Below are 113,445 nucleotides of genomic sequence, written 5' to 3' on the forward strand. Positions count from 1 at the left end.
CTCACCCATGGTCGTCCTCCAACCGCTTGCGCACGTCGGTGTCGTGGCTGCCGACGAAGGTGCGCACATCCGTTCCGGCCAGCGCCCGGAGGTCGCTGGGGAGCGCGTCGTTCAGTACCTCGTTGCTCTGCTTGCCGGCCTCCTCGATGGCGGCCCGCACGGTCTGCACGATGCTCGCGGCGAGCGCCTTGGAGTTGGGCTGGCGGAGGATCCGCGGGTCGATCTCGAGCTCCATGAGGTGCCCGCGGGGCCCGACCACGGCCTTGATCATGCGGTCCGGCGACCAGGCGGTGCCGGTCACGGCGAGCATGCGTTTCTGCATCTCGGGGAGTTCCGCGGTGGCTCTGCTCAGGTCGGCGACCATGTTGCGGAGAGCACCCCAGTCGGGCCGCCCGGCTACGTCCGCCATCGGCGCACCTATCCCGTCGTACGTCTCCGGCGAACCGGACTGCCGATATCGCGCGCCGGCCGCCGGTTGTCGCCGGCGGCCGGTGGCGGTCACATCCCAGCGGCGATCTGCTGGTCGATCTGCTGCATCCGCTCCGCGGACGCACCGAGCTTGACGCCCACCGACTGGAGCGCCGCCTTGATCTCGAGCGCGCCCTGGTTCCACTTCTGCCGGGCCTGGTCGCAGGCCTCACCGGCGGCGCCGGTCCAGTCCTCCGCGAACGTCTTGCTGAACTCGGCGTAGAGGTCGGCCAACTCACGGTCCATCTGGCCCTCGAAGGTGCCGATGGCCATGGCGACATCGCTGATCTCGCCGAAGTTGTAGGTGATACCCATCTGACTCGCCTCTCCGATCTCGGCTACGCGCTCAGCCGCGCAGGATGCTGATGACGGAACTGTCCCCGGTGGAGGCGGCCGCGTTGCGGATCTCCTGCGCGGCGTCCTCGTCGTGCACGCCGTACTGCTTCGACGCGCTGCTCATCTTGCCGGCGAGCTCGTCGAGGGCGTTGATGATCTTCTTCAGGCCGTCGTTGAGCTGCACCGAGACGTCCTGGAGCGCGTTGTTCGCGGTGCCCTGGAAGCCACCGCCGCCGAGCGACTGAATCCGTTCGAGCAGCCGGGCCATGCCGCCCGCGATGTGCTGTCCGGTTTCCTCGCATCTCTGCGCCATCGTATTCAACTGGTCCTGTGTGGCATGGAGCTGACCCATACCCGGAGTTCCTGACAAGGTGGTTCACCCCGATTCTCGTTGTCGGCGCACTCTGGGAGCGACCGCGAAACGCCCATGTGGACTCGAAGGTAGCCAAGGTCGGCTGTCGCGGCCACCCCGCTCTGTACGCCATGGACTCCTGCCATCACGTACACCCCTCGAGCGAAAACGGTTCGAACCCGTTCGGGGAAGGGGGCGTACTCTCTAGCGTCCCCCGCCTGGTGTCCTGTCGTACTAACCTTCGGGGACCGGCTCGGGGACCGCATGAGTGGCCACAACTCGGGGGAGGCGTGATGAGCGACAACGGCAATCCGTACCCGGAACAGACCGCGACGAACGCGCGGGCCCCGTGGCTCGACGGCGGTCCGCCGCTGGACGTCAAGCTGGAGGGCCTCCGCAAGTACGCCAAGCACATGTCCGACCAGCAGGTGGACCTCGTGACCCGTGGTACCCATCTGGGCCGGCTGACCCAGATGCCGATGGACGCCTGGAGCTCCGACGTCCTCGGCGAGGCGGCCGCGGTGAAGGCGCAGGTGCTGGCGAACGCCTCGGAGCTCTTCGCCTACCTCGAGATGCTCGGCAAGACCCTGCACAACGTCGGCAGCGCGGCGCAGACCATCGCCGACAGCTACGGGACCGGCGACGCGATGTCGGCCGCCTCCCTCAACGACGTGCTGTTCGCCTTCGGCGACAAGTCGGTGCCGCGCCCGTCCGGGCTGCCGAAGGGCCTCGGCGAGACGTACTGGGACCAGCAGGCCAACGCGAAGGCCGCGCCGCTCGACGCCGCCAGTGGACTGTGGACCGATGGCGAGACCAGGCAGGTCAGCCCGATCCAGACAGTGCAGACCTCGTTCGGGCCGAACGGCGAGAAGCGCGAGGTTCGGATCACAAACGTCCCGGGTGGTGGCGGCACGATCACCACCACCACGGTGTACGACGCCAAGGGTCACGTCGTCACCACCTCCTCGAGCCGGGTGACCACCTACTTCAACGGCGACACCCAGACCACCACCGAGGAGTCGTACGACGCCAAGGGCAACAAGACCGGCTCGACCAGGACGACGACCACGTACACGTCGTCCGGTGAAGTCGGTCATGAGGTGACCGAGACCAGGGACGCCAAGGACGTCACCACCAACCGGAAGACGACCGACCTCGACGAGGGCAGCAAGGTCGTCACCGAGACGTCGGAGAAGAGCGTCAAGGACAAGGACGGCGACGGCACCCACTTCGAGCCGACCGACAGGGTCACCGTCGGCCGGCAGACCGAGGGCCAGGAGGGCGTGTCCGACACGATCGCCGGCAAGTACGACCCGTACCGAGACGAGGTGCCGGGCTAGATGGCGAACTACTTCGGCTTCGAGGCCGACAAGAACTACGGGTACAGCCAGTACAGCGGGTACACGCACTACAAGTCGCACCCGGGCGCCAACGTGCCGTTCACGTCGGCGCCCGGCGAGGGCAACTCGCTGACCATCGACGACGTCAATCGCAAGATCAAGAACATGCATCCGGAGGACATCGCCGCCCTCGCCGACCAGTGGGCGAACGCGGTGGCCTTCATGCTGGACGTCAAGGACTTCGTCCACCGCCGCAGCGTCGAGCTCCAGGAGGACTGGAAGTCCCCGGCAGCCGCCGGCGAGTTCCTCAAGCGGGGCCCCGGCGAGACGCTCAGCTACCTCGACATGTGGATCGACGCCGCGCAGCAGAACGTCACCGCGTTGCGCCATCTGGTGAATGTCACACGCGACGCGCGCGACGAGATGGAGAAGCTCGTCGCGGAGTACGAGTCGAAGCTCCACGCGGCGGAGGACGTCAGCGGCTGGGAGAACTTCAGCAGCTTCATGACCAGCACCTCATGGAGCTGGTCGGAGTCGGCGAAGGAAGAGATCGCCGCGGACCAGAAGCCCATCCACGAGGAGTACAAGCAGAAGGCGCAGATCCTCGCGCAGAAGTACGCGAACCAGTACTACGACTACATCTCCACGCTGACGTCCGGCATGGGGCCGCCGGTCCAGCCGATGAACGCGGTGCTGAACAACCCGGGCAGCCCGCCGGCGCCGAACCCGCCGAGCCTGGGCTCCGCGGGACCGCCGCCGGCCGCTCCCCCGGCGCTGCCGCCCGCGACGCCACCGGCCATCCCGCCGGCGCTCAGCGTCGTGAACCCCACCGAACCGACCCTGAACGAACCGCCGATCTCGCCGGCCAACCCGCCGACAAGCACCCCCGCGCCGGCGCCCGGCCTGCCGAACCAGCCGACGCTGCCGCCCGGCCTGCCTGGTGGGCTCCCGGTCCTGCCGCCCGGGGTGGTCCGCCCCGGCCTGGGCCGGACCCTGCCCGGGCTGCCGCCCGGCACCGGTCAGCAGGCGCTCGGGTTGCGCCCCGGCACCACCGCGCCGACCACGCCGGCCCTCCCGCCGAACCCCGGCCAGCTCGGCCGTAACTCGTTCGGCCGGGGCGCCGGCCAGCCACCCGGCACCGGACTCCAGCCGCCGGGCCGTACCCTGCGCCGCGGCACCGGCGGCCCGAACGGGCGTACGCCCGCGATGCCCGGTCGCACCGGGGAACGCCGGCGAGGCGACGAGCTGACCCGGCTTCCGGGCGCTCCCGCGGCGGGCGACGAGTCGTTCGGCCGTCCACCGGGCAGCACGGCGCCGCCCGTACTGAAGAATCCCACCGGGAACAAGGACCGGAAGCGGCCCGGCAGCGCCGAGGCGCTCAACCCGACCGCGAGCGCGGGCAGCCGCGACGCCTTCCGCCCGGACGGCACCGCGCCGCCGGTGCTGAACCGGCCGACCACCCCGGCCGCACCCACCCAGCCGCCGTCCCGGCGCCGCGGTGAGCCGTCCCAGGACCGGCACTCCTCCCCCTGGGCCGACTATTTCGGGACCGAGCAGGCGCGCGCCGAGGCCGGCTCGGGCATGCTCGAGGCGCCGGCCACGCCGCTCACCGGCTCCCGGGGAGCCGGGCTGGAGGGGGTCCCGCGGGGCCTGCGCAGCCATGCCGCCACGCAGGGCGAGCACCAGCAGGGCACCGTCAACCCCGAGCTCAGCAAGCGCCGGACCTACAGCGAGCACGTGCCGGCGCCGATCGAGGACGACGAGGCGCGCATCGTCACCGACGAGCAGGCGTTCGAGGTGCAGACCCCGGGCGGCGGCGTGGTGACGAGCAGGCGGGACGAGCAGGCGTACGAGCCGGAGATCCGGCGCGTGCTCGGCGGCGGCCAGTGACGCACCGGAGGAAACGGCAGTGGTGAAGATCGGCAACCCGGCCAACTACACCGTCCAGGTCTTCCCGGACGAGTGGGAGGCGGAGTCGCCCGAGGAGGAGGCCCGGTTCGCCGGGATCTTCTCGGTCGCCCTCAACCTGCACGGGCTGATCACGTTCGTGCCCGGGGTGCCGGCCGACCCGCCGCCCCTGGCGGCCGCGCGGCCGCCGCGGGAGGACGAGTTCACCACCGCCGCCGAGGTCCGGTGGTGCGAGCTGCTGAACTCGCCCTACTCCGTGACGCCGGACGACACCCGGGCCGGGACGGTCGGTGAGGTCGGCAGCGAGGAGTCCCCGGCCACGGTCTTCTACGTGACCGGGGAGGAGTTCGCGGCCTTCACCACGGAGCTGTGGGAGCTGGCCGAGATCGCGTCCGGCGGCAACCCCCGGGTGCGGCGCGACGAGCTGCTCGACCGCGCGGTGATCCGGTTCATCGAGGACCGGGTCGTCGGCTCCGGCCGGCTGCGACCGGAGCACGCCGCGAGCCTCGGCCGGGCCGGATAGCCAGGCCCGGCCGGGCAGGCCGGATCTAGCGCGGACTCCCGGTCACGATCGAGCCGGCCGCCTTGTCGTGCAGGCCGCGGCCGTCGGTGCCGGCGATCAGGGCCGGGACCAGCAGGGCCAGCAGGAGCGCCCGGTACAGACCGTGGAGCAGGCCGATCGCGCCGCCGTCGGCGTAGGACACGCAGCGGATCCGGGCCAGGCGCATGCCCGGCGTCTGGCCGAACAGCCCGATGAAGACCGTGTTGAGCAGGATCAGCAGGACGATCGGCGGCCAGGGCACCCTGCTCGGGCTGGCGTACAGGCCGGCTACCAGCAGACAGAGGATCCAGTCGATGAAGATCGCGATCAGTCGCCGCCCGCCGCCGGCCGGTTCCGGACGGCCCGTGGCCTGCGGTAAGTCGTTGGTGGAAGCTGCCACAGCCGCCGAGCGTACGCGATAGGGTCCGTAGGTCGGCCGCCGCGCTCACGCCGTGCCTGATCATCCTGTTACGTAACACGGCGGAAACAATAGGGATACGCCGGGGCAACTCCGTACCCATAACGTCGCGACCAGCCTTGCCAGGTGGCGGCCCAGGCCGCCCGGTATCGGAATACTGTGCCAGGAGGACGTGTGTTCGCCAATCCCGAGGAACTCCTGCGATACCTCAAAGACGAGGACGTCAAGTTCGTTGACGTGCGTTTTTGTGATCTTCCCGGCGTGATGCAGCACTTCAACATCCCGGTGGAGTCGTTCGACGACAGCGTGGTGACCGACGGTCTCGCCTTCGACGGGTCCTCGATCCGCGGCTTCCAGGCCATCCACGAGTCCGACATGATGCTCCTGCCGGACGTCGCGACCGCCTTCGTCGACCCGTTCCGGATCCAGAAGACGCTGGCGCTCAACTTCTTCATCCACGACCCGTTCACCCGCGAGGCGTACTCGCGTGACCCGCGGAACGTGGCCAAGAAGGCCGAGGCGTACCTCGCCGCGAGCGGCATCGCCGACACCGCCTACTTCGGCGCCGAGGCGGAGTTCTACATCTTCGACTCGATCCGCCACGAGACCTCTGCCCACCAGGCGTTCTACTACATCGACTCGATCGAGGGCGCCTGGAACAGCGGCCGCGAGGAGGCCGGTGGCAACCGCGGCTACAAGACCGCGTACAAGGGCGGCTACTTCCCGGTCTCCCCCGTCGACCACTACTCCGACCTGCGCGACGCCATGGTGCGCCGCCTGGTCGACACCGGCTTCACCGTCGAGCGCTCGCACCACGAGGTCGGCACCGCCGGCCAGGGCGAGATCAACTACAAGTTCTCGACGCTGCTGCACGCCGGCGACCAGATGCAGCTGTTCAAGTACATCATCAAGAACACCGCCTGGGAGCACGGCAAGACGGCGACGTTCATGCCGAAGCCGCTCTTCGGTGACAACGGCTCCGGCATGCACACCCACCAGAGCCTCTGGCTGGGCGGCGAGCCGCTGTTCTACGACGAGACCGGTTACGCCGGCCTGTCCGACACCGCCCGCTGGTACATCGGTGGCCTGCTGCACCACGCGCCGTCGCTACTCGCGTTCACCAACCCGACCGTCAACTCGTACCGGCGCCTGGTGCCCGGCTACGAGGCCCCGGTCAACCTGGTCTACTCGCAGCGCAACCGCTCCGCCTGCACCCGCATCCCGGTGACCGGCAGCAACCCGAAGGCCAAGCGCGTCGAGTTCCGCGTGCCGGACCCGTCGTCGAACCCGTACCTGGCCTTCTCCGCCCAGATGATGGCCGGCCTGGACGGCATCAAGAACAAGATCGAGCCCCCGGCTCCGATCGACAAGGACCTGTACGACCTGCCGCCGGAGGAGTGGGGCAGCGTCAAGCAGGTGCCGGGCTCCCTGGACGCCGTGCTCAACTCCCTGGAGAACGACCACGACTTCCTCACCGCCGGCGGCGTCTTCACCGACGACCTGATCTCCACCTGGATCGACTACAAGCGCACCCACGAGATCGACCCGGTCCGTCTGCGCCCGACCCCGCACGAGTTCGAGATGTACTACAACGTCTGAGCACACACTGCTCTGACCTGGGATCACGCCGCTCCAGCGGACCCGGGACCAAACAGGAACAACCGGCGAGTCGTCGACCACCCAGCGAGGGAACGGTCGACGGCTCGCCGAGCCTTGTCCCGCCGCCGAGGGCATCAGAATCGGTCCGCTATGGCCGATCGTTACCGCGTAAAGATCCGATCCGGTGATCGACGAAGATCATCGTCGCGGTCACAGTGGTCGGGTGACCTACCCGACAGCACCGCAACCCGCCTGGCCCCCACCGCCGGCGCCAAAAAAGCCCCTCTGGCAAATATTGACCATCGTCATTGGTGCCGTCCTCGTCCTGTGCTGCGGGGGCACCATGCTCTTCGGCTACATGCTCTCCGACCCGGTCTCGACGAGACCCGGCAGTGCTCCCACCGCAAGCCCGGCCAACCTCGTCGGCGCCGGCGATGCTGTGACCGCAGCGCCCAGCACGGCGCCCAGCGCCGAGCCGACGACAACCGGAACACCCACGCTGAAGTCTGTTCCGCCCGCGCCGAAGCCGACGACGACCAGACCGGCGGCGAAGCCGAGGACGACCACACCGAAAACGAAGCCGATGACCACCGAACCCGAAGAGGTCTACTACAAGAACTGTGCCGCGGTACGGGCCGCGGGCGCGGCCCCTATCCATCGGGGTGACCCCGGCTATGCGAAGCACCTGGACCGGGACGGCGACGGAGTCGGCTGCGAGTAGACAGTGTGCCCGCGGCGCAGGGAAGACCCGGGGAAGCCGAGAGCCCTGATCCGCGATCCGAGGATCAGGGCTCTGTTGTTGGTCGGTCAGAGGGTTCGGGGAGCGGCGGCGACGGACGCGGCTCGAAGAACCAGCCTCGGACGGCGGGGCGGGTCAGCAGGATCAGGTAGATCACCGGGATCGCCGCCGAGCCCACATTGTCCAGGCCGCCGAGTCCGACGGAGAGCGCCCCGAGCATCAGCGACAGGACGTTCGCGACCAGCACGCTCCACCACGCCCACCGGTGTGCCCGCTGCAGGCAGAACGCCAGGACCAGGATGAACACGCCGTAGAGGGTCTGCCCGAACACGGGCAGCGCGTTGGCCAGCGGGCCCCCGTGGACCCGGCTCCCGGCCAGCGAATAGAACACGGTCAGGCCGCCACCGAGATAGAGCAGGATGCACATCGCGGTGACGATCGGCGGGGTGGGTCGTTTCGGCACCGCGGCATTGAAGCACCTGCCCGGTCGCCGCGCCACGCGGTTGTGCGGCCGGGCAGAATCGGTTCCGTGGAGATCGCGGTGCTGGGGCCGTTGGAGCTGCGCGCCGGCACCGGGGAGGTCGTGCCGATCGCGGGCGCTCGGCTGCGTACCCTCCTGATCCTGCTCGCCCTGGATGCCGGCCGTAACGTCTCCGCGGACCGGTTGATCGAGGGGGTCTGGGGTGAGGCGCCACCGGCGGCGGCGCCGAACGCGCTGCAAGCGCTGGTCTCCCGTCTGCGCCGCGCCGCCCCGGACCTGCGGATCGAGGCCACGCCGACCGGCTATCGACTCGCGATCGATCCAGCGAAGGTGGACGTACACCGATTTCAGCGAAGCGAGCCCGGCGAGGCCCTGAAGCTCTGGCGAGGCGATCCCGAGTTCCCGGAGGTCGCCGCGGCCGAAGCCGTCCGGCTGCACCAGCTGCACTTCAGCGCCCAGAAGGCCTGGCTCGCCACCGAGCTGACCCACCGTGACGTAACCCCCGACCTGGAGGCCCTCGTCGCCGCCCACCCGCTGGACGAGCCCCTGGTCGCCCTCCTGATCAAGGCCCTGCGGAGGAACGGAAGCCCGGGGCGCGCCCTCGACGTCTTCGAGCGGGCCCGTCGCCGCCTCGCCGATCAGCTCGGCGCCGACCCCTCCGCAGAGCTGGCACAACTCCACCTCGAGCTGTTGCGGGAGCAGCCCGCGCCGCAACGGGGGAACCTTCCCGCCGAGTTGAGCAGCTTCGTCGGCCGGGAGGCCGACGTCCGCGCGGTCCGCGCCCTGATCGGCACGCATCGCCTGGTCACCCTGACCGGTCCGGGCGGCAGCGGGAAGACGCGGCTGTCGGTCGAGGTCGGCGCCCGGCTGCCGGGTGGGGTGTGGCGTGCCGAGCTTGCTCCGGTACGGGACGCGGCCGAGATCCCGCAGGCCATTCTGACCGCGCTGGACCTGCGCGAACAGGTGCTCCTGGGCGTCCGGCGGGATCCGCTGGAGCGGCTGCGGGACGCGGTGGCCGGCCGCGAACTGCTGCTCATCCTCGACAACTGCGAGCATCTGATCGAGGCGGCCGCCGAGGTCGCCGATCTGCTGTTGCGGGCCGCGCCCGGTCTCCGGCTGCTGGCCACCAGCCGGGAGCCGCTCGGCATCCCGGGTGAGGGCCTCTACCCGGTCGAACCGCTCGCGCTGCCGCCGGCGGATGCGGACACGGCAGCCGCGGCCGGCTTCCCGGCGGTCCGGTTGCTGCTGGACCGGGCGACCAGCTTCACCCTGACCGACGCGAACGTGGCGCCCGTGGTGCGGATCTGCCGCGCGCTGGACGGTATGCCGCTCGCCATCGAGCTGGCCGCGGCCCGGCTGCGCACCCTGCCGGCCACTGTCCTCGCCGGCCGGCTGGCCGACCGGTTCCGCCTGCTCACCGGCGGGAACCGGACCGCGCTGCCGCGACACCAGACGCTGCGCGCGGTGGTCGACTGGAGCTGGGATCTGCTGTCCGAAGCGGAGCGACGGCTGTGGCGACGGCTGGCCGCTTTCCCGGGTGGCGCCGACATCGCCGCGGTGGAGCAGGTCTGCGAGGCCGACCTGGACCTGCTCGGGGCGCTGGTGGACAAGTCGCTGCTGGTCCTGGGCACGGACGGGCGGTATCGGATGCTGGAGACGATTCGGGAGTACGGCCTGGAGCGGCTCACCGAGGCCGGCGAGTTCGAGCCGTTGCGCCGGTCGATCGCCGCCCACCTGCTCGCCCTGGCGCGCGAGGCGGAGCCGCACCTGCGCCGGGCCGAGCAGCTGACGTGGATGGCCCGGCTGCGCGAGGAGCACGACAACCTGCACGCCTCGCTGCGGGCCGCGCTCGCCGCCGGGGACCGGGTGACCGCGATCGCGCTGGTCGCGAACCTGGGCTGGTACTGGTGGCTGTGCGGGCACCGGACCGAGGGCGCGGCGCTCTGCACCGAGGCACTGGCCCTGGACGGACCGGCGGACCGGCGGGAGCTGGCGCTCGCCTGCACCCTCGCGGCGCTCAACGGCGTCGAGGGCCCGATGGAGTTCACCCAGGTGAAGGCGTTCTTCGATCGGGCCGTCGAGCTCGCCGTGCCGGACCACGACGGGCATCCGGGGCTGCGGATGGTGGGCCTGGTCGCGGCGCTCTACGGCACCCGGCAGGACGATGCGCTGCGGGCCGCGGAGCGGATCGCCGACGATCCGGACCCGTGGCTGCGGGCCGTCGTCAAGATGATGATCGGGCAGGTGCGGCTGAACTTCGGTGAGCCGGCCGAGGTCGCCGAGCGGGACCTGCGGGCGGCGCTGGGCGAGTTCCGGGTGGTCGGCGACCGGTGGGGCATCGGGTTCACGCTGAGCGCGCTGGCCGACCTGACCGCGGCGCGCGGCGATCTCGCCCAGGCGGTGGGCTGGCAGCGGGAGGCGATCGACCTGCTCAAGGAGGTCGGGATCCGGGAGGAGGTGCCCCAGATGTGCGCCAAGCTGGCGCACCAGCTGTGGCTGGCCGGTGAGCCGGACGAGGCCCGGCGGACGATCGAGGAGGCCCGGCGGTACGCCCTCGACCTGGGCATCCCGGAGATCATGGCGTCGGTGCACCACGCCTACGCCACCATCGCCCGGGCGGAGGGCCGGCTGGACGAGGCCCGGGAGCAGGTGGACCGGACCGCGGCGCTGATCGCGGACTCGACGCTGGCGCCGCAGTTCCGGGCGATGACGCAGAGCACCCGGGGGCTGATCGAGGCGGCGGCCGGGGACTTCGCCGCGGCCCGGGCGCACCACGAGGCGGCGCTGCGGATCGCGGTGGTCACCCGGGACTCGCCGGTGATCGCACAGGTGCTGGCCGGCTGGGCGGATCTCGCGCTGCGCGAGGGTGACCCGGAGCGGGCCGCGTTCCTGCTGGGTGCGGCCGACTCGGTGCGGGGGTCGGTCGATCGTACGATCGATGAGGCGGTGATCGTGGCGCGCGAAGCCCGCGCCGCACTCGGCGACGCGGGCTTCGAAGCGGCCTTCGGTCGTGGCGACGGGATCACCATGACCACCGCCCTGGCGGCGGCCGGGTTAGACCCGGCGGCGGAAGGCGCGCACCGAGAGCGGGGCGAAGACGAGCAGCAGCCCGGCGGCCCAGAGCAGTGAGTGCAGGACCGGCCCGGCCACCGGTCCGCCGGTGAGCAGGCCGCGGACCGCGTCGGCGAGCACGCTGGTCGGGTTGACCTTGACGAACGCCTGCAGCCAGCCGGGCATGGTCGCGGGCTGCACGAAGGCGCTGCTCGCGAACGTCAGCGGGAAGATCAGGACGAAGCCGAAGATCTGCACCTTGTCCGGCTCGTCGACCAGCATCGCGACCAGCACCGAGATCCAAGAGGCGGCCACCGCGAAGACGAGCAGCAGCACGAACGCGGCGAGCGCCTGGAGCGGGCCGGTGCCGATCCGGAAGCCGAGCAGCGCGCCGACGGCCAGCAGCAGGACGACCGCCCACGCCTGTTTGATCACGTCGGCCACGATCCGGCCGGCGAGCGGGGCGAAGCGGGCGATCGGCAGGGAGCGCAGCCGGTCGAAGACGCCCTTGTTGATGTCGGTGTTCAGGCCGACGCCGGTGTTCATGGTGGCGAACAGCAGGTTCTGCACGATGATCCCGGGCAGGGCGAAGGCCAGGTATTCGCGGGGTGAGCCGGCCATCTGGCCACCGAAGACGTACGTGAAGAGCAGCAGGAACATGATCGGCTGGATGCTGAAGTCCATCAGCTCCATCGGGTTGTGCTTGATCTGCACCAACGTCCGCCAGGCCAGCGTCCCGGTGTTCCGAATCGCCATGGTGCTCACGCCGCCACCTCCGCTTCGCTCCGGCGTCGGCGTGAGCTGTTCACTGTGCTGACCGATTCGCTCGCAAGCTCGCTCATGCCGCCACTCCCGTCAGTCCTAGGAAGACCTCGTCCAGGCTCGGGCTGCGCAGGGCCATCTCGGCGACTGTCAGGCCGGCCTCGTCGAGCCGCCGGACCAGGGCGGTCAGCGCGCCCGGGTCGGTGACCGGTGCGACCACGGTGTCGCCGCGCACGTCCACCGCGCCGGCGGCGACCTGGCGGACCTCGGCGACCAGCTTCTCGAGATCCTCGGGAAGCTGGGCGCGAACGGTCACGGTCTGCGCGCCGGTGCGGGCCTTGAGCTGCTCGGGAGTGCCGGTGGCGATCACCCGGCCGTGGTCGATCACCACGATCTCGTCGGCCAACTGGTCGGCCTCGTCCAGGTACTGCGTGGTGAGCAGCACGCTCACCCCGTCGGCGACCAGGCCCCGGACGATGTCCCAGACCTCGTTGCGACTGCGCGGGTCCAGGCCGGTGGTGGGCTCGTCCAGGTAGAGCAGGCGGGGGTCGCCGACCAGGCTGGCGGCCAGGTCGAGGCGGCGCCGCATGCCGCCGGAATACTTGCCGGCCGCGCGGTCGGCGGCGTCCAGCAGATCGAATCGGGTCAGCAGTTCTCGCGCGCGCGCTTTCGCGGCGGCCCGGGAGAACCCGAGCAGCCGGCCGATCATGATCAGGTTCTCGGCGCCGGTGAGTTGCTCGTCGACCGAGGCGTACTGGCCGGTCAGACCGATCAGCTTGCGGACCTCGTGGGCCTGCCGGACCACGTCGAAGCCGCCGACCGTGGCGTGCCCGGCGTCCGGGCGGATCAGGGTGGCGAGGACGCGGACCGCGGTGGTCTTCCCGGCCCCGTTCGGCCCGAGCAGTCCGAGCACCGTGCCGGGGCGGACCGCCAGATCCACCCCGGCCAGCGCCGTGGTGTCGCCGTAGCGTTTCACCAGGCCCTCGGCGTAGATCGCGTTGGTGGTGTCATTTCCCATGCGGACACCGTGCGCGGGGGCGCTGACAGGGCGCTGACACGCTCGTCACGAACGCGTCAGCGCCCGTCAGATCAGAGCAGCCGGCCCAGGTCCAGGAAGACCGTCTCGCCGGTGGCGTCGTCGATCGCGTCGTTGTCGGTCACCGCGTACGTGCGACCGTTGCCGGCGACCGCGAGGCCCTCGAGCTTGTCCTGCACCCAGCCGTTGTCCGCCCTGAGCGCCGGCAGCACGTCCTTGACCAGCCGCTTGGTCACGGTCGGGGTGCCGGTCCAGCTCTTCGGGACGTCGAACGTGTAGATCCTCTTGATCGACGCCTGGGTGCCGCGCTGGTTGTCCCGCTCGATCACCGCGAACGTGTCCGCGTCGACGGCGACCAGTTCGGAGAGGCCGCTCCAGCCGACCGGTGCGAGGTCGGCCGGGTAGAGCAGCCAGGACCAGGTGCCGGTGACCGTGTCGTACCGGCCGATCCGGTTCGTGTTCGCAGGGTCTCCCTTGATCGCGCGCTGGACGGCGACCCACACGCTCGTGCCGACCTCGGCGACGCCCTCGAGCCCGTTCGTGGTGACGGCGGCGGCCACGTCGGCGGAGAGCGGGATCTCCTCCTGCACCGCACCGGCGGCGTTCAGCCGTACCAGTAGGTTGGGTTTCTTGGTGGAGGATCCTTCGACGGCCAGCCAGTAACCGCCGGTCTTGCGGGCCACCAGGCCCTCGGCGTCGTAACCGATCGGCTCGCCGTTCTTGGTGACGGTCAGTTGGGAGTCGATGACGCCGTTCGTCGACAGGCCGAGGATCCGGGTCGGCGAGTAGGCGGAATCGGTCACCGAGACGAGCCGGTCACGCCGGCCGGGCACCGCGGAGAGCGCCGACAGCGTGCCGAACGGGAGGTCCCGCACCGAGTGGAGCTGTGTGTTCCGGGCGGCGCCGAAGCCGTAGACCTGCACCGTGCCGCGGATGCCGATCGACGCGTCGTCTTCTTCGGAGGAGACCACGATCAGGCCGCGGGACGGCACCGCGACGACGCCCTCGGGCGCGTTGGTTGTGGGCAGGAGCTGCTTGAACCTGGGATTCCTGGAATCGGTGACGTCGTAGACGGCGGTGAAGTTGCCCCGCTCGGAGTTGACGAAGACGTACGGCACCCCGCCCATCCGCGCGAACGTCACGTTCTCCGGCTCGATGCCCTTGGCGTCCGACCGCTTGTCCGGGTACTGCCCGTACTCGACGGCGAGGTGCTCGAGCGTGTTGCCGGCGTCCCAGACGACCCTGCCGGTCCGGGCCGAGAAGATCGACCAGCCGCGCGAGCCGCCCTCGTAGTCGCCCTCGTTCGCGGTCGCGAACAGGTCGTCGGTGATCCAGGTGACGCCGTCCGGCTCCCGCTTCGCGGTGATCGAGCCGGTGAGCTCGATCCGGTCGTCGTCGAGGGTGTCGACGCCGGTCACGGTGACCGTGCCGGCGCTGAAGTGCCTGATCACCCGGCCGGTGCGCAGCGAGACGACCGCGAGGTGGTTGTTCTCCTGCAGCGAGACGACCGCCTCGTCCCGGGAGTTGACGCTGACGTACTCGGGCTCCGGGTCGCTCGGCGCGATCGCGGCCAGGCCGGTCAGGTCGACCCGGCCGACCTTCCAGGTCCTCGTGTCGATCACGGCGAGGTAGCCGGCCGGCAACTGCGGGATCTGCCCGTCGTTGACGTCCTCGTCCCGCTCGTTCTCGACGGCGATCGCGATGTAGCGGCCGCTCGGCGCGACGGCGACCGAGTCAGGCTGCCCGCCCAGGTCCAGCTCACGGAGCACGGCCCGGGTCCGGGAATCGATCACGACCAGCTTGCCGGACGGGTCGGCATAGGACTCGCTGGTGTTCACCCCGGCCAGCAGCAGCCGGCCCAGGTGCGCCACCGAGGTCGGCTCGCCGCCGACCGCGAGCGTGCCCGCCGCGACGGGACGGGCGGGATCGGTGATGTCGACGAACCCGAGGCGCTCGCCCGGACTGTCGGTGTAGACGACCGTCCGGCCGTCCTCGGTGACCGTGGAGATCTCAGCCGCCGCGTTGTCATCTATCGATGAGTTCAGATATACCGGGAAGGTGGAGAGCCGGTGGAACGATCCGGAGCGACCATGGGCGGCCGCTCCGGTGGGCGCGCCGGCAAACGCGGCCAGAACCAGGACGGATACGACCGCCGAGGTGGTACGGCGTAGGGACATGCAGCCTGACTACGCCATGATCTTGTCCGGTTCATGGACGGGAGTCGAAATCCGGGTACCGACCGGTGTCCAGATCAGCAGAGCCAGGCCGAACAGGACATAAATATTGCTGCCGAGCATCGCCAGCGGCGGGTACGGACGGTTCTCGTAGATCCAGGTGAGATGCGAGGTCATCAGGACGTAGGCGGCGGCCGCGAGGTAGGCCGGCCGTCGGCTCGGCCCGTTCCAGCCCGCCTCCACACAGCGGATCAGCGCCGGGATCAGCCAGACGCAGTGATGGATCCAGGTGACCGGGCTGATCAGGCAGCCCAGCACGCCGGTCAGCGCCAGCCCGCCGACCACGTCCTGCGGCGACCGCGACACCCGCACGCCCCACCACACCAGGGTGGCCAGCACGCAGACCACCCACAGCTTGGACTCCACCACGTCGAACGGCAGCCGGGCGAGCATGCCCCGCTCCGACTGGTTGGAGAGGAACCAGAGCGAGCCGACCCGGTTGGTGTCCCAGAGCGCCGAGGTCCAGAACTCCCGGGACTGGTCCGGGAAGAGCGCCCCGGCCAGCACCGTCGCCCCGGCCGTCGCGCCGATCGCCGTGCCCGCCGCCCGCCACCGCCGGGTGACCAGCAGGTACAGGATGAAGACGCCGGGGGTCAGCTTGACCGCGGTGGCCAGCCCGATCCCCACCCCGCCCCACCACCGGCCGCGCGCCACACCGAACAGCAGGTCCGCGGCGACCACGGCGAGCAGCAGGGTGTTCACCTGACCGAAGCTGAGCGTCTCGCGGACCGGTTCGAAGGCCATCGCGACGCAGAACGCGACCCCGAAGGTCAACCACAGCGGCTGCTTCAGGCCGCGCAGCAGCGGCCCGGCCAGCCACCAGATCAACAGGCCGACGGTGACCAACGTGCCGATCGAGGCGAGCACCACCACCATCGGGAACGGCAGGACCGACATCGGCGACATGACCAGGCCGGCGAACGGCGGATAGGTGAAGCCGTACGGGGTGCCCGGCCGCAGCCAGTCGTAGACCATCCCGCCGTCGCGGAACCAGTACTGGACCGCGCCGAAGTAGACCTTGGAGTCGAAGAACCGGTTACGGTTCCAGGAGACGAGGATCAGCGCCACCGCGCACAGCACGGAGATGGTCAACGTCACGATTCGCTTCATGCAGCACTTTCCACGCTAGAAAACCGACGAACACGGTCATCCCGACTGCGCCCTGCGCCTTGGTGGCGAGGGCCAGGTTGTATCCGTCGGGCAAGCAGAGGGCGGCGGCCACCGCGCACGGTACGGCCAGCCATCGGGTCTCGGGCCGCAGCGTCGCGGCCAGGACGGCCAGCGGCCAGATCGCGTACCACGGGTGGAACACCGGGGCGAGCAGCACCGTCGCGGCCAGCGCCAGCCCGGCGTGCAGCAGCGGATCGCCACCACGCCAGGCCCGCCGGAACAGCCAGGCCAGCACGCCGGCCAGCGCGATGATCCCGAGCACCCGGGTCACCGCGACCGCGTGTGGCACCCCACACAGTTCCAGGGTCATCCCGATCGCGGTCGGCGGCGAGGTCCACTGCACCGAGACGCCGCTCTCCGCCAGCGCGCCGACCCAGCCGAGGCCCAGCCCGGAGCCGAGCGAGACCACCGCGAGGGCGCCCACCGCTCCCCCGGCCAGTTCCAGTCCGGCCCGCCACCACGCTCTGGGGATCAGGAAGATCGCGAACGGCAGTGCGACGACGGCGGTGATCTTCACCCCCATCGCGAGCCCGAACAGCACGCCGGCCGGCCAGGCCCGGCCGCTCGCGGCCACCGCCAGGCCGCCCACCAGCAGCGCCACCATCACCGCGTCATTGTGCGTGCCGGAGACCAGATGGGTCAGGACGAGTGGGCAGGCCAACACCAGCCAGAGCGCGCGTTCCACCGGCACGCCGCACCGGCGGGCCAGCGACGGCAGGCAGGCGCCGATCGCCGCGACGCCGAGAACGGCGATCAGGCGGAGCATGGCGACGGTGCCGGTGAGCGAGCCGCCTAGCTTCGCCGCGACCGCGGCGAGGACCAGGAAGACCGGGCCGTACGGCGCGGGGGCGGCACGCCAGGTGGGCGCGACGGCGTCGGCCCACGGACACCCCAGAAGATCGACCCCTCCGGCGTACGGATCGAGCCCGGCCGCCTGCTGCCAACCCTGACACGCGTACGAGTAGGCGTCGTAGCTGCCCAGCGGCAGGAACGGGAGCAGCGGCAACGCCCACAGCCCGGCGGTCACCCAGACCCACCGCGCCGACGGCACCGCCCGCCGACCGGCCAGCCACGCGCCGATCAGCAGTCCCGTGCCGAAAAGCCAGAGCAGCGGCAGTGCCAGCCCGTTGTGCCCGGCGAGAATAGTGCGCGGCGTCACCGTGGGTTCCCACGGCTGGTGGGCGCCGCCCAGGTACGCGGCACCCGCCAGTAGGGCACTACCTGCGAGCCCCGTGTATCGGACGAGGGACGGACGGGGCATGGCGACGACCCTACCGTGACGCGCTGCAACGTCCGGGGCACCCGGTACTGTCGGCGGGATGTGGGCACGGCACCGGGTGGAGTGGGTCGTCGCGCTCTTCGCCGCGGCACTCGGCGGCGTCTATCTGGCCGCGCCCTGGATGGGCTCGGACCTGGCCGCCCAGGTGGCACGGGCCGGATTCTTCGCCGAGCACGGATGGACCCCGATCGACCTGCGGTGGTACGCGGGTGTCGACCAGTTCGGGTACAGCCTGGTGTCGCAGCCGGTGATGGCGCTGCTCGGGGTGCGGGTCACCGGCGTGGTCGCGCTGGTCGCCGGGGCGGTGCTGCTGGCCGCCCTGTTCCGCCGCACGGGTGCCACGCGGCTCTGGCTCGCCGCCCCGCTCGGGGTGGTGGGGCTCGCCGGGAACCTGGTCAGCGGGCGGGTGACGTACGGCCTCGGGGTCTGTATCGCCCTCGCCGCCCTCCTCGCCCTGACGTTCCTCCCCCGCCGGTCCGCGGCGGTCGCCGCCGCCCTTCTCGCCGCCCTGGCGTCCGCGACGAGCCCGGTCGTCGGCCTCTTCCTCGGCCTCGCCGGCGCCGCCCTCCTCCTCTCCGGCCCGCGCCGGGATTGGCCCCGGGGTGGTGCGGCGCGGGGGTTGCTCGTGGCGGGGCCGGCGGCCCTGCTGATCGGGCTGAACGCGCTGCTCTTCGGCGACGGCGGATGGATGAACATCAGCCGGACCGACACCCTGCACGCGGTGGTGACCGGGCTGGTCGTCGCGGCGCTGGTGCCGGTACGACCGATTCGGATCGGCGCCCTGCTCTCCTCGGCGGGCGTGCTCGCGGCCGCCCTGATCCACACGCCGGTGGGCCTGAACGCCACACGGCTGGCGGTGATGTTCGCCCTGCCGGTGCTCGCGGCGTACCTCAGGATTCCGGTTCGCGCCGGAAAGGCGCCCCTCACCCTCGGAGTCCTGATCTTCGTCGCCTGGTGGCAGCCGCCGGTGGTCTCCGCCGACCTGCGGGACATCGGGAACCCGACCGCCGACCCGGGTTACTTCCGGCCGCTGACCACGTTCCTGGCCACGCGCGGGCTGACCGGGAGGGTGGAGATCCCGCCGACCAGGGACTACTGGGAGGCAGCGCTGATGGGTGACGTCCCGCTCGCCCGCGGCTGGCTCCGGCAGGCCGATATCGATCGCAACCCGCTCTTCTTCACCACGGTTCCCGGCGCTGCCGGCACCGGTGTCGCGCTCACCGCGGACAGCTATCGCGAGTGGCTGGCCGAGCAGGCGGTCCAGTTCGTCGCGGTGCCCGACGCCGAACTCTCCTGGCCGGGGCGGGCGGAGGTGGAACTGGTCACGGCCGGTCTCCCGTACCTCGAATTGGTCTGGACCGGCCCGCACTGGCGCCTGTACGCCGTCGCCGACCCGCGGCCGATCGTCGCCGCACCGGCGACGCTGATCCGGCAGACCGCCGCCGCGATCACCTGGACCGCCCCCGCCGCGGGCGAGGTCCGCGTGCGGGTCCGCTGGTACCGCTGGCTGACCGCCTCCGGCGGCGCCACGGTCCATCGCGACGGCGACTGGACGATCGTCCGGGTCCCCGGGCCGGGCCGATACACCCTGTCCAGCTAGGAAGCGCGCTTGCGGGCCCGCTGTTCGCGGGTGAACCGCTTGCGGCGCTCCAGGTCCGCCTTCCACCCCTCGCGGGCGAACTCGTCGCAGCCCTGAACGGCTCCCTTGGTCTGCGCCGGGCCGATCAGGGTGCGGAACCACATGTCGTTGAAGGTCTCGTGGAACCAGGCGGCGAACCGGTCCAGCAACTTCGCCACGGCGCTCTCCTCCTTAGTTGGCGGGCCAATAGTTTGTGCCCCAACTATTGTTAGGATAGCCGGGCGACCCGAGGAGTGCGACTAGTGCGTGATCAGAATCCCCTGGCCCTGGAGCAGCAGGTCTGCTTCGCCCTGTCGGTCGCGGCCCGCAGCGTCGTGGCGATCTACCGACCGCTGCTCGAGCCGATGGGCCTGACCCACCCGCAATACCTGGTGATGCTCGCCCTCTGGGGTGAGTCACCCCTCACCCAGCGCCGCCTCAGCGAGCTGCTGGCACTCGACCCGGGCACGCTGTCCCCGCTGCTCAAGCGGCTGGAGGCGATCGGTTACCTGCGCCGCGAGCGGGACCCCGCCGACGAGCGCAGCCTGGCGATCACGCTGACCGACAGCGGCCGGGAGCTGCGCGCCGAGGCCCTCAAGATCCCGCCGGCCGTGGTGGCCCGACTCGGCCTGCCGATCGAGGACCTGCAGCGACTGCACGGCGCGCTCACCCAGGTGATCGCCGCCGCGTCATGAGAAGATCCGCTCCATCGCGGCCCGCGACCGGCGGGTGATCCGCAGGTAGCGGTCGACGAACTCGCCCGGGTCACCGCCGCCGAGCAGCAGCACCGTGCCGGCCAGCTCCACCCCGTGCCGCGGCAGCTGGTCGGTGGGCCGGCCGCGGACCAGGGTGAGCGCGTTGCGGACCTGCGCGGCCAGCGTCCAGCCGGCCTTCATCGCCTCCGCGTCGGCCGCACCCACCAGGCCGCCGTCCCGCTCGGCGTCCAGCGCCTCCAGGGTGTGGGTGCAGCGCAGTCCGGGCAGCTCGTGCGCGTGCCGCAGCTGCGTCAGCTGGACCGCCCACTCGACGTCGGCCAGACCGCCCCGGCCCAGCTTGGTGTGCGTGTTCGGGTCGGCGCCGCGGGGCAGCCGTTCCGTCTCCACCCGGGCCTTGATCCGGCGGATCTCCACCACCTGCTCCCGGGTCAGGCCGCCCTGCGGGTAACGCTTGGTGTCGGCGAGCGCCTCGAAGGCCCGGCCCAGCTCGGGGTCGCCGCAGACGAAACGGGCCCGCAGCAGCGCCTGCGCCTCCCACACCTTCGACCAGCGGTCGTAGTACTGCTGGTAGGCCGAGAGGCTGCGGACCAGCGGGCCCTGCCGGCCCTCGGGGCGCAGGTCGGCGTCGACGCCGAGCGGCGGGTCCGGGGCGGGCGCGTTGAGCAGCCGGCGCACCTCCTCGGCGATGGCGTGCGCGGCCGGCCCGGCCTGCTCGTCCGAGCCCTCGTAGACGAAGAGCACGTCGGCGTCGGAGGGGTAGCTCATCTCGTACCCGCCGAGACGGCCCATCCCGATGATCGCGAAGCGCAGCCCGGCCGGTCCCGGTTTGGCCCGGCGGGCGATGAGCAGCGCGGCGTTCAGCGTGGCGTCGGTGACGGCGGAGAGCGCCGCCCCGAGCTCGTGCACGTCGATCGGGTGGGCCGGGGCCAGGTCACCGCCCTGGCTCAGGATGTCCGCGCAGGCCAGGCGGAACAGCTCGCGGCGGCGCAGGGCGCGGACCGCGGCGATCGCCTTGACCGGATCGTCGGCGTGCCGCTCGGCCGCCGCGGCGAACCCGTCCCGCAGCTTCTCGGTGGAGCGGGGCCGCAGCTCCGGGTCATCGGCGAGCAGCCGCAGCGCCTCCGGATCACGAGTGAGCAGATCGGTGGCGTACCGGGAGAGGCTGATCACCCGGGCCAGCCGCCGGGCGACCGGGCCGCCGTCGCGCAGCAGCCGCAGGTACCACGGGGTGCTGCCGAGCTTGTCCGAGACGTGCCGGTAGTTGAGCAGGCCACGGTCCGGTTCCGGGGCATCGGCGAACTCCTGCAGCAGCATCGGCAGCAGGGTTCGCTGGATCGCCGAGGTCCGGGTCACGCCGCCGGTCAGCGCCTCCAGATGCCGCAGCGCGCCGGCCGGGTCGGCGAAGCCGAGGATCTCCAGCCGCTTGCGGGCCGAGGCCGGGGTCATCCGCAGCGCCTCGGCCGGCACCCGCGCCACCGCCTCCAGCAGCGGCTGATAGAGCAGCTTGACGTGCAGGCGGCGGACGTTGGCGGCGTGCCCGACCCAGTCCGCGCGGAACGCCTCGACGGCGTCCTGGCCGGGCAGGGCGGTGTAGCCGAGGGCTGCGGCCAGCCAGCGCAGGCCGGCCGGATCGTCCGGGACGGTGTGCGTACGCCGCAGCTGTTGCAGTTGCAGCCGGTGCTCGACGGCGCGGAGGAACCGGTACCCCCGCAGCAGCGTCTCGCCGTCCTGCCGGCCGACGTATCCCCCGGCGACCAGGGCGCGCAGCGCCGGCAGGGTCCCCGGCAGCCGCAGCGTCTCGTCCACCCGGCCGTGCACCAGTTGCAGCAACTGCACCGCGAACTCGATGTCGCGCAGGCCGCCCGGACCGCGCTTGATCTCCCGGGCCAGCTCCTTGGCCGGCACGTTCTCGATGATCCGGCGGCGCATGTCGCGGACGTCCGCGACCGCCTCGGGCCGCTCGGCGGCGTGCCAGACCAGCGGCGCCAGGTCGGCCAGCCACTGCAGGGCCAGCACCTGGTCACCGGCCGCCGGGCGGGCCTTGAGCAGCGCCTGGAACTCCCAGGTGCGCGCCCAGCGGCGGTAGTAGGCCTGGTGGCTGGCGAGGGTGCGGACCAGCGGGCCGCGGCTGCCCTCCGGCCGCAGCGCGGCGTCCACCGGCCAGGCCACCTGGCCGCAGATCTCCATCAGCCGGGCCGCGATCGTGGTGCCGGCCTGCAGATCCTCGTCTCCGGCGGCCACGAAGATCACGTCGACGTCGGAGACGTAGTTCAGCTCGTTACCGCCGCACTTGCCCATCGCGACCACCGCGAGGCGCGGCTCGGGCGTGCCGTCCGGCAGGCCGGCCAGCGCGATCCCGTACGCCGCGGCGAGCGTCTCGTCGGCGAGCCGGGAGAGGGCGGCCATGGTGGGTTCCAGGCCCCGGCCGCCGGTCAGGTCCGCGGCGGCGATCCGCAGGAGCGCGATCCGGTACGCCTGGCGCAGCGCCGGCACGGTCGGCGCCTCCAGCTCCAGGTGGCCCTCCGGGTCGGGCGGCAGCCCGCTCTCGGTGGTGGCCAGGGTCCGCCACTCCTGCTCGTTGGCGACCAGGTGATCGCCGAGGGTGGACGAGGCGCCGAGCACCGCGACCAGCCGGCGGCGCAGCCCGTGGTCCCGGTAGAGCTCGTCGATCAGCTCCTTGGTGGCCGCGTTCGCGATGATCTCGCCGGTCGGACCGGTCGGGCGGCCGCCGTTGGCCCGCTCGGCGGCCCGGGAGACCGCGTCGACCAGGCGGTGGAACTGGCGCAGCGCCAGGTTCGGATCGGCGGACCGGGAGAGGGCGTGGATCAGGTCGGCCGCCTCGCTGCTGATCGGGCCCTGCCCGCTGTCCCAGAGCCGCAGCCCCCGGTCGCCGAGCAGGTCGGCGGCGTTCGCCCCGTTGTCGGCGAAGCCGTAGCGGGCCAGCCGGGTCGGGCGGGTCATCTCACTGCCCCAGCAACGGCAGGGTCCTGGGCGTTTCCGCGTCCGGGAGGTTGCCCAGGGCGAGCGCGGCGAACCGGGCCGCGAACGGCTGCCAGACCTCCTCGACGTCCGGCAGGATCTCGGCGACGGCCAGCACCACCGCCTCCGGGTCGAAGCCGAGCTCTTCCAGTTCGGCGGCGCCGTCACGGGTCCAGTCGGCGATCATCTCGGCGTCGCACTCGATGTGGAACTGCAGGCCCCAGGCCCGGTCGCCGATCCGGAACGCCTGGTGCGGGAAGCGGCTGGACGCGGCGAGCAGGGTCGCGTTCAGCGGCAGCTCGGTGATCTCGTCGCGGTGCCACTGGATCACATCGGGCAGCAGCGGCACCCACTTGAACAGCGGGTCGCTGTCGGCCGCGTCGCGCTTGCCGACCAGCCCCGGGCCGATCTCCGAGCCGGACGGGCTGCGCTCCACCAGGCCGCCGTGTGCGCTGGCCAGCAGCTGCCCACCGAGGCAGACGCCGAGGGTGGGCACCCGGTACCGGACCGCCTTGCGGAGCAGCGCCTCGCACGCCGGGAACCACGGCGCGCCGGGGGCGCCGGCTGCGTCCGGGTACGCGCTCTGGTCACCGCCGAGCACGATCAGCGCGGAGAAGCCGTCCAGGGTCTCGGGCAGCTCGTCACCCGCGTACGGCCGGAGCACGGTGACCCCGAGCCCCGCCTCGGTGATCCACTCCCCGAGTCGCCGGAGGTCGTCGGTCGGATCGTTCTCGATGACAAGCGCTGTGCTCACGTGTCGAGGCTATCGGTTCCCTCCGCCGCCGAACACCGACAGTCGCCGCTGCGCACCGGGCGGGTCGGTCCTACCCGGAGACCGCCGGGCTGACCAGTCCGGTCCGGTACGCGAGGACGACGGCCCGCACCCGGTCGCGGAGCCCGAGCTTGGCGAGGATCCGGGCCACGTGGGTCTTGACGGTCGCCTCGGACAGGTGCAGCCGCATCCACAAGGCCCTGGGGACGGCTCCCCGGCAGACCGTCGTCATGGTCATCGCCTCGGTAGTCGTCACCGGGCTGATCGGTGGTGCCCTCGGCACGCCGCCCGGGGTGCTCCCGCAGCGGATGATCGTGGGCGACATGGGGCAGACCTTCGGCTTCCACCTGCCCGCCTCCGTCCTCGACGTCTACCGCCCGGCCGAGCTGGTGCTCTTCGGTCTCGGCGGCGTCGTCATCGCGGTCCTCGGCGCCCTGCTGCCGGCCGGCTGGGCCGCGCGCGCCCGTACCGCGACAGCGCTGCGTACCGAATGACCGGCCTCGGCTCTACGAAGGGCTCCAGCGGGCGACGACCTCGTCGTCCTCGATCTCGCCGGTCTCGGTGAAACCCATCGAGAGGTAGAGCGAGCGGGCCGAGGTGTTCTCCGGCTGGTAGCTGAGCGCCACGTTCGGCGTGCCCGGCTCGGCGATCAGCCGGGCCCGCAACTGCCCGACAATTGCCCGGCCGATCCCCTGGCGCTGGTGCTTCGCGTCGACGACGAGGCCGCCGATCCACCGGCTGCCGTCGTCGTCGACGGCCCAGATCACGAAGCCGACCACCTCGGTGCCGCGCACGGCGGCGAGCGGGTGCCAGGTGTCGCCGTAGTTGCACATGCAGAGGTAGTAGGTCACGTCGGCGACGAAGCGCTTCTGTTCCTCGTGGACGGTGAGGGCGGCGCAGTCACGCCAGTTGGCGGCGGTGACCGGCTCGAGGCGGATCGGTTCGGAACTCATTCAATGATCATGGCAAAGCCGGCTCCCGGCGCGCGGGACCCCTGGATCAGGCCGAGCGTGACCGAGGCCACTCGCCTGTGTGCAGAAGTGGGGTCGCTCGACACCCATCTGTCACCGGGAACGGCCTAGTCTTCCCGGCATGACGCAGGAGTCACCCGGCACCCGAGTGTCCACCCTGGAGCTCTTCTTCGACCTGGTCTTCGTCTTCACGGTGACCCAGCTCGCCGACTCGCTCGCGCATCACCTGACGCCGGGCGGCCTGCTCAACGTCGTGCTGGTGCTGATCGTGGTCTGGTGGATGTATTCGGGGTATGCCTGGCTCACCAACGCCGTCGCCCCGGACACTCCCGGCCGGCGCACGCTGCTGCTGGCCGGGATGGCCGGGTTCCTGGTGATGGCGCTGGCCATCCCGGACGCCTTCGGTGCGTACGGTTGGGTGTTCGGCGCCGGCTACCTGGTCGTCAACATCGCCCACTCGGTGCTGTTCCTGCAGCCCGGCCCGGCGGCGATCGGCATGATGCGCACGCTCGGCCCGCTCAACCTGCTGGCCGCGCTGCTGGTCCTGGCCGGCGGCCTGCTGCCCGAGCCGTGGCGCCACCTGTGCTGGCTGGCCGCCCCGGTGGTGCAGGTGGCGGCGGGCTATCTGCACCCGATGGAGATGCACCGGATCTCCGCCGGCCACTTCGTCGAGCGGCACAGCCTCGTCATGATCATCGCAATCGGCGAGTCGATCCTGGCGATCGGCGTCGGCGTCACCGGCATGAAGCTGACCGGCGGCGTGATCCTCGCGGCGGTGCTCGGCCTCTGCGTCGCCTACTACCTGTGGTGGGCCTACTTCGCCGACGGCGACCGCCGCTCCGAGCACGTGCTGGCACGGATGGAGGCGCCGGCGTTGCGCGCCCGGCTGGCCCTGAACGCCTGGGGTTACGCGCACATCCCGATGCTGCTCGGCATCGTCGTGACCGCGGTCGGCATCAAGAAGACGCTGGGCCACGCCTTCGACGACCTGCACTGGGGCGAGGCGCTGACCCTCGGCGGCGGCGTCGCGATCTATCTCCTCGGTCACGCCGTCTTCCTGCGCCTGCTCCACCTGCCCGGCGCGACCTACCGGGTCATCATCGCGGCCCTGTGCCTCGCCACCGCCCCACTCGGCCACCTCCTGGCAATCGCACAGCTGGCGGCCGTCGCCATCATCCTGGCCGCGGGCGCCATCGCCGAGGACATTCCCCGGGTCCGCCGCTCCGGCCTCGCCGCCGCCATCGGCGACTTCGGCCGAAATTCCTAAAAATCAAACCCGTCCTTCGATACGACCGATGGAGCCCCGCCACCAGGCCACAGGCCAAGCCCCGTGCCGGTCCCACGCGACGCCCACCCCACCCCGGCCCCCAAACGCGCCACCAGGCCCAGCAACGTTCGCCGCCGGGCTGATCCCCGCGCCGCGGCGAACAGGCAGGCCGTATCCAGCGCAGACCGGTGCGATCTTCGTCAGCGGTGACGCGGCCGGTTGCAAGGGGCTCCTCCGGCCAGCAAGGCCGCCTGGTTCTCCTCCTTGGAGAACCGGATCCAGGCCAGGCCCAGGGCGAGGAATACCCCGAGAGCGATCATGAGCACCTGCTCAGGGCTGCTCGCCTTGCCGCTCGCGATGAGGATTCCGGCGATGGCCGTTCCGATGACTGCTAGGCCGCGTGCTGACGGCCGGGTGCGTCGGGTCATCGCTTCCTCCTGGTCCTACTCGCCGCCGTCGGGGGCCTCGACCAGCCAAGCCCGACCGACTGGCGGGCAGGGTGGTATTCCGGGCGACGGAAGCGCCGTCGGATCAGGCGTGTGGGACGTCCGGGCCCGGCATCGCGTGGGACAGGAACGGGACTTGGCTCTGGCCTGGAAGCGGGGCTCCGTCGGTCGTACCGGAGCCCGGTTTTGATCTTGGTTTCGGGTTTGGGTCAGGCGATGCAGGCGCAGACGATCAGGGCGGCGCCGAAGTGGGAGGCGGCGCTGACCACGGCGCCGCCGTGGAAATCGTCGGTGCAGATGACCTCGCCGAGCTTGCCCGGCGTCATCCAGTCCAGGACCAGGAAGGCCAGGCCCATGATCGCGATGCCGACCAGGCCGAAGAGCAGCGTCGAGGCCAGCCCCTGCCCGAACGAGTCATAGGTCGTGAAGATGGCGGTGAAGACGATCGCCGCGATACCGAGCTGGTTCGCGGCCAGCAGCAGCGACGCGTTCGGATTGCGCTCGACCCAGATCAGATCCCGCAGCTTGCCCGGCGTGAGCAGGTCGATCAGCACATATCCGACGGCCATCAAGCCGATGCCGATCAGACCGAAGACGATGCTCCGCCCGGCACCCTCAAGCAGATCCTGCAGCACGGCCACTCCCCTTGTCGCATGACGTCAGATGAGACCGTACCCCCTGTGACAAAACTTCGGGACCTGGCGCTGTAGCAATTGGGCCCGGCTGTCCGCCTGGCCGGACGGAGGTCGACTGATGGTGGCACCGGAGGACCTCGACGCCGTGCTGCGTGACGCGCGGGGCGGCGACGAGGACGCGTTCCGGCGGCTCTATCGCCTGCAACAGCCCGCGCTGCTGCGCTACCTGCGGGTACTGGTCGGCGACGACGCCGAGGACGTCGCCTCGGAGTCCTGGCTACAGATCGCCCGTGACCTGCACCGTTTCTCCGGGACCTGGGACGGCTTCCGCGGCTGGACGGCGACGATCGCCCGGCACCGAGCAATGGACCTGCTGCGCGCGCAACGCCACCGCGTGCCGGCCGCCGGCTCGGGCGAGCAGCTCGCGGAGCTCCACGCCGACGACGACACCGCGGACCGGGCGATCGAGCTGGTCTCCACGGACGCCGCGATCGCCCTGATCACCACCCTGCCCCGGGACCTGGCCGAGGCGGTGATGCTGCGCGTGGTCGTCGGGCTGGACGCCAAGGCGACCGGCTCGATCCTCGGCAAGCGGGCCGGCGCGGTCCGCACCGCCGCCTACCGGGGCCTGAGACAGCTGGCGCAGCGGCTCGCCGAGCCGAACCCGAAGCTGACCCCGAACCCGAGCCCGGACCCGAAGCCGGAGCCACCCCCGAAGCCGAGGTCGGGGCCGGAGCCGAGGTCGGGGCCGGTTCGTGGCCAGGTGACACAGATCCGGGCTGCGGCGCTGAAGGAGATGAGATGAGCAGCCAGGAGGGATGGAGTCCGATGGACCGAAAGACCGCGGAGAATCTGTTGCGCGGCGACCGGGCCACGATCGGGCATCCCCTCGCCGAACTGCTGGCCACGGCGAAGGCGCCCGCCACGGCCGACGAATTGTCGGGTGAGGCCGCCGCGATGGCCGCCTTCCGGGCCGCCGCCCACTCCTCCGGCCCGGTGACCCCACCGAAACGCTCCATTTTGGCGAAGCTGCTGACCCTGAAGGTCGCCGCGGCCGCCTTCGCCACCACCGCGGCGGTCGGTGGCGTCGCCCTCGCGGCGAACACCGGCGCCCTGCCCGACCCGATCAGCGTGGCCGGCCCGTCGTACTCGGCCAGCCACCCGCCGAAACCCTCGCCCTCCGTACGGCCGAAACCCTCCGGTTCGACACCGGCCCTCGCGCGCGAGGTGGACGACCTCTGCCGCGAGTTCAGCGGCAAGGACCCCGATCATCGGGTGAAGGCCCTGGACGACCGGCACTTCGACGAGCTGGTCCAGCGGGCCGGCAGGAAGGACCGGACCCGCGTCGAACGGTTCTGCGGCCTGCACAGGCCGGACCCCAGCACCCGCCCGAGGTACCGGCCCGAGCCCAACGGTCTTCCGAAGACACCGCAGGATCAGGAACAACAGCCGCAGGAGCAGCGACAACGGCAGTGGCACGGATGAGAGGAGCCGGCATCCGGCGGGCCGGGGTCTGGGAGCGTCCAGTCCTCCGGGTGCCTTCAAAGGTCAGTCGCTCTGGGGACGCCCCCTCCCCAGCGCGGGGCGACTGAACCAGTCAGGCGGCGGCGACCCCCCGGGGCCGTCGCCGCCTGGCGTTCAAGAAATCAGAGCGCGCCCAGGTACCGCTGGCGCTCGTACGGCGTGACCTCGCGCCGGAACTGCTCCCACTCGGCCCGCTTGTTCCGGAGGAAGAAGTCGAAGACGTGCTCCCCGAGCACCTCGGCGACGAGCTCCGAGCCGGCCATCACGTCGATCGCCTCGGACAGGTTCTCCGGCAGCGCCTCGTAGCCCGCGGCCTTGCGTTCGGCCGGGGAGAGCGACCAGACGTCGTCCTCGGCGCCCGCCGGCAGCTCGTAGCCCTCCTCGATGCCCTTCAGGCCGGCGCCGAGCATGACCGCGAACGCGAGGTAGGGGTTGGCGGCCGAGTCGATCGACCGGACCTCCACCCGCGCCGAGTTCGGCTTGCCGAACGCCGGGACCCGGACCAGGGCGGACCGGTTCAGGTGGCCCCAGCTGACGAACGCCGGCGACTCGGTGATCCGGTCCGGCAGCTGCATCGGGAAGAGCCGCTTGTACGAGTTGACCCACTGGTTGGTGACCGCCGTGTACTCCCGGGCGTGCACCAGCAGACCGGCGATGAACGCGCGGGCCGTCTTGGACAGCTTCTGCGGGTCCTCACTGTCGTAGAACGCGTTGCGCTCGCCCTCGAACAGCGACAGGTGGGTGTGCATGCCGGAGCCCGGCTGGTCGGTGTACGGCTTCGGCATGAAGGTGGCCTTGACGCCCTGGGAGAGCGCCACCTCCTTGACCACGTGCCGGAACGTCATGATGTTGTCGGCCGTGGTCAGCGCGTCCGCGTACCGCAGGTCTATCTCCTGCTGGCCGGGGGCGACCTCGTGGTGGCTGAACTCGACCGAGATGCCGATCCGCTCCAGGGCCAGCACGGCCTGCCGGCGGAAGTCCCGGGCCACCGCGTGCGTGGTGTGGTCGAAGTAGCCGCCGGTGTCGACCGGCTTCGGCACCGAGCCGTCGTTCGCCTCGTCCTGGATCAGGAAGAACTCGACCTCGGGGTGGGTGTAGAAGGTGAAGCCCTTCTCGGCGGCCCGGGCCAGGGCCCGGCGCAGCACGTGGCGCGGGTCGGCCCAGGCGGGGCTGCCGTCGGGCAGCAGGATGTCGCAGAACATCCGGGCGCTCTCGCCGCTGCCGCCGCCCTCGAACGGGAAGACCTGGAAGGTGGTCGGGTCCGGCATGGCGACCATGTCGGACTCGTAGACCCGGGCGAATCCCTCGATCGCCGAGCCGTCGATGCCGATGCCTTCTTCGAAGGCGGACTCCAGCTCGGCCGGAGCTACCGACACGCTTTTCAGCGTGCCGAGCACATCGGTGAACCAGAGACGGACAAAACGGATGTCGCGCTCCTCGAGCGTACGAAGCACGAACTCCTGCTGTCGGTCCACTTCCACCCCTCGTCCCGGTATCAATGCCTCAAGCCGAGACTACGCTGACCTTGGCCTGTGACGTCGGCCTGGGTCCGGAACCGAACCCTCGGCATTGGGGAACAATAAGGCGCATGCCAACGCTGCGTATCGCCCTCGCTCAGGTGAACTCGACGGTCGGCGACATTCCCGGAAATACGGCCGCGATCCGCCGCTGGTCGAAGCGGGCCGCGGAAGCCGGGGCGCACCTGGTCGCCTTCCCCGAGATGATGCTGACCGGATATCCGATCGAGGATCTGGTCTTCCGCAATTCGTTCGTCGACGCCTCCCAGCACGCCCTGCGTCAGCTCGCCGCCGACCTGGCCGCCGACGGGCTGGGCGACCTGGCCGTGGTGGTGGGGTACGTGGACGCCGACGGGCCGGCCGCGATCAGCGCGGACGCGGCGCCCGGCATCGGCCGGCGGGACGCCTCCGCGTTGCTGCACGGCGGCGCGGTGGCCGCCACCTACTTCAAGCACCACCTGCCCAACTACGGCGTCTTCGACGAGAACCGGTACTTCGAGCCCGGCGACTCGCTGACCGTGGTGCGGCTGGGCGGCGTCGACATCGCGCTCACCGTCTGCGAGGACATCTGGCAGGCCGGTGGCCCGTTCACCGCGGCCCGGCGGGCCGGCGTCGGCCTGGCGGTCAACATCAACGCCTCGCCGTACGAGCTGAACAAGGACGACGTACGACTTCCGCTGGTTCAGCGCCGTGCCGTCGAGGCGGGCGCCGCGGTCGCCTTCGTGAACATGGTCGGCGGCCAGGACGAGCTGGTCTTCGACGGCGACTCGATGATCGTCGGCGCGGACGGGGAGTTGCTGGCGCGGACCCCGCAGTTCAGCGAGGAGCTGCTCGTACACGACCTGGATCTGCCGCTCGCCGACGCGACACCGAACCCGGAGGGCTCGACCGACGCGGCGAAGCCCCGGGTCGAGCAGCACATCCCGGACGACATGTCGATCGACCGGGTCACGATCCCCGGCGCTCTCGCACCGCTGAACGGCCGGATCACCGGCGAAATCGCCGACCGCACGTCCGACGCGGAGGAGATCTGGAACGCCCTCGTCCTCGGCCTGCGCGACTACGTCGACAAGAACGGCTTCCGCTCGGTCGTCCTCGGCCTCTCCGGCGGCATCGACTCCGCGGTCGTCGCCGCCATCGCCGTCGACGCGCTCGGCCCGGACCGTGTCGCCGGCGTCTCCATGCCCAGCGGCTACTCCTCCGAGCACTCCAAGGACGACGCCGCCGACCTGGCCAAACGCACCGGCCTGAGCTACCGCGTGGAGCCGATCCAGCCGATGGTCGACGCCTTCCTGGCGAACATGGCGCTCTCCGGCGTCACCGTGGAGAACCTGCAGGCCCGGGTCCGCGGCGTGATTCTGATGGCGCTCTCCAACCAGGACGGGCACCTGGTGCTCACCACCGGTAACAAGAGTGAGCTCGCGGTCGGTTACTCCACGCTCTACGGTGACTCGGTCGGCGGGTTCAACCCGCTCAAGGACGTACCGAAGACCATGGTCTGGGAGCTCGCCCGCTGGCGGAACGCGCAGGGCGACGCCCCCATCCCGGAGAACTCGATCACCAAGGAACCCAGCGCCGAGCTGCGCCCGGACCAGAGGGACTCCGACTCGCTGCCCGACTACTCGGTGCTTGATCCGATCATCAAGGGGTATGTGGACCACGACCTGGGCCGTGCCGAGCTGATCGCGGCCGGCAACGATCCGGCCCTGGTCGACCGGGTGCTGCGGATGGTCGACCTGGCCGAGTACAAACGCCGCCAGTCGGCCCCCGGCACCAAGATCTCCGGCAAGGCGTTCGGCCGCGACCGCCGCCTGCCGATCACCAGCAGGTTCCGTGAAGGCGGAGCGATCAGTCCGAGTTAAGGCGGCAGCCGGGGTGTGACAACCTCCACTGAAGCCTGACCGAGGCCGGGTCCCCGGTGCGACGATGTGCGCACCCGGGGACCGCATCCGAGCGGCCTCGAGGGAGGAGTTTCGAAATGTCGGAAATCCCGACCCTGTACGGGGGGCCGGCGACGCGCCGCGTCCGCACCCGCGATCTGCTCAACGCCAAGGTCCGCGGTGACCGCTGGCCGATGCTGACGTCCTACGACCAGTACACGGCATCGATCTTCGACCAGTCCGGCGTACCCGTCCTGCTCGTCGGCGACTCGGCCGCCAACAACGTGTACGGCTACGAGACCACCGTCCAGGTCACCATCGACGAGATGTTGCCGCTGGTCAAGGCCGTGGTCCGGGCCACGAAGCACTCGCTGATCGTCGGCGACCTGCCGTTCGGCAGCTACGAGGAGGGCCCCACCCAGGCGCTGCGCACCGCTGTCCGCTTCATGAAGGAGGGCGGCTGCCACGCGGTCAAGCTGGAGGGCGGCCGCCGGATGGCCCCGCAGATCGAGGCGATCACCGGCGCCGGCATTCCGGTGATGGCGCACATCGGCTTCACCCCGCAGCGCGAGCACGCCATCGGCGGCTACCGCGTCCAGGGCCGGGAGAACGAGGGCGCCGAGGTGATCTCGGACGCTCGCGCGGTCACCGACGCGGGCGCGTTCGCGGTGGTCCTGGAGATGGTCCCGGGCGACGTCGCCAAGCAGATCACCAAGGAACTGCCGATCCCCACGGTCGGCATCGGGGCCGGTCCGGACACCGACGCCCAGGTCCTCGTCTGGCAGGACATGGCCGGCCTGCGTACCGGCAAGGCGCCGCGCTTCGTCAAGCGTTACGCCGACCTCGCGGGCGCCCTGACGGACGCCACGCGGCAGTTCGCGAACGAGGTCCGCAGCGGCGAGTTCCCGGCCGCTGAACACACCTTCTAAACCCTTTTCCCGATACGGCCGGAACCTTCCCGGTACGACCTTTTCCCGGTACGGCCGGAACCTTCCCGGTACGACCTGTTTCCGGAACGGTCCAAACCTTCCCGGTACGACCTGTTTCCGGAACGGCCCGGGGCCTTCGCGGTACGACCTGTTTCCGGAACGGCCCAGGGCCTTTCCGATACGACCAGTTTCCGGTACGCCCTGAAGCGTCCCGGCCGCACCACGCGGGCCTGCACACAGCGAACGGGCCGCGCCATTCTCAGCGCGGCCCGTTCGTGCTCACGGGTGGATGGTCCGTGGGCTGGGCGTCTTCTGGGCGATCGAGCTCGTGCGCGACTCCGCCGGTCAGCGGTTGCGGCGGACCGCACCCGACGGGGCACGCACGGCACTCGCCCGGGACGCGGACGCGGCCGTGGCGGCGCTCCGGGAGCCGCGGGCGGCGCCGCCCACAGCACCACTGTTCGTACCGGAGGCGCGGGTCGTCCTGGCGGCCTTGGCCGCGTTTCCGGTGGCCTTGCCCGGGGCCGCGGCGACCGACTTGTTGGCCGCCTTCTTCGCGGATGTCCCCTTCGCGGGCGCTGCTCCGGCCGGGACCGTGGCCGCAGCCGATGCCGCGCTCGACCCGGCGGACTCGGCTCCGGCCTTCGACGCGGCCGACTTGGCGGCCTTCGCGACCGCGCCCCCGGCTGTCTTGGCAGCGGTCGTCCTGGCCGTCGCCTTCGCGGTGCCGGTTTTGGCCACGGTGGCCTTGGGCGCCGCCGCCCTGGCTCCAGCACTCTTGCTGGCCGTCGCCTTGGTCGCCGCCTTTTTAGCCGTCGCCGTCGCCTTCGTGGCTGTCGCCTTGCTCGCGGGCGCCTTACTCGCGGGCGCCTTGCTTGCGGGCGCCTTGCTCGCGGGCGCCTTTGTAGCTGACGCCTTCTTGGCAGTCGCCGCCGCCTTACTCGCGGCCGCCTTCGCTGTCGCCTTGCTCGCGGCCGCCTTCGTAGCGGACGCTTTCTTGGCAGTCGTCGCCGCCTTGCTCGCGGCCGCCTTTGTAGCGGACGCCTTCTTCGCAGTCGTCGCCGCCTTCACGGCGGCCGTTTTTGTGGCCGTCGCCTTCGTGGCTGGCGTGACCTTCGCTGCCGTGGCCTTGGTAGCGGCCGCACTCCGGCCCGCAGCCTTGGCCGTGGTCTTCGCAGCAGCCGTTCCCGCCCGGGTACCAGCCGTGGTCTTGGCCGCTTTCGCAGCCTTACCAACCGTCGCTTTGGCCGCACCCCGTTCCGTAGCGGCCGCCTTGGCAGCGGTGGCCTTGACCCCGGTCGCCTTCGCCGCAGTGCTCTTGGTTCCCGCGGCCTTCTTACCCGCTGTTTTGGCCGCCGTCGCCTTGGTGCCCGTAGCCTTCGCCGCCACAGCTTTGGTAACCGCCGCCTTGGCGCCCGTCGCCTTGGCTGCGCCGGCCTTGCTCGGCGTTGCCTTGATGGCTGTCGCCTTCGCCGCCGTCACCTTGGTGCCGGTCACCTTGCCCGCTGCCTTCTTGGCGGTTGTCGCCTTGGTGCCGGTCGCCTTCGCCGCCGTCTTCTTGGCAGCTGTCGCCTTGGTGCCCGTAGCCTTAGCTGCGCCGGCCTTGCTCGCCGTTGCCTTGCTCGCCGTTGCCTTGGTGGCCGTTGACTTGGCCGCTGTCTTCTTGGCCGCCGTCGCCTTGGTGCCCGTAGCCTTCGCCGCGGCAGCTTTGGTAACCGTCGCCTTGGTGCCGGTGGCCGTGGCTGCTGTCGCCTTGGTGCCCGCCGCCTTGGTCGCCGTCCTCTTGGCCGCCGTCGCCTTGGTACCCGTTGCCTTCACCGCTGCCGCCTTGGCCACCGTCGCCTTGGCTGCCCCGGCCTTGCTCGGCATTGCCTTGGTGGCCGTTGTCTTGGTCGCGGTTCCCTTGGCACCCGGCGCCCTGCCGCTGACAGCCTTGGTGCCGGTGGCCGTGGCTGCTGTCGCCTTGGTGCCCGCCGCCTTGGTCGCCGTCCTCTTGGCCGCCGTCGCCTTGGTACCCGTTGCCTTCACCGCTGCCGCCTTGGCCACCGTCGCCTTGGCTGCCCCGGCCTTGCTCGGCATTGCCTTGGTGGCCGTTGTCTTGGTCGCGGTTCCCTTGGCACCCGGCGCCCTGCCGCTGACAGCCTTTGTCCCGGCGGCCTTTCCCGCTGTGACCTTCGAAGCGCCGACCACCCGGCCCCCCGTCTTCTTCGCGACCGCCCTGCTCCGGGTCGCCGTGGTAGCCGCTTCCTCGGCCACGACCGCCGCACGCGCGGCAGCCGCCTTATTCGCGGCAGCCTTGCTCACAGTCGCCTTATTCGCCGCAGCCTTGGCCCTGGTCGCCTTACTCCCGGCAGCCTTGGCCGCGGTCGCTTTACTCGCAGCAGCTTTGGTCGCAGTCGCCTTTGCAGCAGTCGCCTTAGTAGTAGCCGTCTTAGATACCGCCGCCTTGGTCGCGGTCGCCTTGGTCGCCGCCGCCTTGGTCGCGGTCGCCTTGGTCGCGGTCGCCTTGCTCCTCACCGTTTTGACCGGGGCGGCCTTCTTCGCGCTGGCTGCCTTCGACCCGACAGCCTTCACCGGCGTCGCGGGCCGGGCTGCGGCCGCCTTGGAACCGACCGCCTTGACGGGGGCCTCCGCACCGCCGGCTCCGGCCGTCCCACGCGCCGACGTCGCCTTCGCTGCCCTGCCAGTGGCGGCCTTCGCCTGGGTGGCCTTCACTGTGCTCTTGGCCGCCGTACCCGCCTTCGTCGGCGCGGCCGTGGCCGCCACACCCGTCTCCTCAGCCACCGCGCCCGCTTTCTTCGCCGGCGCGGCCTTGGCCACCGTGCCCGCCTTCTTCGCCGTGGTCCTGGTGGCCGCTGCCTTGGCGGCAACCCGCTTGCCTGTCGCCTTGGTGCCGGCGACCGGCCGGGCCACTTCATCCGCGCCCTGCACCAGATCGGGCTCGCTCACGGCCTTGCCACTACCGGTCGACACCCGGGCCGCCGCCCGCCGAGCCGCCGCTTCCCGCCGGGTCACCCGCGACGCCGACGCCCCCGCGCCGGCTGCCGCCTTCTCGGCGACACCCGACGAGGCCGCGATACCCGACGAGGCCGCGGCTTTCGCCGCCTCCCGGGAGGCGGCGCCCGCCCGGGAGGCGACGCCCGCCCGTTTCCGCACCGGCGTACTCCGGACCACCCCGCCGTTTTCGACCGTCCCGTCGTCCTCGGGCGACAGGAACAGCTCTCCACGGGCCCGCGCGCTCTTGGCGAACGCCGCCATCTGCTCCGACGCCTCGTCCGTCCTCGGGACCTCGACACTCCCGTCCGCCGGTTCCAGCACACTGAGCGCCTCGAGGTCGGGCCGGTCCGCACCCCAGTGATCGGACTCGCCATCCGATTTCACCGCGCCCCGCGACGGCGGGAGCCAACCGCCCAGGAACGGCCGATCGGTCGACTCGCCGCGCGATGTCGCAGCAGTGTCCCCGTCGTCCGGCCGCGCCCCTTCGGCCGTCGACGCCGGCCACGCCGACCCCGAGTCCTGCGGATCGGCCGGGCTCCAGTCCCGCTCCGCACCGGTGTCAGCCGACACTGTCACCCGCGTCCTGTCGGGAGCGTTGCTACTGGCCGCCGCGACGCGCCGTCGACTCCGGGATCCGGCCGCTGTTCCCGCCGTACCCGCGGACACGCGCTTCGCCGCACCCGCAGACGCGGTACCCGCCACACCCGCGGACACACGCTCCGTCGCACCCGCAGACGCAGTTCCCGCCACACCCGCGGACACGCGCTCTGCCGCACCCGCAGACGCGGCACCCGTAGAAGCGGTACCCGCTGCACCCGCGGATGCGGTCTCCGCCGTAGCCGCGGATGCGCGTTCTGCCGTACCGGGAAGGGGGCTTGGATCTGCGCCGGAGGCGGCGGGTCGGCTCGAAGCCTTCTTGGCAGCGGGCATCGGGGTGTTCCTCCTTGCGAATGACTGCGGGCACAACTAGGCCAGGGAAGGTCGGACAGGAAACGGGGTGACGGTCTAGCTGCTTTCCCCTGTCCAGCGGGCATCCTCGGCATCCCACTCGGCATTGCGCTTCTCGACCGTTTCGAGGGCCCGCGTCGCTTCGTCAGCCGTGGCGAACGGGCCGAGCCGGTACTGGGCGGGACACACGTCGTCGCCGATCTCGACTCGGTGGTGTCGGAGGCACCAGAAGTAGCCCGCCCCGCCGAGCCCACTGTCGTTCATTCCATCACTGTGCAACTAAAAACGACCATGCGCTACCGATTCGGGTGAAATGCCCAGGACTTCCATTGTGGATCGCAGTTATTGACCGTCATTACTCATCGGAACGAGCCAACCGGTCAATTCGCCCGGGTTCCCTTCGGCATTCACACCACAGAGACCCTCGATGAGCGCCACAGCGGCCCTTTATGACCGCCACAACGACCCTCGCTAAGCGCCGCGCACGCCCGCTTCAATCGCCGCGCACACCCACGATGAGCACCACGGATCCTCACGGCAATCGCCGTGCACACCCGCGATGAGCACCACGCACACCCGCGACAAACGCTGCGGGCGCCCGCGATAGGCGCCGCGGGCAGTCTCGACGAGCACCGCCGGCCCCGACCATGCGCGCACCGCGAAAAAGGAGCCGCCCCGGCCGCGATGACGCGGCCGGGGCGGTAACCAGCAGGGAAGGGATCAGCGCAGCTCGGCGGCGACCAGCTCAGCGATCTGTACGGCGTTCAGCGCCGCACCCTTACGCAGGTTGTCGTTCGCGATGAAGAACGACAGCCCGTTCTCGGCCGTCGGGTCCACCCGGAAACGTCCCACATACGACGGATCGCGCCCGGCGGCCTGCAGCGGCGTCGGCACGTCCGACAGCTCCACGCCGGGGGCCGAGGCGAGCAGCTCACGGGCCCGGGCGGGCGAGAGCGGCCGGGCGAAGCGCGCGTTCACCTGCAGCGAGTGGCCGGTGAACACGGGCACCCGCACGCAGGTCCCGGAGACCAGCAGGTCCGGCAGCCCGAGGATCTTCCGGCTCTCGTTGCGGAGCTTCTGCTCCTCGTCGGTCTCGAAGCTGCCGTCGTCGACGAACGAGCCGGCCTGCGGGATCACGTTGAACGCGATCGGCTTCGGGAAGACCTTGGGCTCCGGGAACTCCACGGCGGCCCCGTCGTGGGTCAGCTCGGTGGCCCGGTCGGCGACCTTCTTGATCTGCTCGTCGAGCTCGGCGACGCCGGCCAGCCCGGCACCGCCGACCGCCTGGTACGTGGTGGCGATGAACGACACCAGCCCGGCCTCGTCGTGCAGCGGCCGGAGCACCGGCATCGCGGCCATGGTGGTGCAGTTCGGGTTGGCGATGATGCCCTTGGGGCGCACCCGGGCCGCGTCCGGGTTCACCTCGGCGACGACGAGCGGGACGTCCGGATCCATCCGCCAGGCCGAGGAGTTGTCGACGACCACGGCGCCGGCCGCGGCGACCCGCGGTCCGTACTTTTTGGAGCCGTCCTTGCCCGCGGAGAAGATCACGATGTCCAGGCCGCTGTAGTCAGCGGTCTCGGCGTCCTCGACGGTCACCTCGCCGGAACCCCACGGAAGGGTGCGGCCCGCGGAGCGCGCGGAAGCGAAGAGCCGGAGCTGGTCTACCGGGAATGCGCGCTCGGCCAGGATGTGGCGCATGACGCCACCGACCTGTCCCGTCGCGCCGACGATGCCGATCCTCATGGGCACCAAACTACGTCCTGAACTGCGAACCAAGAAATCAGTTGTTTCAGAATACGGGATTGGTGTCCCACATTAGGGGACCAAGTGGCTAGCTTCGAGGGCATGGCGACGTACACCCACGGGCACCACGAGTCGGTCTTGCGCTCACACCGCTGGCGCACCGCAGAGAATTCGGCCGCATACCTGCTGCCGCATCTTTCCTCCGGAATCACGCTGCTGGACGTCGGTTGCGGCCCCGGCACGATCACCGCCGATCTGGCGACGCAGGTCACACGAGTCACCGCACTGGAACGCACGGACGAGGCACTGGGCCTGGCCCGCGCCGAGATCGCCCGCCGCGGCTCGGGCAACGTCGACTTCGCCGTCGGCGACGTGCACGCCCTCGACTTCCCGGACGACACGTTCGACGTGGTCCACGCCCACCAGGTCCTGCAGCACGTCGCCGACCCGGTCGCCGCCCTCCGCGAGATGCGCCGCGTCACCCGCCCCGGTGGCCTCGTCGCCGCGCGGGACAGCGACTACGCCGGCTTCACCTGGTTCCCCCTGGCGCCCGAGCTGGACGAGTGGCTGAGCCTGTACCAGAACGTCGCCCGGGGCAACGGCGGCGAACCCGACGCCGGCCGCCGGCTGCTCTCCTGGGCGCGGGCCGCCGGCTTCACCGACGTGACGGCGACCGCGAGCATCTGGTGCTTCGCCGACGACGCCGACCGCCACTGGTGGGGCACCATGTGGGCCGACCGCATCCTGGAGTCCGACATGGCGGCCACCGCCCTGCGGACCGGTGCCGCGACACGGGCCGACCTCGAACGCGTCTCGGCGGGCTGGCGCCGCTGGTCCGAGTCCCCCGACGGCTGGTTCAGCATCCCGCACGGCGAGATCCTCTGCCGCGTCTGACGATTACGGTTCCCCCGCCGCCCGACCGGCACGGGGCTTGGGCCGCGAGGCCTGCGGACGGGGCGCGTAGGTCGTACCGCCGAAGGATTTTGATCTTTTGCCGGGAGCGGCGCGGGACCGCGACGCAACCGCCGCGGTCCCGCATTCCCCCCGGTAAGGACTTCGAGTGGGCTGGAGTGTCAGGTGTTCGGCCGGAAGGCCCAGTGCCAGCTCTCGCGCTTGGTGTTCTCGACGAAGCCGTAGCGGCCGGCGTTCTGGCGCATCCAGGCCAGCGCCTCGGGGCTCAGGTCCAGGTCGGTGGCCATGCCCCAGCCGTGTTCGCTGGTGCCGGGCTTGGCGGCGAGGCCGCCCTGCGAGTAGAGGCCCTTGCGGCGGGCCAGGTCGACCTGCTCGTTGTACGAACGGTACGAGTCGGTGATACCGATCTTCACGCCGTCCCGCTTGGCATCGGCCACGAGCCGGGTCAGCTGTTCCGCGGCCGGACCCCACAGCTTGTGGCGGGTGTCGCCGACCTGCGAGAGCACTTCGGTGGGGATCCGGCCGTTGCCGTACGCGGCGAGATCCTCCGGAATGCCTTTTTCGTTGAGTTTGTAGGCTTTCTTGGCCGCGGGACCCTGCTGCGCGGCGATCGCACCCTGGAGGTGGCTGGCGAACGTCGTGCCGCTCCCACCGGCCGCCGACTGCGACGTCCGGGTCGCGGTCACGGTGGTGGCCTGCTGGGTCTGCAACGCCAGGATCCGGCTCTGGATATCGGCGATGCGTCCGTTCACTCCCTCGATTCCCACGCCCTACTGGTCGGCGGGACCACGGAAATCTGAGGGACTCCGGGAAAATCACTAAAGTCGTGGGCCCTCCGGTCGCACCGCCGGAGGGGACGGATCAGCCCTGATCGCCCGGATCCGTGTTGGCGCCGCAGAGCAGGGTGATCACCCGCTCACCGGCGGCCGGACGGTAGGCGCCCGAGGTCAGCGCGGCGTAGGCGGCGGCCGTGCCGTGTTCGACGACGATCCGGTAGTCGTCCCACAGCCTCCGGCGGGCCTCGATGATCGCGTCGTCCTCGACCAGGACGGATTCGATCCCGGCGTCGGCGGCAAGCTCGAAGGCGATCTCACCGGCGCGGCGGGCGCCCAGTGAATCGGCGGCGACGCCGGCCACCGGGACGTCGATCGGGCCCCCGTTCGCCAACGCCGCGTTCAACGCCCGGCAGTTCACCGGCTCGACCGCGACGATCTTCGCGCGGTCGCGGAGCGCGGCGATGACGCCGGCGACCAGACCGCCACCGCCGACGGCGACGAGCACCGTGTCCGCTTCATCGGCGATCTCCAGGCCCAGTGTGCCGTTTCCGGCGACCATGTCCGGGTCGTCGTAGGCGTGGCAGAAGAGCGCGTCGGTCCGCTCCCGGGCGGCGGCATAGGCCTCCGCGTACTCGTTACCGACCTGCACCACCCGGGCGCCCAGCTTGCCGAGCTTGGCGACCTTCACCGCCGGTGCGGTGACCGGCACGAACACCTCGGCCGGCACTCGCAGCTCACGGGCCGCGTAGGCGGCCGCCAGGCCCGCGTTGCCGCCGGACGCGACGACGATGCCCGCCGCCGGCACGGCGCTGTTCAGGATCTTGTTCATCATGCCGCGGGTCTTGAACGAGCCCGCGTGCTGCAGGTACTCGAGCTTGAACCAGCGGTCCGGCTCGGCCTCGACCAGCGGGGTGCGCCGGATCCGGCCGTCGATACGCCGGTCGGCGGCTTCCACGTCCGCAAGGGTGATCATGCGAGCCAACCTAGACGACACTCCAGCTCACGTGTGCCGACGTGACCGGCAGCAACTCGCCGACCAGGCGGGTCAGGTCGAGTAATCGGTTCGAGAAGCCCCACTCGTTGTCGAACCAGCCGCGCACCTTCACCCCGCCGTCGGCGGTGGTCTGCGTTCCGGACGGGTCGAAGAGGCAGGACGCCGGGTTGTTCTTGACGTCGATCGAGACGGTCGGGTCCGGGTCGTACGCCAGAATGCCGCGCAGTGGCCCGGCCGCGGCCTCCGCCATCGCCCGGTTGACCTCCTCGGCCGACACCGGCCGCCCGGTCTGCCCGGCGAGCTCGGCGAGCGATCCGATCGGCGTGGGTACGCAGTAGTAGCTGTAGCGCATCTCGCCGATCTCCGGCAGCGCCACCCGGACCAGGTCGCCGACCACGTGGTTGTGCGGGATGATGCTCTCCCCGGTGGCCCGGCCCAGCCGCGGATCGTCGCGCGACGCGCCGATCAGCGAGTCCTGCACCCGCCCCCAGCCCTGGGAGGCCAGCATCACCGAGGTGTTCACCGAGCGCAGCCCGAACCGGTCGAGCAGCACCTTGGCCATCACGGTCAGCGCGTTCACCCCGCAGGAGGCGGGCGAGACCACGTCGTGCACGGCCGGGTTGTAGCTCAGGTGGTTGGCGCCGAGGACCAGGAACGCGTCCGGGTCGTCGGCGGAGGCGCTGATCACCACCTTGCGGGCGCCACCGTGGGTGATGTGGGTCCGCGCCTGGCCACCGGCCCGGAACCGGCCGGTCGCCTCGATCACCACGTCGACCCCCTGGTCGGCCCAGGGAATCCGTTCCGGGCGCTCCTGGTGGTGGACGCGGATCGCGTGGTCGTTGACCACCAGGTACTCGCCGCGGGCGGTCACCGTGCCCGGGAACGGTCCCCGGATGCTGTCCCGGCGCAGGCCGTACGCCAGTTTCTCGGTGGACGCGATGTCGTTCACCGCGGCGATCGAGACGCCCGGATTCGGCGCGGACGCGATGATTCGGGTCAAACTGCGACCAATTCGTCCGAGGCCGTTGATCCCGATCGCGAGAGTCATCGAGCGCTCCTCGACTCCGTTGCTGGTAAATTCCCCCGTCGCCAGGACACCCCCGTTTTGCATAAGGGTCCACCCGGCGTCACCACTTCGACACTATGAGTTGTGCAAGTTGCACGTCAACGGATGACAACATCACATCCGTCGAGCGACGTCCTTCGAAGCCCGGTGCTCAATGTGGAGCGAGTTGCGGCATGCTGGAGACGTGCCCGTACTCCTCTCCTACAGTCCCGCGGACGCTCCCTGGGCACAATGGATCAACACATCACTGCAGGCAGCGGGCCATGTCGTGGAAATGCTTCCGGCGGGGGTCGACTTCGCGCATCGGCTAGCGGCCGCGCTTTCCGGCCCGGATCCGGTGATCGTTATGTACTCGGCGGAGCACCGGGCCTCCGAGTCGGACTGGAATCTGGTGCCCCTCGCGCCCGGACTGACGGTGCTCCGGCTCGACTCCGCCCCGGTACCCGCGGCGCTGCGCGCCGCGAGCTGCAAAAGCCTGCACAACCTGGACGAAGAAGAAGCCCTGGAGGTCTTGATGGCCGCGATCAGTGGCCCGCAAAACCCCTTTTCGCGTACGCCGTGAATGCGGGCTGTTTTGATTTCGCCGCCGACCAGGTAGGCAGATCATCGATCTTCGCGGGTGGCCGCTTTCGGACCCGTCCCCGGTTCCGCCGTCGTCGTGTTCCTGGGCTCCGAGGCACTGTCGCATTCTAGCGGCCGTTTGCTCCCGTTTTCGACTGCTTCAGTTTTCGCCCCGTTTCCGCTTTCGTCAGATGATGGCCCGATAGAGCAGGAGGAGACCGATCAGTGTGCCGAAGGCGACGATCACGTACCGCAACACCCGGGCGGGCAGCCGCCGGGCGACCCTCGCGCCCACATAGCCGCCCACGACCGTCGCCGGGGCGAGAACCGCCACCGCACCCCAGTGCACATGCGCGAACAGCGCGAACACCAGCACCGTGACCAGCCCGACCGCCGCCGACAGCACGTTCTTCAACGCGTTGATCCGCTTCAACGGCTCGTCCAGGATGAGCGCGAGCGCCGCCACGTACATCACCCCGAGCGCCGCCCCGAAATATCCGCCGTACACGGCCCCGACGAGCACCACGACCTGCAGGGTGACCGCCGCCCGCCGCCGCGACATCACCCTGGGATGTCCGACCAGCCCCCGCAACCGCTCCTGAAACGCCAGTGTCCCCGCCGCCGCCAGCACCAGGAACGGCACCACCACCTCGAACACCCGCCCCGGCGTGGCGAGCAGCAGCACGCACCCGGCCGCGCTCCCGAGGACCGCGGCCGGCAGCACGGCCCGCACCCGCCCGCCCTGCCCCGCGAGATCGGCCCGGCTCCCGGCGACGCTGGAGACATAGCCCGGGAAGACCGAGACGGAATTGGTCACGTTCGCGTCGACCGCGGGCAGGCCGGTCGCGATCAGGCCGGGGAAGGTGATGAGCGACCCGCCACCGGCGATCGCGTTCACGCCGCCGGCCGCCAGGCCCGCGACGACCAGCAGGAGGATGTGCGACAAGTCCATGATGCGAGCGACCCTACGGTGTCCCGCACCGCCGATCTCGCGCCGCCGGTCGTCTCACCAGCCCGAAACCCGGACCGGGTCCGCAACCCGCCACCGGCCGGGACGTACTATTGCGGCGCGACGGACGAGTCGGCTGGGCGGCCGCGTCGGTGCCTCTGGCACCGCCGAGGAACGTCCGGACTCCGCAGAGCAGGGTGGTTGTTAACGGCAACCCGGGGTGACCCGCGGGAAAGTGCCACAGAGAACAGACCGCCGCCGGTGCCTCGGTGCCAGGCGGTAAGGGTGAAACGGTGAGGTAAGAGCTCACCAGCGCCCCGGGTGACCGGGGCGGCTCGGTAAACCCCACCCGGAGCAAGGCCAAGCAAGGCCGCGACCGCGAGGTCGCGACCGGCGCAGGGTTCGAGGGCTGCTCGCCTGATCCTGCGGGTAGGCCGCATGAGCCTGTCGGCAACGGCAGGCCGAGATGGATGGCCGCCACCGGCGACGCAAGTCACCGGCTACAGAATCCGGCGTACAGGCCGGCTCGTCCGCCGCCCCGGCCATCGCGAGGTCGCACGTCAACCGTGGGTGGCGCGCCCGTCGAGGGCGAGTCGAACCTCCCCGCGGTCGGGTTCGGGCGGCGGGCGGTCGCGGTCCGAGAAGGCCTTTCGCAGGGCGTCATCGCCCTTCTGCACCAGGTCCTTCCAAGCGTCGGCGAGCTGCGGGGCCGCCTTCTTGGCAGCATCGGCGATCTTCCGGCCCGCCTTCCTGGCGGCATCGACGAGTTGCTCACCCGCTTTCTTGCTCGCGTCGGAGATCTGCTCGATCGAGTCGGGAACTCCGCGGTGCGCGTCGGGCGCGGCTGCCGCGGGACCGATCCCGATCAACGCGCCGATCATCAGACCGACGCCGGTGGCCAGCAGTCCGGTCATTCTGTTCATGACCCTCCTCCGCAGTCGTTCGCTGTTCTGGCTGAACTCAGCCGATCACGCACGGACGACGCGCGTAGCCCGTTCGCCGCTAATCTGTGGGCGTGAAGGTGATCTTTTCGTACCGCAACGACGAGAACGGTCGCTACTTCCACGACCTTGTGCAGGATTGACTGCCTAGCTGGGGCATCGACTGGGATCCGTTCCTCGGGGACGAGGCCATGATCATTACGCCCCGGATGCAACACGCGGACGGGACCTTCGGCTGCACGCTGACCTTCTACGTCAAGGTCGGTGCGCTGAGGCGGCTCGGGATCACTGCCGGATACGGGCCGGTCGGGCCACCTCGGAATGGGGACAGAAGCCCCGCTGAAAGGGCTGCGCGGCATTCTTCGGCGGCCTCAACCGCCTGATCGAGTACGCCGTGAGCACGCGCGCCGTGCCCCGAGCGGGACACGGCGCGCGCCGATCAAAGACGGACCGGGTCAGGTCGAGGAGACCGTGTCGACCGTCGTGGTCCGCTCCCGCTCGATCCGCGGGTCGCCCTCGTCGGCGAAGTAGTCGTCCGGCGTCGTCCCGTCCACGCCGTCGGGCGTCTTCGTGGCCCGCAGCAGGAACGTCACCAGCACCGCGACCACCAGGTTCACCAGCACCACCACGAACCCGACGTAGATCGTCTTCTTGGTGTCGAAGCCGAACTCCGACAGCGGGAACGCCGACCCGCCGAAGTGTTTACGGCCGGTCGCGGCGTTCGGAATCTGCCAGAGCATCCAGAAGGCCAGCGCCATCCCGACCGCCCAACCGGCGATAAGCGCTCCCCGGTGCAGCCACCGGGTGTAGAGCCCGAGGATCACCGCCGGCGCGGTCTGCAGGATGATCACGCCCCCGATCAGTTGCAGGTCGATGGAGAACTGCGGGTCGAGGAAGACGATGAAGGCGACCGCCCCGATCTTGACCACCAGCGACGTGATCTTGGCGACGCCGGCCTCCTGGGCCGGGGTGGCATCGCGGCGCAGGTACTCCTTGTAGATGTTACGGGTGAACAGGTTGGCCGCGGCGATCGACATGATCGCGGCGGGCACCAGGGCACCGATGCCGATCGCGGCGAAGGCGACGCCGGTGAACCAGGCCGGGAAGTTGGTGTCGAAGAGCAGCGGCACCACGGTGTTGCTGTCGACACTGCCCGCCTTAGCACCGGGCAGCGGCTTCACCCCGGCCGCGATGGCCATGTAACCGAGCAGCGCGATCAGGCCGAGCAGGAGGCTGTACGCCGGCAGCGCCGACATGTTCCGCTTGATCACACCCCGGTTCTTGCCGGCCAGCACGCCGGTGATGCTGTGCGGGTAGAGGAAGAGGGCGAGCGCCGAGCCGAGTGCCAGGGTGAAGTACTGCACCTGGTTGTTCGCGTTCAGCAGGATCCCGTCGCCGGGCGCCGGTGACGCCTGGAACTTCTTGTCCGCCGCCTCGAAGATCGCACCCCAGCCGCCGAGCTTGTACGGCAGGTACAGCACCGCCACCGCGATGACGATGTAGATCAGCGTGTCCTTGACGAACGCGATCAGCGCCGGCGCCCGCAGCCCGGACTGGTAGGTGTACGCCGCCAGGATCGCGAACGCGATGATGATCGGCAGGTGCCGGGCGATCGGGCTGTCCCCGGTCACGCCCATCGTCTTGAGGACCGCCTCGATGCCGACCAACTGCAGCGCGATGTACGGCATGGTGGCCACGATCCCGGTGATCGCGACCAGCAGCGCCAGCGTCGGCGAGTCGTACCGGGTGCGAACGAAGTCGGCCGGGGTGACGAAGCCGTGCCGGTGCGACACCGACCAGAGCCGGACCAGGATCAGGAAGAACATCGGGTAGATCACGACCGTGTACGGCACGGCGAAGAACCCCGCGGCCCCCGCGCCGAAGATCAGGGCCGGCACGGCGACGAAGGTGTACGCCGTGTACAGGTCCCCGCCGACCAGGAACCAGGTGATCCAGCCGCCGAAGCTGCGCCCGCCCAGGCCCCACTCGTCGAGGTGGGCCATGTCCTGCGGGGCACGCCACCGGGCCGCCACGAAGCCCATCCCGCTGACCAGCAGGAACAGCACGGTGAAGACGACGATCTCGGTGATGTGCTCGCTCATGACGCCACCTCCGCTGCGCTCCGGCGTCGCCATGAGTTTTCAACTGAGCTGACCGATTCGCTCATGAGCGGTCACCCCGCTTCGACATCCGGTAGACGAGCGTGGTCGTGCCGACCCCGAGCAGGATGAAGGCGAGCTGCAGCCAGTAGAAGAGCGGGAAACCACCGAGCCGTGGCTCGGCGTGGTTGTACAGCGGGGTCAGCAACGGCACCACGATCGGCACCGGAAGTAACCAGTTCCAGGGGCTTCTATCGGTTCGACGTGGGGATTCCGGCTCCGTCATGATCCGCCTCCCTCAACAGCGCGTATGGTTTCCGTCACGCTAACGAGGCAGCCGGATCCTTGGCGATCAATGTGCGCCGAACGGGTGAGGCGGTGCGCCGAACGGCAGCACCGCCTCTGGCCACTCAGAACAGGCCCAGCGACACCGTCCGGGTGAGGGTGGCGTTCTCGTCGTCACCGTCGAGCGACCACATCATCGCGCCGCCCAGCCCCCGCATACGGATGTAGAGCGTCTTCTGCAGCAGGGCGGCCGGATCGTCGTACGTCCAGAAGGTGTTGCCGTCGAAGAGCCAGGCGTGACCGGCCCGCGGGTCCCGGTGCACGGTGTAGCCCTGCGCCGGGAGGTTCTTCAGGGTCTTCCAGTCCTCGGTGCCGGCGCCGAAGACACCCGGCGCGGGCCCGGCGGCGGGCTGGAACAGCCCGGAGCCGCCTCCGGTCACCCCGGTCCAGCCCTGGCCGTAGTAGGGCAGGCCGAGCACCAGCTTGCGCTTCGGCGCACCGCCGGCCAGCCAGGCGTTGACCGCGTTCTCCGCCGAGAAGTCCGGGTTGTCCGGGGCGCCGCCCGGCACCCGCAGCGCGGACTGCTGGTTGGTCCTCGGCTCCCAGGTGCCGTGGAAGTCGTAGCCCTGGAGGGTGCCGAAGTCCAGGTACTTGAAGATCTTGCCGGTCTCGAAGCCGGCGGCGATCTTGGCAGGTGCCGCGGGCAGGAACGCGGTCAGATCGTAGTGCCTGCGGTTCGCCTTGCCGAGCCGGTCCAGCTGGGCCCGGAACTCCGCGGCGAGCAGGGTGAAGTTCCGCTTGTCCTCGGGCCGGACGACGTTGCCGGCGTTGCCGTCCGAGCCGGGCCACTCCCAGTCCAGGTCGACGCCGTCGAAGATGCCGGCGGCCACGCCCGCGGGCAGGCCGGGCAGGTCGCCCTTGAGCCAGAGGCTGACGCAGGAGGCCACCAGCTTCTTGCGGGAGGCGTCGGTCAGGGCCGCGTCCGAGAAGTACGCCGACCCGGTCCAGCCGCCCAGCGAGATGAGCACGCGCAGCCGGGGGTTCTTCTTCTTGAGCTCGGCGAGCTGGTTGAGGTTGCCCGCGATCGGCTGGCCCGCCACGTCGCCGGCCCCGTCCACGCTGTTCGCGTCCGAGAACGGGGTCTGCCAGTCGGCCCATGGGTCGGCGGAGGCGCAGACGCCGTCCGCGGTCACCGGGCCGAACGCGTAGTTGAGGTGGGTGAGCCGGGCGGCCGCACCGGACTTCTGCACCTTCGCCAGCTGAAAGTCGCGGCCGTAGATACCCCACTGCGTGAAGTAGCCGACCTTGACGTACGACGAGTTCGAGTTATGTGCCTGTGCGGGAGTCGGTGCGGTGGCCACGACGGCAGTGGCGGCGGCCGCCACGGCGACGAGGCGGCGGGTGAAACCGCGCATGAGCCCTCCAGGGGCGAAACGTTGAAGAAAGTTTCCTAATCGAGGAAGCTAAACGTCTCGCCCCACAGGGTCAACTATCGAAGATGGGCGGTCTCGTTGACCGAACGGACCGCGATATTGCCGTCCGGCCAGATATCCATCGTGGACACGCCCGCCGCGTCGAGGAACAACCGGTGCAGGAAAGCGTCACCCGCGGCCAGCGCGTCCCGCAGGATCAACTTGATCGGCGACACGTGCGACACCACCACGACGACCTGCCCGGGGTACGCCTGCACGATCTTCGCGAGCGCCCCGCGCACCCGCTTGGCCACCGCCTGGAACGACTCGCCCTCCGGCGGCGCGACACTGGTCGACTCCAGCCAGGCCGCCATCTCCCGGGGCCAGCTCTCCTGCACCTCGGCGAAGGTCTTGGCCTCCCAGAGCCCGAAGTCGCACTCGATCAGGTCGTCCATCACCGTCACCGGCACGCCGCCCACCTCGGCGGCGATCAGCTCGGCGGTCCGCATGCAGCGGACCAGCGGCGACGCCAGCACGGCGGCGACGTCCCGGGACAACCCGGCGACCCGGCCGCCCGCGGCCATCGCCTGCGCCTCGCCCTCGTCGGTGAGCGGCACGTCGCCGCGGCCCGAGTAGCGGCCCTGCGCGGTCATCGCGGTCGCGCCGTGCCGGACCAGGATCAGCCGGGTCGCGTTCTCCAGCGACGGCGGCGCCCAGGACCGGGGCTTGGCGATCTCCGCCGGCTCCCCGGTCTCCCCCCGCCGGCCGATCTCGGCCGGCTCGCCGACGAGGACACCGGTGGCCTCGTCCATGGCCCGGTTGGCCAGGGCGTCGGCGGCCCGGTTGCGCTCCCGCGGAATCCAGTCGAAGGTGACCGCCTGGAACTTCGCGACCAGGCCGGCAGCCTCCGCGGCGAGTGGCCGCAGGCCCGGGTTCTTGATCTGCCAGCGGCCGGACATCTGCTCGACCACCAGCTTGGAGTCCATCCGGACGTCCACCTGGGTGGCGTTCAGCTCGGCGGCGGCGCGCAGCCCGGCGATCAGGCCCGAGTACTCGGCGACGTTGTTCGTGGCGGTGCCGAGGGCGGCGTACCGCTCCAGCAGGACCTCGCCGCTCGCCGCGTCCAGGACCACCGCGCCGTACCCGGCCGGGCCGGGATTGCCCCGCGAGCCGCCGTCCGCCTCGACGACGACTCGCAGGTCACCGCTCACAGCCCGGACTCCGACGTGCGCACCATGATGCGGCGGCACTCCTCGCAGCGCACCACGTCGTCGGACGGGGCCGCCTTCACCCGGTTCAGGTCCGCGCCGTACAGCTCGATCCGGCAGGCGCCGCAGCGGCCGGCGTAGACCAGCGCGGCGCCCATCCCGGTCTCGGTGCGGATCTTGTCGTACAGCGTGACCAGGTCGGCCGGCAGGTCCGCGGCGAGCGGGCCGCGCGACGCCGACTTGAACTCCTGCTCCTTGGCGATCTCCGTGGACGTCTCGTCCCGCCGCCGCTCGGCGTCGGTACGCCGATCGAGCGCCGCGCCGAGCCGGCCCTGGACGCCGGCGAGCACCGCGGCCGCCGAATCGCGCTGCTCCATCAGCTCCAGCTCGGCGTCCTCCAGCTCGGATTGCCGCCGGTTCAGCGTGGCCAGCTCGTGCTGCAGGCCCTCGACCTCCTTCAGCGAACCGCCCGCGTCGAGCCGCTGCTGGTCCTTCGCCTTGCGCTGCCGGACCTGGTCGATGTCCTTCTCGAACCGGGCGATGTCCCGGTCCAGGTCGTCGACGGCGACCTGGGCACGGACCCGCTCGTCCTCCAGCGCGGAGATCTCCCGGGCCACCGCCTCGATCTCGGCGAGCTCGGGCAGGTTCTTGCGACGGTGCGCGAGCTGGGCCAGAGCGGTGTCGACCGCCTGCAGGTCGAGCAGGCGGCGCTGGGCTTGCGGGGCGGCCTTCACGAGTGGTTCTCCTTCAGCGCAGAGGCGGAATGAACAGTCCAGGGGTCCGTGTCCAGGTCGGACACCACCACATCGACGGGGAACTGCGCACGCAGCCAGGCCGCCACGTCGTCCAGCCAGGGCCGCTCGGTGGCCCAGTGCGCGGCGTCGAGCAGCGCGGGGCCGTCGTTCGCGAGATGCTCACCGGCCGTGTGGTGCCGCAGGTCCGCGCAAAGATACGCGTCCACCCCGGCACGGGCCGCGTCGGCCAGGAAGGAATCGCCGGCACCGCCGCAGACCGCCACCGTGCGGATCTCCCGCTCCGGATCGCCGGCGGCGCGCACCCCGGCCGTGGTGGCCGGCAGCCGCCGCGCCGCGAGCGCGGTGAGCTCCGCCAGGGTGAGCGGCTCGGCGAGCGCCCCGATCCGGCCCGCGCCACGACCCTCGCCGGCGGCCACGCCCTCGGCCGGCACCAGCGGGCGCAGCCCGGTCAGGCCGAGCCGGGCCGCGAGCGCGTCGGAGACACCCGGGTTGGCGATGTCAGCGTTGGTGTGCGCGGTGTAGAGCGCCACCTCGGCACGGATCAGCCGGTGCACGACGCGCCCCTTGAAGGTGTTCGGGGCGATCGACGACACCGGTTTGAGCAGCAACGGGTGGTGGGCGACGATCAGATCGGCACCGACCTCGAGAGCCTGGTCGACGGTCTCCGGCACGCAGTCCACGACGCAGAGGACGCGGGAGACGGCGTGCTCGAACTCGCCGAGCACCAGGCCGACCCGGTCCCAGGACTCCGCCCAGTTCTGGGGGTAACGCCCGTCCAGGGCGTCGACCACCTGGCGAACAGTAGGTATAACGGCAGGGTCCACGACCGGAAACTCTATACGGCTAGGAAACCGCCCCAGGCTCGACTCGGCTCGCGGCCGTGATGGGGTTACTGACCGCCTGCAGGGCACGACGCCAGGGGAACTGTCCGCGGAACCGGTCGGTCTGACCGGGACCGCCGAACCGGCACACGTCCTCGCCGTAGAGGACGTGCACGCCCCAGTCGCGGAGCTTGGCGAGGCTCTCGTGCAGCGACGGGTGCAGGGCCATCACCTTGTTGGTGTACGGGACCACGGCGGTCGGTACGCCGTATCCGTAGCCCTCCACCAGGAGACCGAGCACCAGCGTGTCGGTGATCCCGGCGGCCCACTTGTTGACCGTGTTGACGGTCGCCGGCGCGACGATCATCGCGTCGGCGGGCGGCAGCACGTCCGGGTCGCCGGGATTCTTGTACGACGTTCGTACCGGATGTCCGGTCTGATCCTGCAAGGCCGCGGCGTCCACGAACTTGCGCCCGTCCGGGGTCGTGATCACGCAGACCTCCCAGCCGTCCCGCTGGGCCATGCTGACCAGGATCCCGACGTCGCGGGCCATGGGTGAGCCGCACACGAGGATGTACAGCACACCGGGTGAGGGGTTACCCGTCATCACGCGCGGACCCACCTCATACACCGACTCCCATCTGTTCGGCCAGCTCCGCGATCGGAGCCGGCGGCGTGCCCCTGGTACGCCGGAGCACGTCGGAAAGGACTTCGTGGGCGAGCGGGCGGCAGCGGATCTCCGAGGGGGCGAGCCGGTCGCCCTCCAGCAGCATCTCGCCGGCCTTCTCCACGTCGCCGATCTGTGTGTAACCACGGGCGATGTCCAGGTAGTGGTGCGCCCGCCGCTCAGGCAGCAGGGCGTTGAACCCGGCCCGGTCCATCCGCTCGTGCGTCTCCACCGCTGTCCGCCCGTCGCCGAGCTCCACCGCCGTGGCACAGCGGTGCAACTGCACGTTGGTGGGCCCGAAGGAGGTCCAGTAGTGGTTGAAGTCGCCACCCAGCTCGAGGGACGCCTGCTCGGCGCCGCTCAGCAGGTCCCGCACGGTCGCACTGTCGCCGATCCGGGAGGCCGACATCGCGCCGTTGAGCAGCAGCATCCCGTACACCGAGAGCTGTTCCGCCTCGGGGCGGGACGGCCCGGGCGCGAGCCGGTTCGCGATGTTGACGTTGACCTCGAGCGACGGGCGGACCCGGCCGAGGGCCAGCAGCGCGCTGCCCACCCGGTAACTGGCCAGCCCCGCCAGCAGTTGGTCGCCGGCGCGCTGCGAGACCGCGATCGATCGGTCCGCGGCCAGCCAGGAGAGCTCGTGCTCGCCCACCTTCCGCAGCGCCGAGGAGGCGATCTGGTAGACCTGCCCGAGCAGGTGCGCGGCCTTCGGCGCCTGCTCACTGTTGGCGTGTGCGCTGTCCGCCGCCTGGGCGTCGCGCAGCAGCTTGGGCAGCGCACGGGCCAGGACGCCGTACTTCGCGTGCTGGTACGTCAGCCAGGCGTGACTGACCGCTTTGTGCATCTCCGCGAGCGGTGGTGATTGCGGCACCGCCTGGAAGAACGCACTCATCTGGTCATACCGTTCCAGAGCCGCGCGAATCTCCTCGACCTCGACTTGGTCGATGCAGTTCTGCGTCTCCGGCTTGCGCTCCACCTCCTTGCCCAGCAGCAGCTGGACATCGACCTGGAGCACGTCCGCGATGTCATACACCACGGAGAATTTGTCGAGTCGGCGGACCCCGCGCTCCACCTTGTCGACCCAGCTTTTACTCTTGCCCAGCCGGTCCGCGAAGACCTGTTGGGACATCTTGCGCCTGCCTCGCCAGTAGGCGACGCGGCGGCCGATCGGCAGCTCGTCCACGGTGCCTCCCCCACTCACCCGGCGGCCCTTCCGCCGGTTGAGCCATCCGGTGACCTGCAGTTTGAACCGCTCACGTGCGCACAGATCGCACAGCGTGTGTGATCGCCTGCTCACCGATGCTCGTAGTTTTTCTTGCAAGTTGCAAAGGGTGGATCTGACCGACCCAACGACGTTCGTCTCGCTGGGATACGGCTGTCCCGCCCGACATGACCGCAGCAGACCCGCATCCGGGGGGAATTGGGCTATGCAGTGGACCAACCGTCAGCCGTTCGTCCCACCGTCGCTTCTCGATCGTCTCGATAGGACACGCCTGCGCCGGGCGGCACAGACCTACGCCGGGCACGGCTGGGCGGTGGCGCCCGGCGCCTTCCTCGACGGCTCCCGGTTCGCCTGCGGGCGCCCCGGCTGCCCGATCACCGGTAACCATCCGGCCGTCGACTCCCTCGCCGAGTCGGCCACCACCGATCCCGGCCGGGTGGCCGGGTGGTGGCGGCGCCGGCCGCACAACGTGCTGCTCACCACCGGCGACGCCTTCGACGTGCTGGAGGTGCCGGCCGTGCTGGGCCGCCCCGCCGCGGACCTGGGCGCCGGCGTGGCCGGGCCGGTCGCGGTCACCGCGGCCGGTCGCTGGATGTTCCTGGTCCGCCCCGGCTGCCCGCTCCGGGCCGAACTCGACCTGCGGCTGGACGTGGTCCGCCACGGGCTGAACTCGTGGATCCCCGCCCCACCGAGCCGGACGATCGAAGGCCCGGTCCGCTGGGTGATCACGCCCACTCAGGTGGACTGGACCCTGCCGGACCCGGAACGGGTGCAGGAGATGCTCGCGCGCTCGGTGCGCCGGGCGCCCCGGACACCGATCGTGCCCCGCCAGCTCTCCACCGCGCGGCGCGCCGCCTAGAGCGACGCCGCCCGGTCTCCGGGTGTGTGCACGGGAACACATGTCATCCGACAAGGTATCCCGGACCACGACACGGGGCGAGTCATCCGAAGGGATGACGCGGATGAATGAAAAATCAGGCGACCAGATCTCTCGACGCGGGCCGTCGGCCGCCATCCAGGCGGGCCCGAACCGCCGAGGGGACACCGGCCGGACCCGCCTGTCGCGGGTATCCCCGCGGACACTGATAGAGATCGGAGAACCTCGGGGCGAGTTGAGCCACACCCGGTTGCACTGAGGTTGCGCTAGCGTCGCGGGCGTGGATGCGGTGGACCTGGTGTTGCGCAAGTACGACGGCCGGCCGCACCGCCGGGTCACCGGCCGCCTGCTCGGCGAGGACGAGTTCGGCACCTGGATCGGCACCCCGCGCGGCACGATGGTGCGGTACAGCTACGGCCTGCGCCGGCTCTCCTGGACCCGATCGGACTCGGTCCGGCTGATCCCCCGGGACGCCTGGTGGATGGCGATGTTCTCGGCCGAACCGAGCCGCTCGGAGATCTACTGCGACGTGACCACCCCGGTTCGCCGGACCGGCCCGGCCGAGTTCACCGTGATCGACCTGGACATCGACCTGATCCGGTTCCACGACCGCCGGGTGGTGATCGACGACGAGGACGAGTTCGCCGCGCACCGGGTCCGCTTCGGATATCCGGACGAGGTGGTGACCGCGGCCACCGGCGCGGCCACCGAACTGCACGCGGCGCTGACCGGCGACACCGAGCCGTTCGCCGGGCACTACCGGAAGTGGCTCGCCCGGGCCGCCGCGGCGGGCCGCAGACGACCCCGGCTCCGCTGACCGGCACGCCCCGGAAAACTGTCAGAGGGTAGCCCTAGTTTCACTCCCATGACCGACACAGCACTCCGCGACTCCCCGATCACTCTCGACCGGCGCCTCCTGCTCGGCGAGACCGACTACCAGGTCACCGTCTTCCCCACCGAGGACCAGCGGCTCGATCTCTGCATCGTGAGCAGCGACCGCGACGGCCGGGTGATAAGCGAGATCAGCGGGAGTCTCGCTCCAGGCGACCTGGCCGGCCTCACCGAGGTGCTCGCCTCCACCCTGGCCGGCCTGATCGCGATGACCGGCATACCCGGCCCCGGCTCGGCGCGGGCGCCGGCCCAGCGGGGCCGGGCACCCAACCGCGGCGCCAGGTGGGAGCTCGCCGACGACGAGCGCCTCCGTGAGCGCTACCACGAGGGCGCCGGGCAGGCCGAGCTGGCCGCCGAGCTCGGCCGCACCACCGGTGGCGTCCGAGCCCGGCTGGAGCATCTCGGCGAGATCCCACCGGGCGGCCGGTGGCGGCCGTCCCGCACCGATCCACCGGAGCACGCCTGACCGTGACGGCGGCGGGTCGGCCCAACGCCGACCCGCCGCTCGCCGTCCCTCAGCTTTACCGCGATCTTGGCAACTTGAGCCCACGTGTCGTTGCTCAGCGAGAGAGCGGATCGACGCTGCCGGTCAGCCGAGGGGCACGTGGTGAACGTGGGGCCGGCCGCACAGGCGACGCTCGTAGTCCCGCTCCCAGTCCTCCACCTCATGCATGATGTCGATGGCCTCGTCCAGCGCCTCGTGGTTGGCGCGCGGGACAGCCGACCGGCTCCGGTAGCGGCGGACCTGGTAGACCTCGACACCGGCTCCCCGGGTGTCGACCTTGACGGCGTTGCGCGGCGAGCCCATCTGCTGGCCGACGTCGGTAGCCGGGGCGAAGACACCCGCCGGCCCGGGAACGACCCGTCTGCCGGTCGCCCGCGGGTCGGCCCGCACCGCGGCGATGTGCCTGTCCAGGGCCACCGCACTCCGCCCGCGTCCCTCGGGGTCGTCGTGCACGATCTCCCACACCCAGACCTCGCCGGGACCGCCGTTCCAGCAGACGAGGTCCGCACCACTGCCGTCCCGATCCGAGCAGGTCGTACGTTCCAGCAGTGCCGAGTAGTTGGCGCTGATCTCCAGCGGCCGGCCGCCGAAGCGGACCACGTTGTGCCGAAGGTTGCGAACCCGCAGGGCAACGGCCGTGTCATGGGCATAGCGGCCGCCGATGTCCCGATCGGTGTCCCGCCAGGGATCGACCAGACCCGCTGCACTCGTCATGTCCATACCTGTTCTGACGGAACAGCGGAGACCGTCGGTAGGTTTTGGACCGACGACCGCATCGTGTGACGTCTCCCCGGGTCGGGGTCGTTGGTGGGCGCGGTAGGTTTCGAACCTACGACCCCTCGCTTGTAAGGCGAGTGCTCTCCCACTGAGCTACGCGCCCGGCACCGCTAGCTACACCGGAGTGGTCATCCTACCCTGCCGCCGGATCAGGACCCCAGGGTGGCGAGCGCGGCTCGCCAGGCGGTCTGATCCCGGGTCTCGCCCGGCCCGGCCATCTCGGCGAACCGGATGATCCCGTCGGCGTCGATCAGGAACGTGCCGCGGTTCGCGAAGCCGGTCTCCTCGTTGAAAACCCCGAACGACCGGGCCACCTCACCGTGCGGCCAGAAGTCGGCGAGCAGCGGGAACTCGAAGCCCTCCTGCTCCGCCCAGACCTTGTGGCTGTAGACCGAGTCCACGCTGACGGTGAGCACCTGCACCCGCTCGTCGGCGTACTCGTCCAGCCGCTTCTGGATCTCGGTCAGCTCGCCGTGGCAGGTCCGGGTGAAGGCGAACGGGTAGAACACCAGCAGGACCGCCTTGCGGCCACGGAAGCCGGACAGGCGTACCTCTTGGTTGTTCTGGTCCTTCAGCAGGAAGTCCGGCGCCGGCGCGCCCGTCTCGATCGGCACGAGGTCAGCCTAGTCACGCCGATCGGCCGGCGTCCTGCGGGACGCCGGCCTGGGCTGGGGTAACGGTGAGCTACTTCTTCTTGGCGCCCCGAGGGGAGACGAGCCGAGCCCCGGTCCAGTCCTTGCCGGCGTTCACCGTCGAGGTCTGCTGGAGGCCGGCGGTCGGTGCCGACTCGCTGATCTCGCTCGGCTCGACGTGGCCGTCGCGGCCGGCCTTGGGGGTCAGCAACCACACCACGCCGTTGTCGGCGAGGGGGCCAAGTGCATCGGTGAGCAGCTCGAACAGATCACCGTCGCCGTCGCGGTACCACAACAGCACCGCGTCGACGACCTCGTCGGTGTCCTCATCGACCAGCTCACCGACGCGTTCGGTCAGGGCGTCACGGAGATCCTCGTCGACGTCATCGTCGTAACCCATCTCCATGACCACCATGTTCGGCTCGAAGCCGAACCGGTCCGCCAGGCTGCGTACGCCGTCGGCCTGACCCGCGGTCGCGCTCACTGTCCAAATCCTCCTAGCCGTCAAAAAGCCTTTGAAATTGCTCTGGAACTTTGGGGGTAGTCCACACACTCCGGGCCCCGGACGCAAGTGGCACACCGGGTGTGTGGCAATTTACCGCGCCAGCAGGGCCTGGGCACCCTGTGTGATGGCATCCTCTCCCACCAGCACGTGCTGAGCGGCCGGACCCAGCGGAACCGGGGCATCGGCCGCGGCCACCCGGCGCACGGATCCGACGAACGCCCCGTCGACCAGCGCCGCGAGCACACCCTCGCCGACACCGCCGGAGCGGCGCGTCTCGTCGACGATCAGCACCCGCCCGGTGGCCAGCGACTCGCGCAGCAGGTCAGCCACCGGAAGTGGACTCAACCAGCGTAGATCGACCACCCGGGTGCCGTACCCATCGGCGGCCAGCCGGGCCGCGACTTGCAGGGACATCCGCACCCCGCCACCGTACGTGACGACCGTCAGGTCCTGCGCCGTGCCCAGGGTGTAGATGCGCGCACGGCCGATCGGGGTGTGCTCGGCGGCCCATCGATCGGGGGCCGGATAGGGCGCCAGCCACTCGTTGTCGCCTTGCTGATAGAGGTCCCTCGTCTGATACAGCGACGCCGGTTCCAGGAAGACGCAGACGCTCCCGTCCACCTCCGCGGCGGCCAGGCAGGTGCGCAGCATCGGCGCGGCGTCCTGAGCCCGGGCCGGGACCGCGACGACCAGGCCGGGCACGTCCCGGAGCACCGCGAGGGAGTTGTCGTTGGCCAGCGGGCCGCCCAGCCCGTAGGGATCGGCCAGCGCCGGGATGCGCAGCACCAGGGGGTTGCGGTAGGCGCCCGAGGAGAGGAACGACATGGTCGCCGCCTCCACCCGCACCTGGTCCTCCCCGCTGTGCAGGCTGGCCAGGTCGGGCAGTTCGGGGACCGGGAGCAGGCCGGCGAGCCCGGCGCCGAGGGCGAGCCCGACCACGCTGGTGGCGTCCGGCGGGGTGTCGAAGACCCGCTCGCCGCCGCGTCCGCGCAGGCCGGCGGTGACCCCGTGGCGCCCGCCCGCGGTGCTGCCCGGGCCGAAGACCAGCAGCTGCGGGCGGGCCGCGAGGGCGTCGGTGAGGGTGGCGTTGATGGTCTGCGCCAGCGTCATCGGCCCGGCCTGCTCGGGCAGCCGGCCGCCGAAGATCCGGGAGCGGGCGGCCGCGCCCGGGCCGGTGGCGTGGCCGGCCGCGTCCGCGATGGCGTGCGCCACGCGCAGGGGCCGGCGGGGGGCCAGCGAGGCCACGATCTCGCCGACGGTGGCCAGTTTCGGCTCGCCGAGCACCTCCTCGGCCGCCTTGCGGACCTGCCAGCCCACCTCGTCGTACCGGGTGATCACGTCGTCGGGGCCGAGCAGGCCGGCTTCGACGAGCAGCCGGGCGGTGCCGACCAGCGGGTCACGGTCCAGGTCGGGGCCGGGATCCGGGTCTCCCGGGCGGCCCAGCAGGCGCACCGTGCCGAGGTGGAGCACCGCCGGGCGGCGTTCGCGCCGGACGTACTCCGCGGCCTCGGCGGCGGCGTCGTAGGTGGCGGCCAGGTCGCATCCGTCCGCGTACGAGTACCGCACCCCGGGCCGTCCCCGCAGCACCGCCGCCACCCACCCCTCCGGGGCCGGCCCGCCGGGCGCGTCGTCCTCGCACACCAGCAGCAGCGGGATCCGCTGGTCGGCCCGGTCGTGCCAGCCCGCGGCGTGCAGGGCCGCGGTGGCCCCGGGCTGGTCGACCCCGTCGTCGCCGAAGGTGGCCGCCACGATCGCGTCGGACGGCCAGCGCGGGTCGGGCGAGCGGCTCAGGCCGTACGCGAGCCCGACCGCCCGCGGCAGGTGACCCGCCGCCGTCGAGATCACCGGGACCAGGTGCAGCCCGGGGTTGCCGAAGACCTTGTCGCGCCCGCCGCTGATCGGGTCGCGGACCGACGCCACCACGCCGCGCAGCACGTCCCGGGCGGCGTCCTCGAGCCGCTGGGCGGCCGGGCCGGCGCCGGGCGGCTCGGAGCGGTACACCGCGCGCATGCAGTAGAACGCCGCCGCCCGGTCGTGCGGGAGGGCCGGGTCGTCGCCGCGCAGCGCGGCGGCGACCGCCGCGTTCCCTTCGTGTCCGGCCGAGGCGACGGTGTGGAAGCCCTCGTTGAAGCTGCGCAGCCAGCGCGCGGCGAGGTCGAGATGTCTGCTGGTGAGCTGGGCGTCGAACAGTTCCAGGGCGCGGGCACCGGTCAGCGTCCCGCCGTCGCGGACCGGGTCGCCGGGGGCACGCCGGTGTTCCGGGGGTCGCAGGGCCGAGACCGCATCGCGGAACCGCTCGTCGAGGCTTTGCGGGGTGGTCACAAAGTCAGCATCGCGGACCCGGGCGAGCCCTGCCACCCGCCGAAAACCCGATCATGCGTGTCGATCTTCGAGCGTCACCGTCCGCGATGGTCCGTCCGGGCGAATAGGCTCGGCGGATGCGTACCGAAGTGATCACCGTACGGACCGGGAGCTCCCCCGTCGTCGTCGACATCACCCGTGAGGCGGAGGCCTTCGTCGCGTCCGAGCAGGACGGCCTGCTGCACGTCTTCGTGCCGCACGCGACCGCCGGGCTGGCGATCATCGAGACCGGCGCGGGCTCCGACGACGACCTGCTCACCGCGATCGACGACCTGCTGCCGGCCGAGGACAAGTGGCGGCACCGGCACGGTTCGCGCGGGCACGGCCGTGATCATGTGCTGCCGGCCTGGATCCCGCCGTACGCGACGCTCCCGGTGGTCGCCGGCCGGATCGCGCTCGGCACCTGGCAATCGATCTGCCTGGTCGATCCGAACGGCGACAACCCCACACGGCAGGTCCGCTTCTCGTTTCTACAAGGGTGATTCACAAAGTTACCGGTCAGTACATGTGTCGCGTATCGCTGCACGAACCGTTAGGCGTGACGACGCCCACCGTTAAGGGGCAGGATGGGAGACCTCCGGGCGATACGCCACCTGGATCGCACCGGTTCCGACACTCAACCAAGAGGATTGCCTGTGGCCACGGAGCGTAAGCGCCCGGTGATCAGCGATGGCCTGCCGAGCCAACTTCCGGACATCGACCCCTCGGAAACGAACGAGTGGGTCGAGTCCCTCGACGGAGTCATCGACGAGCGGGGCGCAAAACGAGCCCGTTACGTGATGTTGCGCCTGCTGGAGCGCGCTCGCGAACGACAGGTGGGCGTTCCGCCACTGACGTCCACCGACTACATCAACACCATTCCCCCGGAGCGCGAGCCCTGGTTCCCGGGTGACGAGTTCGTCGAGCGGCGGATCCGGGCCTACGTCCGGTGGAACGCCGCCATGATGGTGCACCGCGCGCAGCGTCCCGAGATTGGCGTCGGAGGCCACATCTCGTCGTACGCGTCCAGCGCCAGCCTCTACGAAGTCGGCATGAACCACTTCTTCCGGGGCAAGGACCACCCGGGCGGCGGCGACCAGATCTTCTTCCAGGGTCACGCCTCCCCCGGCATGTACGCCCGGGCGTACCTCGAGGGCCGCCTGAGCACCGACCAGCTGGACGGCTTTCGCCAGGAGCTGAGCCACCCGGGCGGCGGCCTCCCGTCGTACCCGCACCCCCGGCTGATGCCGAACTTCTGGGAGTTCCCGACCGTCAGCATGGGCCTCGGCCCGATGAACGCGATCTACCAGGCCCGATACAACCGTTACCTGCACAATCGCGGCATCAAGGACACCAGCCAGCAGAACGTCTGGGCCTTCCTCGGCGACGGCGAGATGGACGAGGTCGAGTCGCTCGGCGCGATCGGCGTGGCCGCCCGCGAGGAGCTGGACAACCTCACCTTCGTGGTGAACTGCAACCTGCAGCGCCTCGACGGCCCGGTGCGCGGCAACGGCAAGGTCATCCAGGAGCTGGAGGCCTTCTTCCGCGGCGCCGGGTGGAACGTGATCAAGGTCGTCTGGGGCCGGGAGTGGGACTCGCTGCTCGCCGCGGACACCGACGGCGCGCTGGTCAACCTGATGAACGCGACGCCCGACGGTGACTACCAGACCTACAAGGGCGAGTCCGGGGCGTACGTGCGGGAGCACTTCTTCGGCCGTGACCCGCGCACCCGCAAGCTGGTCGAGCACATGACCGACGACGAGGTGTGGAACCTCAAGCGCGGCGGTCACGACTACCGCAAGCTCTACGCGGCCTACAAGGCGGCCACCGAGCACACCGGCCAGCCGACGGTGATCCTCGCCAAGACCATCAAGGGCTGGACGCTGGGCTCGCACTTCGAGGCCCGCAACGCCACGCACCAGATGAAGAAGCTGACCCTGCCGGACCTCAAGGGCTTCCGGGACCGGCTCTACCTCGACATCAGCGACAAGCAGCTCGAGGAGAACCCGTACCTCCCGCCGTACTACCACCCCGGCGAGAAGTCCGACGAGTACCAGTACATGCTCGAGCGGCGCCGCGACCTGGGCGGGTCGATCCCGTCCCGGCGCACCAGGGCGAAGTCGCTGCAGATCCCGGACTCGAAGGCGTTCAGCGACGTCAAGCGGGGCAGCGGCAAGCAGAAGGTGGCCACCACGATGGCCTTCGTCCGCCTGCTCAAGGACTTGATGAAGGACAAGGAGTTCGGCGCCCGGTGGGTGCCGATCATCCCGGACGAGGCCCGTACCTTCGGCATGGACTCACTCTTCCCGACCAAGAAGATCTACTCGCCGCACGGCCAGACGTACACCTCGGTGGACCGGGAGCTCTTCCTGTCCTACAAGGAGGCGACGAACGGCCAGATCCTGCACGAGGGCATCAACGAGGCCGGGTCGACCGCGAGCTTCATCGCGGCCGGTACGTCGTACGCGACGCACGACGAGCCGATGATCCCGCTGTACATCTTCTACTCGATGTTCGGCTTCCAGCGGACCGCCGACGAGCTCTGGGCGGCCGCCGACCAGATGACCCGCGGCTTCCTGCTCGGCGCCACCGCCGGGCGGACCACGCTGAACGGTGAGGGCCTGCAGCACGAGGACGGGCACTCGCTGCTGATCGCGGCGACGAACCCGGCCGTGGTGGCGTACGACCCGGCGTTCGCGTACGAGATCGCGCACATCATGGAGAACGGCCTGCATCGCATGTACGGCGAGCAGCAGGAGAACATCTTCTACTACCTGACCATCTACAACGAGCCGGCGATCCAGCCCGCCGAGCCCGCGGATGTCGACGTGGAGGGCCTGCTCAAGGGCATCTACCTGTACTCGAAGAGCTCGGTCGGCAAGGGTCCGAAGGCGCAGATCCTGGCCTCCGGCACGGGCATGCGCTGGGCGCTCAAGGCGCAGGAACTGCTCGCCCAGGACTGGGGGGTCAGCGCCGACGTCTGGTCGGTCACCTCCTGGACGGAGCTGCGCCGCGACGCCATCGAGGCCGAGGAGCACAACCTGCTCCACCCGAGCGACGAGCCGCGCAAGCCGTACATCCAGCAGAAGCTGGAGGCGAGCGAGGGCCCGTCGGTGGCGGTCAGCGACTGGATGCGGGCGGTGCCCGACCTGATCGCCCGCTGGGTGCCGAACGGCTACACCTCGCTGGGTACCGACGGCTTCGGCATGAGCGACACCCGGCACGCGCTGCGCCGCCACTTCCACGTGGACGGCGAGTCGGTCACCGTCGCCACGCTGCGCGAGCTCGCGCTGCGCGGCAAGGTGCCGGCGCACGTACCGGGCGAGGCCGCCAAGAAGTACGCGATCGACGACGTCAACGCGGCACCGGTCGGTGAGACCGGCGGCGACAGCTGATCGACTGATCTGAACGGGGTCCGGCGCGAGACGCGCCGGGCCCCGTTTTCGTCTCAGGCCGGCACGTAGGTGACCACCTGGACGCCGGTCTTGGTCTGCCAGCTCTCGCGCAGCGACAGCGCGATCCTGGTGCCGTCCGCCCAGAGCCGGCGCCCTTCGCCGTGCACCACCGGGAAGATCATGATCCGGTACTCGTCGATCAGGTTGTGCCGGGTCAGGTAGTTCACCAGGCTCGCGCTGCCGTTGATCAGCAGGGTGCCCGGGCGGGCCCGGAGCTCGGCCACGGCGTCCGCCACCTCGCCCTCGAGGAACGACGCGTTCCACTCCGGCGTGCTCAGCGTCGTGGTCGCCACGTGCTTGGGCATCGAGTTCATCTTCACCCCGAAGTCCCCGGTCGTCGCCTCCATCTGCGGCCAGGCGGCCTTGAAGCCCTCGTAGGTGTGCCGGCCGAGCAGCAGCGCGTCGGCCTCGCGCAGGTTCTCCGCCTGCCAGCCGCTGAGCTCCTCGTTGAAATAGGGGCCGCTCCAGGCCGGCTCCTCGAAGACGCCGTCGAGCGTCACGTACTCCACCGCGACCACCTTGCCCATGATCCCCAGCTCCTTATTTAACCGACTCTTTAATTAACTGATCGGTAAAGTACGCCGTTCGTCACCGCCATGTCAAATTCCCCTCGTGAGTCTCGGTACGCTGTGGCGGTGACTGTTCGCGTACGTTTCGCCCCCTCACCCACTGGCATGTTCCACGTCGGCGGCGCCCGCTCGGCGCTACAGAACTGGATTTACGCCCAGCAGCACGGCGGTGTCTTCGTGCTCCGGATCGAGGACACCGACGCGGCCCGCAACCGGCCCGAGTGGACCGAGGGCATCATCTCGGCGCTGGACTGGATCGGCATCGAACGCGGGACGTACGAGGGCCCCTACTACCAGTCGTCCTACGCGGCCGACCACACCGCCGCCGCCACCCGGCTCTACGGCGAGGGCAAGGCGTACTACTGCGACTGCAAGCGCGAGGACGCGGTCGCCCGCACCGGCAACTCGCACACCGGCTACGACGGGTTCTGCCGCGAGCGCGCGCTCGGCCCGGGCGAGGGGCGCGCGCTGCGCTTCCGCACGCCGGACGAGGGCGAGACAGTCGTCGAGGACCTGGTCCGCGGCAAGCCCACCTTCGACAACAAGCTGCTCGAGGACTTCGTCATCGCCCGCAGCGACGGCTCGGCGGTGTTCCTGCTGGCCAACGTGGTCGACGACATGAGCATGGGGATCACCCACGTGTTCCGCGCCGAGGAGCACCTGCCGAACACGCCGAAGCAGCAGCTGCTCTGGGAGGCGCTCGGCGTCACTCCCCCGGTCTGGGGCCACGTCCCGGTGATCGTCAACGAGAAGCGCCAGAAGCTGTCCAAGCGCCGCGACAAGGTCGCCCTGGAGTCGTACCGCGACGAGGGCTACCTCGCCGCCGCGATGCGCAACTACCTGATGCTGCTCGGCTGGGCGCCCACCGGCGACCGGGAGATCGTCCCGTGGTCGGTGGTCGAGGCGGAGTACCGGATCGAGGACGTCAACCACGCCCCGGCGTTCTTCGACGTCAAGAAGCTGCGCGCGTTCAACGGCGAGTACATCCGGGCCCTCACCCCGAGCGAGTTCACCCAGGTCTGCGCGCCGTGGCTGTCCGGCACCGAGACCATCCCGGCCCCGCCGTGGTCGCCGGAGAAGTTCGACTCCGAGGTCTTCACCACGATCGCCCCGCTGGCGCAGACCCGGATCGCGGTGCTCTCCGAGATCGTGGAGTACGTCGACTTCCTCTTCCTCGACGAACCGGTGCGAGACGAGGCGTCCTGGGCGAAGGCCATGAAGGAGGGCGCAGTGGACATTCTCGACGGCACCGCGGCCGCCTTCGCCGACCTCACCGACTGGACCGCCGAGGCGCTCAAGACCGCTTTGGAGCAGGTCGGCGAGGCACGCGGGCTGAAGCTCGGCAAGACCCAGGCGCCGGTCCGGGTCGCGGTCACCGGTCGCACCATCGGCCTGCCGCTGTTCGAGTCGATCGAGGTGCTGGGCCGGGAGCGGACCCTGTCCCGGATCGCCGCCGCCAAGGCTCGCCTTTCCGCCTGATCAGGCCCCCTTCTACCGCATTTGACGGCCGGCCACCATAGCTGGTCGTCGAATGCGGTGATGCGGTCCGCTACATGGGTGGCCACCGCCCCCATCGATTGCGGGGACTGGGTAATATTTCGGCCGCTGATCAACGGCTTTACCGTCCTCCGCGTTCGTCCCGCCAAATGGCTCCAATTCACCCTGCCGCGAGATGCGGCCGGGTTGGTGCTCGGGAAGGCTGGAGGCTGATGCCGGGCGCCGGTCATCACCGGTGCACGAGCAGCAGTCCACGTAGCCATGTCATCCACGGACGGGGGAGGTCGGATGGTGGTTCGACAGGCGATGAAACGGATGGCCGCGGCGATCGCGCTGGCGATCGCGGCGGCCGTGACGCTCGGTGCGGCTCCGGCCGTGGCGGCCGAGAAGAACGACACGGTCGCGGCGACCAAGCCGAAGCCGCAGCCGGACACGATCCTGCTGACCGGCGACAAGGTGCCGGCGGAAGGCATCAAGGTCCTGCAGGCCGAGGACCCGAAGCTCTTCCGGATGCTGATGGAGGAGGTGGGCTGGCTCGCGTCGGCCACCCCCCAGACCGCGGCGCCCAAGAAGGACAAACTGGGCCCGAGGTTCACCATCAAGGTCCTGATCAAGGAGAAGGCGACCCAGCTGTACGACCTGTACCCGCTGGCCACCGGCGGTCCCCGGGCACACCGGCCGGCCAACCAGCCGTCCGGGACGAAGACCGACGGCTGGTTCTACGGCCGGCTCTCCATGTCCGAGTCGCTGCGGCTCAGCGGCGCGGCGCTCAAGGAGAAGCCCGACGTGGTCAACGGCGGCATCGGCGGCGGGATCGGGGAGAACCTCAACTCGTCCGAGCTCGACCCGGTGACCGGCGCGAGCCAGGTCTTCGGCGAGATGCGCCGCCTGCTCCTGCTGAACGGCGCGATCCTGCTGGTCATCCTCAGCGGCCTGGCCGGGATGGCCTTCCTGATCCGCCGGCGCATCTGACGCCTACCCGAGCAACGCCGTACGAACCGGCCCTCACCGCGGTATTTCGCACCTCGAAAGACCGTCGTGGGGGCCGGCGGCCTGTTCGACGAGAGCGGCCAGATCTTCCAGGTCGGCGTCGAACTCCGCCTCCGTCGCGGCCGGATCGAGCCCGCGTTCTTCCTTCCCCCGGTCCTCCGTGGGGCCCGGTGGGGCTCCGGCGGGCAGGCCGCCGGTGATCTCCCCGGTGGTGTAACCGAGGAGGAAGGCGCAGATCATCCGGGCCAGCCGCGGGACCTCCCGGTCGCTCACCCCGGCGTCGTGCAGGATGCCGCGCAGGGCCGCGGTCAGCCAGTACGACGAGGATCCGGCCGCGGCGCGGTTCAACAGCAGGGGGAAGGCGCCGGGGTGGGCGCGGGCGAGCGAGCGCACCGCCCGGCCCAGCGCGCGCAGCCGCTTCCGCCAGTCGATCTCCGCGAGATCATCGCCGACCGACGTGCCCAACTCCAGGTGCAGAAGATCGACCAGACCGTCGAGCAGGGAATCCTTGCCACCGACGTACGGGTAGAGCGCCATCGACGTGAGCCCGACCCGCTCGGCCACCGCCCGCATCGACATGGCGGCCAGCCCTCGCTCGTCCACCAGGGCGAGCGCCTGGTCCAGGATCAGCCGTCTCTTGTCGTCCACCTGTTCACCTGACCAGCGGCGCCGCTCCGGTAGGCGAAACGCGCCCGGGCCACCGCTCGCACTCACTCGAACGAGGCGAGCGGAAAACTACCCGGCGCACGCGAAAGCCACGAATGCCCCGAGCCGGAAGTAGTCAGCCCCGAGTCAGCACCAACGGCCGGGTGGGCGGCCGCGGCCCGCGGCCCGGCGGCGAGGGCGCACGGCACCGTGCAGGTGGGCACCCGCCCAGCCCCGCAGCTCGGTGCGGCAACCGACCCGGCCCGGCTCCGACACGGCGATCGGCTCCTCGTCGGCGACCGGTGGCAGCTCTTCAAGGGCGGGATCGATCTCGGCACGCGTCGCGTCGTCCCGTTCCATCATCGCCCCTCCTCGATCCTCGATATCGGTCCTGAGTCGCTTCTTCGGCACCGTCTCTTCATCGGCACTCCCGGGCCAAGGTTGAACCCCGACCGGGAGGCACTAGTCCGACACGATGCCAGGTCACTGACAGGAATCGCGGGAGAGGCGCACCGCTACATCCGATAATCGTTATAAAAGTAACGAAAGCGTCAGGTTCGCATCGCCCGGAGGCGGCGTGACACTCTGGGCAGGTGGCGGACAGCCGAAGCATCGAATCCTCGCCGGAAACCTCTACGAACCCGCTGCAACCTGCGACATTGCGCCGGATCGAGCGGCACGCGGGAGCCCTGGCGAGTTCCGCGGTGGCCCGGATGGACGAGACACTGCCATGGTTCCGGGCACTGCCGGCCGATCAACGGTCCTGGGTGATGCTCGTCGCACAGGCCGGCGTGCGGTCCCTGGTCGAGTGGCTGCGCTCGGGCGCGACCGTGGCGGCCAGCACCCAGGAGATCTCCGACGAGGTGTTCGCCGCCGCGCCACGCGCGCTGGCCCGGGCCATCACGCTGACCCAGACCGTGCAGTTGGTCAAGGTCACCATCGACGTCGCCGAGGCCGAGGTGCCCGGCTTCGCCGCCAAGGGCGAGCGGGACCTGCTGCTCCAGGCGATCCTGCGGTTCTCCCGGGAGATCGCCTTCTCCGCCGCCCGGGTCTACGCCCGGGCCGCCGAGTCCCGCGGCGCGTGGGACGCCCGGTTGCAGGCGATGCTGGTCGACGCTCTGCTCCGGGGCGACTCGTCGGACGTGCTGGCCAGCCGGGCGGCCGCGCTGGGCTGGGTGGACTCGCCGCCGGTGGCGGTGGTGGTGGGTCGCTCGCCCGGCGGCGACATCACGGCGGTGCTGCACGCGCTCTACCGGGCCGCCCGCCGGGCCCGGCTCGAGCTGATCGGCGGCCTGCACGGCGACCGGCTGGTCGCGGTGGTCGGCGGTGCGGCCGACCCGGTGGCCACCGCGGCCGCGCTGAGCTCGGGTTTCGGCGAGGGGCCGATCGTGGCCGGGCCGGCCGTGCCGACCCTGGAGCAGGCCACCGAGTCGGCCCGGGCCGCGCTGGCCGGCTTCCGGGCCGCGCCGGCCTGGCCGGGCGCACCGACCCCGGTGGCCGCCGACGACCTGTTGCCGGAGCGGGCTCTCGCCGGCGACCTGGACGCCCGCCGGAAACTCCGCCACGACGTGTACGCCGCGCTGGCCCGGGCGGGCGGGGGCCTGCTGGAGACGCTGGACGCGTTCTTCGCCGCGGGCGGGGTACTGGAGAGTGCGGCCCGGGAGCTCTACGTGCATCCGAACACGGTTCGTTATCGGTTGCGGCGGATCACCGAGGTCACCGCGCTCTCCCCGCTGGACGGCCGGGACGCCTTCGCGCTGCGGATGGCCCTGAGCATCGGGCGCCTGGATCCTGCGGCGTGAGTCACACAGGGCTACCACTAACGAACAGACCGAGGAATAGTGTCTAACCAGGGCAACTTACCCCACGTTTTGTAGGTTTCCTACAAGGCTTGTCGTAGGGTTTCGTTGCACCCGGCAACCCCGGAACGCCCTCCGATCGGGAAGAGTCGTCACCGTGCTCGCCGTACTCTCACCTGGCCAGGGTTCCCAGAAGCCCGGCTTTCTGACCCCCTGGCTCGAACTCCCCGACGCCGCGACCCGCCTCACCGCGTGGTCCGCGCTCGCCGGGGTCGACCTCGTTCACCTCGGCACCGACGCCGACGCCGACGAGATCAAGGACACCGCCCGGACCCAGCCGCTGCTGATCGCGGCCGCCCTGCTCGCCGCCGAGCAGCTGCCGCTGGAGCTGGTCGGCGTGGTCGCCGGCCACAGCGTCGGCGAGCTCGGTGCCGCCGCGGTCGCGGGTGTGCTGTCCGCCGAGGACGCCATCACGCTGGCCGGGGTCCGTGGCCGGGAGATGGCCGCGGCCTGCGCCCTGGAGCCGACCGGGATGTCCGCCGTGCTCGGCGGCGACCCGGACGAGGTGCTCGCCACCATCGAGAAGCACGGGCTGCACCCGGCGAACCGGAACGGCGCGGGCCAGATCGTCGTCGCCGGGGCGCTGCCCGCGCTGGCCGACTTCGCGGCCGCTCCGCCGGCCAAGGCGCGGGTGATCGCGCTGCAGGTGGCCGGAGCGTTCCACACGCCGTACATGGCGCCCGCCGAGGCGGCGCTGGCCGCCGCCGCGGGCGGGGTGACCGCCCACGACCCGGCCCGCACCCTGCTGTCGAACCTGGACGGCACGGCCGTCACCGGCGGCCCGGAGATGGTGAGCCGGCTGGTGCGCCAGGTCACCGCGCCGGTCCGGTGGGACCTGTGCATGCGCACCCTCAAGGACCTCGGCGTCACCGGGGTCATCGAGCTGCCCCCGGCCGGCACCCTCGCCGGCCTGGTCAAGCGCGAGCTCAAGGGCGACGGCGCTCCGGAGATCGTCACGCTGAACACACCGGACGATCTGCCCGCCGCGCGCGATCTGATCGCCCGCCACGCCACGCCACAGCACTGACGCGCTCAGTCGCGACAGAAGGAGGAACAGGATGATCGCGGGTTCCCGCATCGTCGCGATGGGCCACTACCAGCCCTCGCGTGTGGTCACCAACGAGGATCTGACCAGGACCCTGGAGACCAACGACGAGTGGATCCGGAGCCGGGTCGGCATCGCCGAGCGCCGGATCGCGGACACCGAGACGGTCGCCGACATGGCCACCTACGCGGCCGAGAAAGCGCTGGCCGCCTCCGGGCTCGCCGCCGCCGACATCGACCTGGTCGTGGTCGCGACCTGCTCGTCGATCGACCGCTGCCCGAACGTCGCCACCCGGGTGGCGAACAAGCTCGGCATCGCCGCCCCGGCCGCGTACGACCTGAACACCGCTTGTTCCGGCTTCTCCTACGCGCTGGGCAGCGCCGACCACGCGATCCGGGCCGGTGCCGCCCGCAACGCCCTGGTGATCGGCGCGGAGAAGCTCTCCGACGTCACCGACTGGTCGGACCGCACCACCGCGGTGCTGTTCGGCGACGCCGCGGGCGCCGCGGTGGTCTCCGCCGTGCCGGAGGGTGAGCAGCCCGGCGTCGGCCCGGTGCTCTGGGGCTCGGCCCCGGACAAGGGCGACGTGCTGCGGATCGAGGGCTGGCAGCCGTACATCAAGCAGGAGGGCCAGGTGGTCTTCCGCTGGGCGACCACCGAGCTCGCCCCGTTCGCCATCGAGGCGTGCAAGCGGGCCGGGATCGAGCCGTCCGAGCTGGCCGCTTTCGTGCCGCACCAGGCGAACACCCGGATCATCGACGGCATCGTCAAGCGGCTGGGCCTCGGCCCGGACGTGATCGTCGCCAAGGACCTGGTCGAGTCCGGGAACACCTCCGCGGCGAGCGTGCCGCTGGCCCTGTCCAAGCTGATCGAGCGCCGCGAGGTGCCCTCCGGGGCGCCGGTGCTGCTGTTCGGCTTCGGCGGTGGCCTCACCTACGCCGGTCAGGTCGTCCGCTGCCCGTAGCGGCGACTGCCCGTGTCCTGTTAGTAACACCAGTTTCGAGCATCGGTTTCGAGAGGAAAAACAACAACCATGGCTACTCGCGAAGAGATCACCTCCGGCCTCGCCGAGATCCTCGAGGAGGTCGCCGGCGTGAACCCGGAGGACGTCGCCGAGGGCAAGTCGTTCACCGATGACCTGGACGTCGACTCGCTGTCGATGGTCGAGGTCGTGGTGGCGGCCGAGGAGAAGTTCGGCGTCAAGATCCCGGACAACGAGGTGCAGAACCTGAAGACCGTCGGCGATGCCGTCAACTACATCACGGCGAACGCCTGAGATGAGCACTGTAGACGTCGTCGTCACCGGGCTCGGCGCGACGACCCCGCTGGGCGGGGACGTCGCGTCCACTTGGGACGCTATGCTCGCCGGCCGCTCCGGGGTGAGTCCGCTCACCCAGGAGTGGGCCGGGCAACTGGCCGTACGTATCGCCGCGCAGATCGCCGTCGACCCGGCGGAAGTGATCGAGCGGGTCAGGATGCGGCGACTGGACCGCAGTGAGGCGATGGCCATCGTCGCCGCCAACGAGGCCTGGGCCGACGCCGGCCTGGCCGGCACCGGCCTGGACCCGGAGCGCCTCGCGGTCAGCTTCGGCAGCGGTATCGGTGGCGCGATCACCATGCTCGACCAGGACGACGTCCTGGAGCAGTCCGGGCCGCGCCGGGTCAGCCCGCACACGGTGCCGATGCTCATGCCGAACGGCCCGGCGGCGTACGTCGGGCTGGAGCTCGGTGCCCGGGCCGGGGTCCGGGCCATGGCCAGCGCCTGCGCCACCGGCGCCGAGGCGGTCGCCCTGGGTCTCGACCTGATCCGGGCCGGCCGGGCCGACGTGGTGGTGGCCGGCAGCACCGAGGCCGTCATCCACCCGCTGCCGATCGCCGGTTTCGCCTCGATGCGCGCCATGTCGACGCGGAACGACGACCCGGAGCGGGCGTCCCGGCCCTGGGACAAGAACCGGGACGGGTTCGTCCTCGGTGAGGGCGCCGGCGCGCTGATCCTGGAGCGCGCCGACCACGCGGCCGCCCGTGGGGCCACCGTGTACGCCCGCCTCGCCGGTGCCGGGATCACCTCGGACGGCTACGACATCGTCCAGCCCGACCCGGAGTGCAACGGCGGGATCCGGGCGATGCGGATGGCGGTCCGCGACGCCGGTCTGACCGGCGCCGACATCGTGCACGTCAACGCGCACGCAACCTCGACCCCGGTCGGCGACATGGGCGAGATCAAGGGCATCAAGGCCGCTCTCGGCAGCCACCCGGTGATCACCTCGACGAAGTCGATGACCGGACACCTGCTGGGCGCGGCGGGCGCGCTGGAGTCGATCGCCACCATCCTGGCGATCCGCGACGGCGTGGTTCCCCCCACCATCAACCTCGACGACCCGGACGACCGGCTCGACCTCGACGTGGCGGCGCACAAGGCCCGTCCACTGGAGATCGCGGCCGCGATGAACAACTCGTTCGGTTTCGGTGGCCACAACGTGGCCCTGGTCTTCACGCGTTCCTGACCAGGAAGAGTTGGGACGGGCTCCCGGGGCTGTGCCCTGGGAGCCCGTCCGCATGAAGGAGGAGCCGTGAACCGCGACCCGCAATCGCGGCTGCGCGCCTTCTTCGACCACGACACCATGCGGCTGCTCGCCGCCGGGGACGACTCGGGGGTGCTGCACGCCCGCGGGTCGGTCGACGGCACGCCCGCCGTCGCCTTCGCCACCGACGCCACCCGGATGGGCGGCGCCGTCGGCGTGCGGGGCTGCCGGCGCATCGTCGAGGCGATCGACCTGGCGGTCCGCGAACGCGTTCCGGTGGTCGGCGTCTGGCACTCCGGTGGGGCCCGGCTCGACGAGGGCATGGCCGCCCTCGACGCGGCCGGTCAGGTCTTCGCCGCGACGGTGCGGGCCTCCGGCCGGATCCCGCAGGTCTCGGTGCTGCTCGGGCCGACGGCCGGCAGCGCCGCGTACGCCTCGGCCCTCACCGACATCGTGATCACGAGTACGGGTGGCGCCACGCACGCCGCACACCTGATCACCGACGACGACGCGACCGCGGTGGCCGAGAGCCGCCGCACGGTCCGGATGCTGGGCCACCCGGGCCGGCTGACGCCGGCGGACGTCAGGCCGGGCAGCACCCTGGGCCGGCCGCTCGACTCACTGTTGCCGGTGGGGACGGACCAGGCCTATGACGTACGCCCATTGATCCGTGCCCTGCTCGACGGCGACGGCCTGGAGCTGCACGCCTCCTGGGCCCCGAACGTGGTGACCACGCTGGGCCGTTTCGCCGGCCGCACGGTCGGGGTGGTCGCGAACAACCCCGACCACCTGGACGGCTGCCTCGACGCGGACGGCGCCGAGAAGGCCGCCCGCTTCGTCCGCATGTGCGACGCCCTGGCGCTGCCGTTGATCGTGCTCGTGGACACCCCGGGCTACCTCTCCGGCCAGGGCCGGGAACCGGACGGCGTGGTGGTGAGCGGCGTCCAGCTGCTGCACGCCTTCGCCGAGGCGGTGGTGCCCCGGGTGACCCTGCTGACCCGCCGCGCGTACGGCGGCGCCTACCTCGCCATGAACTCCACCGCCCTCGGCGCCTCCGCGGTGTTCGCCTGGCCCGGCACGAAACTGGCCGTGCACGATCCCGCCGAGGCGGTGCCCATCCTGCACCACCGGCGGATCGCGGCCGCACCGCCCGACGAGCGCGACGCCCTCCACGAGCGGCTGGCCCGGGACCAGGTCGAGAAGCCCGACGGGCTGGTCGACGCCGTCATCCGGCCGGAGGAGACCCGCCGGCGGATCGCCGAGGCGTTGGCCGCGGCGCCGCCCGCCCGCGGCGCCCACGGCAACATTCCCCTGTAGACCTACTTCACGCAGGCGCTGCGGGGCAGTCCGGCGACCGCGACCGGCGATTTACCCGGCGCGGGGGCCTTACCGGCGAGCACCGCGGCCAGCGCGTCCAGCGACAGTTTGCTGGACGAGTACGTCGCCAGCAGGGTCGGTGACTTGGCGTAGGCGAGCAGCCCGGGCAGGTCCATCATCACGGTCACCGCCGCGTCCGGGGACAGGTCGATCGGCTTGTCGCCGTACCCCACCAGGCGGATCTCCGCCCCGCCCGCGGCCTGCACCTGGACCCCGGCCGCCTGGAGCGCCTTGACCAGGTTCGCCCGGGCCAGTTCGCGCGACGACGGCGCGGTCACCGTGACCGCCCCGCTGACCAGCGGCCCGGAGCAGCGCCCGCGCAGCACCGTGATCGAGGCCGCGTCCAGCGCGGAGACCGCCTGCTGGTGCGCGGCGGAGCCGACCACGGACAGGTCCGGCTGCGGGGTGGCCGCGGTCCGGAACTTGAGGGTGAGGATCCGGGTGACCGCCTCGACCAGCCGCTCCCGCTTCAGCGCGCCGCTCTTCAGCCCGGCCAGGATGCCGTCCCGGGCGGCACCGATGTCCGGCGGCATGAGCAGCATGTCGTTGCCCGCGTTGAGAGCGCGGACGGCCGCCTCACCGGCCGGCCACTTCTTCGCCGGCGCCATGTTCATCGCGTCGGTGATCGCCACCCCGGTGAACTTCAGCTCGCCGCGCAGCACGCCGGTCATCACCTTGTGGGAGAAGGTGGCGGCCACCCCCTTGTCCACCGCCTGCAGGTCCAGGTGGCCGGACATCACCAAGCCGGCACCGGCCTGCACGCCGGCCTGGAACGGCGGCAGGTCCTGGGCCCGCCAGGCGGCCGCGCTCTGCTTGATCACCGGCAGCTCGTCGTGGCTGTCCCCGCTGGTGTGCCCGTGACCCGGGAAGTGCTTGAGGGCGGATGCCACCCCGCCGGCCTGCATGCCACGGACGGCGGCGGCGACCTGAGCGGCGTTGGCCTTGGGGTCCGATCCGTACGACCGGGATCCGATCACCGCGCTTCCGGCCGCTCCGAGGGTGTCGGCGACGGGGGCGAAGTCGACCGTGACGCCCATCGCGGCCAGCTCCTCGCCGGCCGCGCGCCAGGCCGCCTCGGTCAGCTCCGGCTTGCCGGCGGCGCCCATGGCGAGCGCCGACGGGAGCAGGGTGACCCCGTCGGTGATCCGGGTCACCACGCCGTACTCCTGGTCGGTACCGATCATCAGCGGGGCCGCGGCGGGCAGCTGCCGGGCCGCCGCCTGCAGGCCGTCGGTGAGCGCCCGGACCTGTTTCGGATTCTCCACGTTCGACGTGGGGTTCGTCTTGCCGGTCGGGTCCTGCTGGGTGAAGGAGACCAGGATCAGGCCGCCGAGCCGGTACTTGACGATCATCTCGGCCGGCGTGTTCACGCCGGCCAGCTGCCGGTTGCCGGCCGCCGCTCCGGCGTCCACCTGGGTGGCCGAGCCGCCGTAGGCGTAGGGCATCAGCACCTGGCCGGCCAGGTCCTCGTCGGTGAGCCGGGCCACCGTGTCCGCGGCCCGCACCGCCGGGTCGATCGGCGGTGCGGACGCCGACTCGGAGATCGGGGCGGAGGCGGAGGCCGTGAGGGGGCCGCCCGGGGGGCCGTTCGACGCGGCACCCTGCGGAGCCTTGGCACCGTCCCCGCAGGCTCCGGCGAACAGAAGCAACGGGGCGACAAATGCGACGCGGGAGAACTTTTTCACGATCGCCATCGAATCAGGTCACGGAAAGCGCCGCCACGCGATCCCCCTACCCCACCCGGGTGAGCAGCGTGACCGGGGCCCCGTCGCCGGCGTACCGGTACGGCTCCAGCTCCGCGTCCCAGGCCGTGCCGAGCGCCCGTTCCAGCGCGTGCGCCAGCGCCTCCGGAGCCCGGGCGGACGCCATGATGGCGCGCAGCCTGTCCTCGCCGATCTGGATGTCGCCCGAGGCGCCCATCGTGCCGTGGAACAGCCCTCGGCCGGGGACGTGCATGAAGCGCTCGCCGTCCAGTCCCGGGCTGGGTTCCTCGGTCACCTCAAAACGGATCATGGGCCACTGCCGGAGGGCAGCAGCCAGCTCGGCGCCAGTTCCCGCGCGTCCGGTCCAGCTGCACTCGGCTCGGCGCATGCTGGGGTCGACCGGCTGCACGGTCCATTGCAGGTTGACCGGCGCGGTCAGGACGCGCGCTATGGCCCATTCGACGTGCTGGCACACGGCGAGCGGGGTTGAGTGGACGTATACGACGCCACACGTTGGCACGGTGACCTCCCGGAGACCGAGGTGCGTCTTCCCCTACGACCTCGACCGCGGTTGATCGTGTCCCATGATGCCGGTTGGTACGGATGGTGCGCCAGAGAATCCGCAACATCGACTGCGGGACCAGTCGTAGTGGCATATCCAGTCCAACGCCCGTACCTGCTCCGACGGCACGGTTCACCAGCGGTCGTGTAGAGTTGATACGGCCTTTTTATCTGCTCAAGCTTTTCCTCAAGGAGTACCGCCGTGGCGAGCAACACCTCAAAGACCGCCCGCGCATCAGTCCGCGCCGGCCAGAGCACCGGTGGCGCCCTCAGCGTGCTCGGTGAGTACAAGTACCTCATCCCGCTCGCCAACGGCCGTTACGCGTACGTGCGCAACCTGACCAACGGCAAGACCACCCACCTCTCGACCGCCTCCGACGCTTTCGTCGAGGAGATCCGGGTGCTGGCCGGTGCCGGCCACGGCACCAAGATCCGTGCCGAGCTGACCGCGCTGCACACCAGCAACCCGGGACACGGCTGGGCCGACGCCGAGCAGCGGCTCGTCGACGCCGGTGTCTTCGAGGGCTGAGCAGCCTCGCTGAAAGAAGGCACCTCCCGGTTCTCACCGGGAGGTGCCTTTTCGCGTCTGGCGATGATCAGCACATACGGATCAAGGTTTGCTGAGGAACTCCACCCACCCGGTGTCCAGGTCGTAGATCGCGCCGACCACGTCGAGCCGGCCCTCGGCGACCGACGCCGCCAGCCCATCGCTCTCCCGCAGCCGCTGCGCGGTGCGGATCACGTGCGCCCGGACCACCTGATCGGTCGCCGACGGGTCGTCCAGGTCGATCCCGTCCGCCGCGGAGGCGATCTCTCCCACCAGATAGCCGACGTCGCCCTCCGGACGGGCGCCGGAGCGCACCGCACCGACCGTGGCGGTCACCGCGCCGCAGCGCTTGTGTCCCACCACCACGGCGAGCGAGACGCCGAGCGACGACACCGCGAACTCCACCGAACCGAGCATCGACCGGTCGAGCACGTGCGCGCCCGAGCGGGCCACGCAGATCGAGCCGAACGGCTGGTCGAAGATCGCCTCGAGCGGCACCCGTGAGTCGATGCAGCCCAGCACGACCGCGTGCGGCTGCTGCCCACCGGCCGTGGCGGCGGCCTGGGTGACATTATGACCGTAGTGTGGCTTTCCGTACACGAATCGCTTGTTGCCCGTGATGAGTTCACCCAGGGCGGTGCCCGGGGTGGTGGCCCGGGCGGCTCGGATGGCTGTCATGTCGTCGATTCTCGCGACCCGGACGGCCAGGGAAAGTAATTGCGAGGCAACTCACGGCGACCGTTATGGACGCTAGCGATTTCAAGTAACCGCGAGTGATGATTATTACCCGTGGGTACATGCGGGGGCGTGAATCACGCGGAGGTGCCCGTGTCCGAACGAACCGACATCCTGCTCCCCGACGGCGCGCGCCTGCATGCCGAGCTCTCCGGCCCGGCGGACGCCCGGGTGACCGTGGTCCTGCTGCACGGCTGGTGCCTGGATCGGCGAACCTGGCGGCATCAGGCGCAGACGCTGGACGGGCTCGGCCTGCGGGCACCGAGAGTGATCGCGTACGACGCCCGGGGGCACGGCCGCTCCTCCGCCACCCGGCGCAGCTCGGCCACCCTGGATCAGCTCGGCGACGACCTGGCCGAGGTGCTGCGGCGGCTGGCGCCGGCCGGGCCGGTGGTGCTCGCCGGGCACTCGATGGGCGGTATGACGATCATGGAGTACGCCCACCGCCACTCCGCCGAGTTCGCCGACCGGGTGGCCGGCCTGCTGCTGGTCTCCACCACCGCGGAGGGCCACACCCACACCCGGTACGGCCTCCCGGACCCGGTGGCCGGGCTGATGCGGATGGGCGAGACCTTCGGCGCCGGCGTGCTGGCCCGTTCCGGCGTCTGGCGGCCGCACCGGGCCGTACTGCCCGCCCTGGCCCCCGCCCTGCGCTGGCTGCTCTTCGGCGACCGCTGCGCCGAGGACGACCTGAGCCTGACCCTGCGCAGCGTGGGCCGGACGTCGCTGCGCTCGATCGGCGGCTTCCGGGAGTCGATCGGGACGCAGCAGCGGCTGGACACCCTGGCAAAGCTCGGGAACATGCCGGCCGCCGTGCTGGTCGGGGACCGGGACCGGCTGACCCCGCCGGCGTGTGCCGAGTCGATCACCGCCGCGCTGCCCAGCGCCGAGCTGTATGTCCTGGCCGGGGCCGGGCACATGCTGCCGCTGGAGCGCCCGGAGGAGGTCTCCGACGCCCTCGTCTCGATCATCCGCCGGGTGTACCGCGGCGTCGGTGGGAACACCCGCGCGGCCGGACTGGAGCGGGGCCGGCTGGCCGCTTAGCCGGAACATCCGCACCCCGCCGCTCGTTTCTGAAAGGCTCGAACGATGCGGTGAATCCCAGGCCGCCTCGTCGCGAGTTGCCGGGCAGGAGTAAGTTCGATTGCCCCCTTCGCGCGAGCGCTGGTGGTGCGCATGAAAGGGAGAACGACCGACTTGAGCGACGCCACCGTCCTGCAACAGGAGATCGCGGTCGAGCAGCAGCATGTGGACCTGGTGTACGCCCGGCTGGCCGAGCTGCGCCAGGACGCGTCCCGGGCCGAGAAGGAGGGCTATCGCCTGGCCGGCGTGGGTACCTTCGGGGCCCTGGTCGAGCGCGACGCGATGGTCTTCCACGCGGCCCGCCGCCGGCACGCCCTGGACACCGAGTACGAGGGCCTGGTCTTCGGCCGTCTCGACCTGAAGACCGGCGCCACCCACTACGTGGGCCGGATGGGCATCCGCGACGACAGCTCGAAGCCGCTGGTCGTCGACTGGCGGGCACCGGCCGCCGCCGCCTTCTACCGGGCCACCCCCGCCGAGCCGCTCGGCGTGGTCCGGCGCCGGATGATCCAGTCCAGCCGGGAACGGGTGCTCGGCATCGAGGACGACCTGCTCGACCCCGAGTCGGCGCCGCCCGGCATGCGGGTGGTCGGCGACGGCGCGCTGCTGGCCAGCCTGGCCAAGGCGACCGGCCGCGGGATGCGTGACATCGTCGCCACCATCCAGCGCGAGCAGGACGACGCGATCCGCTCCCCCGCCGGCGGGGTGACGATCGTGACCGGCGGCCCGGGCACCGGGAAGACCGCGGTGGCCCTGCACCGCGCGGCCTACCTGCTCTACTCCGACCGCAGCCGGTTCGCCGGCGGCGGCATCCTGGTGGTCGGCCCGTCCGGGGTGTTCGTCGAGTACATCGCGACCGTGCTGCCCTCGCTCGGCGAGGAGACCGCGACCCTGCGCTCGCTCGGCTCACTGGTGCCGGGCTACGACGCGACCCGGGTCGATCCGGGCGAGGTGGCCGCGATCAAGGGTTCGCTGCGGATGCGGCGGGTGCTCGAGCGTGCCTCGCACGACGCGGTGCCGGGCGGCCCGACCGAGCTGCGCCTGCTCTACCGCGGCGTGCTGCTGCGGCTGAACGCCCAGCAGCTGGAGCAGATCCGGCGCAAGGCGCTGCCCCGGGGCGCGCGCCGCAACGAGGTCCGTGGCCACGGCTTCGACCGGGTCTTCGACGCGCTCTGGGCGCAGGCCCGCGAGCAGAAGGTGACCGGACTGCCGGAGAAGCGGGAGTTCGAGTCGGAGCTGGCCGACCGCGGCGACTTCCGGAACTTCCTGCGGGCGTGGTGGCCGCGGTTCACCCCGATGCGGGTGCTGCGCTGGCTGGCCGAGCCGAAACGGCTCCGGGCGTACGCCAACGGGCTGCTCTCCCGCGAGGAGATCGCCGCCCTGGAGGGCTCCTTCGACGGGCTGGCCGAGCACGGGCCGACGATCGCCGACGTGGCGCTCCTCGACGAGCTGGACGAGCTGATGGGCCGCCCGCGGCAGGCCGCGAAGAAGACCAAGAACCCTTTCCACGTACGGGACGGGATCCAGGAGGTCAGCACCTACGCCGACCGGCAGGCCGCCGCGCGGGCCCAGCAGGTCCAGCGCGAGGAGGACTACCGCGACTTCGCGCACGTGGTCGTCGACGAGTCGCAGGACGTCTCGCCGATGCAGTGGCGGATGATCGGGCGCCGTGGGCAGTACGCGTCCTGGACGATCGTCGGCGACCCGGCGCAGACCGCCTGGTCCGGTGACCCGGAGGAGCTGGATCGGGCCCGGGAGCGGGCGCTCGGCTCCCGCAAGCGCAACGGTTACGCGCTGACCACCAACTACCGGAACTCGTCGGAGATCTTCGCGGTCGCGGCCGGCGTGATCCGGGCGATCATGCCGGACCTGCCGCTGCCCTCGGCGGTGCGCTCCACCGGCGTCGATCCGGTGGACGTGGTGACGGGCCGGGCCCTGCTGCCGGCGGCGGTCCGTGAGCTGACCGAGAAACAGCTCGCGGACGTGGACGGGACGATCGGCGTGATCGCCCCGGTGCCGCGCCGGGACGAGATGGCCGGCTGGGTGGAGGGCCTGCCGGAACGCGTGCAGGTGGTCACCGCGCTGGAGGCCAAGGGCATGGAGTACGACGCGGTCGTGCTGGTCGAGCCGGGCGAGATCGCCATCGACCGGGCCGGGGTCCGCACCCTGTACGTCGCCCTCTCCCGCGCCACCCAGCGCCTGACGACGGTCGGCACGAACCCCGCCTGGCACCCGTAAAGGCTCTGGCCGGCTCCGGCGTCGTGGACGCCGGAGCCGGCCGGTGTGGGCGGCTGCCGTGTCCCTCTCCGGACGGTGACCGGTATGGCGATCATCACATCGATGGCGAAACAATTGATCCATGACCCCACCGGTTCAACATCGCCCCCGGGTGATCTGGGACGGCGCCCGTGCCCTGGTCCGCGCCGCCCGCGGTCCGGACTTCTTCGACTTCAGCTGGCGGCTGCGTGAACTGCTCGGCCAGGAGATGTACTCCGAACTGATCGCCACCCACGAACGGCTGGTGGCGGCGGATCTCCGGACCGGCGGTGACCGGTCCGCCACGGACCTGGAGGCGGGCAAGTGGCGCATCCGTCTGGAAGAGTTGCTCGACGCCCGCCCGGAACTGACCCACGCGATCATCGAGCTCACCGGCAAAGGTTTCGAGGCCTGAAAGGTCGCTTCTGTTCTTTTTGGTATCCGCCACGCCGGATGCGCAAAAAGATGAGAATGCCAAACATGAGCGACGGTCGGGTCATGGTCTTCGCGCCGGCTCCACAGCTGACGGTGACCATCGAGCAACACCACGACGAACCCGAATTGCACGTGCATCCGGGCGGCCAGGGCATCTGGCAGACCCGGATGCTCACCTCGCTGGGTGCGAAGGTGACCCTCTGCACGGCCGCCGGCGGCGAGGTCGGCCGGGTGCTGACCCCACTGATGACGGAACTGGCCGGGGTGACCATGCGGCTGGTGACCCGCGACCACGGCACCGGCTGGTACGTGCACGACCGGCGTAGCGGTAGCCGCCAGCAGATCGCCGAGCGGCCCGGCGTCCCGCTCTCCCGGCACGAACTGGACGAGCTCTACAACCTCACCCTCGCCGAGGGCCTGCGAGCCGGCATAGCGATCCTGAGCGGCCCGGCGCACCCCTCGGTGATCAAGCCGGAGGTGTACGGACGGCTCGCCACCGATCTGCGCGCGAACGGCTGCCGGGTGATCGCCGACCTGTGCGGCCGGTACCTGGAGGAGGTGCTCGCGGCCGGTCTCAGCGTCGTCAAGATCAGCCACGAGGAGCTGATCAAGGATGGGCTGGCCTCCGACGGCTCCACCCATGAGCTGCTGAATGCCCTGGTCAAACTGAACTCGGACGGCGCCGAGGCGGTCCTGGTGTCGCGCGCCGACGAGGGCGCGCTGGCCCTGGTCGACAACGAGATCTACTCGGTCACCCTGCCCCGGCTGACCGCCGCCGAGCACCGCGGCGCCGGTGACTCGATGACCGCCGGAGTGGCCGCCACCCTGGCGCACGGCGGCTCGATGACCGAAGCGGTGCGCACCGGCGCGGCCGCCGGCGCCCTCAACGTCACCCGGCACGGCCTCGGGACCGGGCACGTCGACGCCGTCCGGGTGCTGACCGAACGAGTCCGCCTGACCCCGATCAGGAAGGCATCATGACCGCAAATCCGGGCACCCAGCGCAACCTGAGAATCCTCATCACCAACGACGACGGCATCGAGGCACCGGGCATCCGCTGGTTGGCACGGGCTTTCGGGCACGCGGGGTACGACACGGTGGTCGCCGCCCCGCTCAGCGAGTCCAGTGGTAGCAGCGCGTCGATGACCGCGGTCGTGCACGACGGCAAGATCGTGTCGGAGCCGCACGACCTGGCCGGCGCGAAGGGCGTCCCGGCGTACGGCGTGGCCGCCTCCCCCGCGTACATCGTCCTGCTCGCCCTCCGGGAGGCCTTCGGCCCGCCGCCGGATCTGGTCGTCTCCGGCATCAACCGGGGCGCCAACGCGGGTGCCGCGGTGGTCCACTCGGGGACCGTCGGCGCGACGCTGACCGCCTCGCACGCCGGGCTGCGCGGCCTGGCAGTCTCGCTGGACGTGCTCACCCCGGCCCAGGCGACCGCGGCCAGCGGCGGCGCCGCCCTCGACGCCATCCACAAGGCCGACGAGGAGAAACACCACTGGGCCAGCGGCGCCGAACTGGCCGTGCGGATGATGCCGTCGCTGATGCACACCCCGCCCGGCACGGTCTACAACCTGAACGTCCCGGATCTGCACCTCGACGGCATCCGGGGGCTGAAGCAGGCGTCCCTCGCCCGCTTCGGTCAGGTCCAGATGAGCATCGCCGAGGCCGGTGACGGCTTCGTACGCACAGCGGTCCAGGCCGCCGAGGAGGAGCTGGATCCGGGCACCGACCTGGCCGCCCTGGCCGACAACTTCGCCGTGGTCACGCCGATCCGCGCGCCCCACGAGGACACCCGGGTCCGGATCAACGTCGACGCGATCCGACTCCAGTCCCGGACGATCTAGCCCCGAAGTGACTCATGTCACAGATCGGGACCGTGGGTCTGCCCTACAGAGGCGAGACGCCTTCGAGTGAGGCGAGGCCGTCGGACTCGGCCTGCGGATTGCCGAAGAGGCCGAGCAGGCCGGTCACCCAGAGCTGCTTGTGAGCGAAACGGCTGGGCCGGGTCACCACCACCTTGACCCCACTGACCTGGGCCAGCTGGAAGGCCGCCACGAGGGCACTGATGCCGACGGAGTCGATGAAGGTCACATGTCGCATGTTGAGCTCGATGCGCGCCGGAGAGCCGACGGCAAGTTGAGCCGCCACGGCCTCACGGATCTCGTACGCGTTCTCGACGTCGATCTCGCCGCGCGGCGAGATCTCGACGGCGCCGTCAGCCAGCGTCGACGTCGTAATCGACAGCGTCACGCCTCTTCCCTCCACCCGCCCGGTCGTCCCGGGCGTTGTTTCCTCTGTGCGACAGGCCGTCCAGATCACCCTGAAGAGCAGGGTGGAAGGGACTACCCCCGGAAGGTTTCGGTGAAACTGACCGAAAGGTTAGGCCCCGAACCTGTTAGACACCTGAGTGGCCCTGTGAGCGAGGTCAAGACTACTGGGGGCCGTCAAATCGTTTTGAAAACGTGATGCCATCCATGCCGGACGTTTGCCGCGGTCCCCACCGGGGCACGAACCGGAGTGCAGGGCGAGCGCAGGAGGTAACCGAGATGTTCGCGACGAGGAACCACCGCACCGAACGGACGGCCTCCCAGGCCTGGGAATACCTGTCGGCCGCCATGGCGACCGCCGGGGAGACCGCCAAGGACGCCGGCAAGCAGGCCCTCACCACGGCCGACCGGGCGAGCCGGCAGGGTCAGAGACTGGCCGGTGACACCGGCCGGCGCGGCCGCAGACTGGCCGCGAAAGCCAACAAGCGGAGCCACAAGCTGGCCCACCGGGCGAGCAAGAAGGGTCAGGTGCTGGCCGGGCTCGCCGGTGACGCCGCCGACGAAGCCTGGACCCGTGCCAACGCCGCCGCCAACGCACTGGCCGGGCGGAGACCGGGCCGGCCGTGGGGCCTGATCGCCGGGATCGGCCTGCTCGGCCTGGCGGCCGGCTGGGTCGCCGCGACGACCGCCCGCGCCGCGCTGGAGCGGGAGGCCGAGAACGAGCAGCTCGAGCTCTCCGAGACGGCGGTGATGGTCACCCCGACGTACGGGGAGTGACCGCGGCGGAACGAAGAGTTCGACGGGGTGCGGCGGCCGGATCCGGCCGCCGCACCCCGTGGTTCCGGGCCCGGTTCCCGGCGTCGCGGGGCACCGTCCTGCCGCAGCTCATCGAGGATTTCGTGACCGAAATAGAGGTGCCTCCGCTGACCCTCCCGTTGATCGGCCGGGCTCTGTACTCTTGAGCGGCGTTGCGCACGATCAGAACGCCTCACGCGGCCCGGCCGCCCGATCAGAAAAGGTCCACCTGGTGCTCAGTGCGGGACATCTCCTGGACAACCGCTACCGGTTGGACGAACGGATCGCGACCGGTGGCATGGGTGACGTGTGGTGCGGCACCGACGTGGTGCTGGGCCGTGTCGTCGCGGTGAAGGTGCTGCGCACCGCGATGCTGGACGATCCGGAGTTCGCCGCCCGGTTCTACGGCGAGGCCCGGATGATGGCCGCGTTCCGGCATCCCGGCGTCGTCGAGGTCTACGACTACGCGGAGGCCGGCGACTCCGGCGGCCCGGAGAAGGTCGCCTACCTGGTGATGGCGTTCGTCGAGGGCGAGCCGCTGTCCAACCGGGTGAAGCAGGGCCCGATCCCGGTCGACGAGACCCTGTCGATCGTGGCGCAGGCCGCCGACGCGCTGCACGCCGCGCACGAGGCCGGCATCGTGCACCGCGACATCAAGCCGGGCAACCTGATCGTGAAGCCGAGCGGCGCGGTCATCCTGATCGACTTCGGCGTCGCCCGGTCCAACGCGATGACCAGCATGACCGGGCTGAACGCGATCGTCGGCACCGCCCTCTACATGGCCCCCGAGCAGGTCGCCAAGGGCAACCTGACGCCCGGCACGGACGTCTACGCGCTGGGCGCGGTGGCCTACCACTGCATCGCCGGTTACCCCCCGTTCGACGGGGACAACGCGTTGCAGGTGGCGCTGCGGCACCTGGAGGACGAGCCGGAACCGCTGCCCAGTTACGTGCCGTTCGAGGTGCGCGAGCTGATCGCCCGGGCGATGGCGAAGCAGCCGGCCGACCGGTTCGCCAGCGCCGCCGAGTTCGCCGAGGCGGCCTACGCGGCGGTCGGCTCTCCGAAGGACTGGAAACGGCTCACCGGCACCTCGCTGATCGCCCCGCGGAGCCCGATGCCGATCAGCCCGGCGCCGAACACGCAGCCGATGCCCCGCTCGCACTCGACGACCGGCACGCACTCGCTGAGCGGCCCGCGCTCGATGACCGGCTCGCAGCCGATGACCCGACCGCGGATGTCGCCGGCCCCGCCGCCGATGCCGCCGCCACCGGTGGCGATGCCGCGCACGCAGCGCGGCCTGATGATCGTCATCGTCGCGCTCTTCGTCCTGGCCGGGGGCCTCGGGGTGGTGTGGGCGCTGTCCAGCGGCACCGGCGCCGACGCCAGCAAGGACGGCGGCACCACCAAGACGAAGCCGAATCAGACCGTCGAGCAGCCGTTCGGCCCGGACGACCAGGAGAGCGCGGCCCCGGTGGAGACCGACTCCGCCGAGCCGTCCACGGCCCCCACCAAGAAGACCAGGACCACGGCGCCCACCGCCACGGCCACCTCCCAGGCGCCGTCGGCACCGCCGAGCACCGGCCCGGCGAGCACCCCGCCGACGGACAAGCCGACGAGCACCCCGCCGACGGACAATCCGACGACCACCACGACGGCCCCGACGCCGACCACCCCGCCGACGGAGCCGAACGCCGGGACTTGACCCTGACACCGTGTCAGGCGGGACGGTGGAGCGACCATGTTGAGTATCGGAGACTTCGCCGGCCTGGGCCGGGTGTCGGTGCGGATGCTGCGCCACTACGACGCCATCGGTCTGCTCCGTCCCGCCCACGTCGACCCGCACAGCGGCTACCGCTTCTACACCGCGGAGCAGTTGCTGCGGCTCAACCGGATCCTCGCCCTCAAGGACCTCGGCTTCAGCCTGAACCAGGTGCAGCTGATGATCGAGGAGAAGGTCGAGCCCGGTGAGCTGCGCGGAATGCTGCGGCTGCGGCGGGCCGAACTGGCCGCCCAGGTGGAGCGGGACAACGCCCGCCTCGCCCTGGTCGACGCGCGTCTCCGCATGATCGAGGCGGAGGGCCACATGAACACCGGAGACGTCGTCCTGAAGCAGGTGCCCGCGGTTCGGGTGGCGGAGCTGTCCGCCACCGCCCTGGGGTACGACCATCCCACGTCGATCACCGAGAACCTGTCCCCGCTCTACCCGCGTCTCGAGGAGCTCCTGCTGCGGGCCGGGGTGGCGGTGACCGGTTCCCCGCTGGCGTACTACAGGCCGGCGCCGACCGGGCCCGAGGACGAGACGATCACCGTGCACGCGGCGTTCCCGATCGGCGACGCCGAGGTCGGTGGAGCCGAGGGGGCCGGATTCGACGTGGTGGTGCTGCCACCGATCGAGGCGGCCTCCGCCGTGCACCAGGGACCCATGTCGGAGGCGTTCCGTACCGGCGGCAGGATCGCCGCCTGGATCGAGGAGAACGGGTACCGTCCGGTCCCGCCCGGTTACGCCCGCGAGGTGTACCTGCACTGCCCCGCCGAGCTCGCGGAGTGGGTCACCGAGATGCAGGTGCCGCTGGACGGCACCGAAATCGCAACCGGCCGCAACTAAACCTCAACTCAGCCCGGCCCCGGCCGATGAACCCGGGCGGCACGGAGGAATTTGCACCCGAGCCGCTACCGGAAAGGGCGCAAGTTGACCGTCCAGATGTCGCACAACGAGTACCCCGCCGCGCCGCCGTGGGTCGGGAAGCAGGAGGCGGAGACCGCCGAGCTGGGCCCGCTGCCGTTCGGGGGCACGGTCCCGCCGTACGGCTCGCCCGAGAACAAGCACGGCGGGCTGCTGGTCCGCTTCCCGCACGCGATGGCGGGCGATGTCCGGCCGCCGGGCCCGTCCTGGCGGCCCGTGGTGGGCTGGACGTTCTTCCTCAGCGTGCTGGGTGTGGGCTCGGCGATACGGCGGTCCGGCCAGGCCCGGGTCTACGGCCGGTCCCCCGCCCCGTACTGGGTCGCGTTCCTGGCGGCGCTGCTGGGCGGGGCGGCGTTCTGGTGGGTGCTGATCGCCGAGGTGGCGCTGCCGATCTACCAGAACGCCCGGGAGGACCGGGCGACCGCCGCCGTGCAGGAGAAGGTGCTGAGCGACGGGCGGGTCGAGGCTGCGGTCGGCACCACGGTCAAGACCGGCGGCTGTGTGCCGGTCGGTGACCGTGGCGCCGACGGGCTGCGCCCCTACGACTGCACGTTCCAGCTGGCCGACGGGCGGTCCGCCGCGATTCACATCGAGGCGGACACCGACGGCGTCTGGAAAACGGTCGCCTAGAAGGTGACCGGCACACCCTCGCGGACGAGCTGCCAGTTCTTGACGAAGAAGTCGGCCGGGTCGATCTTGCCCTCCGCCTGCGCCCAGTCGATCAGGAGCTGGCGGATCTCCTTCTGCTCGTTGTAGACCTGGGTCTTCACGATGCCCGGGAACGCACCGCCACCGGAGCGGCGGTAGTTGTTCACCGCGACCACGAACTGCGCGTCGGCGGCGACGTCCACGCCGCCGAGCTGCAGCCGGGTGATCCGGCTGCCGACCGGCTTGCTGATGTCGATGTCGTACTCGACCCCGGAGAGGGTGTCGTAGTTGTAGTCCGGCACCGTGCTCTCGTTGATGTTCGCCACGTCGACCGGGGCGCCGACCGCGAGGGTCTTGAAGTACTTCGCCGAGTACTCCAGGTACGCCTTCACCTCGGCGCCGGTCAGCACGACCGCTTCCAGGGTGTTGTCGTAGATGTAGAGCCCCGCGACGTCCTTGATCTTGACGTCGCCCTTCGGGAACACCGCGGTCCGGCTGAACGGCGCGGCGATCGACAGGACCGGGAGGCTCGCGTACGCCGTGCCGGCCAGCGCCGCCACCACGGTGTCGGTCTGCACCTTGTTGATGTAGTCCAGGATCGGGGTGTCCTCGTACCGCGAGGTCGCGGCGGAGAGCTCCTGGGTCGACGCGGCGACGACCTGGTTGATGTACGCCACGGTCTTGTTGTGCTGGCTCTGCACCGCGGCCAGCACCTTCGGGTCGGCCTCGACCGTGTTCGTGTTCAGCGTCGCCGACGCCTTGCTGGTGATCTTCCAGCAGCCGTGCTCGCGGACCAGCTCGAAGTCCATCTTGGTGAGGCGCTGGCCCCACTTCGACGGCTCCGACGTCAGCACCTGCTGGCCGGTCGCGGTGTTGGTGACGAACCGCTGCGCGACCTCCGCGTGCGCGTGCCCGAAAAGGATCGCGTCGATCCCCGGCACCTGCTGGGCGATCAGCGCCACCGGGTTCTCGTTCGGCAGCTCGGAGCCGTAGCTGGAGATGCCGCTGTCGCCGCCGTGCGCCACCACGATCACGACGTCCGCACCGCGCTGCCGGATCACCGGCACCCACTTGGCGGCGGTCTCGACCATGCCGAGGAACTTGAGCTTGCCCTCGACGTTGCCCTTGTCCCAGATCGCCACGCCCGGGTTGGTCAGGCCCAGGATGCCGACGCGCAGCGTCGGCGCGTGCCGGCCGAGAGAGACCTTCTTGATGACGTACGGCGTGAACGCCGGCTTGCCGGTCTTCGCGCTGACCGCGTTCGCCGCCAGGGCCGGGAAGCCGAGCTGGCGGATCCAGAGGTTCAGCAGCGGCAGACCGTAGTTGAACTCGTGGTTGCCCAGCGTCACCGCGTCGTAGTGCAGCACGTTCATGGACTTGGCCATCGGGTGCTTCTCACCGGTCTCGGTGATCGGCTCCTGCTTGGCGTAGTACGTGGCCAGCGGGGTGCCCTGGATCGTGTCACCGGCGTCGAGGACCAGCGTGGCGCCGGTCGCCTCGGCACGCAGCTTGTTGATCAGCGCGGCCGCCTTGGCGACACCGACGTCGTTGTGCGCGGAGTCGTCGTACTCGGCGTCCTTGTAGTAGTCCCAGTTGTACACGTTGCCGTGCAGGTCCGAAGTGCCCAGGACGGTCAGGTGGTACGTCTGGGGGGCCGGCGGGGGTGTCGGGTGGCCCTTGCCACCGGCCTGCGCCACGGCCGGGAACGCGAGCGGCGCCGTGGCGGCAGCCGCCGAGACGGCCAGCACACCGCGCCGCGATACGCCGTTGGAAAGCGTCATTGCGAACCTTTCACAGAAGTTCGGTACGCGCGCCTCGTGGGCGCCGCAAACAACGCACCCTAACGGGGGATCAGCCCGTCGGTCGATCAACGGAAGGTTGCACGCTCGTCAAAGTTTCCTCAAATTCGCCCAGTGCCCCGATACCCAGCGGAAACACCACGCACTCCGGGAAGCCCGGCCTCGGACCATCGACCACCACCGCGCTCCACCAGGATCAGTGCAGAACGGACATCTCCCGCCTCGACCGTAGCGCCGCTCGCTCCGGCTTCGTCCGGGACCGATCCCGAGCCGGCGAGGTGAGGCTCACCAGGCCGAAGCTCCGCAGCGCCGCCTGGACCGTCGCCGGCCCCACGGCGTTCTCGGAGTTCCGGCCGATGCCGCCCATGTAGTCCCGCCAGGTCTTCTGGTCGTTCCGCCAGGCCTCGAGGTAGCGGACACAGTCCTCCGGCTGGATGTACCGCAGCCGCCCCTTGGCCGCACCGAGCGCCTTCAGCATCTGCTCACCGCGCGGGGTGCCCCGGTCGATCCGGTTCTCGATGCCCTTGATCAGCTCGAGGCGCACCGCGAGGAACTCGGACCAGTAGCTTCTTTCCACGGCGATCGGCAAGCCGTGATCCAGCCGGGCGAAGATCCCCTCGGCCAGCACATCGCCGAACTCCTCGCCACGGGCCCGGTCCGGGTTGAGGAACGGGTCGTAGTCCCGCTGCCACGCGCGACCGATCTGGCCGACCGGCCGCAGACCGGCGTCGCCGAGCAGGAAGAACCAGTCCTCGTTGTAGATCTCCGGAAAGAACGAGTCGATCCGGTCCGCCGGCACCGCCAGGGCGCCGCCCCCGATGAAGGTGTCCTGCTGCTTGTCGCCGGTCAGGCGGTTCGCATGACACACCACTGAGTTGTCCGGATATCCACCCATCTCCAGCCCGACACCATCGTGGGTGCCGAGCAGCGCGGCGGCCCGCTCCAGGTCGTACGCGTCCGGCACGGTGATGTCGTCGTCCAGGAAGACCACGTTGCGCCACCCGGACATCCGGGCCAGCACCAGCCCGAGATTGCGCTTGGCGCTCGTGTCGGCGCGGCGCTGCAGTCGTGACCGGCCGAGAACGGTGGAGGTCTCGAGCACCGGCAGGCCCGGCGCCCCGTCCTTCGGGAACTCGACCGCGGCCACCCTCAGGTTCGACATCCGCGCCAGGTGCTCGATCACCACCCGCGGATCGGTGTACTTGCTGCACAGCACAAGCAGCGTGGCGTCCAGCAGGACGGCGAGACGCCCGGCCTCGACGAGGAGAAGCCCGGAACGGCTGCTGGGCACGATGATGGCGTCCACCGGTGCGCGATGGTCACCCGGCGCGGACGTCTGGATCAGACCGCGATGGGAACGATGGTGTCCGACCTGGCTCATTCCTCGGCCGCGGACGGCCACTCGTGCAACCGTTCCGCGTCCTGCGTCCAGTCGGGCGTCACCACGGCTCCGTTCGGATTGATCCGGACCCGCATCAGCATGCTGAACGCGGCCGCGTTCGGGAAGCGTTGCCGGATGTAATTCTCGTTTCGATCACGAAACTTCGCGTCGGTCAACGCGCGGACGGCACCGTAGGTTCCGCGTCCGAACATGCCATTACACAATGTCACTGTTCGGCGCGCATTGTATGGACTTTTCCCACGAAAGAAGTGGGCGACGTCCTCCAGGAGTAACCCGTTCGACTGGTCGAGAACGGGCTCGAGGACCCGGCCGTCGGCGGTCGAGAAACACCCGATGTCCTCGTCGTTGGGCCGTCGCTGCTGGCGGACCGGAAGATCGAGCCGGCGGGTGATGTCCCGGTTCACCGCATTCCAGTCGACGCCGCCGATCAGCACCAGATGTGAGGTGAAGTCGTCCTCCACCATCTCCTCGGAGCGGCGGATGTGGACGTCGGCAGCCGGGTTCACCGCCCGGATGTGACCATGCACCTCGATGAGCGCGTCGAGGTCGGCCAGGCTGTAGGACCGGACGTAGTCGCGATCCTTGGTGTCCGTGAACGGCATCCGCTCGCGGAAGCGTTTCGGCAGGCTCCCACTCACGATGATGATCGGCCGCTGATCCGGGAAATACCAGGTGCCGGGCTCGACCACGGCAGCGGCCGGTCCGATGTGGGCGGCGCGCTGCGGGTCGTGCTCCGTGGGATCCCCACCGGGGAAACGCAGGCTGAACAGCTCGGCGTGCAGCTCCTCCCTGGCTCGCTGCTCGTCGGCGGTCAGCTCGTGCTCACTCAGCAGGCGGGCCGGGCTGGACTCCACGGAGCGCCGGGTGGCGAAGAACATCGCGTATCCGGCCAGCCGGTTCGCCGGCGGCAGCACGGGTTTCCGGACCGACTCCCAGGAGGAGATCAGGGACAGGCTCAGCGGGCCGCTCTCACCGCCGACCGCCTCGGCGACCTGTTGCTGGGTGACCTTGAGCTCCGGCCAGTGCGCGGTACGCAACTCGCGCAGGCGCCGGGCCAGACGCGCACCGTCGAGCTCTCCCGGCTGCATGAGATGAATCCTTCACTGAAACTTCAGGTAGGTCCGAAAATCTTATGGGAAGCGTCCCCATACGACCAGTACCTCGGTAGGCGATCGGCAAACAATGCTCAAGAGCACGCGTGAACATGAGTGAATCAACGGCTGAAGCTTGTTTCATTCGACTGGAGCCGCTTAGCCTGAACTTCATTCAAGTCCCTGAAGCTGATTCCAGGGAGGCGGAGATGACGGTGTGGAGCGCCCGGTGTTCGGCTGCCAGGCCACCTCGGGGTCCACCGTGTACCGCGTGCCGGCCCGCGCTTTCGGTGACTCCGCCCGAAACCACGCTCAACGCAACTCCCCCGGCACAGGCACCCCCGAGGTCCCGATTCCCAGCGCGATCTCGAGGGGCACCCGCTCCAACGCACTCCGGAGAGTCCGCCTTGTCAAAAATACCGGTTTCCGAGATTCCCGTAAATCAATCCTTCCTTAAAAGACAGGTGTATCCGGCGATCAGGCGGTGCGGCCTGGTCGTCGCCGGCGCCGTCGCCGTGCTCGCCGGTGCCGGTGCCGCGGTCCCTGACGAAAGCTCCCGGGTAGCGCTGATGACCTACTCGCTCGGCAGCGCGCTCACGCTCTACCTGGCCGTACGGGTCATCATCCGGCTCCGCTGGACGATCCTGCAGGCGCTCGCGGTCCTGCTCGTGGCCACGCTGATCTTCGCCGCCCTGAAGTCGCTCATCGGCATCGTCGGCCACCTCGGCTGACGAGAGCGACACGCCCCCGGCAGCCGCGACAGGCTGCCGGGGGCGACCCTGACATCTGCTCAGATCTCCTCCGGCGCCTCGATCCCCAGCAGGGACATTCCGGTCTGGAGGGTGCGTGCGGTGAGGGCGGCCAACCCCAGCCGGCTCGCCCGCACGGCGCCGTCGGCCCGGAGCACCGGACACCGCTCCCAGAACACCGAGAACGCGGCGGCAAGCTCGTGCAGGTGGACCGCGAGCCGGTGCGGTTCGGCCCGCTCGGCGGCGGCGGTCACGGCCGGCTCGAAGCCGAGCAGGACCAGGGCCAGGTCCCGTTCGGCCGGCTCGGTCACGGTCACCGTGCCGGACCCGGTGCCGGCCTTCCGGAACAGGGACCGGACCCGGGCGTGGGCGTACTGGAGATACGGGCCGGTGTTGCCGGTGCTGGCCAGCATCCGGTCCCAGTCGAAGACGTAGTCGCCCCGCCGGTCGCCGGAGAGGTCGGCGTACTTGATCGCGCCGATCCCGACGGCCGGCGCGGACGCCCGCGTCACCGCCTCGTCCAGCAGCCGCGCCAGCTTGATCGTGTCGCCGGCCCGGGTCTTCAGCATCTTGCCGTCCGACCCGAGGATCGAGCCGAATCCGATGTGCTCGGCGGTCACCCCGTCCGGCAGCCAGCCGGCCGCCCGGGCCACCGCGAAGACCATCTCGAAGTGGATCCGCTGCGGGGCGCCGACCACGTAGAGCAGCCGGTCCGCGCCGAGCCGCCCGATCCGGTGCCGGAGCGCGGCCAGGTCGGTGGCGGCGTACCCGTAACCGCCGTCGGCCTTGCGGACGATCAGCGGCAGCGCGGCGCCGTCCCGCCCGGTGAAACCCTCCGGGAACGCGCAGAGCGCCCCGTCGCTCTCCGCCAGCAGCTCCTTCTCCCCCAGCTCGGCGACGATGCCGTCGAGATCGGCCTGGTACCCGCTCTCCCCGGCGAAATCGTCCGGACCGAGCGTGACACCGAGCCGGGCGTAGACGTCCAGGAAGTACCGCTCCGACTGGGCGACCAGGTTCCGCCACAGCTCCCGCGAGACGGGGTCGCCGGACTGCAGCGCCACGACCCGGAGCCGGGCCCGCGTCCGGAAGTCGTCGTCGGTGTCGAACTTGACCCGTGCGGCCTGATAAAAAGCGGTCAGGTCGCCGATCGAGTGGTCACCGGCGCCGCCCCGGTCGATCAGGTGCTCGACGAGCATTCCGAACGGAGTGCCCCAGTCGCCGAGGTGGTTCACCCGGATCACATCGTGCCCCAGCCACTCCAGCATCCGGGCCAGCGCGTCCCCGATGATCGTCGACCGCAGGTGGCCGACGTGCATCTCCTTGGCCACGTTCGGACCGGAGTAGTCGATCACGACCCGCTCCGGCGCCGCCACCGGCGGGACCCCCAGCCGATCGTCGGCGGCGATCCGCCGCAGGGCCTCGGTGAGCAGGCTGTCGGAAACGGTCAGGTTGAGAAAGCCGGGGCCGGAGACGGCGATCTCGGCGACACCGGCCAGATCGGTCTTGGCGGCCACCTCGGCGGCAATCTCCCGGGGCGGCCGGCCCAACTCCCGGGCCAGGGCGAGGGCCGCACCGGACTGGAAATCGGCGTGCGGCGACGACCGCACGGCCGGATCGACCGGGTGGCCGGCGACCGCTTCCAGGGCGGGTGCCAGCCGGTCCTGCAGAAGAGCTTCGAGATTCAAGGTCAACCCCACTTCTACGTACGAACGAAGCGGGTCGACCGGTGGCACGCACAGTGAACCGGCGGGATCGACCCGCCGGTGGAAAGCACAGACTCAGCGGCGGCCGTGAAGACGGCGGCGTCGCTCGCTGAACATGCTGTGCATGGCAGTGACTATAACGGCCGGGAATCCCCGTGGGCGATGTGCTTCATCTGCGGCCAGAGCGCGATCAGGAAGACCACCGCGCAGACGAACGCCACCCGGAACGGGGCGATCACGCCGTAACGCGAGGCCAGCACGCCACCGACCGCCGCACCCACCACCATGCCGCCGAAGACACAGATGATGTTGACCGCGCCGACCCGGCCCTGCAGCTGGGCCGGCACCGCCCGCTGCCGGACCGTGATCGCGGTGGTCCGCCAGACGAACTCGTGCACCCCGAACAGGAAGAAGGTCGGCAGCGCCACCCACGGCGAAGTCGTGACGCCCAGGATCAGGTAGGTGCCGGTCTCGATGATCAGGCCGGCCCGCATCAGGTTGCCCATGCTGATCCGGGCGGTGAGCGGGCCGTACGCCACGGTGCCGAGAATTCCGCCGACCGCCCCGACCGTGGTGATCAGGCCGAAGCCGACCGAGCCCAGCCCGAGCCGCTCGCTCGCGTAGAGCACCAGCACCGACCAGGCCGCGCCGTACGCCAGATTGAAGATCAGGACGATCAGGCAGAGGGTACGTACCGCCGGATGACGCACCACCCAGCGCACCCCCTCGACCAGATCCCGCCGCACGCTCGCGGCCGGCTCGGCCCGCCCGTGCGGCGGCAGGGTCACCCGGGACACCAGCAGCGTCCCCGCGCAGAGCAGCACCGCCTCGGCGACCAGTGGCCAGGCCCGGCCCGCGGCGAACAGCGCGGCGCCGACCGGCGGGCCGGCCAGCTGGTTCAGCGTGATGAAACCGGCCTGGAGCCGGGCGTTGGCGAGCGGCAGGTCGTCCCGGGACACCAGCATCGGGGCCAGCGTGCCGGTGGTGTTGTCGGCGAACACCTCGGCCGTGCCGAGCAGCCCGAGGCCGACCAGGGCGAGCTCGACCGAGAGCCGCCCGGTGACCAGCGTGCCGATCAGCCCGAGCAGCACCATCACCCGGACCGCGTTCGCGATCAGCACGATCAGGCGCCGGTCGTGCCGATCGGAGAGCACCCCGGCATACAGGCCGCAGACCAGCGGCGGAGCCCAGGAGAGCAGGGCGGCCAGCGCGATCCGGAACGGGTCGTCGGTGAGCGAGGCGACCAGCAGCGGGCCGGCCGCCGCGGAGATGCCGTCACCGAGGTTCGTCGCCCAGGACGAGGCGACCAGCCAGCGGAAACTTTTACCGATTCGGGGCGGCAGCACGGCTCGGACCAGAGGAGCGATCACAAGGCGTGGACCCTAACGGATTAGCATCCCGACACGTGACCGCATTTACGGGCTGGGAGCCGGGGACCGCGGGGGTGCTGCGGCTGCCGTCCGGACTGCTGGTCCGGGGGCGTGGGCTGCGGCAGGCGATGCCGTCCGGGCATGCGCCGCGGTTCGGCGTCTACCTGCTGGGCTCGGCGCCGCCCGAGTTCGGGTGGGAGACCCGCTGGGTGCGCTGGGCGGACTTCTGGTTGCCGGCCGATCCGTCGTACGCCAGATCGGTCCTGATCGAAGCCCTGCGCCGCGCGGACGGTGAGCGGGTCGAGATCGCCTGCTGGGGTGGTCGCGGACGGACCGGGACCGCGCTCGCCTGCCTCGCCGTTCTGGACGGTGTGCCGCCGAAGGAGGCCGTCGCGTACGTGCGCGAGCACTATCACCGCAGTGCGGTGGAGACGCCGTGGCAGCGGCGGTTCGTCACCCGCTTCGACAGCGTGTCCTGAGGCGCCCGCATGTCGATTCTCGCCACGGACGTGCGGCACACCGGCCACCAGGCCGGGCACCGGCGCTGGATCGAGGTGGTCTTCGTGGCGCTCGTGGTCGCCGCGGCGCTGGCCTCGGCCGGTGCGTGGCTCGGCCGGCAGGACGCCGGTCCCCTGCCGAGCGATCGGCGGGCCACCGGGATCGCCGCGGAGGTGCTGCCCGGGGCCCCGGTGGGCGAGATCGAGCGGTGGGACGCGATCTTCGGCGACCGGATGCCGGACCTGGTGACCCGCCTGATCACCGACGATGAGTACGACGGCGGGTCGGTGCTGGTGCCGGTGCACGTGCCGGAGATCGCCGCGGTCCGGGAGACCCTGGAACGGACCGGCTGGCGGATCCTGCCGAACTCGGGGACCGAGCGGCTCTCCGAGGCCGAGACGGTAGTGGGCGTCCCGGAGTAGATCTTGTTCCCGATGGGCCGGTGCCCGCGGGCTACTTCTCGACGAACTTGCGTAGGGCCGCGACCAAGGCGGACTCGCTGGGCTCCATGTAGATCATCTTGTCGTCCGGAAGCCGGTCCACCCGCGGACAGGAGGTGTCGTTCGCCTTGATCCTGGTGTCCAGGAGCTTCTTACCGGTGGCCGTCTCGTAGGCGTGCAGACGGTAGGTGGCGCGGTACAGCACCCCGGCGCCGCAGCTGCGGACCTTGGCGCCGACCGACACCCGGTCCACGCAGGCGACCAGCTGGATCGTCGTCGGGGGCTTGTCGTAGGACCAGGCGGTCTCCTTGGCCTTCGACTTGAGGAACCAGGTGTCGAACATGGTGTACGGCAGCCGCGTCCCGTCGCTCAGGTCGCCGTAGACGAGCACTGGGTGAGGTGCCTTGCCGGCCCGCTTCGGCAGCATCGGCCAGTAGGTCTCGCCCCGGCAGATCTCGTCCATCTCGTAGACGGTCTCCGGCGGTACGCCCTGCGCCACCGGACCGGCGGGGATCGGTTTCAGGTCGCCGGTGGCGCCGGTCGACGGCACGGACGCCGGGTACGACTGCCGCGTGGTGCCGGCGGCCGGGGCGGAGGACGACCCGGACGCGGTGGAGTCGGTCGCCCGTTTCTCGGCCTGCGACCGCACGAGCGCGCCGAGGGTGACCGCGCCGGCGAGGAGGGCGGCGGCGGTGACCACCAGGATGGCCACCAGGCCGCGGGAGCCCCGGTCCCGGCCGGCGACCAGGGTGGCGGGCAGGGTGGGGGGCAGGGTGGGGGGCAGGGCGGCGTCAGGCAGTTGTGGCGGTGGGGTGTACTGCAGCGTCTCCAGGTGATCGACCGCCGCCTGGTCGGCAGCCAATCCCAGGCCCTGGATCGGTGCCGGCCACGGGTCGCTGGGCACCTGGAGCTCCGCGGATCCGGCCGGCGGCTGAGGGTGGCCCCCGGCCCGGCTTGCCCACTGGGCGAGAGGCGCGTGCTCGGTCTTGTCCGCGTCACCGGTGCCGACCGCCAGGCCGTCCAGCCCGGTATCGGAGGCCGCGTGGATCTTCGCCGGATCAGCCGGGGACGCACCGGCGGTCTTCGAAGGTTCGGCCGGCGCGGAGCCCGTCCCGTCTTCAGCCATGTCGCTCTGTCAGCCTCTTTCGCATCTGGGAGGCGACTGTATCGAAAGGTTTCTCCGCATGACGCCCCGGGTGGATCAACCGATCAGCAGCGGTCCGGGATGGCGCGGGGCCTGCGCGGGAGCGATGTCACGGGGCTCGGCTCGAGCCTGGCCACGGGACTCCATCGGTCGTACCGGGGAAATGGGGTTTTGATTCTATTGATCGTTGATTTTGGTTGAATTCTCGGGGTTTTTGGCTTTTGCGTTTGTTGCGGCGGCTTTGGCGTCCTGGCTGGCCTTGTAGGACAGGTAGGTGAGAAAGGCGGAGACGCCGCCGAGCAGCGCGGCGATCACGCTGGCGAGCTGGTCGGCGAGGTTCGGGCCGAGGCTGGCCATGCCGGCGACCGCGAGGGCCAGCAGCACCAGGAGCCCGAGCGCGACGGTCTGGGCGCGACGGTCCGACAGGGTGGCGGCCGGCCGGGACGGTTTGCGGCGGCTCGTCACCAGCCAGATCGCCACCTCGACCAGGATGATCGCCGCGGTCACGAAGATCGGGACGAGCCAGGCCTGCAGGCCGGTCTCCTCGCTCATCGCAGCGCCTCCCGCAGGCCGATCCGCTTGCTCATCGCAGCGCCCCCTGCATTCCCTCGACGAAGCCGTCGGTGAGTTCGACGCGGCGGTAGAGGTAGTCGTAGGTGTGCTGGCGGAAGACCCGGGCGAAGTCGGCATACCCCGCTCTCATCGGTCGCGGATGGGCATCCTCCACCGCGGACCGGACGATCTCCAGATGTGGCACCGCCGCCTTCACCTCCGGATCGTTGTACGCCTCCTGCGCCGTCGGCGCGAAGCCGTAGGTGGCCAGCAGCTTCTGGGCCGGCATGCCGGTCAGGAAGTGGATCACCGCTTCGGCCTCCTCGCGGTGTTCGCTGTCCTTGGCGACCGCGAGGCCCTGGCCGCCGAGGATGCCGATCGGGAGCCGGCCGAGGCGGATCGCCGCGGTGCCGGGCTTCTTCCGCTCGACCCGGTCGATCGCCGGGTACCAGACCGGCCAGTTCCGCATGTAGCGCAGGTCGCGCTGCTGGAACAGCGCATTGGTGTTCTCCTCGCCGGCCGCCGTCACGATCCGGTTCTCCCGCAGGGCGTCGGCGAGCGGTCTCAGTGCGCGCTGCCACTGGCCGAGGCTGGTCGAGACCACGCCCCGGTCGTCGAGGATCGTCCGGTCCTGGGCGAGGGCCTGCTCCAGTACGTTGATCACGAACGCCTCGTCGGTGACCGAGCCCTCGATCGCGAGCTGGCCGACGAACTGCCCATTCTCCCTGATCACGGCGTCGAGCGCGGTCTCCGTGTCGGCGGCCAGCTTGTCCGTGACGCGCCGGTAGAGCATGCCGACGTCGGTGTTGAACGGGACCGCCCAGAGCCGCGTCGGATCGTTGTCGACCTGGCTGACCCGCTGGACCGGGGCGAGCAGGGTGATGCCGTCGGGCGGGCCGATCGGCGTGATCCGGTCCCGGGCCGAGAAACGCGGGATGTGGATGACGTCGAGGTTGTAGATGTCGGCCTTGGTGCTGATGAACTTGTCGTACTGGTCCTGGGTGGCGCTGTTGACCGTGACGACCTCGATCGTCACGTCGGGGTGGAACCTGTTCCAGAGGTTGATCAGCAGATTCCGCCCGCCGGTGTTGTCGGCCCCGGTGACCAGGGTGAGCTTGACCGGCGTGCGGCGGGTCAGGAGATAGCCGGCGGCGGTGGAGAGCATCCCAGCGGTGAGCACTCCGGCGATGAACGAGCGCCGTGAATACAGGTCCGGCATGTGATCCACGTTACTCGATGGACACAGTGCTCCGACTCGGACGACCGGTCGACTCCAGCGCCTCGAGCAGGTCTCCGAGGCTGTCGCCGAGCGGCACGTCGCCCAGGTCGGCCCGGATCCGCCCGTCGACCCGCTGATGGAGGCGGCGCCCGCGGGCGGTCAGGTACACCTTGATCCGCCGCCGGTCGAGGTCGTCGCCGCGACGGTAGACGACGTTCTCCTCGACGAGGTGGTCGATCAGCCGGGTGAGGCTGCCCGGCGGCATGAAGGCCCGCTCGGAGATCTCGGTCATGAACCGGCTCCCGTCGGCGAGCAGAGTGATCACCCGCCACGCGTCGAGCGAGCAGTCTTCCGCGTCGAGGAGAGTGGACAGCCGACGGGCGAGCAGCCGCTCGGCCCGGGTCAGCAGGTGCAGCAGATCCGTGGGTCCCCGCATCGTCGGGATGTTACCTCTTCCCCCGCGGGCCTGGCGTCCAGCACGATGAGGGCCATGCCCTTCGATGTGGCCCTGGTGGTGCCGTTGCGCGGCCCGGCCGGCATCTTCGGGCCGAGTGCCGAGCTGTGCGCGCAACTGGCCGCCGAGGAGGTCAACCGCTCGGGCGGTGTCCTTGGCCGGGAGCTGCGCCTGGTCACGGTGGACGGCGGCGCTCCCCCACAGGTGGTGGCCGCCGAGGTCGCGGCCCTGGTGGATTCGGGCGCGGTGCAGGGCGTCACCGGATGGCACATCTCGTCGGTGCGGCAGGCCGTCGCGCCCCGGGTCGCCGGTCGGGTGCCGTACGTCTACACCGCGCTCTACGAGGGTGGCGAGCGCACCGAGGGCGTCTTCATGACCAGCGAGACCCCGGAGGTTCAGCTCTTCCCCGCGATGCGCCTGCTGGCCCGGGAGCGTACCGCCCGCCGCTGGTACGTGGTCGGCAACGACTACGTCTGGCCGCGCCGTACCGCCCGGGCAGCGCACCGTTACGCCGCGGCGAACGGCCTGCACCTGGTCGGCGAGAGCTACGTGCCGCTGGCCACGGCCGACTTCTCCGAGGTGCTGCGCCGGATCGAGGTCTCCGCCGCGGACGCCGTGCTGATGCTGCTGGTCGGGATGGACGCGGTGCGCTTCAACCGAGCCTTCGCCCGGTCCGGGCTGCCCGGCCGCTGCCTGCGCCTGAGCACCCTGATGGACGAGAACATGCTGCTGGCCAGCGGCGCCTCGGCGACGCACGACCTGTTCAGCACGGCCGGCTTCTTCGCCGGCATGGTCACCCCGGAGAATCTGGACTTCCACGGCCGGTACGCGGACCGCTTCGGCGTGGAGGCGCCACCGCTGGGCAGCCTGGGCGAGTCGTGTCACGAGGGTGTGCTGCTCCTCGCGGCGCTCGTGGAGCAGGCCGGTGAGCTGGACGTCCGCGCGATCGGGGCGAACGCCGATTCGGTGTCCTATGAGGGCCCGCGCGGCCTGCTCCACCTGCGCCGCCGGCACGTGAACCAGCGGATCTACCTGGCCGAGGCGCGCGGGGTGGATTTCGACGTGCTGACCCAGTTGCCTTGACAGCACCCGCCCGCAGCGGACAAGATGCTTCCAGGAGGAACTAAGTTCCTTTTAGCCGACCATTTTCATGGTCGGCTTTTTTGTTTCTGTTCCGCCTGCCACAGAAACCGCCTATTAAGTTCTGGGAAACAGCGCGGAAATCAAAGAATTTGACACTGTATTTGCCCTGGACCGACATCGCAGCCGGTCAGAGCGGCCCACGTCCGGACACCCCGGCGCATGAACTCCATCGACATCAATGCGATTTGTGCCTCGAAATCGAGGCTAGGAGGTTTCATGTTCAGGATTCGCGGCCGTCGCTCAGCGGCCGTTGTCGCGGCGGTGGCGGCCTTCGCCGCTCTCACCGCCTGTGGCGCCAAGACCAACGACAGCACCGCGGCCTCCGGGGCCGGCGCAACCATTGACACGGCCGGGTCGAGCGTCAAGGTCGGCCTGCTCAACTCCCTCTCCGGCACCATGGCGATCAGCGAGGTGACCGTCCGGGACTCGCTCAAGCTGGCGATCGACGAGATCAACACGGCCGGTGGCGTGCTCGGCAAGCAGATCGAGCCGGTCAGCGAGGACGGCGCGTCGGACTGGCCGACCTTCGCCGAGAAGGCCCAGAAGCTGATCAGCCAGGACCGGGTCGCCGCGGTCTTCGGCTGCTGGACCTCGGCGTCACGCAAGGCGGTCAAGCCGGTCTTCGAGAAGAACAAGTCGCTGCTCTTCTATCCGGTGCAGTACGAGGGCTTGGAGCAGTCGCCGTACATCTTCTACACCGGCGCCACCACCAACCAGCAGATCGTGCCCGGCCTGGACTACCTGAAGGCGCAGGGCAAGACCTCGCTCTACCTGGTCGGCTCGGACTACGTCTTCCCGCGCACCGCCAACAAGATCATCAAGGCGTACGCCGAGGCGAACGGTATGAAGGTGCTCGGCGAGGACTACGCGCCCTTGGGCTCCACCGAGTTCTCCACGATCGTCAACAAGGTGAAGGCGTCCGGAGCGTCCGCGGTCTTCAACACCCTCAACGGCGACAGCAACGTGGCCTTCTTCAAGGAGTACAAGTCGGCCGGCCTGACCGCCGACAAGATGCCGGTGGTCTCCGTCTCGATCGCCGAGGAGGAGGTCAAGAGCATCGGCACGCAGTACCTGGCCGGACAGCTCACGGCCTGGAACTACTACCAGACCACACCGGGCGCGGCGAACGAGAAGTTCGTCAAGGCGTACAAGGCGAAGTACGGCGCGGACAAGCCGACCAGCGACCCGATGGAGGCCGCGTACACCTCGGTCTACCTGTGGAAGGCGATGGTCGAGAAGGCCGGCTCGTTCGACGTGGAGAAGGTGAAGGCGGCCTCGGCGGTCGGCGGGATCACCTACGACGCCCCGGAGGGCAAGGTCACCGTGGACGGCCCGACGCAGCACATCTTCAAGACCGCCCGAATCGGCAAGATCGGCGACGACGGCCTGATCAAGGAGGTCTGGAACTCCGGCGAGCCGATCAAGCCGGACCCGTACCTCAAGGGCTACAGCTGGGCGACCGGCCTGTCCTGATCGTCGAGAGGCGGGCCGTCCTCGGCGAGGGCGGCCCGCTGGAGGGGTTCACCGTGACGCTCGTCCTCAGTCAACTCTTCACCGGCATCAGCATCGGCGCCGTCCTCCTGCTGATCGCTCTCGGACTCTCGCTGACCTTCGGTCAGATGAACGTGATCAACATGGCGCACGGCGAGCTGATCATGGCCGGCGCCTACACCGTGTACGTCCTGCAGAAAGTCCTCTCCGGTGCCGGGCTATCCCTGGTCGTCGCCCTGCCGGTGGCCTTCGTGGTGGCCGGCCTGACGGGCGTCCTGATCGAGGTGCTGCTGGTCCGCCGGCTCTACGCGCGCCCGCTGGACACGCTGCTGGTCACCTGGGGCGTCTCGCTGATCCTGCAGCAGGCCGCCCGGGACGTCTTCGGCGCGCCGAACGTGCAGACCAGGGCACCGTCGCTGCTCACCGGCAGCATCCACGTCACCGACGACCTGGTGATCTCCAGCAGCCGGGTGTTCATCCTGGTCCTGGCGCTGGCCGCGGTCGTCGCGCTGATCGTGGGCCTGAGGACCACCCCGCTCGGCCGCCGGATCCGCGCCGTGGTGCAGAACCGCGATCTGGCCGCCGTCTCGGGGCTGGCCACCGGCCGGGTGGACCGGCTGACCTTCTTCATCGGCTCGGGCCTGGCCGGGATCGCCGGGGTCGCGCTCACCCTGATCGGCCCGATCGGCCCGACCATGGGCACCAACATCATCGTGAACGCTTTCCTGGTCGTCGTCGTGGGCGGTATCGGTCAGCTGAAGGGCACCGTGATCGTCGCGTTCACGCTCGGCATCGTGCAGTCCATGGTGGAGTACACCACCACGGTCAGCGTGGCCAGCGTGATCGTCTTCGTGGTGATCGTCGCGTTCCTGCAGTGGCGCCCGCAGGGCCTGTTCACCCTCCGGACCAGGAGCCTGGCATGACCGACCGCACCGCAGCGAAGCGGGGGCCGCGAGGGCATGCCGTAGGAGGCACAGCATGACCACCCTTCAGGATCCACCGATCGCGCCCAGCGCCGCCGGCCGCTCCGCGAGACGCCGTTTCGGGCCGGGCACCGGGTCGCGCGCCGCGGCCGGCTTCGCGGTCGCGGCCGTGGTGCTGTTCGCCGTCGCGCCGGTGGTGCTCGGCGATTTCCGGCTCGGCTTGCTCGCGAAGTACCTCTGCCTGGCGATCGTCGCGGTCGGCATCGGCCTGGCCTGGGGCCGGGGCGGCATGCTCACCCTCGGCCAGGGCGTCTTCTTCGGCCTCGGCGGCTACGCGATGGCGATGCATCTCAAGCTCGCCGACGCGGGCCCCGGCCAGCTGCCCGATTTCATGCAGTTGTACGGACAATTGGACGCCCTGCCGTGGTGGTGGCGGCCATTCACCTCGCCGGCGTTCGCGCTGGCCGCGACGGTGCTGCTGCCGATGCTGGTGGCGTTGCCGCTGGGCCTGCTGATCTTCCGGCGCCGGGTGCGGGGTGCGTACTTCGCGATCCTCTCCCAGGCGCTCTGCGCCGCGTTCGCCATCTTCCTGATCGGGCAACAGGGCACGACCGGCGGCACCAACGGCCTCACCGACATCCAGGGCTTCTTCGGGTACGACCTGAACGACCCGATCAACCGCCGGATGATCTACTTCATCGTGGCCGCCGTGCTGCTCGCGGTGCTCGGCGTGGCCTGGCAACTGATGCGCAGCCGATACGGCGAGCTGCTGGTCGCGGTCCGGGACGGCGAGGAGCGGGTGCGCTTCCTCGGGTACGACCCGGCGAACGTCAAGCTGGTCGCATATGTCGTCGCGGCCGGGATGGCGGGTCTGGCCGGCGCGCTCTTCGTCCCCGCCGTCGGGATCATCTCCCCCGCGATGATCGGCGTGGTCCCGTCGATCGAGTTCGTCATCGGGGTCGCGGTCGGCGGACGGGCGAGCCTCGTCGGCCCGGCGCTCGGCGCGATCGCCGTCGCGTGGGCGAGGACGGCGCTCTCCGAGCGGCTTCCGTCGGCGTGGACGTACTTCGAAGGGCTTCTCTTCATCCTGCCGGTCGTCTTCCTCCCCGGCGGCCTGGCCTCCCTGACGGTCTTCCTGCGTCGCCGTTCCGGAAAGAAGGCCTCGGCATGAGCGAGCTTGCGAGCGAATCGGTCAGCTCAGTGCATAACTCATGTCGACGCCGGAGCGCAGCGGAGGTGGCGGCATGAGCGGTCTCGTGGTACGGGATCTGAAAGTGGTCTTCGACGGTTTCGTCGCGGTCGGCGGCGTCGACCTCGACGTGCCGGCCGGCGACGTCCGGTTCGTCATCGGGCCCAACGGCGCCGGCAAGACCACGCTGATCGACGCGATCACCGGCTTGGCCCGGGCCTCGGGATCGGTCACCTTCGACGGCCGGGAGCTGCTCGGCCGCAAGGTGCACAAGATCGCCCGGCTGGGCGTCGGCCGGACGTTCCAGAACTCCACGGTCTTCGAGGAGCTCACCGTCCTGCAGAACCTGGACATCGCCGCCGGCTGGAACCGCGGCCCGCTCACCCTGCTGCGACGCCGCTCGTCGGTGCCGCCCGAGGTGCAGCGGGCCCTGGAGACGATCCGGCTCACCGCGGTCCGCGACCAGCCGGCCGGCACCCTGCCGCACGGGCAGAAACAGTGGCTGGAGATCGGCATGCTGCTCGTCCAGGACGCCAAGCTCTTCCTACTCGACGAGCCGGTCGCCGGGATGAGCCAGGAGGAGCGGGACGCCACCGGCGAACTGCTCGGCGAGCTCAGCAAGACCCACACCGTCGTGGTGATCGAGCACGACATGGACTTCCTGCGACGCTTCGCCCGGACCGTCACGGTGATGCACGCCGGAGGAATCCTCTCCGAGGGCACCGTCGCCGAGGTCCAGGCGGACCCGAGGGTGCAGGAGGTCTATCTCGGTCACGCGGTGCAGGCTCAGGAGGCGTGATGCTGCGATTCGAGAACGTCCACGCCGGTTACGGACGCAGCGTCGTCCTGCACGGCGTCTCACTGACGGTGCCGACCGACGGCGTGGCGGCCGTGCTGGGCCACAACGGCGCCGGCAAGAGCACCCTGCTGCGCGCCGCGATCGGCCTGCTCAAGCCCCGCTCCGGGACGATCTCGCTGGACGGCGAGGAGATCACCGGACGTGCGCCGCACGAGCGGGTGGCGCGCGGGATGGCGTACGTCCCGCAGGGCCAGCAGAGCTTCCCGCATCTGACCACTCTGGAGAATCTGCAGCTGGTCGCGGACGGCCGCAAGGACGGCCGGGCCGCCATGGCGGAGACGCTGGACCTGTTCCCCGCCCTGAAGGAGCTGCTCGGCCGCCGGGCCGGCCTGCTCTCCGGCGGCCAGCGCCAGCAGTTGGCGCTGGCCCGCGCCCTGATCACCCGGCCGAGGCTGCTCCTGCTCGACGAGCCGACCGAGGGCATCCAGCCGTCGGTGGTTGCCGAGATCGAACAGACCATCCTGGCCCTGGCCGCCCGCGGCGGCATGTCGGTCCTGCTGGTGGAGCAGCATGTCGGGTTCGCGCTGCGGGCCGCCCAGCGCTACTACGTCCTGGAGGCCGGCCGCGTGACCTCGACCGGTGACGGTGGCGCGGATGCCGAGTCCACCGTCCGGGAGGCGCTCACGGTCTGACCCGAACCCGTCCGGCCCGCCCCGGCCCCGGCCCTTCGCCCCTCGGAGGTCCGGGTCTGGGGCATGTGGAAGTTGGGTAACCGACTATATACTCCTCGTGAGCGACCCGCCGTCGACCGCTCTTGGTGCATCGATGACCATCACCGTCAACAGTGTCGCCACGACTGGGAGCACCGCTTGCCGGACTACTACTTCTTTCTCAGCTATGCGCGTGGCGACGACCGGGACTCGGTGAGGACGTTCTTCAACGACCTCTCCGCCGAGGTCCGCACCTACGCGGGATTGCCGACCACACAGGTCGTCGGTTTCCTCGACGTGGAGATGCAGGTCGGGGAGGAGTGGGCGCGAACGCTCGTGAGCGCGCTCGGCAACTGCCGCACCTTCGTGGCCCTGATCTCGCCGCGATACCTGATCAGCGAGCCGTGCGGTCGTGAGTGGACGCTCTTCTCCGAGCGACTGGACACGCTGGAGCAGAAGGACCCGGCGGCCGATCCACCGCCGCTGATCCCGCTGCTCTGGCTGCCACCGCCCCGGCTCCCCGCCGCGATCGAGGCCCGCCAGTACCTCAACCACGGGATGCCGGAGGCCTACAGCCGCACCGGCCTGCGGCAGATCATCCGGCTCGCCCGGTACCGGGACGACTACCTGGAGATGCTCGCCCGGCTGGCCCAGCAGATCGTGGAGGTGGCCACCTCCGAGCGGCCGGTGCCGACCCGTCCGAGCACGCTGCCGTTCGAGCAGGTCCGCAGCGCCTTCCACGACGCCGGCAGGCCCGCGTTGCCGGGCAGCGGCCCGGTGGCCCAGGTGGAGTTCATCATCGCCGCGCCGGCCCGGTCCGACCTCGACGCCCTGCACCTGTCCGGCCTCGAGCGCGACCCGCAGTTCTACGGTGAGTTGCCGGAGCACTGGGCGCCGTACCGGCCCCATCTCACGTCGCCGATCGCCGACCGCGCCCAGCAGGTGGCGCTCGAGCATCAGTTCCAGGCGCTGGTGACCGATCTGGACAGTCCGCACGGGCGGTTCGGCGCCGACCGGGACACCGCGGAGCGGATCGTGGTCCTGCTGGTCGACCTCTGGGTGACCGGCCTGACCCGGCACCGCAGCGCCCTGGCCCGATTCGACGAGGGCGGCACCGACGAGGAACCGGCCCGGGCCGCGGCGGTGCTCGTCCCGGCCGGGCACGACGACGAGCAGACCCAGGCGAATCTGACCCAGTTGATCGCGGCGCTCGGCCAGGTCTTCGGCCGGCAGATGAACGCCCGGCTCGGCGCGTCGTTCCGGAGCGCGATCCTCAGCCCGCAGTCGTTCGACGCGGATCTGGGGGTCATCCTCGAGCGGTCCCGCAACCGGATGTTCCGCACCAACACGGTGCGCCGCCCCCTGCCCGGTCGATCCGGGCAGCGGCCGATCCTCCGCGGCCCCTGACCCCGCCGGGATGCTTCCGGAGCCGTTGCCACCGGTTACGACCAGAAAAGGAGTCCCGGCCATGACATCCCCGCCGGACGGCCACGAATCAGGTCAGATCGTAACCTTCTACTCCTTCAAGGGTGGCACGGGCCGGACCATGGCGGTGGCCAATGTGGCCTGGATCCTGGCCGCCAACGGGCGGCGGGTCCTCGCGGTCGACTGGGACCTGGAGTCACCGGGCCTGCACCACTACTTCCGGCCCTTCCTGGTGGACAAGAAGCTGCGGCACTCCCGCGGCGTGATCGACATGATCCGCGACTTCGCCGCGGCGGCGGTCGATCCCACCGCGGACCCGAACGAGCCCGAGTGGTACCACCGCTACGCCGACGTGGAGCGCGAGGCGGTCTCCCTCGCCTGGAGCTTTCCCGGGCGGGGCCTGATCGACCTGCTGCCCGCCGGCCAGCAGAACGCCGCCTATTCCGGAACGGTCAGCACCTTCGACTGGGCGGCGTTCTACGACCGGCTCGGCGGCGAGGAGTTCCTGCGCGCCCTGCGGGAGAACATGGCCCAGGGGTACGACTACGTCCTGATCGACAGCCGGACCGGGCTCAGCGACTCGGCCGGCATGTGCACGGTCAACCTGCCGGACACGGTGGTCAACTGCTTCACCTTCAACGAGCAGAGCATCGACGGCGCGGCCGCGGTCGCCGAGTCCATCCTCCGGCTCGGCAACCGGCGCCCGGTTCGGATCCTGCCCGTGCCGATGCGGGTCGAGGACGCCGAGCTGTTCAAGCTCGAGACCGGCCGGGACCACGCCCGGCAACGGTTCGAGCCCTTCCTCCAACTGGAGCCGGACGCCGCGACGGCGTACTGGGGGGACGTGGAGATTCCCTACAAGCCCTTCTTCGCGTACGAGGAGATCCTGGCGACCTTCGGCGAACGTGCCCGCCAGGAGCACTCGCTGCTCTCCTCGTTCGAGCGGCTCACCCGGATCATCACCGGCAACGCGGTGACCGAGCTGCCCGCGATGGACGAGCGGGAACGCCGGCGCTGGCTGTCGACGTTCGAGCGGCAGAAGCCGTCCATCAACCCGCGCACCGTGATCAGCTACGCGTCGATCGACCGGACCTGGGCCGACTGGATCGCCGGGGAGCTGGAGCAGATCGGTCAGTCGGTCACGCTGCACGAGGTCGACCTGGCCGGCACGCCGGGTGAGCCGGCCGGCGACCTGTCCCCGGCCGGCGGTCCCGCCGCCCGGCTGCTGGTTCTGATCTCGCGCGACTACCTGCGCTCGCCGCGGGCCGCCTGGCTCTGGCAACAGGCCGCCGAGAGGGACTACGCCGGCGGCAACCTGATCCGGATCCGGATCGACAACAGCCGGCTCCCGGTCGCCTTCGCCGAGCCGCCCCGGGCCCGGGAGCTGGACCTGTTCGGGCTCGGCGAGGAGCAGGCCCGGCCGGTCCTGCTGAGCGCCTTCGACCGGGTCCATCTCGAAACGCCCGCGACCAACGCCCGCCCGTCGCAGCGGTCGGGCTCGAGGTTCCCGGCGAACACCCCGCCGGTCTGGAACCCGCCGCAGCGCAACCCCACCTTCACCGGCCGGACCCGGCTGCTGGAGGAGCTCCGCGACCGGCTGCCGATCAGCGTCACCGCCGCCACCCCGCAGGCGCTCTACGGCCTCGGCGGCGCCGGCAAGACGCAGATCGCCCTGGAGTTCGTCCACCGCTTCGCCGCCGACTACGACATCGTGTGGTGGATCCCCGCCGAGCAGCCGAGCCTGGTCCGCGCCTCGCTGGCGGAGCTCGCCGAGGCCCTGGACCTGCCGGCCGGCTCCACCACCGCCGAAGCGGTCGACGGGGTGCTGGACGCGCTGCGCCGCGGTGAGCCGTACCGTCGCTGGTTGCTGGTCTTCGACAACGCCGACCAGCCGGAGGAGATCCGGCGCTACCTCCCCACCGGGCCGGGGCACATCCTGATCACCACCCGGAACGTGGCCTGGGGCCGGTACGTCACGGCCACCGAGGTCCCGGTCTTCACCCGGGTCGAGAGTGTCGGCCTGATCCGCCGTCTGGTGCCCGCGATCTCCGAGGCCGACGCGGAGATGATCGCCGGCAAGCTGGGGGATCTGCCGCTGGTGATCGAGCAGGCCGCCGCCTGGCTGGCCGCGACGGGAATGCCCGCGGACGCCTACTCCGAACTGCTCGACACCGAGCTGCCCCGGATGCTCCGGGAGAACCCGCCACCCGGGTACGAGCGGACTCCGGCCGGCACCTGGCGGCTGTCCCTGGAGCGCATCCGCGCCGACTTCCCGGCCGCGGCCCGCCTGCTGGAGGTCTGCGCGTTCTTCGCCCCGGAGCCGATCCCGATGCGCCTGCTCTACAGCAGCCGCTTCGTCGACCTGCTCCAGCCGCTCGACCCGACCCTGCAGGAGCCGCTGCTGATCGGGCGCCTGGTCCAGGAGATCGGCCGGTACGCGCTGGCCCGCTTCGACGCGGGCCAGAACACCATCGAGATGCACCGGCTGGTCCAGACGGTCATCCGGTCGGACATGTCACCCGAGGACCGGGTACAGACCGAACGCGATGTCCACGACGTGCTGGCCGCCGCCAACCCGAAGGAGCCCGACGACCCCGCCACCTGGCCCGACTACCGCCTGATCCGCCGCCACATGGAGCCGACGGGTGTGCTGAGCTCGCCGGTCGCCAACGTCCGGCAGCTGGTCATCGACATGGTTCGGTACCTGTGGCGGATCGGCGATCTGCAGGACAGCCAGGAGCTGGGCGAACGCGCCCTCGCCGCGTGGCGGCAGGGCGGCGGGACGGACGATCTCACGACCCTGTGGCTCCGCCTGCACCTGGCCAACCCGATCCGGTCCCAGGCGCGGTACACCGAGACCTTCGAGATCGACAACGAGGTGCACGAGCTCCTGCTGGAACAGGTCGGCCCGAACCATCCGTACATCGTGATGAGCCTCAACGGCCTGGCCGCCGACCTGAAGGGGCTGGGCCGCTACCGGGAGGCGCTCGACCTCGACAACGAGGCGCTCAGCCTGGCGACCAACATCCTCGGCGCCGGCGCCCAGCGCACCATCTTCGCGATGAACAACGTGGCCCTGTCCCTGTTGTTCATCGGCGACTTCCGGCAGGCGGCCGAGATCGGCGACCGCGCCTACACGCTCTCCCGTCACCTCGGCAAGCAGCTCTCGCAGTCCCTGGCGGTAGGCGCGAACCTCGGTCGCAGCTACCGGGATCTCGGCCGGTTCAGCGACGCCCAGCGACTGCTGAGCCAGGTCCTGAGCAGCTCCACGGAGGTGCACAGCCCCACACACACCCAGACTCTCCAGATCGCCCGGGTGCTCGCCGTGACGCTCCGCAAGCTCGGCGACCTGGAACAGGCGCACGTGCTGACCCGCGACATCCGGCCCAAGCTGGAACGGCGGCTGGGCCGCACCCATCCGGAGACCCTGGCCTGCCTCAACGACCTCGCGAACGTGCAGTCCGCGCTCGGCGACGACGAGGCCGCGCTCCGCACGGCGAGCACCGCCCTCCGGCAGTACGGGACCCGCCTCGGCCCGGATCACCCTTCCAGCCTGGCGTGCGAGAACAACGTGGCGATCTTCAAGCGCAGGCTCGGCGACCACGCGGGCGCACGGGAGATCAGCGAGCACGTGATCCGGCGGTTCCGGGACCTGCTGGGGCCGGATCATCCGTACACCCTGGCCTGCCTGGTCAATCGCGGCAACGAGCTGTACGACAGCGGTGACCTGCCGGAGGCGCTCGCCAGCGACCGGGACGTCTGCGGCCGGCTGGAGGCGGCACTCGGACCGGATCACCCCGACACCATCGCCGCACGGAACAACCTGGCGATCACGCTGACGGCGATCGGCGAGGACGAGACCGCCCGGGGACTCGGCCGGGAGGTGCTCGACCAGTCCACCCGGATCCTGGGACCGGATCATCCGAACACCGACGCGGTACGCACCGGACGGCGGCTGAACTGCGACATCGATCCGCCGCAGATGTGAGGTCAGCCGACCCCGGCCGGCATCGCCCGGTGCAGAGAGGCGAACACCCGGTCCCGGATGTGGTCGATCAGCCGGCGCTGGTCCGCACAGTAGACGGTCGGATTGTCGAAGTCGCCGGGCGCACGGAACCGGTGGGCGTAGTGACCGCCGCCGCAGATCTTGACGGCCGGGCACCGCCGGCAGGTCTCGGCCAGCCCTTCGAGCCCGATCTGCCGGGCCCGCACGCCCGGATGGGCCAACGCCTCGTCCAACGCGTTGTCGAACACGTTCAACCCGGTCGCGGCCGCCCGATCGGCGGCGGTCTTCAACGCGTCCGACTGCTCGATGGCGCCGTCGGTCTCGATCGTCACGTAGTCCACCGGGTCCAGGCCGGTCGCCTCATAGCCGCTGGCACCGCCGAGCAGCAACGAGAGGATCGAGCTGAACAGCCGGATGTCGGTGCTCTGCGGCCGGTCGTACCAGCGGTCGAAGACGGCGACGAGCCAGTCGCCGTACGGCGTGGCGGGGTCACCGGGGGTACGGAACGGCGGCGGACTGGTCCAGTTGCCATGCGGAAGAAGGAGATCCATGCTCGGCGGCTCGAAAGCCAACAGGGCGTCGTACACCTCGAGCGGGTCGTTGCGGACGTCGATCGTGCACAGCAGACCGCGGTAAAGATGCCGGTACCGGTCCTCGCGGAGCCGGTTCAACGCGACCGCGACGTCGTCGAAGCTCCCCGCCCCGTGCGGATATCGCCGGTGCCGGTCGTTCGCCACCCGCCCGCCGTCCAGGCTGACCCCGATCCGGACGTCGTGGCGCACCAGGGCGTCGAGCATCGGCTCGTCCAGCAGCACCCCGTTGGTCTGCACGGTGAACCGGGCCGCGGCGGCACCGCCCAGCGCGTCCCGGACCGCGCCGACGACCGACGCCACCACCTCGGGACCGGCGAGCAGCGGTTCACCACCGTGCAGCACCACGGCGAGCGAATCGATCCCCCAGGTCCGGGCGTGCTCCGCCACCCGCCGCGCCGCGGCGTCGATGACCTCGGGTGACATGACCCGTGGCCGGGAACGCCACGACTGGTCGGCGTGGCGGTAGACATAGCAGTAGTCACAGGCCAGATTGCACCGGCTGTGAAGTTTGAGTAATACCTGCCGGAAGGGCAGCGCCGAGAAACCGGCCATCAGCTCAACTGACGAAATTGGTGAAAGCGGTCGCCGCTACCGGTTCGTCGCGTATGATCCGGTCCAGGGTGGCCTGCAACGCCTCGCTGTCGATCAGCTCCCGATCGACCTTTTCGAGTGTGTCGACCGCGACGACATATGCGTCGTCCTCGGGCTGCAGTGCCGGCTTCATCGCCACCCCTCTGAATGCGAGCGGGGGAAGCCTAGCACCCGCCACGATCCCCATTGCACGGAACGCGGAAGCCGATGACCAGGTTCGCCTTGCCGTGGTAGCAGAAGCACTCCAAGGCTTGATGAGACGTGACTACCCGCCGCCGATCAGGTGGTGGCCGGTTCGATGTCGAGGCTGATCCGGCCGCCGTCGTACAGGGTCACGAGGTAGGGGTGCTCGCCGCCGAGGACGTCGCCGATGATCCGGACGGTCTCTTCGCGCAGGGTCTCGGCGCGACCTTTGTCCCCGGTCGCCAGACGGCTGGCGACCAGGTTGACCGAGGCTGCCAGCACCGCCGGGTGGCTGCGGCTGTGCAGACGTTCGAGCAGCTCCTGCAGGCACAGGACATCCAGCTCCAGGGCCGCACCGGCGTCCTCTTCGAACTTGATGTTCGCCAGGTTCACCCGGCAGAAGGCCGGGTAGGGATGTGCCGCCGGCAGGGCTGCCGCATAGCGC

108 protein-coding genes, 1 tRNA gene, 1 other RNA gene and 1 pseudogene (2 of these 111 cut by a window edge) are annotated in these 113,445 nt (G+C 70.6%); 52 read left to right on the forward strand and 59 right to left on the reverse strand.

The genetic code is table 11. The features are described from left to right. The 4 genes from CHC09_RS08715 to CHC09_RS08730 all read right to left on the reverse strand — a co-directional run. On the reverse strand, nt 1–9 hold the 5' end (the start) of the coding sequence (locus CHC09_RS08715) for a hypothetical protein (protein WP_089292447.1). Its footprint begins 360 nt before the window's first position; only the first 9 of its 369 coding nucleotides appear in the window; it begins with the start codon at nt 7–9; its stop codon lies beyond the left edge, outside the window. After that, nucleotides 2–409 (reverse strand): YbaB/EbfC family nucleoid-associated protein, encoded by a 408-nt coding sequence (locus CHC09_RS08720; protein ID WP_089292661.1) that lies wholly within the window; start codon nt 407–409, stop codon nt 2–4. Before CHC09_RS08720 ends, CHC09_RS08715 begins: the two co-directional genes overlap by 8 nt. An 89-nt stretch (nt 410–498) precedes the next feature. Beyond that, a complete protein-coding gene (locus tag CHC09_RS08725; protein ID WP_089292448.1) occupies nt 499–783 on the reverse strand; it encodes a WXG100 family type VII secretion target in 285 nt (94 codons plus the stop codon). Between the two features lie 31 nt (nt 784–814). Further along, nucleotides 815–1,156 carry a WXG100 family type VII secretion target gene (locus CHC09_RS08730; RefSeq protein ID WP_089292449.1) on the reverse strand — a complete coding sequence of 114 codons (342 nt, stop codon included), beginning with the start codon at nt 1,154–1,156 and terminating at the stop codon, nt 815–817. 293 nt (nt 1,157–1,449) lie between these two features. On the opposite strand from CHC09_RS08730, the gene CHC09_RS08735 reads away from it, so the two are divergent. From CHC09_RS08735 to CHC09_RS08745, 3 genes are read left to right on the forward strand one after another with little or no spacing between them, the layout of a single operon-like run. Next, nucleotides 1,450–2,496: a hypothetical protein gene (locus CHC09_RS08735; RefSeq protein WP_089292450.1), complete on the forward strand. Its 1,047-nt coding sequence runs from the start codon at nt 1,450–1,452 to the stop codon at nt 2,494–2,496. After that, nucleotides 2,497–4,386 (forward strand): hypothetical protein, encoded by a 1,890-nt coding sequence (locus CHC09_RS48335; RefSeq protein WP_089292451.1) that lies wholly within the window; start codon nt 2,497–2,499, stop codon nt 4,384–4,386. It abuts the gene before it with no gap. A 19-nt stretch (nt 4,387–4,405) separates the two neighbouring features. After that, complete coding sequence (locus tag CHC09_RS08745; protein ID WP_089292452.1) at nt 4,406–4,927, forward strand: hypothetical protein; 522 nt, start codon at nt 4,406–4,408, stop codon at nt 4,925–4,927. 25 nt (nt 4,928–4,952) lie between these two features. Here CHC09_RS08745 and CHC09_RS08750 read toward each other — a convergent pair whose 3' ends face one another. Next, nucleotides 4,953–5,345: an RDD family protein gene (locus CHC09_RS08750; RefSeq protein ID WP_089292453.1), complete on the reverse strand. Its 393-nt coding sequence runs from the start codon at nt 5,343–5,345 to the stop codon at nt 4,953–4,955. Nucleotides 5,346–5,537: 192 nt separating this feature from the next. On the opposite strand from CHC09_RS08750, the gene glnA (CHC09_RS08755) reads away from it, so the two are divergent. Then, nucleotides 5,538–6,962 carry a type I glutamate--ammonia ligase gene (gene glnA / locus CHC09_RS08755; RefSeq protein ID WP_089292454.1) on the forward strand — a complete coding sequence of 475 codons (1,425 nt, stop codon included), beginning with the start codon at nt 5,538–5,540 and terminating at the stop codon, nt 6,960–6,962. Between the two features lie 354 nt (nt 6,963–7,316). Here the strand turns inward: glnA (CHC09_RS08755) and CHC09_RS08760 are convergent, their stop codons facing one another. Next, nucleotides 7,317–7,553, reverse strand: a complete 237-nt coding sequence (locus CHC09_RS08760; RefSeq protein ID WP_143232244.1) for a hypothetical protein — start codon at nt 7,551–7,553, stop codon at nt 7,317–7,319. Between CHC09_RS08760 and CHC09_RS08765 the strand changes: the two genes are divergently transcribed. Continuing rightward, nucleotides 7,546–7,683, forward strand: coding sequence for an excalibur calcium-binding domain-containing protein (locus CHC09_RS08765; protein ID WP_218827161.1), 138 nt, complete (start codon nt 7,546–7,548; stop codon nt 7,681–7,683). The genes CHC09_RS08760 and CHC09_RS08765 overlap by 8 nt on opposite strands. 64 nt (nt 7,684–7,747) lie before the next feature. Here CHC09_RS08765 and CHC09_RS08770 read toward each other — a convergent pair whose 3' ends face one another. Further along, on the reverse strand, nt 7,748–8,164 hold the full coding sequence (locus CHC09_RS08770; RefSeq protein WP_143232245.1) for a hypothetical protein: 417 nt from the start codon (nt 8,162–8,164) through the stop codon (nt 7,748–7,750). A 66-nt stretch (nt 8,165–8,230) separates the two neighbouring features. Between CHC09_RS08770 and CHC09_RS08775 the strand changes: the two genes are divergently transcribed. Next, nucleotides 8,231–11,311 (forward strand): ATP-binding protein, encoded by a 3,081-nt coding sequence (locus tag CHC09_RS08775; RefSeq protein ID WP_089292663.1) that lies wholly within the window; start codon nt 8,231–8,233, stop codon nt 11,309–11,311. On the opposite strand, the gene CHC09_RS08780 is transcribed toward CHC09_RS08775, so the two are convergent. From CHC09_RS08780 to mptB, 5 genes are all read right to left on the reverse strand, one after another. After that, nucleotides 11,237–11,989 carry an ABC transporter permease gene (locus CHC09_RS08780; protein ID WP_089292662.1) on the reverse strand — a complete coding sequence of 251 codons (753 nt, stop codon included), beginning with the start codon at nt 11,987–11,989 and terminating at the stop codon, nt 11,237–11,239. The genes CHC09_RS08775 and CHC09_RS08780 overlap by 75 nt on opposite strands. Nucleotides 11,990–12,071: 82 nt before the next feature. Beyond that, nucleotides 12,072–13,013 (reverse strand): ATP-binding cassette domain-containing protein, encoded by a 942-nt coding sequence (locus tag CHC09_RS08785; RefSeq protein ID WP_089292457.1) that lies wholly within the window; start codon nt 13,011–13,013, stop codon nt 12,072–12,074. Between the two features lie 71 nt (nt 13,014–13,084). Further along, nucleotides 13,085–15,208 carry an esterase-like activity of phytase family protein gene (locus tag CHC09_RS08790; RefSeq protein WP_089292458.1) on the reverse strand — a complete coding sequence of 708 codons (2,124 nt, stop codon included), beginning with the start codon at nt 15,206–15,208 and terminating at the stop codon, nt 13,085–13,087. A gap of 9 nt (nt 15,209–15,217) precedes the next feature. After that, nucleotides 15,218–16,363, reverse strand: a complete 1,146-nt coding sequence (locus CHC09_RS08795) for a glycosyltransferase 87 family protein (protein ID WP_239138142.1) — start codon at nt 16,361–16,363, stop codon at nt 15,218–15,220. Next, entirely contained in the window at nt 16,302–17,696 is a 1,395-nt protein-coding gene (gene mptB, locus CHC09_RS08800; RefSeq protein WP_089292460.1) for a polyprenol phosphomannose-dependent alpha 1,6 mannosyltransferase MptB, read from the reverse strand. The genes CHC09_RS08795 and mptB overlap by 62 nt, the downstream gene beginning before the upstream one ends. 58 nt (nt 17,697–17,754) lie before the next feature. Here mptB and CHC09_RS08805 point away from each other — a divergent pair, with 58 nt between their 5' ends. Continuing rightward, on the forward strand, nt 17,755–19,314 hold the full coding sequence (locus CHC09_RS08805; RefSeq protein ID WP_089292461.1) for a hypothetical protein: 1,560 nt from the start codon (nt 17,755–17,757) through the stop codon (nt 19,312–19,314). Here the strand turns inward: CHC09_RS08805 and CHC09_RS08810 are convergent. Further along, nucleotides 19,311–19,511 (reverse strand): hypothetical protein, encoded by a 201-nt coding sequence (locus CHC09_RS08810; RefSeq protein WP_089292462.1) that lies wholly within the window; start codon nt 19,509–19,511, stop codon nt 19,311–19,313. The two genes, CHC09_RS08805 and CHC09_RS08810, sit on opposite strands and share 4 nt — an antisense overlap. An 84-nt stretch (nt 19,512–19,595) precedes the next feature. Here CHC09_RS08810 and CHC09_RS08815 point away from each other — a divergent pair, with 84 nt between their 5' ends. After that, entirely contained in the window at nt 19,596–20,027 is a 432-nt protein-coding gene (locus tag CHC09_RS08815; RefSeq protein ID WP_239138141.1) for a MarR family winged helix-turn-helix transcriptional regulator, read from the forward strand. On the opposite strand, the gene CHC09_RS08820 is transcribed toward CHC09_RS08815, so the two are convergent. From CHC09_RS08820 to CHC09_RS08830, 3 genes and pseudogenes are all read right to left on the reverse strand, one after another. Then, the gene (locus tag CHC09_RS08820; RefSeq protein ID WP_089292464.1) at nt 20,022–23,009 is read right to left on the reverse strand and encodes a bifunctional [glutamine synthetase] adenylyltransferase/[glutamine synthetase]-adenylyl-L-tyrosine phosphorylase; all 2,988 of its coding nucleotides are present in this window, start codon (nt 23,007–23,009) and stop codon (nt 20,022–20,024) included. The two genes, CHC09_RS08815 and CHC09_RS08820, sit on opposite strands and share 6 nt — an antisense overlap. A 1-nt stretch (nt 23,010) precedes the next feature. Beyond that, on the reverse strand, nt 23,011–23,781 hold the full coding sequence (locus CHC09_RS08825) for a type 1 glutamine amidotransferase (RefSeq protein WP_089292465.1): 771 nt from the start codon (nt 23,779–23,781) through the stop codon (nt 23,011–23,013). Nucleotides 23,782–23,851: 70 nt separating this feature from the next. Further along, nucleotides 23,852–23,980: pseudogene (locus CHC09_RS08830) on the reverse strand (response regulator transcription factor); the annotation flags it as partial. A 49-nt stretch (nt 23,981–24,029) separates the two neighbouring features. On the opposite strand from CHC09_RS08830, the gene CHC09_RS08835 reads away from it, so the two are divergent. Then, the gene (locus CHC09_RS08835; RefSeq protein ID WP_179276982.1) at nt 24,030–24,293 is read left to right on the forward strand and encodes an ABC transporter permease family protein; all 264 of its coding nucleotides are present in this window, start codon (nt 24,030–24,032) and stop codon (nt 24,291–24,293) included. A 12-nt stretch (nt 24,294–24,305) separates the two neighbouring features. Here CHC09_RS08835 and CHC09_RS08840 read toward each other — a convergent pair whose 3' ends face one another. Continuing rightward, nucleotides 24,306–24,752, reverse strand: coding sequence for a GNAT family N-acetyltransferase (locus CHC09_RS08840; protein WP_089292466.1), 447 nt, complete (start codon nt 24,750–24,752; stop codon nt 24,306–24,308). A gap of 139 nt (nt 24,753–24,891) precedes the next feature. On the opposite strand from CHC09_RS08840, the gene CHC09_RS08845 reads away from it, so the two are divergent. Continuing rightward, on the forward strand, nt 24,892–26,037 hold the full coding sequence (locus tag CHC09_RS08845) for a low temperature requirement protein A (RefSeq protein ID WP_089292467.1): 1,146 nt from the start codon (nt 24,892–24,894) through the stop codon (nt 26,035–26,037). Nucleotides 26,038–26,237: 200 nt separating this feature from the next. On the opposite strand, the gene CHC09_RS08850 is transcribed toward CHC09_RS08845, so the two are convergent. Both CHC09_RS08850 and CHC09_RS08855 read right to left on the reverse strand, forming a co-directional pair. Further along, the gene (locus tag CHC09_RS08850; RefSeq protein ID WP_089292468.1) at nt 26,238–26,465 is read right to left on the reverse strand and encodes a hypothetical protein; all 228 of its coding nucleotides are present in this window, start codon (nt 26,463–26,465) and stop codon (nt 26,238–26,240) included. A gap of 227 nt (nt 26,466–26,692) precedes the next feature. Continuing rightward, nucleotides 26,693–27,118, reverse strand: a complete 426-nt coding sequence (locus CHC09_RS08855) for a DUF350 domain-containing protein (protein ID WP_089292664.1) — start codon at nt 27,116–27,118, stop codon at nt 26,693–26,695. 118 nt (nt 27,119–27,236) lie between these two features. Between CHC09_RS08855 and CHC09_RS08860 the strand changes: the two genes are divergently transcribed. Beyond that, nucleotides 27,237–27,923 (forward strand): RNA polymerase sigma factor, encoded by a 687-nt coding sequence (locus tag CHC09_RS08860; protein ID WP_089292469.1) that lies wholly within the window; start codon nt 27,237–27,239, stop codon nt 27,921–27,923. Next, nucleotides 27,920–28,603 carry a hypothetical protein gene (locus CHC09_RS08865; protein ID WP_143232246.1) on the forward strand — a complete coding sequence of 228 codons (684 nt, stop codon included), beginning with the start codon at nt 27,920–27,922 and terminating at the stop codon, nt 28,601–28,603. The genes CHC09_RS08860 and CHC09_RS08865 overlap by 4 nt, the downstream gene beginning before the upstream one ends. A 161-nt stretch (nt 28,604–28,764) precedes the next feature. On the opposite strand, the gene glnA (CHC09_RS08870) is transcribed toward CHC09_RS08865, so the two are convergent. Beyond that, entirely contained in the window at nt 28,765–30,117 is a 1,353-nt protein-coding gene (glnA, locus tag CHC09_RS08870; protein ID WP_089292471.1) for a type I glutamate--ammonia ligase, read from the reverse strand. 113 nt (nt 30,118–30,230) lie between these two features. Between glnA (CHC09_RS08870) and CHC09_RS08875 the strand changes: the two genes are divergently transcribed. From CHC09_RS08875 to CHC09_RS46165, 3 genes are all read left to right on the forward strand, one after another. Next, complete coding sequence (locus CHC09_RS08875; RefSeq protein WP_089292472.1) at nt 30,231–32,021, forward strand: NAD+ synthase; 1,791 nt, start codon at nt 30,231–30,233, stop codon at nt 32,019–32,021. Between the two features lie 116 nt (nt 32,022–32,137). After that, entirely contained in the window at nt 32,138–32,968 is an 831-nt protein-coding gene (gene panB / locus CHC09_RS08880) for a 3-methyl-2-oxobutanoate hydroxymethyltransferase (RefSeq protein ID WP_089292473.1), read from the forward strand. 412 nt (nt 32,969–33,380) lie between these two features. Continuing rightward, nucleotides 33,381–36,326 (forward strand): hypothetical protein, encoded by a 2,946-nt coding sequence (locus CHC09_RS46165; RefSeq protein ID WP_179276983.1) that lies wholly within the window; start codon nt 33,381–33,383, stop codon nt 36,324–36,326. A gap of 644 nt (nt 36,327–36,970) precedes the next feature. Here the strand turns inward: CHC09_RS46165 and CHC09_RS08890 are convergent. Next, complete coding sequence (locus CHC09_RS08890) at nt 36,971–37,177, reverse strand: hypothetical protein (protein ID WP_089292475.1); 207 nt, start codon at nt 37,175–37,177, stop codon at nt 36,971–36,973. 456 nt (nt 37,178–37,633) lie between these two features. Continuing rightward, the gene (locus tag CHC09_RS08895; protein WP_089292476.1) at nt 37,634–38,659 is read right to left on the reverse strand and encodes an aspartate-semialdehyde dehydrogenase; all 1,026 of its coding nucleotides are present in this window, start codon (nt 38,657–38,659) and stop codon (nt 37,634–37,636) included. Between the two features lie 102 nt (nt 38,660–38,761). On the opposite strand from CHC09_RS08895, the gene CHC09_RS08900 reads away from it, so the two are divergent. Next, entirely contained in the window at nt 38,762–39,553 is a 792-nt protein-coding gene (locus CHC09_RS08900) for a class I SAM-dependent methyltransferase (RefSeq protein WP_089292477.1), read from the forward strand. A 179-nt stretch (nt 39,554–39,732) separates the two neighbouring features. Here the strand turns inward: CHC09_RS08900 and CHC09_RS08905 are convergent, their stop codons facing one another. The 3 genes from CHC09_RS08905 to CHC09_RS08915 all read right to left on the reverse strand — a co-directional run bounded on the left by CHC09_RS08905 (nt 39,733) and on the right by CHC09_RS08915 (nt 42,389). Further along, nucleotides 39,733–40,323: a M15 family metallopeptidase gene (locus CHC09_RS08905; protein ID WP_239138138.1), complete on the reverse strand. Its 591-nt coding sequence runs from the start codon at nt 40,321–40,323 to the stop codon at nt 39,733–39,735. A gap of 109 nt (nt 40,324–40,432) precedes the next feature. Beyond that, a complete protein-coding gene (locus CHC09_RS08910) occupies nt 40,433–41,320 on the reverse strand; it encodes a serine/threonine dehydratase (RefSeq protein ID WP_089292479.1) in 888 nt (295 codons plus the stop codon). Between the two features lie 10 nt (nt 41,321–41,330). Beyond that, nucleotides 41,331–42,389 (reverse strand): type I glyceraldehyde-3-phosphate dehydrogenase, encoded by a 1,059-nt coding sequence (locus CHC09_RS08915; RefSeq protein WP_089292480.1) that lies wholly within the window; start codon nt 42,387–42,389, stop codon nt 41,331–41,333. A gap of 202 nt (nt 42,390–42,591) precedes the next feature. Between CHC09_RS08915 and CHC09_RS08920 the strand changes: the two genes are divergently transcribed. Next, the gene (locus tag CHC09_RS08920; protein ID WP_179276984.1) at nt 42,592–42,969 is read left to right on the forward strand and encodes a toll/interleukin-1 receptor domain-containing protein; all 378 of its coding nucleotides are present in this window, start codon (nt 42,592–42,594) and stop codon (nt 42,967–42,969) included. Between the two features lie 186 nt (nt 42,970–43,155). Here CHC09_RS08920 and CHC09_RS08925 read toward each other — a convergent pair whose 3' ends face one another. Continuing rightward, nucleotides 43,156–43,920, reverse strand: coding sequence for a sulfite exporter TauE/SafE family protein (locus tag CHC09_RS08925; RefSeq protein ID WP_089292482.1), 765 nt, complete (start codon nt 43,918–43,920; stop codon nt 43,156–43,158). A gap of 125 nt (nt 43,921–44,045) precedes the next feature. On the opposite strand from CHC09_RS08925, the gene rnpB reads away from it, so the two are divergent. Next, an RNA gene (gene rnpB, locus CHC09_RS08930) (RNase P RNA component class A) lies at nt 44,046–44,450 on the forward strand. Nucleotides 44,451–44,477: 27 nt separating this feature from the next. On the opposite strand, the gene CHC09_RS08935 is transcribed toward rnpB, so the two are convergent. The 9 genes from CHC09_RS08935 to CHC09_RS08975 all read right to left on the reverse strand — a co-directional run bounded on the left by CHC09_RS08935 (nt 44,478) and on the right by CHC09_RS08975 (nt 53,288). After that, nucleotides 44,478–44,831 carry a hypothetical protein gene (locus tag CHC09_RS08935; protein WP_089292483.1) on the reverse strand — a complete coding sequence of 118 codons (354 nt, stop codon included), beginning with the start codon at nt 44,829–44,831 and terminating at the stop codon, nt 44,478–44,480. Nucleotides 44,832–45,313: 482 nt separating this feature from the next. Then, nucleotides 45,314–46,960 (reverse strand): monocarboxylate uptake permease MctP, encoded by a 1,647-nt coding sequence (mctP, locus tag CHC09_RS08940; protein WP_179276985.1) that lies wholly within the window; start codon nt 46,958–46,960, stop codon nt 45,314–45,316. 61 nt (nt 46,961–47,021) lie between these two features. Continuing rightward, nucleotides 47,022–47,243: a DUF3311 domain-containing protein gene (locus tag CHC09_RS08945; protein WP_089292485.1), complete on the reverse strand. Its 222-nt coding sequence runs from the start codon at nt 47,241–47,243 to the stop codon at nt 47,022–47,024. A 124-nt stretch (nt 47,244–47,367) separates the two neighbouring features. Then, on the reverse strand, nt 47,368–48,657 hold the full coding sequence (locus tag CHC09_RS08950) for a glycoside hydrolase family 18 protein (RefSeq protein WP_089292486.1): 1,290 nt from the start codon (nt 48,655–48,657) through the stop codon (nt 47,368–47,370). A 74-nt stretch (nt 48,658–48,731) separates the two neighbouring features. Then, nucleotides 48,732–49,865, reverse strand: coding sequence for a bifunctional RNase H/acid phosphatase (locus CHC09_RS08955; RefSeq protein WP_089292487.1), 1,134 nt, complete (start codon nt 49,863–49,865; stop codon nt 48,732–48,734). Next, a complete protein-coding gene (locus CHC09_RS08960; protein WP_089292488.1) occupies nt 49,862–50,596 on the reverse strand; it encodes a zinc ribbon domain-containing protein in 735 nt (244 codons plus the stop codon). The genes CHC09_RS08955 and CHC09_RS08960 overlap by 4 nt, the downstream gene beginning before the upstream one ends. Further along, nucleotides 50,593–51,441 (reverse strand): Nif3-like dinuclear metal center hexameric protein, encoded by an 849-nt coding sequence (locus CHC09_RS08965; RefSeq protein ID WP_089292489.1) that lies wholly within the window; start codon nt 51,439–51,441, stop codon nt 50,593–50,595. Before CHC09_RS08965 ends, CHC09_RS08960 begins: the two co-directional genes overlap by 4 nt. Nucleotides 51,442–51,460: 19 nt before the next feature. Further along, nucleotides 51,461–52,045, reverse strand: coding sequence for a flavoprotein (locus tag CHC09_RS08970; RefSeq protein ID WP_089292665.1), 585 nt, complete (start codon nt 52,043–52,045; stop codon nt 51,461–51,463). A 16-nt stretch (nt 52,046–52,061) separates the two neighbouring features. Continuing rightward, a complete protein-coding gene (locus tag CHC09_RS08975) occupies nt 52,062–53,288 on the reverse strand; it encodes a helix-turn-helix domain-containing protein (RefSeq protein ID WP_089292490.1) in 1,227 nt (408 codons plus the stop codon). Between the two features lie 244 nt (nt 53,289–53,532). Between CHC09_RS08975 and CHC09_RS08980 the strand changes: the two genes are divergently transcribed. From CHC09_RS08980 to CHC09_RS08990, 3 genes are all read left to right on the forward strand, one after another. Then, nucleotides 53,533–54,186: a bifunctional DNA primase/polymerase gene (locus tag CHC09_RS08980; protein ID WP_089292491.1), complete on the forward strand. Its 654-nt coding sequence runs from the start codon at nt 53,533–53,535 to the stop codon at nt 54,184–54,186. A gap of 298 nt (nt 54,187–54,484) precedes the next feature. Further along, nucleotides 54,485–55,021: a ribonuclease FAU-1 family protein gene (locus CHC09_RS08985; protein WP_089292492.1), complete on the forward strand. Its 537-nt coding sequence runs from the start codon at nt 54,485–54,487 to the stop codon at nt 55,019–55,021. 48 nt (nt 55,022–55,069) lie between these two features. Further along, nucleotides 55,070–55,561, forward strand: coding sequence for a hypothetical protein (locus CHC09_RS08990; RefSeq protein WP_089292493.1), 492 nt, complete (start codon nt 55,070–55,072; stop codon nt 55,559–55,561). A gap of 123 nt (nt 55,562–55,684) precedes the next feature. Here CHC09_RS08990 and CHC09_RS08995 read toward each other — a convergent pair whose 3' ends face one another. The 5 genes from CHC09_RS08995 to CHC09_RS09015 form a co-directional block, all read right to left on the reverse strand. Next, complete coding sequence (locus tag CHC09_RS08995; RefSeq protein WP_143232248.1) at nt 55,685–56,314, reverse strand: hypothetical protein; 630 nt, start codon at nt 56,312–56,314, stop codon at nt 55,685–55,687. Between the two features lie 91 nt (nt 56,315–56,405). After that, a tRNA-Val gene (locus tag CHC09_RS09000) sits at nt 56,406–56,480 on the reverse strand. Between the two features lie 46 nt (nt 56,481–56,526). Beyond that, entirely contained in the window at nt 56,527–56,991 is a 465-nt protein-coding gene (locus tag CHC09_RS09005; RefSeq protein WP_089292495.1) for a peroxiredoxin, read from the reverse strand. 70 nt (nt 56,992–57,061) lie between these two features. After that, nucleotides 57,062–57,493 carry a DUF3052 domain-containing protein gene (locus CHC09_RS09010; protein ID WP_020516653.1) on the reverse strand — a complete coding sequence of 144 codons (432 nt, stop codon included), beginning with the start codon at nt 57,491–57,493 and terminating at the stop codon, nt 57,062–57,064. Nucleotides 57,494–57,604: 111 nt separating this feature from the next. Next, nucleotides 57,605–59,836 (reverse strand): transketolase C-terminal domain-containing protein, encoded by a 2,232-nt coding sequence (locus tag CHC09_RS09015; RefSeq protein ID WP_089292496.1) that lies wholly within the window; start codon nt 59,834–59,836, stop codon nt 57,605–57,607. A 116-nt stretch (nt 59,837–59,952) separates the two neighbouring features. Here CHC09_RS09015 and CHC09_RS09020 point away from each other — a divergent pair, with 116 nt between their 5' ends. Continuing rightward, the gene (locus CHC09_RS09020; protein WP_089292497.1) at nt 59,953–60,357 is read left to right on the forward strand and encodes a YjbQ family protein; all 405 of its coding nucleotides are present in this window, start codon (nt 59,953–59,955) and stop codon (nt 60,355–60,357) included. A 153-nt stretch (nt 60,358–60,510) separates the two neighbouring features. After that, complete coding sequence (gene aceE, locus CHC09_RS09025; RefSeq protein ID WP_089292498.1) at nt 60,511–63,249, forward strand: pyruvate dehydrogenase (acetyl-transferring), homodimeric type; 2,739 nt, start codon at nt 60,511–60,513, stop codon at nt 63,247–63,249. Nucleotides 63,250–63,302: 53 nt separating this feature from the next. On the opposite strand, the gene CHC09_RS09030 is transcribed toward aceE, so the two are convergent. Then, nucleotides 63,303–63,836 carry a dihydrofolate reductase family protein gene (locus tag CHC09_RS09030; protein WP_089292499.1) on the reverse strand — a complete coding sequence of 178 codons (534 nt, stop codon included), beginning with the start codon at nt 63,834–63,836 and terminating at the stop codon, nt 63,303–63,305. Between the two features lie 108 nt (nt 63,837–63,944). Here CHC09_RS09030 and gltX point away from each other — a divergent pair, with 108 nt between their 5' ends. Together gltX and CHC09_RS48340 are read left to right on the forward strand one after the other, a co-directional pair. Continuing rightward, complete coding sequence (gene gltX, locus CHC09_RS09035; RefSeq protein ID WP_089292666.1) at nt 63,945–65,357, forward strand: glutamate--tRNA ligase; 1,413 nt, start codon at nt 63,945–63,947, stop codon at nt 65,355–65,357. A gap of 306 nt (nt 65,358–65,663) precedes the next feature. Then, nucleotides 65,664–66,347, forward strand: coding sequence for a hypothetical protein (locus CHC09_RS48340; RefSeq protein WP_089292500.1), 684 nt, complete (start codon nt 65,664–65,666; stop codon nt 66,345–66,347). A gap of 33 nt (nt 66,348–66,380) precedes the next feature. On the opposite strand, the gene CHC09_RS09045 is transcribed toward CHC09_RS48340, so the two are convergent. Continuing rightward, complete coding sequence (locus tag CHC09_RS09045) at nt 66,381–67,013, reverse strand: TetR/AcrR family transcriptional regulator (protein ID WP_089292501.1); 633 nt, start codon at nt 67,011–67,013, stop codon at nt 66,381–66,383. A gap of 144 nt (nt 67,014–67,157) precedes the next feature. Further along, nucleotides 67,158–67,373, reverse strand: a complete 216-nt coding sequence (locus CHC09_RS09050) for a hypothetical protein (protein WP_089292502.1) — start codon at nt 67,371–67,373, stop codon at nt 67,158–67,160. A 248-nt stretch (nt 67,374–67,621) separates the two neighbouring features. On the opposite strand from CHC09_RS09050, the gene CHC09_RS09055 reads away from it, so the two are divergent. From CHC09_RS09055 to CHC09_RS09080, 6 genes are all read left to right on the forward strand, one after another. Beyond that, nucleotides 67,622–68,812 carry a PucR family transcriptional regulator gene (locus tag CHC09_RS09055; RefSeq protein WP_275407854.1) on the forward strand — a complete coding sequence of 397 codons (1,191 nt, stop codon included), beginning with the start codon at nt 67,622–67,624 and terminating at the stop codon, nt 68,810–68,812. A 154-nt stretch (nt 68,813–68,966) separates the two neighbouring features. Beyond that, entirely contained in the window at nt 68,967–69,896 is a 930-nt protein-coding gene (locus CHC09_RS09060; protein WP_089292503.1) for an ACP S-malonyltransferase, read from the forward strand. Between the two features lie 34 nt (nt 69,897–69,930). Then, entirely contained in the window at nt 69,931–70,878 is a 948-nt protein-coding gene (locus tag CHC09_RS09065; RefSeq protein WP_179277006.1) for a beta-ketoacyl-ACP synthase III, read from the forward strand. Between the two features lie 69 nt (nt 70,879–70,947). Next, nucleotides 70,948–71,190, forward strand: a complete 243-nt coding sequence (locus CHC09_RS09070; RefSeq protein WP_089292505.1) for an acyl carrier protein — start codon at nt 70,948–70,950, stop codon at nt 71,188–71,190. Nucleotide 71,191: 1 nt separating this feature from the next. Beyond that, complete coding sequence (gene fabF / locus CHC09_RS09075; RefSeq protein WP_089292506.1) at nt 71,192–72,418, forward strand: beta-ketoacyl-ACP synthase II; 1,227 nt, start codon at nt 71,192–71,194, stop codon at nt 72,416–72,418. Nucleotides 72,419–72,535: 117 nt separating this feature from the next. Beyond that, entirely contained in the window at nt 72,536–73,753 is a 1,218-nt protein-coding gene (locus tag CHC09_RS09080) for a carboxyl transferase domain-containing protein (RefSeq protein ID WP_089292668.1), read from the forward strand. 2 nt (nt 73,754–73,755) lie between these two features. Here the strand turns inward: CHC09_RS09080 and CHC09_RS09085 are convergent, their stop codons facing one another. Together CHC09_RS09085 and CHC09_RS09090 are read right to left on the reverse strand one after the other, a co-directional pair. Then, the gene (locus CHC09_RS09085) at nt 73,756–75,507 is read right to left on the reverse strand and encodes a glycoside hydrolase family 3 protein (protein WP_089292507.1); all 1,752 of its coding nucleotides are present in this window, start codon (nt 75,505–75,507) and stop codon (nt 73,756–73,758) included. Between the two features lie 37 nt (nt 75,508–75,544). Beyond that, nucleotides 75,545–76,036, reverse strand: coding sequence for a DUF3145 domain-containing protein (locus CHC09_RS09090; RefSeq protein ID WP_089292508.1), 492 nt, complete (start codon nt 76,034–76,036; stop codon nt 75,545–75,547). Nucleotides 76,037–76,279: 243 nt separating this feature from the next. Here CHC09_RS09090 and CHC09_RS09095 point away from each other — a divergent pair, with 243 nt between their 5' ends. After that, nucleotides 76,280–76,606: a hypothetical protein gene (locus tag CHC09_RS09095; protein ID WP_089292509.1), complete on the forward strand. Its 327-nt coding sequence runs from the start codon at nt 76,280–76,282 to the stop codon at nt 76,604–76,606. Between the two features lie 81 nt (nt 76,607–76,687). Here the strand turns inward: CHC09_RS09095 and CHC09_RS09100 are convergent, their stop codons facing one another. Further along, nucleotides 76,688–77,302 (reverse strand): carbonic anhydrase, encoded by a 615-nt coding sequence (locus CHC09_RS09100; RefSeq protein ID WP_089292510.1) that lies wholly within the window; start codon nt 77,300–77,302, stop codon nt 76,688–76,690. A 150-nt stretch (nt 77,303–77,452) separates the two neighbouring features. Between CHC09_RS09100 and CHC09_RS09105 the strand changes: the two genes are divergently transcribed. The 5 genes from CHC09_RS09105 to surE all read left to right on the forward strand — a co-directional run bounded on the left by CHC09_RS09105 (nt 77,453) and on the right by surE (nt 82,977). Further along, nucleotides 77,453–78,403, forward strand: a complete 951-nt coding sequence (locus CHC09_RS09105; protein WP_089292669.1) for an alpha/beta fold hydrolase — start codon at nt 77,453–77,455, stop codon at nt 78,401–78,403. 153 nt (nt 78,404–78,556) lie between these two features. After that, nucleotides 78,557–80,680 (forward strand): HelD family protein, encoded by a 2,124-nt coding sequence (locus CHC09_RS09110; protein WP_089292511.1) that lies wholly within the window; start codon nt 78,557–78,559, stop codon nt 80,678–80,680. A 121-nt stretch (nt 80,681–80,801) separates the two neighbouring features. Beyond that, nucleotides 80,802–81,113 (forward strand): hypothetical protein, encoded by a 312-nt coding sequence (locus CHC09_RS09115; RefSeq protein ID WP_143232249.1) that lies wholly within the window; start codon nt 80,802–80,804, stop codon nt 81,111–81,113. A 56-nt stretch (nt 81,114–81,169) separates the two neighbouring features. Beyond that, nucleotides 81,170–82,114: a PfkB family carbohydrate kinase gene (locus CHC09_RS09120; protein WP_239138137.1), complete on the forward strand. Its 945-nt coding sequence runs from the start codon at nt 81,170–81,172 to the stop codon at nt 82,112–82,114. Next, a complete protein-coding gene (surE, locus tag CHC09_RS09125; RefSeq protein ID WP_089292513.1) occupies nt 82,111–82,977 on the forward strand; it encodes a 5'/3'-nucleotidase SurE in 867 nt (288 codons plus the stop codon). The genes CHC09_RS09120 and surE overlap by 4 nt, the downstream gene beginning before the upstream one ends. Nucleotides 82,978–83,020: 43 nt before the next feature. Here surE and CHC09_RS09130 read toward each other — a convergent pair whose 3' ends face one another. Next, nucleotides 83,021–83,383: an STAS domain-containing protein gene (locus CHC09_RS09130; RefSeq protein WP_089292514.1), complete on the reverse strand. Its 363-nt coding sequence runs from the start codon at nt 83,381–83,383 to the stop codon at nt 83,021–83,023. Between the two features lie 296 nt (nt 83,384–83,679). On the opposite strand from CHC09_RS09130, the gene CHC09_RS09135 reads away from it, so the two are divergent. From CHC09_RS09135 to CHC09_RS09150, 4 genes are all read left to right on the forward strand, one after another. Then, a complete protein-coding gene (locus CHC09_RS09135) occupies nt 83,680–84,177 on the forward strand; it encodes a hypothetical protein (protein WP_089292515.1) in 498 nt (165 codons plus the stop codon). A gap of 250 nt (nt 84,178–84,427) precedes the next feature. Continuing rightward, nucleotides 84,428–85,897, forward strand: a complete 1,470-nt coding sequence (locus CHC09_RS09140; protein WP_089292516.1) for a serine/threonine-protein kinase — start codon at nt 84,428–84,430, stop codon at nt 85,895–85,897. Between the two features lie 36 nt (nt 85,898–85,933). Beyond that, a complete protein-coding gene (locus CHC09_RS09145; protein ID WP_089292517.1) occupies nt 85,934–86,800 on the forward strand; it encodes a MerR family transcriptional regulator in 867 nt (288 codons plus the stop codon). Between the two features lie 84 nt (nt 86,801–86,884). Continuing rightward, a complete protein-coding gene (locus tag CHC09_RS09150) occupies nt 86,885–87,508 on the forward strand; it encodes a hypothetical protein (protein WP_089292518.1) in 624 nt (207 codons plus the stop codon). Here the strand turns inward: CHC09_RS09150 and CHC09_RS09155 are convergent. The 3 genes from CHC09_RS09155 to CHC09_RS09165 form a co-directional block, all read right to left on the reverse strand. Beyond that, nucleotides 87,505–89,307: a bifunctional metallophosphatase/5'-nucleotidase gene (locus CHC09_RS09155; RefSeq protein ID WP_089292519.1), complete on the reverse strand. Its 1,803-nt coding sequence runs from the start codon at nt 89,305–89,307 to the stop codon at nt 87,505–87,507. The genes CHC09_RS09150 and CHC09_RS09155 overlap by 4 nt on opposite strands. A 214-nt stretch (nt 89,308–89,521) precedes the next feature. Beyond that, the gene (locus CHC09_RS09160) at nt 89,522–90,631 is read right to left on the reverse strand and encodes a hypothetical protein (protein WP_143232250.1); all 1,110 of its coding nucleotides are present in this window, start codon (nt 90,629–90,631) and stop codon (nt 89,522–89,524) included. A gap of 71 nt (nt 90,632–90,702) precedes the next feature. Then, on the reverse strand, nt 90,703–91,815 hold the full coding sequence (locus tag CHC09_RS09165) for a helix-turn-helix domain-containing protein (protein WP_089292521.1): 1,113 nt from the start codon (nt 91,813–91,815) through the stop codon (nt 90,703–90,705). Nucleotides 91,816–92,282: 467 nt separating this feature from the next. Here CHC09_RS09165 and CHC09_RS09170 point away from each other — a divergent pair, with 467 nt between their 5' ends. Continuing rightward, a complete protein-coding gene (locus tag CHC09_RS09170; protein ID WP_089292522.1) occupies nt 92,283–92,549 on the forward strand; it encodes a hypothetical protein in 267 nt (88 codons plus the stop codon). Nucleotides 92,550–92,608: 59 nt separating this feature from the next. Here the strand turns inward: CHC09_RS09170 and argS are convergent, their stop codons facing one another. Both argS and CHC09_RS09180 read right to left on the reverse strand, forming a co-directional pair. Then, nucleotides 92,609–94,252: an arginine--tRNA ligase gene (gene argS, locus CHC09_RS09175; protein WP_089292523.1), complete on the reverse strand. Its 1,644-nt coding sequence runs from the start codon at nt 94,250–94,252 to the stop codon at nt 92,609–92,611. A 152-nt stretch (nt 94,253–94,404) separates the two neighbouring features. Beyond that, nucleotides 94,405–95,637: an MFS transporter gene (locus CHC09_RS09180; RefSeq protein WP_089292671.1), complete on the reverse strand. Its 1,233-nt coding sequence runs from the start codon at nt 95,635–95,637 to the stop codon at nt 94,405–94,407. A gap of 38 nt (nt 95,638–95,675) precedes the next feature. Here CHC09_RS09180 and CHC09_RS09185 point away from each other — a divergent pair, with 38 nt between their 5' ends. Both CHC09_RS09185 and CHC09_RS09190 read left to right on the forward strand, forming a co-directional pair. Continuing rightward, nucleotides 95,676–96,119, forward strand: coding sequence for a protein-tyrosine phosphatase family protein (locus tag CHC09_RS09185; RefSeq protein ID WP_089292524.1), 444 nt, complete (start codon nt 95,676–95,678; stop codon nt 96,117–96,119). 9 nt (nt 96,120–96,128) lie between these two features. Continuing rightward, complete coding sequence (locus CHC09_RS09190) at nt 96,129–96,560, forward strand: hypothetical protein (RefSeq protein ID WP_089292525.1); 432 nt, start codon at nt 96,129–96,131, stop codon at nt 96,558–96,560. Between the two features lie 31 nt (nt 96,561–96,591). Here the strand turns inward: CHC09_RS09190 and CHC09_RS48345 are convergent, their stop codons facing one another. From CHC09_RS48345 to CHC09_RS09210, 4 genes are all read right to left on the reverse strand, one after another. Further along, nucleotides 96,592–97,704 (reverse strand): hypothetical protein, encoded by a 1,113-nt coding sequence (locus tag CHC09_RS48345; RefSeq protein WP_089292526.1) that lies wholly within the window; start codon nt 97,702–97,704, stop codon nt 96,592–96,594. A gap of 195 nt (nt 97,705–97,899) precedes the next feature. Beyond that, the gene (locus CHC09_RS09200) at nt 97,900–98,274 is read right to left on the reverse strand and encodes a hypothetical protein (protein WP_089292527.1); all 375 of its coding nucleotides are present in this window, start codon (nt 98,272–98,274) and stop codon (nt 97,900–97,902) included. Between the two features lie 31 nt (nt 98,275–98,305). Continuing rightward, a complete protein-coding gene (locus CHC09_RS09205; protein ID WP_089292672.1) occupies nt 98,306–99,493 on the reverse strand; it encodes an extracellular solute-binding protein in 1,188 nt (395 codons plus the stop codon). 10 nt (nt 99,494–99,503) lie between these two features. Next, nucleotides 99,504–99,929 carry a MarR family winged helix-turn-helix transcriptional regulator gene (locus CHC09_RS09210; RefSeq protein WP_089292528.1) on the reverse strand — a complete coding sequence of 142 codons (426 nt, stop codon included), beginning with the start codon at nt 99,927–99,929 and terminating at the stop codon, nt 99,504–99,506. Nucleotides 99,930–99,983: 54 nt separating this feature from the next. Between CHC09_RS09210 and CHC09_RS09215 the strand changes: the two genes are divergently transcribed. The 8 genes from CHC09_RS09215 (at nt 99,984) to fxsT (CHC09_RS09250) (ending at nt 111,615) form a co-directional block, all read left to right on the forward strand. Further along, complete coding sequence (locus CHC09_RS09215; RefSeq protein ID WP_239138136.1) at nt 99,984–101,030, forward strand: substrate-binding domain-containing protein; 1,047 nt, start codon at nt 99,984–99,986, stop codon at nt 101,028–101,030. A gap of 276 nt (nt 101,031–101,306) precedes the next feature. After that, a complete protein-coding gene (gene urtA / locus CHC09_RS09220) occupies nt 101,307–102,563 on the forward strand; it encodes an urea ABC transporter substrate-binding protein (RefSeq protein ID WP_089292530.1) in 1,257 nt (418 codons plus the stop codon). A gap of 53 nt (nt 102,564–102,616) precedes the next feature. Then, the gene (gene urtB / locus CHC09_RS09225) at nt 102,617–103,504 is read left to right on the forward strand and encodes an urea ABC transporter permease subunit UrtB (protein ID WP_089292531.1); all 888 of its coding nucleotides are present in this window, start codon (nt 102,617–102,619) and stop codon (nt 103,502–103,504) included. 55 nt (nt 103,505–103,559) lie between these two features. Then, entirely contained in the window at nt 103,560–104,675 is a 1,116-nt protein-coding gene (gene urtC, locus CHC09_RS09230) for an urea ABC transporter permease subunit UrtC (RefSeq protein WP_089292532.1), read from the forward strand. 73 nt (nt 104,676–104,748) lie between these two features. Beyond that, on the forward strand, nt 104,749–105,492 hold the full coding sequence (gene urtD / locus CHC09_RS09235; protein WP_089292533.1) for an urea ABC transporter ATP-binding protein UrtD: 744 nt from the start codon (nt 104,749–104,751) through the stop codon (nt 105,490–105,492). Continuing rightward, the gene (gene urtE / locus CHC09_RS09240) at nt 105,492–106,184 is read left to right on the forward strand and encodes an urea ABC transporter ATP-binding subunit UrtE (protein ID WP_089292534.1); all 693 of its coding nucleotides are present in this window, start codon (nt 105,492–105,494) and stop codon (nt 106,182–106,184) included. The genes urtD and urtE overlap by 1 nt, the downstream gene beginning before the upstream one ends. A gap of 177 nt (nt 106,185–106,361) precedes the next feature. Beyond that, complete coding sequence (locus tag CHC09_RS09245; protein WP_179276988.1) at nt 106,362–107,609, forward strand: TIR-like protein FxsC; 1,248 nt, start codon at nt 106,362–106,364, stop codon at nt 107,607–107,609. Nucleotides 107,610–107,670: 61 nt separating this feature from the next. Next, complete coding sequence (gene fxsT, locus CHC09_RS09250) at nt 107,671–111,615, forward strand: FxSxx-COOH system tetratricopeptide repeat protein (protein WP_179276989.1); 3,945 nt, start codon at nt 107,671–107,673, stop codon at nt 111,613–111,615. Nucleotides 111,616–111,617: 2 nt separating this feature from the next. Here the strand turns inward: fxsT (CHC09_RS09250) and CHC09_RS09255 are convergent, their stop codons facing one another. The 3 genes from CHC09_RS09255 to fxsT (CHC09_RS09260) form a co-directional block, all read right to left on the reverse strand. Continuing rightward, nucleotides 111,618–112,778 carry an FxsB family cyclophane-forming radical SAM/SPASM peptide maturase gene (locus CHC09_RS09255; RefSeq protein WP_089292537.1) on the reverse strand — a complete coding sequence of 387 codons (1,161 nt, stop codon included), beginning with the start codon at nt 112,776–112,778 and terminating at the stop codon, nt 111,618–111,620. 4 nt (nt 112,779–112,782) lie between these two features. Next, the gene (locus tag CHC09_RS46170; protein ID WP_179276990.1) at nt 112,783–112,950 is read right to left on the reverse strand and encodes a hypothetical protein; all 168 of its coding nucleotides are present in this window, start codon (nt 112,948–112,950) and stop codon (nt 112,783–112,785) included. 146 nt (nt 112,951–113,096) lie between these two features. Then, nucleotides 113,097–113,445, reverse strand: partial view of an FxSxx-COOH system tetratricopeptide repeat protein gene (fxsT, locus tag CHC09_RS09260; RefSeq protein WP_089292538.1) — the final stretch only. It continues 3,569 nt past the right edge of the window; the window shows 349 of its 3,918 coding nt (coding positions 3,570–3,918); its start codon lies off the right edge, out of view — the gene reads right to left on this strand; the stop codon is at nt 113,097–113,099.

Origin of the sequence: Actinoplanes regularis (assembly GCF_900188005.1) — a bacterium.
GTDB lineage: Bacteria > Actinomycetota > Actinomycetes > Mycobacteriales > Micromonosporaceae > Actinoplanes > Actinoplanes regularis.

Excerpts from the sequence above, each read along its gene's own strand:
- CHC09_RS09020 (WP_089292497.1), top strand. The coding sequence starts at position 59,953 with ATGCGTACCGAAGTGATCACCGTACGGACCGGGAGCTCCCCCGTCGTC.
- CHC09_RS08860 (WP_089292469.1), top strand. The coding sequence starts at position 27,237 with ATGGTGGCACCGGAGGACCTCGACGCCGTGCTGCGTGACGCGCGGGGC.
- surE (WP_089292513.1), top strand. The coding sequence starts at position 82,111 with ATGACCGCAAATCCGGGCACCCAGCGCAACCTGAGAATCCTCATCACC.
- urtD (WP_089292533.1), top strand. The coding sequence starts at position 104,749 with ATGAGCGGTCTCGTGGTACGGGATCTGAAAGTGGTCTTCGACGGTTTC.
- CHC09_RS08900 (WP_089292477.1), top strand. The coding sequence starts at position 38,762 with ATGGCGACGTACACCCACGGGCACCACGAGTCGGTCTTGCGCTCACAC.
- CHC09_RS09050 (WP_089292502.1), bottom strand. The coding sequence starts at position 67,373 with ATGATGGAACGGGACGACGCGACGCGTGCCGAGATCGATCCCGCCCTT.
- CHC09_RS08945 (WP_089292485.1), bottom strand. The coding sequence starts at position 47,243 with ATGACGGAGCCGGAATCCCCACGTCGAACCGATAGAAGCCCCTGGAAC.
- panB (WP_089292473.1), top strand. The coding sequence starts at position 32,138 with ATGTCGGAAATCCCGACCCTGTACGGGGGGCCGGCGACGCGCCGCGTC.
- urtC (WP_089292532.1), top strand. The coding sequence starts at position 103,560 with ATGACCACCCTTCAGGATCCACCGATCGCGCCCAGCGCCGCCGGCCGC.
- CHC09_RS48335 (WP_089292451.1), top strand. The coding sequence starts at position 2,497 with ATGGCGAACTACTTCGGCTTCGAGGCCGACAAGAACTACGGGTACAGC.
- CHC09_RS08805 (WP_089292461.1), top strand. The coding sequence starts at position 17,755 with ATGTGGGCACGGCACCGGGTGGAGTGGGTCGTCGCGCTCTTCGCCGCG.
- CHC09_RS09135 (WP_089292515.1), top strand. The coding sequence starts at position 83,680 with ATGTTCGCGACGAGGAACCACCGCACCGAACGGACGGCCTCCCAGGCC.
- CHC09_RS08935 (WP_089292483.1), bottom strand. The coding sequence starts at position 44,831 with ATGACCGGACTGCTGGCCACCGGCGTCGGTCTGATGATCGGCGCGTTG.
- CHC09_RS08730 (WP_089292449.1), bottom strand. The coding sequence starts at position 1,156 with ATGGGTCAGCTCCATGCCACACAGGACCAGTTGAATACGATGGCGCAG.
- CHC09_RS09205 (WP_089292672.1), bottom strand. The coding sequence starts at position 99,493 with ATGCCGGACCTGTATTCACGGCGCTCGTTCATCGCCGGAGTGCTCACC.
- CHC09_RS09115 (WP_143232249.1), top strand. The coding sequence starts at position 80,802 with ATGACCCCACCGGTTCAACATCGCCCCCGGGTGATCTGGGACGGCGCC.
- CHC09_RS08970 (WP_089292665.1), bottom strand. The coding sequence starts at position 52,045 with ATGACGGGTAACCCCTCACCCGGTGTGCTGTACATCCTCGTGTGCGGC.
- CHC09_RS08865 (WP_143232246.1), top strand. The coding sequence starts at position 27,920 with ATGAGCAGCCAGGAGGGATGGAGTCCGATGGACCGAAAGACCGCGGAG.
- CHC09_RS09145 (WP_089292517.1), top strand. The coding sequence starts at position 85,934 with ATGTTGAGTATCGGAGACTTCGCCGGCCTGGGCCGGGTGTCGGTGCGG.
- fabF (WP_089292506.1), top strand. The coding sequence starts at position 71,192 with ATGAGCACTGTAGACGTCGTCGTCACCGGGCTCGGCGCGACGACCCCG.
- CHC09_RS09070 (WP_089292505.1), top strand. The coding sequence starts at position 70,948 with ATGGCTACTCGCGAAGAGATCACCTCCGGCCTCGCCGAGATCCTCGAG.
- urtE (WP_089292534.1), top strand. The coding sequence starts at position 105,492 with ATGCTGCGATTCGAGAACGTCCACGCCGGTTACGGACGCAGCGTCGTC.
- CHC09_RS09085 (WP_089292507.1), bottom strand. The coding sequence starts at position 75,507 with ATGGCGATCGTGAAAAAGTTCTCCCGCGTCGCATTTGTCGCCCCGTTG.
- CHC09_RS08925 (WP_089292482.1), bottom strand. The coding sequence starts at position 43,920 with ATGGACTTGTCGCACATCCTCCTGCTGGTCGTCGCGGGCCTGGCGGCC.
- CHC09_RS08950 (WP_089292486.1), bottom strand. The coding sequence starts at position 48,657 with ATGCGCGGTTTCACCCGCCGCCTCGTCGCCGTGGCGGCCGCCGCCACT.
- urtA (WP_089292530.1), top strand. The coding sequence starts at position 101,307 with ATGTTCAGGATTCGCGGCCGTCGCTCAGCGGCCGTTGTCGCGGCGGTG.
- CHC09_RS08785 (WP_089292457.1), bottom strand. The coding sequence starts at position 13,013 with ATGGGAAATGACACCACCAACGCGATCTACGCCGAGGGCCTGGTGAAA.
- CHC09_RS08835 (WP_179276982.1), top strand. The coding sequence starts at position 24,030 with ATGGTCATCGCCTCGGTAGTCGTCACCGGGCTGATCGGTGGTGCCCTC.
- CHC09_RS08790 (WP_089292458.1), bottom strand. The coding sequence starts at position 15,208 with ATGTCCCTACGCCGTACCACCTCGGCGGTCGTATCCGTCCTGGTTCTG.
- CHC09_RS08845 (WP_089292467.1), top strand. The coding sequence starts at position 24,892 with ATGACGCAGGAGTCACCCGGCACCCGAGTGTCCACCCTGGAGCTCTTC.
- CHC09_RS09215 (WP_239138136.1), top strand. The coding sequence starts at position 99,984 with ATGCCCTTCGATGTGGCCCTGGTGGTGCCGTTGCGCGGCCCGGCCGGC.
- CHC09_RS09030 (WP_089292499.1), bottom strand. The coding sequence starts at position 63,836 with ATGGGCAAGGTGGTCGCGGTGGAGTACGTGACGCTCGACGGCGTCTTC.
- CHC09_RS46170 (WP_179276990.1), bottom strand. The coding sequence starts at position 112,950 with ATGAAGCCGGCACTGCAGCCCGAGGACGACGCATATGTCGTCGCGGTC.
- CHC09_RS48345 (WP_089292526.1), bottom strand. The coding sequence starts at position 97,704 with ATGGCTGAAGACGGGACGGGCTCCGCGCCGGCCGAACCTTCGAAGACC.
- CHC09_RS08995 (WP_143232248.1), bottom strand. The coding sequence starts at position 56,314 with ATGACGAGTGCAGCGGGTCTGGTCGATCCCTGGCGGGACACCGATCGG.
- fxsT (WP_179276989.1), top strand. The coding sequence starts at position 107,671 with ATGACATCCCCGCCGGACGGCCACGAATCAGGTCAGATCGTAACCTTC.
- CHC09_RS08980 (WP_089292491.1), top strand. The coding sequence starts at position 53,533 with ATGCAGTGGACCAACCGTCAGCCGTTCGTCCCACCGTCGCTTCTCGAT.
- CHC09_RS09080 (WP_089292668.1), top strand. The coding sequence starts at position 72,536 with ATGCGGCTGCTCGCCGCCGGGGACGACTCGGGGGTGCTGCACGCCCGC.
- CHC09_RS09100 (WP_089292510.1), bottom strand. The coding sequence starts at position 77,302 with ATGACAGCCATCCGAGCCGCCCGGGCCACCACCCCGGGCACCGCCCTG.
- CHC09_RS09255 (WP_089292537.1), bottom strand. The coding sequence starts at position 112,778 with ATGGCCGGTTTCTCGGCGCTGCCCTTCCGGCAGGTATTACTCAAACTT.
- CHC09_RS08990 (WP_089292493.1), top strand. The coding sequence starts at position 55,070 with ATGACCGACACAGCACTCCGCGACTCCCCGATCACTCTCGACCGGCGC.
- CHC09_RS09200 (WP_089292527.1), bottom strand. The coding sequence starts at position 98,274 with ATGAGCGAGGAGACCGGCCTGCAGGCCTGGCTCGTCCCGATCTTCGTG.
- CHC09_RS08720 (WP_089292661.1), bottom strand. The coding sequence starts at position 409 with ATGGCGGACGTAGCCGGGCGGCCCGACTGGGGTGCTCTCCGCAACATG.
- CHC09_RS08915 (WP_089292480.1), bottom strand. The coding sequence starts at position 42,389 with ATGACTCTCGCGATCGGGATCAACGGCCTCGGACGAATTGGTCGCAGT.
- CHC09_RS08840 (WP_089292466.1), bottom strand. The coding sequence starts at position 24,752 with ATGAGTTCCGAACCGATCCGCCTCGAGCCGGTCACCGCCGCCAACTGG.
- CHC09_RS09155 (WP_089292519.1), bottom strand. The coding sequence starts at position 89,307 with ATGACGCTTTCCAACGGCGTATCGCGGCGCGGTGTGCTGGCCGTCTCG.
- CHC09_RS08895 (WP_089292476.1), bottom strand. The coding sequence starts at position 38,659 with ATGAGGATCGGCATCGTCGGCGCGACGGGACAGGTCGGTGGCGTCATG.
- CHC09_RS08765 (WP_218827161.1), top strand. The coding sequence starts at position 7,546 with ATGACCACCGAACCCGAAGAGGTCTACTACAAGAACTGTGCCGCGGTA.
- CHC09_RS09210 (WP_089292528.1), bottom strand. The coding sequence starts at position 99,929 with ATGCGGGGACCCACGGATCTGCTGCACCTGCTGACCCGGGCCGAGCGG.
- CHC09_RS48340 (WP_089292500.1), top strand. The coding sequence starts at position 65,664 with ATGGTGGTTCGACAGGCGATGAAACGGATGGCCGCGGCGATCGCGCTG.
- CHC09_RS08820 (WP_089292464.1), bottom strand. The coding sequence starts at position 23,009 with ATGACCCGCCCGACCCGGCTGGCCCGCTACGGCTTCGCCGACAACGGG.
- mctP (WP_179276985.1), bottom strand. The coding sequence starts at position 46,960 with ATGAGCGAGCACATCACCGAGATCGTCGTCTTCACCGTGCTGTTCCTG.
- CHC09_RS08725 (WP_089292448.1), bottom strand. The coding sequence starts at position 783 with ATGGGTATCACCTACAACTTCGGCGAGATCAGCGATGTCGCCATGGCC.
- CHC09_RS09120 (WP_239138137.1), top strand. The coding sequence starts at position 81,170 with ATGCCAAACATGAGCGACGGTCGGGTCATGGTCTTCGCGCCGGCTCCA.
- CHC09_RS08890 (WP_089292475.1), bottom strand. The coding sequence starts at position 37,177 with ATGAACGACAGTGGGCTCGGCGGGGCGGGCTACTTCTGGTGCCTCCGA.
- CHC09_RS08735 (WP_089292450.1), top strand. The coding sequence starts at position 1,450 with ATGAGCGACAACGGCAATCCGTACCCGGAACAGACCGCGACGAACGCG.
- CHC09_RS08850 (WP_089292468.1), bottom strand. The coding sequence starts at position 26,465 with ATGACCCGACGCACCCGGCCGTCAGCACGCGGCCTAGCAGTCATCGGA.
- CHC09_RS08875 (WP_089292472.1), top strand. The coding sequence starts at position 30,231 with ATGCCAACGCTGCGTATCGCCCTCGCTCAGGTGAACTCGACGGTCGGC.
- CHC09_RS09190 (WP_089292525.1), top strand. The coding sequence starts at position 96,129 with ATGTCGATTCTCGCCACGGACGTGCGGCACACCGGCCACCAGGCCGGG.
- CHC09_RS08910 (WP_089292479.1), bottom strand. The coding sequence starts at position 41,320 with ATGATCACCCTTGCGGACGTGGAAGCCGCCGACCGGCGTATCGACGGC.
- CHC09_RS08780 (WP_089292662.1), bottom strand. The coding sequence starts at position 11,989 with ATGGCGATTCGGAACACCGGGACGCTGGCCTGGCGGACGTTGGTGCAG.
- mptB (WP_089292460.1), bottom strand. The coding sequence starts at position 17,696 with ATGCCCCGTCCGTCCCTCGTCCGATACACGGGGCTCGCAGGTAGTGCC.
- CHC09_RS09165 (WP_089292521.1), bottom strand. The coding sequence starts at position 91,815 with ATGCAGCCGGGAGAGCTCGACGGTGCGCGTCTGGCCCGGCGCCTGCGC.